The sequence below is a fragment of the Paenibacillus sp. FSL M8-0228 genome (assembly GCF_038007385.1).
GTDB classification, from domain to species: domain Bacteria; phylum Bacillota; class Bacilli; order Paenibacillales; family Paenibacillaceae; genus Paenibacillus; species Paenibacillus polymyxa_D.
In genome coordinates, this window is record NZ_JBBOXA010000001.1 from 15,001 (window position 1) to 112,500 (window position 97,500).

The 97,500-nt window shown below is 47.8% G+C and carries 73 protein-coding genes, 2 rRNA genes and 1 riboswitch (2 of these 76 cut by a window edge); of the genes, 71 read left to right on the top strand and 4 right to left on the bottom strand.

From position 1 onward, the window contains the following. From MKY98_RS00055 to MKY98_RS00065, 3 genes are all read left to right on the top strand, one after another. Window positions 1-1,713, top strand: a 23S ribosomal RNA gene (locus tag MKY98_RS00055); it begins 1,217 nt to the left of the window's first position. Between the two features lie 145 nt (window positions 1,714-1,858). Beyond that, window positions 1,859-1,975: ribosomal RNA gene (gene rrf / locus MKY98_RS00060) — 5S ribosomal RNA — on the top strand. Window positions 1,976-2,209: 234 nt separating this feature from the next. Then, complete coding sequence (locus MKY98_RS00065) at window positions 2,210-2,629, top strand: hypothetical protein (protein ID WP_013308104.1); 420 nt, start codon at window positions 2,210-2,212, stop codon at window positions 2,627-2,629. A 366-nt stretch (window positions 2,630-2,995) separates the two neighbouring features. Here the strand turns inward: MKY98_RS00065 and MKY98_RS00070 are convergent, their stop codons facing one another. Next, entirely contained in the window at window positions 2,996-3,523 is a 528-nt protein-coding gene (locus MKY98_RS00070) for a hypothetical protein (RefSeq protein ID WP_029519392.1), read from the bottom strand. 399 nt (window positions 3,524-3,922) lie between these two features. Here MKY98_RS00070 and MKY98_RS00075 point away from each other — a divergent pair, with 399 nt between their 5' ends. From MKY98_RS00075 to rsmI, 10 genes are all read left to right on the top strand, one after another. Further along, window positions 3,923-4,108 (top strand): sigma factor G inhibitor Gin, encoded by a 186-nt coding sequence (locus tag MKY98_RS00075; RefSeq protein ID WP_023986422.1) that lies wholly within the window; start codon window positions 3,923-3,925, stop codon window positions 4,106-4,108. Window positions 4,109-4,251: 143 nt separating this feature from the next. Next, window positions 4,252-5,835: an aminotransferase class I/II-fold pyridoxal phosphate-dependent enzyme gene (locus MKY98_RS00080; protein ID WP_069012393.1), complete on the top strand. Its 1,584-nt coding sequence runs from the start codon at window positions 4,252-4,254 to the stop codon at window positions 5,833-5,835. Window positions 5,836-5,938: 103 nt separating this feature from the next. Beyond that, a complete protein-coding gene (gene tmk / locus MKY98_RS00085; RefSeq protein WP_069012399.1) occupies window positions 5,939-6,586 on the top strand; it encodes a dTMP kinase in 648 nt (215 codons plus the stop codon). A gap of 74 nt (window positions 6,587-6,660) precedes the next feature. Further along, window positions 6,661-6,990, top strand: coding sequence for a cyclic-di-AMP receptor (locus MKY98_RS00090; RefSeq protein ID WP_007427998.1), 330 nt, complete (start codon window positions 6,661-6,663; stop codon window positions 6,988-6,990). A gap of 196 nt (window positions 6,991-7,186) precedes the next feature. Beyond that, the gene (locus MKY98_RS00095) at window positions 7,187-7,630 is read left to right on the top strand and encodes a YaaR family protein (protein ID WP_013308108.1); all 444 of its coding nucleotides are present in this window, start codon (window positions 7,187-7,189) and stop codon (window positions 7,628-7,630) included. Window positions 7,631-7,791: 161 nt separating this feature from the next. Further along, complete coding sequence (holB, locus tag MKY98_RS00100; protein ID WP_023986424.1) at window positions 7,792-8,787, top strand: DNA polymerase III subunit delta'; 996 nt, start codon at window positions 7,792-7,794, stop codon at window positions 8,785-8,787. Window positions 8,788-8,925: 138 nt separating this feature from the next. Further along, the gene (locus tag MKY98_RS00105; RefSeq protein WP_013308110.1) at window positions 8,926-9,726 is read left to right on the top strand and encodes a PSP1 domain-containing protein; all 801 of its coding nucleotides are present in this window, start codon (window positions 8,926-8,928) and stop codon (window positions 9,724-9,726) included. 27 nt (window positions 9,727-9,753) lie between these two features. After that, entirely contained in the window at window positions 9,754-10,128 is a 375-nt protein-coding gene (yabA, locus tag MKY98_RS00110; RefSeq protein WP_341010604.1) for a DNA replication initiation control protein YabA, read from the top strand. 91 nt (window positions 10,129-10,219) lie between these two features. Beyond that, window positions 10,220-10,975, top strand: a complete 756-nt coding sequence (locus MKY98_RS00115) for a tRNA1(Val) (adenine(37)-N6)-methyltransferase (RefSeq protein ID WP_029519389.1) — start codon at window positions 10,220-10,222, stop codon at window positions 10,973-10,975. Then, window positions 10,972-11,853: a 16S rRNA (cytidine(1402)-2'-O)-methyltransferase gene (gene rsmI, locus MKY98_RS00120; RefSeq protein ID WP_029519388.1), complete on the top strand. Its 882-nt coding sequence runs from the start codon at window positions 10,972-10,974 to the stop codon at window positions 11,851-11,853. Before MKY98_RS00115 ends, rsmI begins: the two co-directional genes overlap by 4 nt. Window positions 11,854-11,977: 124 nt before the next feature. Here the strand turns inward: rsmI and MKY98_RS00125 are convergent, their stop codons facing one another. Further along, window positions 11,978-12,232: an AbrB/MazE/SpoVT family DNA-binding domain-containing protein gene (locus tag MKY98_RS00125; protein WP_007428005.1), complete on the bottom strand. Its 255-nt coding sequence runs from the start codon at window positions 12,230-12,232 to the stop codon at window positions 11,978-11,980. A gap of 331 nt (window positions 12,233-12,563) precedes the next feature. Here MKY98_RS00125 and MKY98_RS00130 point away from each other — a divergent pair, with 331 nt between their 5' ends. The 13 genes from MKY98_RS00130 (at window position 12,564) to MKY98_RS00190 (ending at window position 25,152) form a co-directional block, all read left to right on the top strand. After that, window positions 12,564-13,847 (top strand): HD domain-containing protein, encoded by a 1,284-nt coding sequence (locus MKY98_RS00130; protein ID WP_029519386.1) that lies wholly within the window; start codon window positions 12,564-12,566, stop codon window positions 13,845-13,847. A 42-nt stretch (window positions 13,848-13,889) separates the two neighbouring features. Continuing rightward, the gene (locus tag MKY98_RS00135) at window positions 13,890-14,660 is read left to right on the top strand and encodes a TatD family hydrolase (RefSeq protein ID WP_069012394.1); all 771 of its coding nucleotides are present in this window, start codon (window positions 13,890-13,892) and stop codon (window positions 14,658-14,660) included. Between the two features lie 201 nt (window positions 14,661-14,861). Further along, window positions 14,862-15,144, top strand: a riboswitch (cyclic di-AMP (ydaO/yuaA leader). Window positions 15,145-15,415: 271 nt separating this feature from the next. Beyond that, entirely contained in the window at window positions 15,416-16,564 is a 1,149-nt protein-coding gene (locus MKY98_RS00140; RefSeq protein WP_069012395.1) for a 3D domain-containing protein, read from the top strand. 146 nt (window positions 16,565-16,710) lie between these two features. After that, window positions 16,711-17,256 (top strand): ribonuclease M5, encoded by a 546-nt coding sequence (gene rnmV / locus MKY98_RS00145; protein ID WP_013308117.1) that lies wholly within the window; start codon window positions 16,711-16,713, stop codon window positions 17,254-17,256. Window positions 17,257-17,263: 7 nt separating this feature from the next. Continuing rightward, entirely contained in the window at window positions 17,264-18,148 is an 885-nt protein-coding gene (rsmA, locus tag MKY98_RS00150; protein WP_029519379.1) for a 16S rRNA (adenine(1518)-N(6)/adenine(1519)-N(6))-dimethyltransferase RsmA, read from the top strand. Window positions 18,149-18,203: 55 nt separating this feature from the next. Further along, window positions 18,204-19,100 (top strand): sporulation peptidase YabG, encoded by an 897-nt coding sequence (gene yabG, locus MKY98_RS00155; RefSeq protein WP_023986432.1) that lies wholly within the window; start codon window positions 18,204-18,206, stop codon window positions 19,098-19,100. A 201-nt stretch (window positions 19,101-19,301) separates the two neighbouring features. Further along, entirely contained in the window at window positions 19,302-19,583 is a 282-nt protein-coding gene (gene veg, locus MKY98_RS00160) for a biofilm formation stimulator Veg (RefSeq protein WP_013308120.1), read from the top strand. Window positions 19,584-19,745: 162 nt separating this feature from the next. Further along, on the top strand, window positions 19,746-19,925 hold the full coding sequence (locus MKY98_RS00165; protein ID WP_007428013.1) for a small, acid-soluble spore protein, alpha/beta type: 180 nt from the start codon (window positions 19,746-19,748) through the stop codon (window positions 19,923-19,925). A gap of 144 nt (window positions 19,926-20,069) precedes the next feature. Further along, window positions 20,070-20,924, top strand: a complete 855-nt coding sequence (gene ispE, locus MKY98_RS00170) for a 4-(cytidine 5'-diphospho)-2-C-methyl-D-erythritol kinase (RefSeq protein WP_013308121.1) — start codon at window positions 20,070-20,072, stop codon at window positions 20,922-20,924. 181 nt (window positions 20,925-21,105) lie between these two features. After that, window positions 21,106-21,933, top strand: a complete 828-nt coding sequence (gene purR / locus MKY98_RS00175) for a pur operon repressor (RefSeq protein WP_013308122.1) — start codon at window positions 21,106-21,108, stop codon at window positions 21,931-21,933. 175 nt (window positions 21,934-22,108) lie between these two features. Next, complete coding sequence (gene spoVG / locus MKY98_RS00180; RefSeq protein ID WP_007428016.1) at window positions 22,109-22,396, top strand: septation regulator SpoVG; 288 nt, start codon at window positions 22,109-22,111, stop codon at window positions 22,394-22,396. Between the two features lie 345 nt (window positions 22,397-22,741). Beyond that, window positions 22,742-24,139 carry a bifunctional UDP-N-acetylglucosamine diphosphorylase/glucosamine-1-phosphate N-acetyltransferase GlmU gene (gene glmU, locus MKY98_RS00185; protein ID WP_081317606.1) on the top strand — a complete coding sequence of 466 codons (1,398 nt, stop codon included), beginning with the start codon at window positions 22,742-22,744 and terminating at the stop codon, window positions 24,137-24,139. 59 nt (window positions 24,140-24,198) lie between these two features. Next, window positions 24,199-25,152: a ribose-phosphate diphosphokinase gene (locus MKY98_RS00190; protein ID WP_013308125.1), complete on the top strand. Its 954-nt coding sequence runs from the start codon at window positions 24,199-24,201 to the stop codon at window positions 25,150-25,152. Window positions 25,153-25,219: 67 nt separating this feature from the next. Here the strand turns inward: MKY98_RS00190 and MKY98_RS00195 are convergent, their stop codons facing one another. Further along, window positions 25,220-25,420: a hypothetical protein gene (locus tag MKY98_RS00195; RefSeq protein ID WP_069012398.1), complete on the bottom strand. Its 201-nt coding sequence runs from the start codon at window positions 25,418-25,420 to the stop codon at window positions 25,220-25,222. A gap of 196 nt (window positions 25,421-25,616) precedes the next feature. Here MKY98_RS00195 and pth point away from each other — a divergent pair, with 196 nt between their 5' ends. From pth to MKY98_RS00420, 45 genes are all read left to right on the top strand, one after another. Beyond that, window positions 25,617-26,177 carry an aminoacyl-tRNA hydrolase gene (gene pth, locus MKY98_RS00200; RefSeq protein WP_029519374.1) on the top strand — a complete coding sequence of 187 codons (561 nt, stop codon included), beginning with the start codon at window positions 25,617-25,619 and terminating at the stop codon, window positions 26,175-26,177. Between the two features lie 86 nt (window positions 26,178-26,263). Then, window positions 26,264-26,494, top strand: coding sequence for an anti-sigma-F factor Fin family protein (locus MKY98_RS00205; protein WP_007428020.1), 231 nt, complete (start codon window positions 26,264-26,266; stop codon window positions 26,492-26,494). 134 nt (window positions 26,495-26,628) lie between these two features. Beyond that, window positions 26,629-30,156: a transcription-repair coupling factor gene (gene mfd, locus MKY98_RS00210; protein WP_069011229.1), complete on the top strand. Its 3,528-nt coding sequence runs from the start codon at window positions 26,629-26,631 to the stop codon at window positions 30,154-30,156. Further along, window positions 30,140-31,258, top strand: a complete 1,119-nt coding sequence (locus MKY98_RS00215) for a peptidylprolyl isomerase (protein WP_069011230.1) — start codon at window positions 30,140-30,142, stop codon at window positions 31,256-31,258. The genes mfd and MKY98_RS00215 overlap by 17 nt, the downstream gene beginning before the upstream one ends. A gap of 167 nt (window positions 31,259-31,425) precedes the next feature. Beyond that, window positions 31,426-31,968: a stage V sporulation protein T gene (gene spoVT, locus MKY98_RS00220; RefSeq protein WP_029519371.1), complete on the top strand. Its 543-nt coding sequence runs from the start codon at window positions 31,426-31,428 to the stop codon at window positions 31,966-31,968. Window positions 31,969-32,109: 141 nt separating this feature from the next. After that, window positions 32,110-33,768 (top strand): putative polysaccharide biosynthesis protein, encoded by a 1,659-nt coding sequence (locus tag MKY98_RS00225; protein ID WP_069011231.1) that lies wholly within the window; start codon window positions 32,110-32,112, stop codon window positions 33,766-33,768. 158 nt (window positions 33,769-33,926) lie between these two features. Continuing rightward, window positions 33,927-35,426 carry a nucleoside triphosphate pyrophosphohydrolase gene (mazG, locus tag MKY98_RS00230; protein WP_069011232.1) on the top strand — a complete coding sequence of 500 codons (1,500 nt, stop codon included), beginning with the start codon at window positions 33,927-33,929 and terminating at the stop codon, window positions 35,424-35,426. A gap of 333 nt (window positions 35,427-35,759) precedes the next feature. Beyond that, window positions 35,760-36,032 (top strand): HU family DNA-binding protein, encoded by a 273-nt coding sequence (locus MKY98_RS00235; RefSeq protein ID WP_007428028.1) that lies wholly within the window; start codon window positions 35,760-35,762, stop codon window positions 36,030-36,032. Further along, window positions 36,032-36,310 carry an RNA-binding S4 domain-containing protein gene (locus MKY98_RS00240; protein WP_016818913.1) on the top strand — a complete coding sequence of 93 codons (279 nt, stop codon included), beginning with the start codon at window positions 36,032-36,034 and terminating at the stop codon, window positions 36,308-36,310. Before MKY98_RS00235 ends, MKY98_RS00240 begins: the two co-directional genes overlap by 1 nt. Window positions 36,311-36,489: 179 nt before the next feature. Next, complete coding sequence (yabP, locus tag MKY98_RS00245; protein ID WP_025721693.1) at window positions 36,490-36,774, top strand: sporulation protein YabP; 285 nt, start codon at window positions 36,490-36,492, stop codon at window positions 36,772-36,774. Then, on the top strand, window positions 36,771-37,349 hold the full coding sequence (gene yabQ, locus MKY98_RS00250) for a spore cortex biosynthesis protein YabQ (protein ID WP_029514620.1): 579 nt from the start codon (window positions 36,771-36,773) through the stop codon (window positions 37,347-37,349). Before yabP ends, yabQ begins: the two co-directional genes overlap by 4 nt. 4 nt (window positions 37,350-37,353) lie before the next feature. Then, window positions 37,354-37,683 (top strand): FtsB family cell division protein, encoded by a 330-nt coding sequence (locus tag MKY98_RS00255; protein ID WP_029514621.1) that lies wholly within the window; start codon window positions 37,354-37,356, stop codon window positions 37,681-37,683. Window positions 37,684-37,806: 123 nt separating this feature from the next. Further along, entirely contained in the window at window positions 37,807-38,331 is a 525-nt protein-coding gene (locus tag MKY98_RS00260) for a S1 domain-containing RNA-binding protein (RefSeq protein WP_014279051.1), read from the top strand. A gap of 98 nt (window positions 38,332-38,429) precedes the next feature. Further along, a complete protein-coding gene (locus MKY98_RS00265) occupies window positions 38,430-38,762 on the top strand; it encodes a hypothetical protein (protein WP_069011233.1) in 333 nt (110 codons plus the stop codon). A gap of 73 nt (window positions 38,763-38,835) precedes the next feature. After that, a complete protein-coding gene (gene spoIIE / locus MKY98_RS00270) occupies window positions 38,836-41,343 on the top strand; it encodes a stage II sporulation protein E (RefSeq protein ID WP_081317563.1) in 2,508 nt (835 codons plus the stop codon). A 127-nt stretch (window positions 41,344-41,470) separates the two neighbouring features. Then, entirely contained in the window at window positions 41,471-42,220 is a 750-nt protein-coding gene (locus tag MKY98_RS00275; RefSeq protein ID WP_023986444.1) for a VWA domain-containing protein, read from the top strand. Beyond that, window positions 42,204-43,142, top strand: coding sequence for a protein kinase domain-containing protein (locus MKY98_RS00280; protein WP_069011234.1), 939 nt, complete (start codon window positions 42,204-42,206; stop codon window positions 43,140-43,142). The genes MKY98_RS00275 and MKY98_RS00280 overlap by 17 nt, the downstream gene beginning before the upstream one ends. Window positions 43,143-43,208: 66 nt before the next feature. Further along, the gene (gene tilS / locus MKY98_RS00285; RefSeq protein WP_069011235.1) at window positions 43,209-44,657 is read left to right on the top strand and encodes a tRNA lysidine(34) synthetase TilS; all 1,449 of its coding nucleotides are present in this window, start codon (window positions 43,209-43,211) and stop codon (window positions 44,655-44,657) included. Between the two features lie 47 nt (window positions 44,658-44,704). Further along, on the top strand, window positions 44,705-45,244 hold the full coding sequence (hpt, locus tag MKY98_RS00290) for a hypoxanthine phosphoribosyltransferase (protein ID WP_023986447.1): 540 nt from the start codon (window positions 44,705-44,707) through the stop codon (window positions 45,242-45,244). Between the two features lie 97 nt (window positions 45,245-45,341). Continuing rightward, on the top strand, window positions 45,342-47,381 hold the full coding sequence (ftsH, locus tag MKY98_RS00295; RefSeq protein ID WP_029514626.1) for an ATP-dependent zinc metalloprotease FtsH: 2,040 nt from the start codon (window positions 45,342-45,344) through the stop codon (window positions 47,379-47,381). A 277-nt stretch (window positions 47,382-47,658) separates the two neighbouring features. After that, complete coding sequence (gene nadB / locus MKY98_RS00300) at window positions 47,659-49,272, top strand: L-aspartate oxidase (RefSeq protein ID WP_069011236.1); 1,614 nt, start codon at window positions 47,659-47,661, stop codon at window positions 49,270-49,272. After that, entirely contained in the window at window positions 49,262-50,152 is an 891-nt protein-coding gene (gene nadC / locus MKY98_RS00305) for a carboxylating nicotinate-nucleotide diphosphorylase (RefSeq protein WP_039274023.1), read from the top strand. The genes nadB and nadC overlap by 11 nt, the downstream gene beginning before the upstream one ends. Window positions 50,153-50,158: 6 nt before the next feature. After that, the gene (locus tag MKY98_RS00310) at window positions 50,159-50,926 is read left to right on the top strand and encodes a type III pantothenate kinase (RefSeq protein ID WP_039274025.1); all 768 of its coding nucleotides are present in this window, start codon (window positions 50,159-50,161) and stop codon (window positions 50,924-50,926) included. Between the two features lie 219 nt (window positions 50,927-51,145). After that, on the top strand, window positions 51,146-52,030 hold the full coding sequence (gene hslO, locus MKY98_RS00315) for an Hsp33 family molecular chaperone HslO (protein WP_025718327.1): 885 nt from the start codon (window positions 51,146-51,148) through the stop codon (window positions 52,028-52,030). Between the two features lie 20 nt (window positions 52,031-52,050). Then, a complete protein-coding gene (locus MKY98_RS00320; RefSeq protein ID WP_069011237.1) occupies window positions 52,051-52,995 on the top strand; it encodes a peptidyl-prolyl cis-trans isomerase in 945 nt (314 codons plus the stop codon). Window positions 52,996-53,234: 239 nt separating this feature from the next. Next, window positions 53,235-54,173: a cysteine synthase A gene (gene cysK / locus MKY98_RS00325; RefSeq protein ID WP_029514630.1), complete on the top strand. Its 939-nt coding sequence runs from the start codon at window positions 53,235-53,237 to the stop codon at window positions 54,171-54,173. A 126-nt stretch (window positions 54,174-54,299) separates the two neighbouring features. Further along, entirely contained in the window at window positions 54,300-55,922 is a 1,623-nt protein-coding gene (locus MKY98_RS00330) for an anthranilate synthase component I family protein (protein ID WP_029514631.1), read from the top strand. A 5-nt stretch (window positions 55,923-55,927) separates the two neighbouring features. Next, the gene (gene pabA, locus MKY98_RS00335; protein WP_013308153.1) at window positions 55,928-56,503 is read left to right on the top strand and encodes an aminodeoxychorismate/anthranilate synthase component II; all 576 of its coding nucleotides are present in this window, start codon (window positions 55,928-55,930) and stop codon (window positions 56,501-56,503) included. A 3-nt stretch (window positions 56,504-56,506) separates the two neighbouring features. Continuing rightward, a complete protein-coding gene (locus MKY98_RS00340; protein ID WP_029514633.1) occupies window positions 56,507-57,403 on the top strand; it encodes an aminotransferase class IV in 897 nt (298 codons plus the stop codon). After that, entirely contained in the window at window positions 57,400-58,266 is an 867-nt protein-coding gene (gene folP, locus MKY98_RS00345; protein ID WP_029514634.1) for a dihydropteroate synthase, read from the top strand. The genes MKY98_RS00340 and folP overlap by 4 nt, the downstream gene beginning before the upstream one ends. Window positions 58,267-58,715: 449 nt before the next feature. Then, window positions 58,716-59,078: a dihydroneopterin aldolase gene (gene folB, locus MKY98_RS00350; RefSeq protein ID WP_013368705.1), complete on the top strand. Its 363-nt coding sequence runs from the start codon at window positions 58,716-58,718 to the stop codon at window positions 59,076-59,078. Between the two features lie 9 nt (window positions 59,079-59,087). Then, window positions 59,088-59,636 carry a 2-amino-4-hydroxy-6-hydroxymethyldihydropteridine diphosphokinase gene (gene folK, locus MKY98_RS00355; RefSeq protein ID WP_029514636.1) on the top strand — a complete coding sequence of 183 codons (549 nt, stop codon included), beginning with the start codon at window positions 59,088-59,090 and terminating at the stop codon, window positions 59,634-59,636. After that, window positions 59,588-59,788, top strand: a complete 201-nt coding sequence (locus MKY98_RS00360; RefSeq protein ID WP_176715713.1) for a helix-turn-helix domain-containing protein — start codon at window positions 59,588-59,590, stop codon at window positions 59,786-59,788. Before folK ends, MKY98_RS00360 begins: the two co-directional genes overlap by 49 nt. 44 nt (window positions 59,789-59,832) lie before the next feature. After that, window positions 59,833-60,861, top strand: a complete 1,029-nt coding sequence (gene dusB, locus MKY98_RS00365; RefSeq protein ID WP_069011238.1) for a tRNA dihydrouridine synthase DusB — start codon at window positions 59,833-59,835, stop codon at window positions 60,859-60,861. 214 nt (window positions 60,862-61,075) lie between these two features. Continuing rightward, window positions 61,076-61,552: a transcription elongation factor GreA gene (greA, locus tag MKY98_RS00370; protein WP_013308160.1), complete on the top strand. Its 477-nt coding sequence runs from the start codon at window positions 61,076-61,078 to the stop codon at window positions 61,550-61,552. 110 nt (window positions 61,553-61,662) lie between these two features. Beyond that, entirely contained in the window at window positions 61,663-63,189 is a 1,527-nt protein-coding gene (gene lysS / locus MKY98_RS00375; protein ID WP_069011239.1) for a lysine--tRNA ligase, read from the top strand. An 85-nt stretch (window positions 63,190-63,274) separates the two neighbouring features. Then, window positions 63,275-64,612: a TrkH family potassium uptake protein gene (locus MKY98_RS00380; protein ID WP_029514640.1), complete on the top strand. Its 1,338-nt coding sequence runs from the start codon at window positions 63,275-63,277 to the stop codon at window positions 64,610-64,612. A 294-nt stretch (window positions 64,613-64,906) separates the two neighbouring features. After that, window positions 64,907-65,440: a hypothetical protein gene (locus MKY98_RS00385; protein ID WP_069011240.1), complete on the top strand. Its 534-nt coding sequence runs from the start codon at window positions 64,907-64,909 to the stop codon at window positions 65,438-65,440. Between the two features lie 462 nt (window positions 65,441-65,902). Beyond that, entirely contained in the window at window positions 65,903-66,673 is a 771-nt protein-coding gene (gene fabI, locus MKY98_RS00390; RefSeq protein ID WP_029514642.1) for an enoyl-ACP reductase FabI, read from the top strand. A gap of 12 nt (window positions 66,674-66,685) precedes the next feature. Next, complete coding sequence (locus MKY98_RS00395) at window positions 66,686-68,146, top strand: class I adenylate-forming enzyme family protein (RefSeq protein WP_069011241.1); 1,461 nt, start codon at window positions 66,686-66,688, stop codon at window positions 68,144-68,146. Between the two features lie 44 nt (window positions 68,147-68,190). After that, window positions 68,191-69,414: an aldehyde dehydrogenase family protein gene (locus MKY98_RS00400; protein ID WP_069011242.1), complete on the top strand. Its 1,224-nt coding sequence runs from the start codon at window positions 68,191-68,193 to the stop codon at window positions 69,412-69,414. Beyond that, window positions 69,411-71,111 carry a thiamine pyrophosphate-binding protein gene (locus MKY98_RS00405; RefSeq protein ID WP_069011243.1) on the top strand — a complete coding sequence of 567 codons (1,701 nt, stop codon included), beginning with the start codon at window positions 69,411-69,413 and terminating at the stop codon, window positions 71,109-71,111. The genes MKY98_RS00400 and MKY98_RS00405 overlap by 4 nt, the downstream gene beginning before the upstream one ends. 23 nt (window positions 71,112-71,134) lie before the next feature. Further along, the gene (fabF, locus tag MKY98_RS00410) at window positions 71,135-72,376 is read left to right on the top strand and encodes a beta-ketoacyl-ACP synthase II (RefSeq protein WP_069011244.1); all 1,242 of its coding nucleotides are present in this window, start codon (window positions 71,135-71,137) and stop codon (window positions 72,374-72,376) included. A gap of 4 nt (window positions 72,377-72,380) precedes the next feature. Then, window positions 72,381-72,788, top strand: coding sequence for a 3-hydroxyacyl-ACP dehydratase FabZ family protein (locus tag MKY98_RS00415; protein ID WP_069011245.1), 408 nt, complete (start codon window positions 72,381-72,383; stop codon window positions 72,786-72,788). Window positions 72,789-72,881: 93 nt separating this feature from the next. Next, the gene (locus MKY98_RS00420) at window positions 72,882-96,611 is read left to right on the top strand and encodes a non-ribosomal peptide synthetase (RefSeq protein ID WP_069011246.1); all 23,730 of its coding nucleotides are present in this window, start codon (window positions 72,882-72,884) and stop codon (window positions 96,609-96,611) included. Window positions 96,612-96,720: 109 nt separating this feature from the next. On the opposite strand, the gene MKY98_RS00425 is transcribed toward MKY98_RS00420, so the two are convergent. After that, window positions 96,721-97,500, bottom strand: partial view of an alpha/beta hydrolase gene (locus MKY98_RS00425; protein ID WP_069011247.1) — the 3' portion only. Its footprint extends 255 nt past the window's final position; the window shows 780 of its 1,035 coding nt (coding positions 256-1,035); its start codon lies beyond the right edge, outside the window; its stop codon occupies window positions 96,721-96,723.

Consider the following 97,500-nt stretch of genomic DNA (forward strand, 5'->3'; position numbering starts at 1 on the left):
ATGCTTGCATCAGGGGTAGGGGAGCGTTGAATGCGGGTTGAAGGTGTACCGTAAGGAGCGCTGGACTGCATTCAAGTGAGAATGCCGGTATGAGTAACGAAAAGATCTGTGAGAATCAGATCCGCCGAAAGCCTAAGGGTTCCTGAGGAAGGTTCGTCCGCTCAGGGTAAGTCGGGACCTAAGGCGAGGCCGATAGGCGTAGTCGAAGGACAACAGGTCGAAATTCCTGTACCACCGTAATCCGTTATGAGCGATGGGGTGACGCAGTAGGGTAGTGACGCGGACGGATGGATGTCCGTCTAAGCAGTGAGGCTGGTGTGTAGGCAAATCCGCACATCGTTAAGGCTGGGCTGTGATGGGGAGCGAAAATTGTAGTAGCGAAGGTCATGATCTCAGACTGCCAAGAAAAGCCTCTAGCCAGGAGAAGGTGCCCGTACCGCAAACCGACACAGGTAGGCGAGAAGAGAATTCTAAGGCGCGCGGAAGAACTCTCGTTAAGGAACTCGGCAAAATGACCCCGTAACTTCGGGAGAAGGGGTGCCTCGGTAGGGTGAATAGCCCGAGGGGGCCGCAGTGAAAAGGCCCAAGCGACTGTTTAGCAAAAACACAGGTCTGTGCGAAGCCGCAAGGCGAAGTATACGGGCTGACGCCTGCCCGGTGCTGGAAGGTTAAGGGGAGTGGTAAGCTCGCAAGAGCGAAGCTATGAACCGAAGCCCCAGTAAACGGCGGCCGTAACTATAACGGTCCTAAGGTAGCGAAATTCCTTGTCAGGTAAATTCTGACCCGCACGAATGGCGTAACGACTTGGGCGCTGTCTCAACGAGAGATCCGGTGAAATTTTAATACCTGTGAAGATGCAGGTTACCCGCGACAAGACGGAAAGACCCCATGGAGCTTTACTGCAGCTTGATATTGAATTTGGGTACGATCTGTACAGGATAGGTGGGAGCCGTCGAACTTTGAGCGCCAGCTTGAAGGGAGGCATCCTTGGGATACCACCCTGATCGTATCTAGGTTCTAACTTGGTACCGTAAACCGGTGCGAGGACAGTGTCAGGTGGGCAGTTTGACTGGGGCGGTCGCCTCCTAAAGAGTAACGGAGGCGCCCCAAGGTTCCCTCAGAATGGTTGGAAATCATTCGAAGAGTGCAAAGGCAGAAGGGAGCTTGACTGCGAGACCTACAAGTCGAGCAGGGACGAAAGTCGGGCTTAGTGATCCGGTGGTACCGCATGGAAGGGCCATCGCTCAACGGATAAAAGCTACCCTGGGGATAACAGGCTTATCTCCCCCAAGAGTCCACATCGACGGGGAGGTTTGGCACCTCGATGTCGGCTCATCGCATCCTGGGGCTGAAGTAGGTCCCAAGGGTTGGGCTGTTCGCCCATTAAAGCGGTACGCGAGCTGGGTTCAGAACGTCGTGAGACAGTTCGGTCCCTATCTGTCGTGGGCGTAGGAAATTTGAGAGGAGCTGTCCTTAGTACGAGAGGACCGGGATGGACGTACCGCTGGTGTACCAGTTGTTCCGCCAGGAGCACCGCTGGGTAGCTATGTACGGAAGGGATAAGCGCTGAAAGCATCTAAGCGTGAAGCCCCCCTCAAGATGAGATTTCCCAGTATGTAAGACCCCTTGAAGACGACGAGGTAGATAGGTTGGGGGTGGAAGTGCAGTAATGCATGGAGCTGACCAATACTAATCGGTCGAGGGCTTATCCTAAGATAAAACGCAAATGAGTTTCGGATCCAGTTTTCAGGGTGTAAGTTTTGTATTGTATAAGCACAAGTGGCTTATATGGAACAAGCGAACACACAACATTTGGCGATGCTGATTCCTGAAAAAGAATTTACGATGTGAATTCATGTTTGGTGGCGATAGCGGAGGGGTTCCACACGTACCCATCCCGAACACGACCGTTAAGCCCTCCAGCGCCGATGGTACTTGGACCGCAGGGTCCTGGGAGAGTAGGACGTCGCCAAGCAACAGGTAAAGAGGACCATGATCTCAATGAGATCATGGTCCTCTTCTGCATATACGTATATTTTGGAAATATCCTTGCAAAAGGAAGGTAACATTTTTGTTACGGAATGTAAGAGTAAACCCTGTATAATATAGGTATTGAATCCCATACACACACGCTGCATTGTTGCAGAATTATGCAAACTCCATCATAGGATTTTTGTATAATCAATCAGGCTGGTAAGGAGGGAAGATCATGCGGCGAAATAAATGGCTTGCTCTATTGGTGCTATTCAGTGTCGCTGTCGCGATTCTTACCGGGTGCGTGGAAGAGGAGCCTTCTTGGACATCGTTTGAGGGTGCTGCTAACGAGAAGACGTTTCCGGTTCCCAAAGAAGCTAGTAAAACCGATCGGGCCAGCAGTAATTCGGACATGGACTATGTTCGCTATGCACTGCCAGCGTTGAAGGAAAGTGATAGTCTACCTGCTCCTTATCTAGAGGAGATTGCAGCTTGGGGCTGGACTGAGGAACCGAATCTATCGACCTCCAATCAGAAGGTGTTTCAGAAAAATAAACACATGGTGCATTTGTCTGTGCATGATGGTTCTTTTACTGTATTGGTTCCAAAAGACAGAAAGGCTGTTGTGAAGAGCAAAAGCGTGGATCTTAATTAGGAGTACGGTTTTCAACCGGTAAGCAGCATAGGACTTAATGTAGATCATATTTATAGTAAACTCATAGCGTATCGTATGCTGTGTATAATGATGAATGATGAGATTGGATGTGGGGAAGCACTCAGAACTGCCGTTGAGTAGGGAGTAGCTTCCTTTTATATATTTGCATGGTGAATAATTGCTCTACATTAATAACGAGGATAAAGGTGAGGAAAAGTTTACTTGATAAGAGAATAAAGCGATTATGGTTGTTAAGTCGCAAAAAAAGGAGTAACCGATTGAGGTTGCTCCTTTTTGCTTCAGTCTAAATCGTTGTAGGTAGTTCAGATCCGAATTTTTTATCTGTACGGATATGAGTGGTTAGATTTACTGTTGATAATATGAGGCATCTTCATCGGTAAACTTCAACATGCCGTCTTTTCTCTCGCCCGTAAGCCGACTGAGGATGTATAGACGCGGTGCAATAAGCCATAGATGCCAGAAGAGTAAGGATACCGTAAAGGCTGGTGGAGACCAGAGAATGAATACGCCTGATAAGCAGATACCGATCCAGAGGGTATGTATGTGCACACGACGAAAGATGCTATAGCCTATGTACTGGTCTGTCATATAGCCTAGCCATGGTAACTTACGGTGGAATGCCCAGCGTTTGCGGAAGGATGCTCCGCCACCGATGTATAGGACAGATCGTGAGATTACGAAGTGTACCCATAAGGTAAGGAAAAAGGCAAGAGCAAACAAAAACACGCTAGTCCAGGAAAAGGCAAGAAGCAGAAAGAGAAGCATAATAATAGGCAGTGAAATATGACTCCATACTAGTTGACGCGGTATACTGATTTTTTTAATGAGCTTGTAGTGATAGTAGGTAGCTTTGGTTCCGGTTTCCTCTGTCATACGAACAGTCCTTTCATTAATCTACTGCATCACAAGTGGCTTCCCGTCCACAGCCGGAAAAAGGGACGGTACTTCGCTCATGCCGCTTTAAATAAGCATTTAATCGTTATTGTAGAAATACAGAATGATCGACATCCAGTGTTAGCTAGCCTACTCTATAATTACTGGAAAAGCTATCACTGATGAAGTGCTCAAGGCTCCGATGAAAGGGTATCCATACATAAGAGCTTTTCTTATTATATCGGCATAGACGGCTGTTTTTTAAACATACGGGGTACAAACACCATAATGGCCCAGGAGGAATATATATAGAGTATATCGTCAAACTGAGCTATGAAAAGGTTTAAAATAGTAGAAAGTGCCCCATACTAATAGTAAAAGAAACAAGGTGGGATGGATATGCATGATCAAGGCGGCCACCGCTGTATTATATGCGGACAGCACAAGCATGAAGGCATTTTTATCGTTTCCGAGTTTATCTGTGATACGTGTGAAGCTGAAATGGTACACACGGATGCAACTGATGCCAAATATCATTTTTTTATTGATCAACTAAAGCAAATCTGGGTACAGAAAAATGCATAATATCCTTTGCTAATTAGTCTTTGAAGGATTGGCATTCAAGGTCTGTCGATACGGGCCTTTTTTTCTGTGAGTAAAAGTAGGATTCCGCTTGATTTTACGATAAAATAAGGTAGATATAAAGCTTTGTTTGGAAGGATTGCAGAATGATGGGGAAAAAGGCGGTACACGCACCATTAATGGAAGCTCTAATACGTTACCGGACTCAGGGCAATGCTTCTTTCCATGTGCCCGGTCATAAAAATGGACAAGTATATGAGCATGAAAATATTGCATCTCTGTTGCAAGAAGTGATGTCTATTGATGCGACAGAAATTACTGGACTGGATGATTTGCATCACCCAGAAGATGTGATTCGTGAAGGGCAAGAGCTGGCTGCAAAGTGTTTTGGTGCTGAAGAGAGCTTTTGGCTAATTGGAGGAAGCACGGTCGGTAATTTGGCTATGATTTTAACTGTATGTACGGAGCCGGGAGATCTACTGCTGGTACAGAGAAATGTACACAAATCTGTCCTGAACGGTCTCATGCTGTCAGGGGCTAATGCGGTATTCCTGGATCCGGAAATAGATACACTGAGCGGATTGGCGGTTGCCCCAACGACGGATACAATAAAGGCTGCACTGAAGACATATCCTTCGGCAAAAGGGGTGTTACTTACACTACCTAATTACTATGGGATGGGACATGACCTAACGGCAACGGCTAAGGTCTGTCATGCAGCCCATGTGCCGCTATTGGTAGATGAGGCCCACGGTGCCCATTATGGGTTGCATCCTCGTTTGCCAGCCTCTGCGCTATCCTGCGGGGCTGATGTAGTCGTCCAATCGACACATAAAATGCTCCCAGCCATGACCATGGGGGCCATGTTACATGTGCAGGGAAAGAGAATTCATCGGGAACTACTTCGTCAGCGACTGGCGATGGTGCAAAGCTCTAGCCCTTCTTATCCGTTAATGGCTTCATTGGATTTGGCAAGATGGTATATAGAGGCGTATGGAGCAGATGCTTTTACCATGGGCTTAGCGGCAGTAGATGCTTTTAGAAAGGGCCTGGAGCAGCTCCCGCGCTTTCGCTTGTTAGAACCTACACAGCAGGCACTAGAGGGGGAATACGCTCACAGGGGAATCTCTGAGGTCCTAGAAAGGGCTGAGGAGGGAATAAGCAGATATTCAACCCAGGATCTTTTTAAATTGGTGCTATATGATACATGGGGTATACTGGATGGATTTGAACTCAAGCACGAATTGGAGACTTACGGATGTGTTCCAGAGATGAGCGACGAAAAACATGTTGTTTTATTGTTTACGTTAGGCTCTACGGCTAAGGATGCGAGTCACCTGTTGCAGGCTCTTGTGCATATAAATAATGATATAAGATTTAAGGAGACGGCTGGTGAGCCGGGGCCAACGGAAAAAGAGCAGCAAAGACTCGAATTAGATTTTTCCACGTGGAACAATGATAGAATGAAGGGATACTCTATTCCGGTGCCGTTTGGGCTTCGACCGATTAGCCCCGATCAGATGGAGACGGTGCCTGTAGAGGAATGCGCTGGCAGGGTAGCGGCCGAAATGATTATCCCGTATCCTCCAGGTATTCCACTGCTATATGCAGGAGAAACGATCACAGAAGCGATTGCACTGCGGATGGGTCGTCTACGTAAGCTGGGAGCCAAATGGCACGGGGTAGCAGATGAAAGTATGCTTACAATTCGGGTATTCCGTTTACAATAAAGATTAGATACTAGAGACTTAACAAATACAGAAGACTGAATAAAAGGAGCATACGTAGCCTGTGGGTGACTTTTATTTTTCAGACAGGAAAGCAGGGAATAACATGAATCGCAAAGGCATTTTTATTACACTGGAGGGGGGAGACGGCTCCGGTAAAACAACTATGATTCAACGGCTGGCGAAGTTTATGGAGGAAGAAGGCTATCCAGTCATCACGACAAGGGAGCCGGGTGGCATCGAAATTTCCGAAAAGATTCGTTCTATCATTTTGGACCCTGCTCATACCAGTATGGATGCTCGAACAGAGGCACTTTTATACGCGGCGGCACGGCGTCAGCATTTGGTGGAGAAGGTAAAGCCGGCTATTGAACAGGGAGCTATCGTATTATGTGATCGTTTTGTGGATAGTAGCTTAGTCTATCAAGGATTTGCAAGAGGAATCGGAATTGAAGAGGTAGCTTCAATCAATCGCTTTGCGGTAGATGATTGGGAGCCGGATGCCACATTTTATCTAGATATTCAGCCCGAACTGGGATTGGCAAGAATTAGTGCGTCACGAGGAGCAGAAATGGACCGCCTCGACATGGAGAGTATATCGTTTCACCATAAGGTGCGAGAGGCATATTTGGAGTTGGCTCGCAAATTTCCGGAGCGAATTACAATTGTTGATGCATCTCCGGCGCCAGAGCAGGTGGAGCAAGTATTGAAGGATTTGCTGAAAACACGGTTTGCTCAGAATTTTAGCATATAATTGTCGAAGGATATACGGTAAAATTGAGCTAGGGACAAGGTTGTCTCTAATATGACTTGAAGGAGGAATACAGGATGAAGCTGATTATTGCGATTGTACAGGATAAGGACAGTAATAGATTATCCAGCGGACTGGTGAAAGCTAATTTCCGTGCTACCAAATTGGCGAGCACAGGAGGATTTCTGCGTGCAGGTAATACGACATTTATGATCGGTGTTGATGATAATCAGGTGGACTCATTAATGAACGTCATTCGCAGCAGTTGCAAGGTTCGTGAACAGCTGGTCACACCCGTTACCCCTATGAGCGGGACGACGGACTCCTATTTACCGTTGCCTGTTGAAGTGCAGGTGGGTGGAGCGACGGTATTCGTGATGCCTGTAGACCGTTTCGAGCATTTCTGAATCTACACAATAGGGCCTATTCTGCCGATATGATAGGGGAATCGCCTGTATCTTCCTGCATGATGGGAATGAGGGCAGATCTACTAAAACGGCAGCGCTACAGCGCAGTCCCCGGAAAGCCGAAGAAACCCTGAGTTCTAGGTTGAACTGTTCATGAAGGGGGAAGTGGAAGCATCCGGGGAGAAAGCAGGTTTATATGAAAATAAATCCGGGCTATCGCCCTTTACAAAGTACATTGTCTACAAATGAAATGAGTGCAAAGCCAATTCAGCCCAAGAGCTTCTCCGACGTTATGCAGCAAAATGGTGAGCAAGCTTCGCAGGAGGAATTGAATCGGCGCTTTAAGGAAATACAAATGCAGGGAGATCGTCTTGCACGTTCAATGACGATTCGTGAGCTGAAGGCCTATAAGATGCTGGTTAAACGGTTTTTGGAAGATACAGTTCGGCGAGGCGTGTCCATGAAGGACACGAAGGGATGGGATCGCCGGGGACGCAGCAAACGTTATAAGCTGATTGATGAAGTGGATGAGCTGTTGCTCAAAATGGCAGATGAACTGCTCGAAACCGAGCAAGGCAAGATTGAGCTTTTGCAAGGGGTCGGTGAGATCAGAGGATTGCTAATTAATCTCTCATTTTAATGCAGACTTATGTTATAAATGAATACAGACGGGCTATTGCCACGAAGAAATAATCTGCTTGCTGATCATGCTGGCAGATTATTTTTGACTATGTACATGTCTGGAAGAACAACGATTTGCCGATGGATCACAGTTGTTTTCAGTGGAGAAAGTGAGGAAATATGTCTTTTCAACATATAATGGGCCAGGATGTAGCCAAAAAAATGCTGCAAAGTGCACTACGGAATCATACGGTCAACCATGCCTATGTTTTTAGCGGGCCGCCGGGAAGCGGGCAGATGAACATGGCGCAGATCTTTGCTAAGGCTTTATTTTGTGAGCGACAGACGGACGATGCATGTGGGGAGTGTTTGTCATGCCGCAAGGTAGAGCACGGGAATCATCCAGATTTGCATATTGTAGAGCCGGATGGAGCTACGATTAAAATTGATCAGATTCGCGGGCTTCAACGTATATTTTCTTACAAATCTGAAAGCTCCAATCCGAAGGTATATATCATTCGACAGGCGGATACCATGACAGTGCAAGCTGCTAATAGCTTACTTAAATTTCTGGAGGAGCCCCAAATTCCAGTGGTCGGTATACTCATTTCTGAAAATGGACAGGCGTTGCTGCCTACGATTCAATCACGGACGCAGCAGGTTCCTTTCCACGCTTTACAGCCGGAGGTGATGATGCAGGCATTAATTGGGGAAGGCTATACGGCAGGGCTTGTCCGGTCGGTCGTTCATATTGCTTCAGGACTGGAATCATGTAGAGAAATTCTCCAGCAGAATTGGTTTGCAGAAATTAGAAACGTAGTGTTACAATTAGTGAAGGAGTCCATGAGTCGGGGGAGCTCGTCTATTATTCTGGCTCAACAGAAGATTTTTAAAACTGGACTTTCTGAACACCTGGATATTCTGTTTCATCTGTTTCATTTGTGGTTTAAGGATATGCTTCATTTCCGTTACGGAAGGCACGAAAGCATTGTTTTCATAGATCATTTGGAGTCCGTCTCCAAATTGGCAATCACCCGCAGCACGGAACAATGGGTCTCTTATATGGATTTGGCCGCGAATTGCAGGAAGAAGCTCCGTTTTCACGTCAACGGGCAGTTATGCGTGGAGCAGCTTCTGATTGGGTTGTCCGATACAAGCGGTTCTATCACCGGCTAACAGGAAGGCGCGCTTGTTCCACTCTGCACAATCCGCGACGCCAGGTTCCCGGTTTGTGCGACAGTGAGACTTCAATTGCGGCCATTCGTACAATGTCGGCTTCAAATGAGGTTTAGTGGCATACAAGGGGGTTAATTTTTGTATAGTGTAGTGGGTGTCCGTTTCAAGAAGGCGGGCAAGACTTATTATTTTGATCCGCTGGATCTTCCAGTGGAGAAAGAAAACTGTGTCATTGTAGAGACCGCGCGCGGTATTGAATATGGCAAGGTTGTAGTGGGCAAAAAAGAGGTAAATGATTCGGATGTTGTCCTGCCCTTAAAAAAAGTCATTCGTATTGCTGGGGATGATGACGCTCTTGTGGTAGAAGAGAATAAATTAGCGGCCAAGGATGCATTCGGCACGTGTTTAAATAAAATTAAAGACCATGGCCTTAAAATGAAGTTGGTAGATGTAGAATTTACATTTGACCGCAATAAGATCATTTTTTATTTTACGGCAGAGGGTCGAGTAGATTTTCGAGAGCTTGTAAAGGACTTGGCCAGTATTTTTCGTACACGGATCGAGCTGCGGCAGATCGGCGTACGGGATGAGGCTAAAATGCTTGGCGGAATTGGACCTTGTGGACGTATTCTGTGTTGCTCCTCATGGCTGGGGGATTTTGAGCCGGTATCTATTAAGATGGCGAAGGATCAGAGTTTGTCGCTGAATCCGACGAAGATTTCCGGGTTGTGCGGGAGATTGATGTGCTGTCTCAAGTTTGAACATGATAACTACGAAAGTATGCGAGAAGAGCTACCTCAGGTGGGTAAGATGGTTATCACCTCTTTGGGGGAAGGTAAAGTCGTAGGTGTGAATGCAGGTCATCGCACGGTGCATGTTCAACTGTTTGAGATCAGTAAGGTCAAGGAACTTCCAATGGACGATGTAGTCGTCAAGTAAACCATTAGGTTGCTTCGGGGTGGAAACTTGGATAAATTAAATGTTTTTGCGCGTATTCACGAAATGGAAACCCAAATGGGACAGTTGCATAGCGATCTGGGTGAATTGAAACTGGCAGTTAAAGAGCTGCTGGAGGAAAATCAACGACTAATGATTGAAAACGAACAGGTGCGCAAGATGCTCAAACGTGAAACCTCTGGAGAAGAAAAGACGGCAAACAAGCCGAAGCTTCCTCCTCCGATCGTCATTAAGGATGAAGGGCAAACGGGTGAGGTCGTGGGCGAAGGCTACGACAATCTAGCAAGGCTGTATCATGAAGGATTTCATATATGCAACGTGTATTACGGACATTTGCGAACGGAAGGCGATTGCCTCTTCTGTCTGTCATTTTTGAATAAATAAAAACAAGCCGTAGGAGCAAGATGCCTACGGCTTTTTTTGTAGGGAAGTATGAGTGAAAAGCGACTTTGGTTATAAAAGATGGGAGAGCACTATGGAGGAAAAAGAAAAGAAGTCTGAACGAATTGATGATCTGCTTTCACATAATTTGCGCATTATCCAGAGTGATGAAGTATTCAGCTTCTCGATGGATGCGGTCTTGCTGGCACGTTTTGCTGGTATTCCGCAGCGTGGAAAGATTCTGGATCTGTGTACAGGCAATGGGGTTGTCCCCCTGCTGCTAACGACACGAACAAAAGCGTCTATTGAAGGAATTGAGATTCAACCACGCTTGGCAGATATGGCTAGACGCAGTGTCAGCTTGAATGGATTAGAAGCAGCAATTCAGATTCGGGAAGGGGACCTGCGTGAGCTGGTTCACATCACGGGACATGGTGTTTATGATGCGATTACCGTGAATCCCCCCTATATGCCGCTAAATGGTAGCGATATCAAGCTGAATCCTCACCAGGCAATTGCCCGTCATGAAGTGAACTGCACACTGGAAGAAGTCATTCAGGCATCCACCCGGCTTGTCCGTAATGGGGGAAAAGTATCCATGGTTCATCGCCCGCAGCGGCTGGGCGAGATTATAACCTTGATGCGTAAACATAGTTTGGAACCCAAAAGAATACGTTTTGTTCACCCACGAGTTCATATGGAAGCCAATATGGTACTGGTTGAAGCATTACGTGATGGTAAACCGGAGGTTCGTTTGTTGCCTCCGCTCATTGTATATCAGGAAAATGGGAATTATACTCAGGAGATAAGAGATATCTATGGAGAAGTAAGCAAGGGGGATTCTGTGTGAAAGCAGCTGTACAAAAAAGCTTTAGTAACAGCGAAGAAGAGCGGGGAAAGTTGTATCTTGTTGCAACACCCATTGGGAATCTGGAAGATATGACCTTTAGGGCAATTAACACCTTAAAGTCGTGTAGTATTATCGCTGCCGAAGATACGCGGCAGACACGTAAACTGCTCACTCATTTCGAAATCACACCGGATATGCTCTTTAGTTATCATGAACATAATAAGGTTGCCAGTGGGCCTGAACTGATACGTTACATAATAGAAGGGAAAAATTTGGCGCTGGTTAGCGATGCAGGTCTACCGGCCATTTCTGACCCTGGTTCGGATCTGGTCAAGCTGGCACTGGAAGCGGGAATTAGCGTCATCCCCATCCCAGGAGCGAATGCGGCACTATCTGCTTTAATTGCCTCAGGACTGGATACAGAAAGGTTCACCTTCGCTGGTTTTCCACCACGGGAGAAAAAGGACCTGGAGAAGCTGTTGCTATCGTTTCAGGTATCTCACGGCACAATTATTTTTTATGAATCGCCTCATCGTATTGTGAAGACATTGATGGTGTTGAAGGAAACATTAGGTTCACGCAAAGTGGTGCTTGCGCGTGAGCTGACCAAGCTGCATGAGGAATGGGTACGAGGAACCGTGGAGCAATGCCTTGCTAAACTAGAGGAAAATCCACCGATTGGTGAATATTGTCTAGTGGTTGAAGGAAAAGACGAAGAGGAAGAAGAACAGGAACGTCAGGCATGGTGGCAGTCCTTATCTTTGGAGTCCCACGTCGCACATTACGAGCAAGAGGGGCTTACACGCAAGGACGCAATGAAGCGTACAGCCACAGATCGTGCAATCTCCAAGAGAGATGTATACAACGCACTCTTATGAATATCTGCCTAAACAAAAAAGGGCCTTCCAACGGTTGGGTTCAAACCGTGGAAGGCAACAAGGAGTGTATATGAAAAAGGTTAGAATTAACAATATCTGATAAGTCTATTATATACTAAAAATCTCAGTTTGTCACAGGTGTTGGGATTTCAGAAATGCAATCTTGGCAAACAATTTTCCCTTTGAAGTAAATTACGTTCTCAGCATTACCGCAGAAGATACAAGCAGGCTCGTATTTTTTAAGCATGATGCGTTCGCCATCAACATAAATTTCCAACGCGTCTTTTTCCCCGATTCCCAGGGTACGGCGCAATTCGATTGGAATAACAACACGTCCGAGCTCGTCGACTTTTCTTACAATACCAGTGGATTTCATCATAATAAATCAGGCTCCTCTCGCCGTTTAAAATAATATAAGTGTCATGATTCGACAAAATTTTCTCTTTTCTGATATTTACTATACCAACGATTCCCAAAACAGTCAACCTAAAAAATGTAGTAACAGTCTGATTATGCAAAAGTATTTAGATTAAAGAGCTTTACTCATGTGCATTGCCTTATCTTATTGATGATTTATTCAATTTGTCGATTTGGAAATGTCGAAAAACTATAATTCGACATATTACGACAAAGAATGTCGAATGAGGGAAATGCTTTAGGATTTTATTGTATTTTAATCCATTATTCCGAATATTAAAGGAGCTGATATCTTGCACCAGCCACTCAGTGAAGAAAAAGTATTTAAAGACCCGGTACATAATTACATCCATGTTCAGGATACTGTGATATGGCGGTTGATCAACACGCCGGAGTTCCAACGTTTACGCCGCATACGGCAGTTAGGCACATCGTATCTTACGTTTCATGGAGCGGAGCATAGCCGTTTTTCACATTCATTGGGCGTATATGAGATTACGAGAAGTATTATTTCTCAATTTGAACGTGGAGATTTCCCAGATTGGCCGAAAGAGGAAAGGTTGGTTGCTCTGTGTGCAGCTCTATTGCATGATGTGGGGCATGGCCCATTTTCACATTCAATTGAGGAAGCCTTTCATATGAACCATGAGGATTGGACATGCCGCATTGTACTGGGAGACACGAAGATCAACGCCGTGCTACGGCAAGTCGACGAGAAGCTTCCACAAAAGGTGGCTGCGGTTATAGCCAAAACGTATGATAAGCCGATTGTTGTTAACTTGGTGACCAGTCCGCTAGATGCCGATCGTATGGATTATTTGTTGCGGGATGCTCATTCGACAGGTGTCAACTACGGCACGATTGATTTGGATCGTATTTTACGACTGTTGCGTCCTCATAATGGGAGAATTGTTGTGAAGGAATCAGGCATGCATGCAGTAGAAGATTATTTAATGTCACGCTATCAGATGTATTGGCAAATTTATTTTCATCCTGTAACACGCAGCTCGGAGATCCTTTTACGTAAAATTTTCAAGCGAGCAAAGGAATTGTTTAAAAATGGATATGAGTTTGGTTTTCTGCTGGACCCGCTGCCGGATCTGTTGAAAGGAGAGCTTACAGTAGAGCAATATCTGATGCTCGATGAGTCATTAATTCAGACCGTATTTAGCCAGTGGAAACGAGAAAAGGACGAAATTTTAAGTGATTTGAGCAGCCGCTTTATGGACCGTAGATTGTATAAATATGTAGAGATTGAAAATATGGATACAGATACCATTGACAGTATTCGGAAAGCCTTGGAAGAGGCTGGTTTGCACCCTGAATATGATTTTGAAATTGATTTTCCGACGGATCTTCCTTATGATGTGTTTCGGCAGGGTGGCTCGACGGACAACCAGATTTTACTGCTTGGACGTCAGGGCGAGGTGAGTGAAATATCCGAAGTTTCGGAAATTGTGCGCTCCATAAGTGGTATTCACCGAGGGAAATATCATATGTATTTTCCCCAGAATAAATTGAACGCGGTAAAAGACAGGCTTCCTGCCGAAATAAGGAATTATTTTGTCAAAGAATAGACAACTATATAGAAATGTAAGTAAAAAAAGGAGATGTAAACCTTGGATTTATTCGACACTCATACTCACTTGGATGCGCCACAATTTGACGAAGATCGTGAAGAAGTTATAGCACGTGCTGTCGAATCAGGAGTAACGCGGATGATCAATATCGGATTTAATCGTGAGACCATTCCATCCACCATGAAATTGGCCGAGACGTATGATTTTATTTATGCGGCAGTTGGATGGCACCCACAGGATGCGATTACAATGCAGGAGGGCGATCTAGAATGGATTGCATCGTTATGCAGTCATAAGAAGGTCGTAGCCATCGGAGAGATCGGTCTGGATTATTATTGGGATACATCACCGAAGGATGTTCAGCATCGGGTGTTTCGAAATCAAATTGGTCTGGCTCGTGAGCTCAAAATGCCCATTGTTATTCATAACCGGGATGCCCATGAAGATATTGTTAAGATTTTGCGTGAGGAAAAAGCGAGTGAGATTGGCGGAGTCATGCACTCCTTTTCTGGGAGCTGGGAGACAGCCCAAATGGTGCTGGATATGGGATTTCACCTTTCCTTCGGTGGTCCTATTACGTTTAAAAATGCCAAGCAGCCAAAAGAGGTGCTGGCACAGGTGCCACTGGACCGTCTGCTCATTGAAACGGACGCGCCCTACCTAACGCCGCATCCGTTTCGCGGGAAGCGAAATGAGTCTGCGCATGTGAGACTGGTAGCAGAGGCTGCAGCCCAAATCAAGGGGATTACAGTGGAGGAATTAGTGTTAATAACGACCCAAAATGCCTTGGAACGATTTGACATTCAATAAAAAAGCGAAGAAATCGATCAAAATAAAGAGATAGACGAAGCTAATCATGAATTTGTTGCAGGAAACTCGAGAATATTACAATATTTTAACCGAATATTTTGAAAAATGTACTTGAAACCTGCTTTACAACATGCATGGAAACAGGATATCATCTTTTCAGTGAATTGTTGTTTGAATGTAAACATCAACAAGTCATTTCATGAACCAGTCTCGCTGAGTCCCTTTTACAGGGAACGGGGGAACCGATATGGCTTACAGTACGTCCGGCTTATGTGCAAGAAGGGAACGTCTCTTCCGCCAGCCGGCTCGACCTAAATTCTTTTCCCAGATGGGATTGAACAGGTAGAGGAGCCGTATTTCGATTTCTTTCTGGGTCTTCGGGGTGAATGTGAAGGCGACCGCCATGAGCGGTTGACCCAAGCTAGGGCGACTCTCTACGTCCGAACCCGACAGCTAACCCCGTAAGCGTAACAAGAGAGAAGCCATCTCGTGCATGAGTTTTCCCGCATATTCACACATGCCGGAAGCCACGAAAGAGCTCTCTAGTCTCTTTCTTTGGCTTTTTTTGTTGTGAATAAAAGAAAATCTGTCATCATACTGTGGTTAAACAGGGGAGGACAGCATGCCGCGAAGACGGGTACATGGTGCAGGACAGTCGCAGTTTGGGCTTGTCTTGTAGAAAATCTGTTATAGTCACGTCAAATCTCAACTATGTCTTACTCCAGACGGCGGGCTATGTAAGGAGGACGGAGGAAATGGGCATTTTCCAAAAAGAGGAGACCCATGAGTCACGCTCATCCAGCATGTCTTACGTATTGCGTTGGAAGCAAGAGAATGTGCGCCAGGCTGCTTTGGTTGCTATTTTTCTAATCGCGCTAACGATTATGATTTCATTTCTGATGTACACGCAATCTAAAAAACAAGTCTTTTTTGTCATTGATGGCAAGGCATCTGCGGTAGAAACCCGGGAATCCAAGCTTCAAGATTTGCTGAGCGAGCATTCCATTTCACTTCAGCCGCATGATACAATTTCTATGCCGCTAAATGGAGCAGTACAGGATGGGGACCGCGTAGTCATTAAACGTGCCAATCAAGTTAAAGTATCTTCAGGCAATGAGACGAAAAAGCTGTACACAACAGAAAATACAGTAGAAGGTGCCATTCGTACCTCGGGCTATAAATTATCGTCAACGGATAAAGTTTATCCTGCGCTAGATGCCTCTGTTTCGTCTAACATGGACATAAAAATCGTCCGTGTGAAGAAACAGCAGGTCGAACAGAAAAAACAGGTACCTTATCAGGTCATCAAAACGGCCGATCCGAGTCTTTATAAAGGCGATAATCGGGTCATTCAAAGCGGCAAATCGGGTGTGGTAGTCCAGCACGTTCAAAAGGTATATCATGATGGAAAGTTGGTATCCAAACAGCTGGTTAACAAGGAAGTTGCACAGAACCGTGTGGATAAGGTTATTGCGGTAGGAACGAAGAAAAAGCCGGTCGTTCTTGCTGCTTCCGTCGGTCCCAATGATGCGGTTAAGACAACAACGGTTAGTTCGGGCAGTGCTGTCCGTAAAGCAGGCGTCAATTTTAAATATAGCAAAGTCTTACAAAATGTCTCCATGACGGCGTATTCCTCACAGGAGCCAGGTATCGGTACACGTACTGCATCCGGCTCGCGCGTGACGGAAGGCCGCACCATCGCTGTCGATCCGAGTATAATTCCAATCGGCTGGTGGGTGTATATCGAAGGGGTGGGCTTCCGCCGTGCGGAGGATACCGGTGGCGCGATTAAAGGCCATAAAATCGATGTGTATTATGAGAGTTTGAGCCGAGCCAACCAATTTGGTCGTAAGCACGGTAAAACCGTATATGTTATCGGACCGGTAAAGCCTGAAATCAACTAAAACAGGTTGTGTATGTTGAGGGCAATGCGATAGTATTAACAACATAGTTATGCCATGATAAGAAGAGGATATCCTCTTCTTATTTTGTTTTCAAAAACAGGGAAAGATAAATATAGCTTGCTGTGTAGCAGTGGAGGGAAATGCAAATGATCAAGGAAGTGATCGTGGTAGAGGGCCGGGATGATACGGTGGCCATTCGCCGCGCTGTTGAAGCGGATACGATAGAAACTGGCGGCTCAGCCATTAATAAAATGACGCTGCGTAAAATTGCATTGGCGCAGGAGCGGCGGGGGGTCATCATTCTAACCGATCCCGATCATGCAGGGGAGCGCATCCGTAAGATTATCGCTTCCAAGGTACCCGGCTGCAAGCAGGCCTTTATACCCGAGGCAGAAGCGACGCGCAAAGGAGATATTGGTGTAGAGAATGCCTCACCGGAAGCGATCAGACACGCTCTCGCACGGGTTCATACGACAGTAGAAGGCGCCGATCCGCTGATTGAGTGGGCGGACCTGATTGATGCTGGACTTATCACCCACCCCAATGCTGCTGCACGCCGTATGGCCTTAGGGAATGTGCTGGGTATTGGTTATTGTAACGGAAAGCAGCTACATAAACGGCTCTCTGTATTTCAGATCAGCCGCGAGGAATTTGCCGGAGCGCTGGCACAAATTGAAAGTGAAGGATTGTGATATTCGTATGACAGGGATTCAAGATATAGCAACACCGCGGCGTACGAAGGAAATTATTCAACGGCACGGTTTTTCGTTCAAAAAGAGTTTGGGACAAAATTTCCTGATTGATCAAAATATTCTCAATAAGATTGTGAATGCTGCCGGATTGGATGAGACGAAGGGCGCACTTGAGATTGGTCCTGGGATTGGCGCTTTGACCGAGAAGCTGGCGCAATCGGCCAAGGTAGTTACCGCTGTCGAGATTGACCAGCGGCTACTGCCAATTCTCGAAGAAGTGTTGGCCCCTTATGAGCATGTGAAGGTACGTCATGGAGACGTGCTGAAGCTGGATTTGCGAGAGGTGTTTGCAGCTGATTTTGCAGACGTGAGTAAAGTAAGTGTCGTGGCTAATCTGCCGTATTACGTTACTACACCGATTCTGATGAGGCTACTGGAGGACAAGCTCCCTTTGGAGAATATCGTCGTTATGATCCAAAAAGAAGTGGCTGAGCGTATGGCTGCGTCTCCTGGAACGAAGGATTACGGTAGTCTGAGCATTGCAGTACAATATTACAGCGAACCTGAATTAGTCTGTATTGTACCGAATACAGTATTTATTCCCCAGCCAAATGTGGAGTCTGCAGTCATTCGGTTGCGTGTACGGGAAGCCCCTCCGGTGGAAGTGGTGGATGAGAAGCACTTCTTTGAAGTGGTTCATGCTGCTTTTGCCCAGCGTCGTAAAACGATTTCCAATAACTTAAAAAGCCGATTCTTCACCAAAGAGAACAAGGACACGTTGGAGCCGTTGTTGCAACAAGCTGGTATTGAACCCTCCCGTCGAGGAGAAACGCTAAGTATTGAGGAATTTGCGCGTCTCAGTGCTGTTCTGGTGGAAGCAGGTATATCCTAAGCTGGAACCAAACTGTGCATTCACCCATACGATATACGAGGGGTGATACAGTGTGATGAGTTTAGGAGACTTGGTCGTTCGGAAATCGTACGGCGGAGATGTCACGTTTCGCGTTGAGGACATCCAGCGGGATAAAGCGATCATTAAGGGAATAGAATTTCGGTTGCTGGCCGATTCCCCGGTGAACGATCTGGTCAGAGTGCCTGCAGACCAGATTAGCGGTAAGACTCAGCAGGCTCACATTAAGGCTGGTGAGTCTCTTAATCTGTTGCAACGGGCACGCCAGCAGCAAGCTGCTCGTAGTCAGGCAGCTCTGGTTGGGGACTGGAGTGATCCAGTCGAGTCAACGTATTTTGAAATGCCGGGAAAGGTTCTTCATCTGGATGGAGATCCCGGCTATTTGAAAAAATGTCTCAGTTTATATGAACAGCTCCGTGTTCCTGCAGAGGGACATCACGTTCATGAATCGGCAATGGCGGATACGTTGTACCGGCTGCTTCCCCGTATCCGTCCGGATATTGTAGTGATTACCGGACATGATGGCGTGCTAAAGCAGCCACAGCCTTACGATTTGTACAGCTTGAAAAGTTATAAAAATTCGCAAAATTTTGTGGCGGCAATTCAGGTAGCAAGACAATATGAACGTCATCTGGATTCGCTGACCATTGTAGCGGGGGCGTGCCAGTCCCATTTTGAGGCGTTGCTGCGTGCGGGAGCGAACTTCGCCAGCTCACCAGGGCGTATCCTGATTCACGCGCTGGACCCCGTTTACGTGGCTGCCAAGGCCGCCTTTACTTCGATTCGTGATACGGTCAACATGGGGGACCTGTTTCACCAGACAATCAGCGGCAGTCGCGGAGTGGGTGGAATTGAAACTAGGGGAAGCTATCGCATCGGCCTGCCGAAGCTTGAAAATTTGTCAACGCTTAAAGTAACGCCTTCTGCAATCTAGGATTCAAATGTGCCAATAGGATTGACTTGAACAAAAAGTCTCTGCTTTCAGAGGCTTTTTGTCATTTTTTAGATAAATTATTCCTGTTCGCAAAAAATTAAATTGACAACTTATTTTTCGTGTTGTTATAATATTTAGCTCGATTTGACAATCCATCTAAAATTCGTTATAATGGACAAGGAAAGAGGTGGTCGTTAGGCAATGGCTAAAAATACGCTGTTGGAAATCAAACGCAGTCTCGACGCACATGTAGGGCAAAAAATTTTGCTGCGGGCTAACGGCGGACGCCGTAAGACCGTCGAACGAACTGGTGTCTTGGAAGAAACGTACCCTTCTGTTTTTATCGTCAAGCTGGATCAGGAGCAACAGACGTTTAAACGTGTCTCCTACAGCTATGCTGACATTCTTACCGAGTCGGTGGAAGTCAGCGTATATGATCCCGACTCCCATACAAGTGTAGTCGAATATTTTGAAACACCTTAATTGATTTCGTGATTTATACCAGCTTTGCAGGTTTAGCGACGGCTCCGTCATTTCAAATGACGGGGCCGTTTTGTATATACAGAGCAGGATGAGGCAAGACATCTCTGCACATACTAAGCCGGGAATGATCTTCCTTATTCCATTGCCGAAGGAGGCGTATGTATGAGCCGGAGAAGACGTAGTGTCATGTCGGAGGAGCTAAAGTACGAGCTGGCCAAAGATCTTGGGTTTTACGACACAGTCAAGGAAGAAGGCTGGGGAGGCATTAAAGCCAAGGATGCGGGTAATATGGTCAAGCGGGCCATCCAGCTTGCCGAGCAGGCTGCTTCTCGTAAATCGTAGCCATCAGTGGTGCTGATGAAAAGCGGGGATATCCGGGATAAGACCGGGTCATCTCCGCTTTTTTGAACCTCATGACTTGACACGCTGAGTCTGATATAATATGTTAAGCTGTCTTGAGGGAAAAGTTGAAGGTGGGTGAACGCCTTGAAAATATATGAAAAAGCACCGGCGAAAATCAATTTAATGCTTGATGTTCTACGTAAGCGGGACGATGGTTATCACGAGGTCGAAATGATTATGACCATGGTCGATCTGTCTGACCGATTGACGATGTCTGAGTTACCGCGTGATACCATTATTATTTCTAGTCAAGCCGGGTACATACCATTGGATGAAAAGAACTTGGCTTTCCAGGCCGCGCGTCTGATCAAAGAACGTTATAACGTGTCTACGGGTGTCCACATCCATCTGGATAAGCATATCCCGGTGGCGGCAGGGTTGGCGGGTGGAAGTAGTGATGCTGCCGCAGCGCTGCGTGGACTGAACAAGCTATGGAAGCTTGGTATCTCGGATGCCGAATTAAGGGTGCTGGGTGCGGAGCTGGGCTCAGATGTACCTTTCTGTATTACAGGGGGTACAGCTTTAGCGAGTGGACGCGGAGAACTACTTAAGCCACTTCCGAATCCGCCACAATGCTGGGTGATCCTTGCGAAGCCGCCGATTAATGTATCTACGGCTGAAGTGTATGGTCGTGTCAAAGCAGATCAGATTACGCACCACCCGTCTGCCCGCCAGATGGAGCATGCGATCCGTAACGCTTCTTTTACCGATGTATGCAACGCGCTGGGGAATGTACTGGAGGATGTAACACTAAAGCTGTATCCAGAGGTAGAGCATCTTAAAAGCTCCATGATCCGCTTAGGAGCAGACGGTGTGCTGATGTCAGGTAGTGGACCTACGGTGTTCGGACTGGTATCGAAGGAAGCCAAAGTGCCACGGATTTACAATGGACTAAGAGGGTTTTGTAAAGATGTGTACGCAGTACGACTTTTGACCTGATTTTAGATATTTCTTTCTTATTATAGTGGTAATTGTTGTACAAATACGTACGAAGATGATATATTTACTATTAAATATTCGGATTTTACTATATCACTTACATTCCGCCAGCAACCGGCCAGTCCGCCGGTGCTTTACTGTACGAAGCGGGCGGCAGGAGAATAGATCGCGAGGAATTGTTGTGAAAAAACTTAAAAGAAGCTCACGATTGGTGGAAATGACGCAATTTTTATTGTCACGGCCGCATACGCTGGTGCCTCTTACCCATTTTGCGGATCGCTACGGGGCAGCTAAGTCGTCCATAAGCGAGGATCTGGCCATCATCAAGGAAGTATTTGAGGATGAAGGTACTGGCGAGCTTCTGACGCTGGCGGGAGCGGCAGGTGGCGTGAAACTGATCCCGAGGCTTTCCAAGCAGCATGCGCTTGCGTTTGCGAACGACCTGTGTGCGCAGCTGGAGCAGCCTGACCGCATATTACCGGGAGGGTACCTGTATTTGTCCGATTTGCTGGGCCAACCTGCGATGATGAACGAAGCTGGTAAAATATTCGCGACCGCTTTTGCCAATCGTCAGATTGATGTGGTTATGACGGTGGAAACCAAGGGGATTCCACTTGCCTATGCAACCGGAGCACAGCTGAATTTGCCAGTCGTTCTCGTACGGCGTGATCATCAGGTAACAGAAGGCTCGGCTGTAAGTATTAATTATGTTTCAGGATCACAAAAGAGCCTGCATACGATGTCTTTATCCAGACGTGCGATGCGTGAGAAGTCGCGTGTGCTCATCGTAGATGATTTTATGAAGGCCGGTGGCACGATTCAGGGGATGGTCGACTTGCTGGCTGAGTTTGATGCTGAGGTGGCCGGTGTAGGTGTGCTGGTAGAATCGGGCGAGGTGGAGAACGAAGAGCGCCTGCTGCACGATTATATTTCACTGGCGAATCTGACCGCAGTCGATTCTCGAAGCAAGCAAATTACGGTCAAGCTGGGCAATTATTTTGATGAGTGAACAGGGCAGTAAATTGTCACAATCCATCATAAAATACCTAAATATGTCGAAAAGAAATCTTTTCAAAAAAATTACCTGAATTTAGGATACGAATTGCCGAAAAAAAGAAGGATTTCGAACTGCTGTGTGGAATGTATACACCAAGTCCTATTTGGAAAAAGGTGGTGAAACACACATGCAGATTACGGATGTTAGACTCCGCCGAGTGAACTCAGAAGGAAGAATGAAGGCGATTGCATCCATTACGATTGATAACGAGTTCGTTGTTCATGACATCCGAGTTATCGACGGTAATAACGGGATGTTCGTAGCTATGCCAAGCAAACGAACTCCAGACGGAGAGTTTCGCGATATCGCTCACCCGATATCTTCAGGAACCCGTGAGAAGATCCAAGCTGCTGTATTGACTGAGTACGAACGTGCGGCTGTGGATGAAGAAGTTGCTATTGAAGAAGGCGCTTAATTCGCCTAAAGCAGGATTGGGGAACAAAAGAAAAAGAGAGCCACTAACTGTGGCTCTCTTTTCTTTTTGTCTGGAATGAGATATATTCTTTAGTGAGTTAACAGTCAGTTTTAAGGCAACTTGGAGCCATCCGGGCTGCCGAAGCGGCTTTTTCATAAGACAGGGACTAGGCAGCGATGCGTCCCGGGGATGAATGTCCAGCACAAGCTGGCCTGAAAAAATAGCCATTAACCAAAGGTTCGCCGTTATTTTTCAGGAGGATTGTGAAAAGTTAAGCAAAATCTGATCTGGGAATTAACGTTTTAGCCAAGGGGTAACTGTTATTTTCAGGATAGGAGGTTGGACTTGTTGGAAAGGTTGGCAGTCATTCTTGCCGCAGGGCAGGGAAAACGTATGAAATCCAAATTATATAAAGTTCTGCATCCGGTGTGCGGAAAACCGATGGTTGGGCATGTGCTCGACACGGTTCGTGAAATCGGTGTGTCCCGAAGTGTAGTCGTCGTGGGTCATGGAGCAGAGGCGGTACAGTCTTATTTGGGACCGTCGGCAGAATATGCGCTTCAGGCAGAGCAGTTGGGAACGGGCCATGCTGTTAAGCAAGCCAAGGACTTGCTCGGTCGGGAAAAAGGTACAACCATTGTCATTTGTGGGGATACTCCTTTGATCACAGCGGAAACGCTAGAAGGCTTGGTGCAATTGCACGAGAGCCGTGGGGCAGCTGCGACGATTTTGACCGCTGAGTTGGACGACCCGAAAGGATATGGACGAGTTATCCGTGATGCTTCCGGGGCCGTGCTCAAGATCGTGGAACAGAAAGATTGTTCACCTGAGGAGGATGCTGTCCGGGAGATCAATACGGGAACGTACTGCTTTGACAATGCCAAGCTGTTTGCAGCGCTGGACAAGGTAACGAACACCAATGCACAGCAGGAATATTACCTGACAGATGTCATTGGTATTTTGCATGGTGAAGGTGAACAGGTTGAGGCGTATTTGACAGATGATGTGTCTGAATCCATCGGTGTTAACGACAGAGTCGCTTTGTCGGTAGCTGAGGGTTATATGCGTGAGCGCATCGTTCGCAAGCATATGCTGAATGGTGTCACTGTCATTGATCCGTCTTCTACCTATATCGGGAGCGAGGTTGTTATTGGTTCCGATACGGTACTGTACCCGAACACATGGCTGCATGGTCAAACACAAATCGGAGAAGATTGTGTGATTGGTCCGCAGGCTGAGATTCAGAATACGATTATCCATTCAGGCGCAACGGTAAAACATTCGGTGTTGAACGAAGCGGAAGTGGGAAGCAGTACATCTGTGGGGCCGTTTGCTTATCTGCGTCCAGGCGCGAAGCTTGGCGAACATGTGAAAATTGGTGACTTTGTTGAGGTGAAAAATGCGACCATTGGAGATCATTCCAAGGTGTCTCATTTGAGCTATGTCGGTGATGCCAAGGTGGGTACAAATGTAAATATTGGCTGCGGGGCAATAACGGTCAATTATGATGGATATAATAAATCCATTACAGAAATTGAAGACGATGCCTTTATTGGCAGCAATGTGAATCTGATCGCCCCGATTAAGATTGGAAAAGGTGCTTATGTTGTAGCAGGCTCCACTGTAACACATGCTGTCCCTGATAACGATCTGGCCATTGCCAGACCACGTCAAGAGAACAAAGCCGGATATGCGGACAAAATCCGCGCACGTGCCAAAGCGAAGAAGAAAAGATCGGAATGACCTTAATCAGCAAGCTGTTGAATCTGTAATGAATGAACCAGCACGGAGGGTTTCTATTAATGACTTATTGCGATTCCAAACTCAAAATATTTACTTGTAACTCCAATCCGAAGTTAGCCCACCAGATTGCGGACTACATCGGCATCCCAATGGGGGAATCCCATACCACATCGTTTAGTGACGGTGAAATCCAGGTTAAGCTGTCGGAAAGCGTACGCGGCTGCCATGTGTATATTGTGCAGTCAACTTGTCTGCCGGTTAACGACAACTTGATGGAGTTATTGGTTATGATTGATGCACTTAAACGCGCTTCTGCCAAAAGTATCAATGTCGTTATGCCATATTACGGTTACGCTCGTCAGGATCGTAAAGCTCGTTCACGCGATCCGATTACAGCGAAACTTGTCGCTAACTTGATTGAAAAGGCGGGGGCTCACCGCGTAATCAGTATGGATTTGCATGCGATGCAGATTCAGGGATTCTTTGATATTCCAGTGGATCATATGCTGGGAGCGCCAATTCTGGCCCAATATTTCCGTTCCAAGCAAATTGAGAATCCGATTGTCGTTTCACCCGATCATGGTGGGGTTGTTCGTGCGCGCAAGCTGGCGGACTTCCTGAGTGCGCCGCTCGCTATTATTGATAAGCGTCGTCCAGAGCCAAATGTCAGTGAAGTGATGAACATCATCGGGAACATTGAGGGTAAAACGGCTATTTTAATTGATGATATCATTGATACAGCCGGAACAATTGTATTAGGTGCAAATGCGCTTAAAGAAGGCGGCGTAAAAGATGTGTATGCGTGTTGTACACATGCCGTACTGTCTGGTCCTGCGATGGAAAGACTGGAGAATTCGCCATTAAAAGAGGTGGTTGTGACGGATACAATCCCGATCGTTCACCCGAATCCGACAAGCAAGCTGAAGGTATTGTCTGTGGCTCCATTAATGGGAGAAGCTATCATCCGTGTGCATGAAGAATTGTCGATCAGCAAACTGTTTGAAATCGAATAAGCGCTGGCTCATTAAAAAGGGGTTGCCTTTTCCATGTGGAAAAGGTAACCCCTATCAGCATGTCAGGCTAAAAGCATGGGCGAGATATGAATGTGAAACGTTGACGATTGTATAGTGTGTCCTCTATTTCGACGAAATGCTCATTAAAACGCGCAACGATGCCAATCTGGATATGTACATTCCCGTCATAAACCTGGACAGGAACGGAATGTTTTAAATGATATAGAAAATGGCTGTCATATAAGAGGATATCACCTTGATTGAGCATACCAGCACGCACCTTCCTATTCATAACAGGATTTTGCAAAATTCGATTCCAGTCGCTCCAAAGTGCAATATATAGACGAACTAGACCATTTCGATCTATATATTGTTCATTGAAAGTCGCTTATTAGATTTTTGCAAAATCCTCAATACAACTATTTTACCAAAAAATCCAGACTGTGAAAGAGGGTGTCAAGGTTATGAAGTGGATTGTAGGATTGGGCAACCCCGGTCCCCAATACGAGAAAACGAGACATAATGTCGGATTTATGGCATTGGATGCTCTTGCCTCGCGTCATAACATCCAGATTAACCAAAGCAAATGCAAGGCGTTGATTGGAGAGGGCCACATTGGTGGCGTGAAAACTGTACTGATTAAGCCAATGACCTATATGAATCTATCAGGCGAGTCTCTACGTGCTTATATGGACTATTATAAGGCCGATATGGAAGATCTGGTTGTCGTGTACGATGACCTGGATACAGAAGTCGGTAAAATAAGATTGCGTTATCAAGGTAGCGCAGGCGGCCATAACGGCATTAAATCGATCATTCAACATACCGGCACGCAGTCCTTCAATCGGATTCGCATGGGCATTTCCCGCCCGGAGCCTGGACATGCTATTGTCGATTATGTTCTAGGTACCTTTCCAAAGAAGGAAAAAGAATTGCTGGCCGGAATGATCGAGGACACGTGCAACGCCTTAGAATACAGCTTGAGTCATCCGTTTGAACGGACGATGGCTGAATTCAACAAGTAAGTTTAGACGTAGGCAGACGGGCTTAAATGGAAGATTGTTGGACATACTGAAAGGTATAGAAAACTTTCAGGAGGCATATACATTACATGGTTGTTAATTATGTATGCAGACATTGTCGAACTTTCTTGGGACGAATTGATTCCGCGGCAATAACCGAAGAAAGGTTAGGCTTCCATTCCTTGACCCCTGCCGAACGTAGAGATATAATAGCGTATAATTCGGGCGGTGAAGTGACCGTCAAAGTCATTTGCGAGCATTGCAGTCAGGCGCTGGAGAATAATCCAGAGCTGAGTCTGCTCGTTAATCCGCTCCAATAACAGGTATTCAACTGGTCGGATATACCAGCTTGAGAGGTGAAGCGGTAATTCCGCTTATGGAGCCTTGGCAGCATTGCTGAGGCTTCTTTTTCGGTTTACATGTAACTATTTATAAGCATAAAGGGGTGCCTTTTTTGTTACAAGCACTTATTCAGGCTTTTACGAAGGATGCTGATTATGCATCCATTGCAGCAGGCATATCATCAGGGATGAAGGAACAACTGATATCAGGTTTATCAGGCTCTTCCCGACAGGTACTGATGGCCGCGCTTGCCGAAGATACCGGACGACCGTTAATGGTCATGACGCACAATATGTTTGCCGCTCAAAAAATAGCAGATGACTTACAGGAAGCGCTTTCTCCTGATCAGGTTTTATTGTATCCTGCCAATGAGCTGGTAGCTGCTGAAGCAGCCATATCCAGTCCAGAGACCTTATCCCAACGAATTGATGTATTGATACGCTGCGCCCAGGGTTTTCGTGGGATTGTTGTCGTGCCGTTTTCTGGTGTTCGACGTTTATTGCCAATGCCGGAAACATGGCGTGAGGCTCGTATTGAGCTGAAAGAAGGCGAAACGATTCAGCTGGAAGCATTTTTGCTACATATGGTCGAGATGGGATACCAGCGTGTAGAACGTGTGGAATCACGTGGAGAGATGAGCGTACGCGGAGGAATTATTGATTTTTATCCAATGACCACCCGTTGGGGCTATCGTGTGGAGCTGTTTGACGATGAAATTGATTCGATCCGCAAGTTTGATCCGCAAGATCAGCGCTCGGTGGAAAAGGTTCAGGCCGTTACTGTAACGCCGTGTAAGGAAGTTATTGCGAATAACCAGCGTATGGATCAGGCGGCAGATGCCGCTGCTATTTTGTTGGAGGAGCAGCTGGGCAAAATGACGGATCGTCAAGCTAAGCAGCATCTGAAAGAAGAGATCCATCGTGAAATTGAGTTGCTGCGAGAGCATGTGTATTTTGACGAAATCTATAAATATATCTCCCTGCTGTATCCTGAACGTAAAACCCTGGCAGATTATATGCCAGAAGATACGATTCTGATTATTGACGAACCGGCGCGTATGCTAGAAACAGCCAAGCAACTGGAACGGGATGAGTCAGAATGGAATCTGCATTTGCTTCAAAACGGTAAAACGTTACCGCAGCTAGAACTGTCAGACGACGCGGACAATCTGCTGTACAACCGGAGATTTCAGACGTTGTTCCTGTCGATTTTCCTCCGTCAGGTTCCTCATACCCAGCCGCAAAATATTTTGAACTTCATCTGCCGAGGCATGCAGGATTTCCATGGCCAAATGAATGTGCTCAAGGCGGAGATGGAACGTTGGCGCAAAGCTGGCACACAGGTTATGATGCTGGCGAGTGGAGATGAACGTCTGGACCGGATGCGCCGAGTGCTTGAGGATTACGGTATTGATGAGCCGACGATGGCTATCGGTAATCTGCAAAGCGGTTTTGAAATGCCATCTATTCACCTGGCGGTCATTACCGAGGGTGAAATGTTTTCCCAGAAGCAGCGGAAAGCTCGTAAGCAGGGCCGCCATGTGGATAATGCAGAACGGATTAAAAGCTATAGCGAGCTGAAGGTGGGCGACTACGTCGTACACCAAAATCACGGGATCGGGAAGTACATGGGGATCGGCACGCTGGAGGTTGGCGGTATCCATAAGGATTACATGCATGTCCTCTACGCGGGTGGAGATAAGCTGTCAGTGCCGATTGAACAAATTGATTTGATTCAGAAATATGTTGGCTCAGAGGACAAGGAACCCAAGATTTATAAACTGGGTGGCAATGAGTGGACACGGGTTAAAAGTAAGGTGCGCAGCTCGGTTCAGGATATTGCGGATGACTTGATCAAGCTATATGCAGAACGACAGTCGGCACCAGGGTTTGCTTTTGAAAAGGATTCACCGGAGCAACAAGAGTTTGAGGATATGTTCCCGTATGATGAGACACGTGACCAGATTCGGGCCATCGAAGAGATTAAGAAGGACATGGAGCAGAGCCGCCCGATGGATCGTTTGCTATGCGGTGATGTAGGTTACGGCAAAACTGAAGTTGCGATTCGTGCTGCTTTTAAGTCTGCTATTGAAGGCAAACAAGTAGCGGTGCTGGTACCGACGACGATTTTGGCACAGCAACACTATGAGACGTTCCGTGAACGTTTTTCAGGGTATCCGTTCAATATTCAGGTATTGAGCCGTTTCCGCTCGCGCAAAGAGCAGAATGAAACGATTAAAGGGGTCCGGCAAGGCACGGTCGATATTGTCATTGGTACCCATCGTCTGTTGTCGCAGGATCTGGTATTTAAGGACCTGGGAATGCTGATTGTCGATGAAGAACAGCGATTTGGCGTAACCCACAAGGAAAAGCTGAAGAAGCTGAAAACGAACGTAGATGTGCTGACGTTAACGGCAACACCTATTCCGCGTACGTTGCATATGTCCATGCTGGGTGTACGTGACTTGTCAGTCATTGAGACGCCACCGGAAAACCGTTTTCCAGTGCAAACGTATGTGGTTGAGCATAGCCAGACTCTAGTCCGTGAGGCCATTGAACGCGAGATGGCACGCGGAGGGCAGGTGTACTATCTCTATAATCGTGTGCAGGGTATTCAGGAGATGGCTGCAGAGATCAATGCGCTCGTACCGGAGGCCAAGGTGGGCGTGGGTCATGGACAAATGTCCGAAACCGAACTGGAGAAAACTATTTTGGATTTCCTGGATGGCGAATATGATGTGCTGGTCAGCACCAGCATTATTGAAACTGGCGTGGATATTCCCAATGTGAATACACTCATTGTGCATGATGCCGATAAAATGGGGCTTTCCCAGCTTTATCAGCTGCGTGGGCGTGTAGGTCGTTCCAATCGGATTGCCTATGCTTATTTCACGTACCAGCGGGATAAGGTGCTCACGGAAGTGGCGGAGAAGCGCCTTCAGTCGATTAAAGAATTTACGGAGCTGGGCTCCGGCTTCAAGATTGCAATGCGCGATTTGTCCATCCGCGGCGCGGGTAACTTGCTTGGCGCTGAGCAGCATGGATTCATCGCATCCGTCGGCTTTGATCTTTACTCGCAGATGCTGGCTGAGGAAATTAATAAACGTAAAGTCAGCGTACTTGGAGAAGAGGATCAGTCCAATCGGAATTGGAGTACGTCGATTGATTTAGGCGTCGATGCTTACCTGCCGGGTGACTATATTTATGACAGCATCCAGAAAATTGAGATTTATAAAAAGGTTGCAGCGGTCAGTACCTTTGACGAGGCTTCTGAACTGGAGGATGAACTGGTCGACCGATTTGGCGATCTGCCAGAGGCTGTGCGTCATTTGCTAACCGTGGCCCGTCTCAAGGTATATGGACGCATGTATGGCATCGAGTCCATGGTACAACGGGATGACAATATCGTGTTGAAATTCCATGAAGGGCGCCAGCAGGCGGTACAGACCGCCAAACTTGCCGAGATTGGCAATCGCTTTGAAAGACGTGTACAATTTGAACAGGGCACTTCTATGAGCGCACGCATAAAGGGTAAAGGTCTAAGTGATCCACAGTTGTTAGAACTGCTGGAACAATTTTTGAGTGCATTGAAAGAAGCATTCACATTGAAGGAGGAACTGCAAAATGCCACAACTAAATAAAAGAAAACCTTGGAGAATGCTCTCCTTGGGAATGGCAGCGCTGCTAGCTATATCCGTTCTGGCAGCATGTACGAAGCAAGCGGATGAGAACAAGGTCAAGGATGAACCGAAGGACAACAGCAAGGTTGTCGTGACCTATAAGGGTGGAACGATTACCGAAAATGAGTTCAACCAAGAAATCAGCATGATGAAATTCCTGTACCCGGAATATGAGGCTGCGTTAGCTTCGGATCAGGTACGAGAGCAAATTGTAAAGCAGGAAGTGGTGTACAAGCTTCTGGCGGCTAAAGCGGACGACAAAGCCAAGGAGCAGGGTGCCAAAGAAGGGAACGAACAACTGGAGCAGTATAAAAAGTCAGTCGGAGAAGATAAGTTCAAGACATTTCTAAGTGATAAAAAACTGACCGAACAAGGTGTGAAAGATTACTTCACGCGTGTAATGACGGTAATCAACAGCGAAACTAACAAAGTAACAGATGACCAGCTAAAACAGGAATTTGAGAAAAATAAAGATCAATTCACGACAGCAACCGTGCGTCATGTATTGATTAACTTCCAAGATCCTAAAACAAAGAAAGAGCGCAAAAAAGAGGATGCCCTCAAGCTGGCGAAAGAAGTGAAAGCGAAGCTGGACGGAGGAGCGGATTTTGCGACGATTGCCAAGAAATATTCAGAAGACCCAGGTTCTGCGTCTAACGGAGGTCTGTATGAGAATGCATCCGTAGCGCAATGGGTACCTGCCTTTAAAGAGGCCGCTGAGACTCAACCGATTAACAAAATCGGTGAGCCGGTGGAAACGGAATACGGATATCACGTGATCAAAGTGGAGTCCCGCAATGAGCCAACGTTTGATAAATTGAAAGACAACGAAAAGGCTGCCCTGAAGAATAAATTGGCCGGGGAAAGTATCCAAAACTTTACCGAAAATGATTTGACGAAACTTGATTTGAAAATCAATCTGCCGAAGGTACCAGCTACGCAAGAGAAAAGCGGTGCAACTTCCGGTGCCGGTAGCACAACTACACCGGGCGCAACAACAAACGGTACGGGCGATGCCAAGGCAGGAACAGCCAAAGATGGAGCTACAAACGAAGGTAAATAACTGAACATGCATAAGGAATTGGGAACAGATGAATACTATGGTCAGATATCACCATAAACACCATGACCGTGACGTTCTTCGTGACCGCTTCTGGGGGAGTGGAAGCGTCTTTCGATACCGTCAGTAGTTTACTAAATTCTTCTTGAGAAAGTGGGGCAACATGTGAAATGAAAGCTACTGGTATAGTTCGCCGTATTGATGACCTTGGGCGGGTAGTTATTCCAAAGGAAATTCGCCGCACCTTGAGAATTCGTGAAGGAGATCCGCTTGAGATTTTTGTGGATCGTGACGGAGAAGTCATTTTGAAAAAGTATTCACCTATTGGTGAACTTGGTGATTTCGCCAAAGAATATGCTGAGTCCCTGTTTGAAAGCACGGGCCATATTACAATGATTACCGATCGGGACACCATTATTACGGTGGCTGGAGGCTCTAAAAAAGAGTTTCTGGACAAGCCAATCGGTAGCATTATCGAAGGTAGTATGGATAATCGCAAAACTGTGCTGGAGACAGCCAGCGGCTCTTATGAGCTAACGCGAGACCACGAAGAAACACTCTCGTCCTTTGTGGCGGCTCCCATTGTTTCCGGTGGTGATCCCATTGGTTCCGTTGTATTGTTGAACAAGGACGAAAATGTAAAAATGTCCGAAATGGAGGTCAAAATGGCTGAAACAGCCGCTGGCTTCCTGGGCAAACAAATGGAACAGTAACATCCCGTTTCACCCCTGTATGACGTACAGAATGGCGAAAGCCGTCCTACGTTGCACAGGGTTTTTTTTCTTTCCGTGAGAAGAGGCGGTATAATAGGACTCGGGTAAGATGCATATTTCAGGTGGGAGTGGAGACGGAGAATGCAGGAAAATCGCGCCGCTTCGCGGCTGCTACGAGGTGCTGTCATTTTGACACTGGCAGCGGTAGCGAGCAAGCTGATCGGCACAGTGCAAAAAATCCCGCTGCAGAATATCGGCGGCGACGGCGTGTTTGGCATTTATAATACGGTTTATCCTTTTTATACGCTGTTCATTACCATTGCAGCTGCTGGATTTCCGGCTGCAATATCCAAATTTGTAGCTGAGTTTGAGGCAGTGGGAAACCGAGCAGCGGGGCAACGTGTTGCTCGGTTATCTTCGCTTGTATTGGGTGTCTTCGGATTGATCCTGGGCGTGCTGATGTATACGTGTGCGCCGCTCATTGGTCAATGGATCGACAATGCTCACGTCATTCCGTCGGTGAGGGCGGCGGCGTTTGCCTTTTTGTTTGTGCCGGTTATGGCGGGACTGAGAGGATATTTTCAAGGTTTGCAAAATATGCTTCCGACTGCTGTTTCCCAAGTGACGGAGCAGGCGATACGGGTAAGCGTGATGATTATACTGTTGCTGCTCATGCTGTCACAAGGAGCGGGAGCAGATATGATTGCTGCCGGAGCCGTGTTTGGTTCAGCAGCAGGTGGAGCAGCGGGCTTGGTCGTCATGTTGCTATATTGGCGAAATCACAGGAAGAGGCTTAGAAGGCAAGGGACGGTCATGGCGACAGTGCAAGCACAAGCTGGAGAGCTACACCCAGCGGAAAGCAATGGTGCCTTGTTAAAGGCGATACTGCGTTATGCCCTGCCTGTTTGCCTTGGAGCGCTAGCCGTTCCGTTAATTAGCCTGGTAGACACATTTACTGTACCTCGCTTGTTAAAGCAGGAGGGATTGGACGATACTGCGGTTATGGTGGCCTTTGGCGTGTATAACCGAGGTCTGCCGCTGGTACAGCTAGTCATGATGTTTGCCACCACCCTGTCGGCATTATTCATTCCATCGCTGGCTGAGGCCCGGGTAACCGGCGGTACGGAACTGGCACGTCGCCAGTGCGAGCAATCGCTGCGCTGGTTTTGGCTACTGGGACTGGCCGCTGCGACAGGCTTGATCGTGCTGGCTGTGCCCGTCAATGTGATGCTGTATGCGGACGACACCGGCAGCGGGGTCATGCGCTGGATGGCGCTAACCGCCGTAGGCGGCACGCTCAGCATTATCTCGGCTGCGCTGCTGCAAGGGCTTGGCGCAGTTCGCGCGCCGGCTCTAGCGATGCTCGCGGCCGCAGCAGCCAAGGCGCTGCTAAACTGGCTGCTCGTGCCGCAGCTAGGCACGGCTGGAGCCGCCATTGCGGGGGCTGTCGCCTATCTGCTGGCGGCGGTGATCAACATCGTGCTGCTGGCTCGCTTGGTAGGCCTGCGTGCGAGCTGGTCCGCCAGCGTGCTCAAGCCGGCGGCGCTGCTTATCGCCCTGGCTGGTGCGGCCGGGGCAGCGATGTGGGGCACCAGCGCTGTGCTGGGTGCCTTGGGGTGGGCTGCCGGAGGTCGTGCCACGGCAGCCGCGGAGAGCCTGCTGGGCGTAGCCGCAGGCGCCGTAGTGTTCGTGATCGGCCTCGCACGCTTGAGGCTAATCACGGAGGACGAGCTTGTGGCAGTGCCCAAGCTCGGACGCCCGCTGGCAGCCGTGTTGCGCAGGCTACGTGTACTGGCTTAGCCAGGCATACGGCTTACGGCGTGAAAGCGGCACAGCCATTTTATGAGCCTATACCACTTTGTGGTATAGTAAATGCCAAAGCAAAGGAAGCGGAGGCGGGGTTAGGCCGTGTATTTTTTCGAGCACGAGCCTTGTTTCTGCGAAACGGAGGATGGGATATGAGCGTAACATTAACGGTCGTAGGTCTGGGCTCGGGAGATCCGGATCAGCTTACGATAGGGATATTGAACAAAATGCGAGGCGCTTCAGCGCTGTACCTGCGGACCAAGGAGCATCCTGCGGTTCAAGTGCTGAATGAGTTTGAAGTGGCTTTTGAATCGTTTGACAAGGTATATGAGACAAAGGAGTCTTTTTCAGAGGTATACGAGGAAATTACCAGCCAATTGATTACGACGGCTGCTAAGGCGGCAGATGGAAGCGAAATCGTCTATGCGGTTCCTGGTCACCCTATGGTGGCAGAAGCAGCGGTGCAGTTGCTTAAGGATCGTTGTCCTGCGCAAGGGATTGAACTGAATATTCTAGGGGGCGAAAGTTTCCTGGATGAAGCTTTTGTGCGTCTTGGTTTTGATCCGATTGAGGGTTTTCAGTTGTTGGACGCAGGTACACTGGATGCCAGCTGGCTCCAGCCTCAGCTGCATACGCTGATCGGACAGGTGTATGACACCTTTACGGCTTCTGATGTGAAGCTGTGCCTGATGGAGCGGTATCCTGACGATTATGAGGTATATGTGGGTCACGCCCTTGGGGTAGAAGGGGAGGAAACGGTGCACAAGGTACCGCTGTACGAGCTGGATCGAGTAGAGGGCTACGGGAACCTATCCTTGGTATACATACCTCGCAGTGAAGATGAAGCGCTGAAACGGCGTTCTTTTGACCGTCTGCATGAGATTGTCGATATTTTGCGTAGTCCGGAAGGCTGTCCATGGGATCGTGAACAGACGCATCAGTCGATCCGCAAAAATCTGATCGAAGAAACGTATGAAGTCATCGAAACGATAGATGAGGACGACCCTGAGCATATGAAGGAAGAGCTGGGCGATCTGTTGTTGCAAATTTTGCTGCATGCCCAAATGGAAGAGGAAGTCGGAACCTTCAATGTATATGATGTTATTCAGGGGCTGAATGATAAGCTTATTTTCCGTCATCCACATGTATTTGGTGACAATCAGGCGAATGATGCGGAAGAGGCGCTGCAAAACTGGGAGCAGATGAAGGCTGAGGAAAAACGGCTTAAAGGCACGACGGCAGCATATCCTTCTGTACTGGACGGGGTTCCGCGTGATCTGCCTGCTCTTATGAAATCGTACAAGCTCCAGAAGAAAGCAGCTAAAGTAGGCTTTAACTGGGATAGCATTGAGGGCGTATTCGATAAATTGGACGAAGAAGTGGCTGAGCTGAAGGAAGCGGTTCGTGAAGGGCATGCTGTGGAAGCCCAGTTGCTGGAGTTAGGCGATGTGTTATTTGTTGCCGTGAATGCAGCCCGGTTTATGGGAGTAGACCCGGAAGAGGCATTGTCGGCTACCAATCGCAAATTTGTCGACCGCTTCCAGTATATTGAGCAGAAATTACGCGAGCAGGGACGTCGTCCCGAAGAAAGCAGCGTAGATGAAATGGAGACTTACTGGCAGGAAGCGAAAAAGCTCCTTGGTAAAGCGTGATTCCACATATTCGCTTTTGGCTGCACAGAACAGTAAAATGAGACATATGCAGGGTTGAAAGAAGGCCCAGTTTGAGAGGACTTGCCAATGGGCAGAGTTTTGTAGTAGGATGTTGGCTTAACTGGGGTCGAATAAAAAAACGCCTGTCATTGCAGGATTTTTACGGACAAGCCAGAATAACTTGTAGTAATTCTGAAAATAACTCTAGCTTATAGTTAAGCGTGTTACAGTGACATTCAGAAGGGCTTCGGCCACAGTTGGACCTCACGTCTGCTCCATCAATGGACATGCAGCGTGATGATTATTTTTTGACATTTGGGAGGCTTTTATCTTATGAACAAGACAGATCTGATCAACAATATTTCCAGCAAAAGCGGTTTGAGCAAACGTGACGTTGAAGCTGTATTGAATGGCGTTCTTGGTGAAATTACAGATGCACTCGCTAGCGGTGACAAAGTGCAACTGATCGGCTTTGGTACTTTCGAAACACGCAAGCGTTCCAGCCGTACAGGCCGCAATCCACAAACCGGTAACACGATTGAAATTCCAGAATCGACCGTTCCTGCTTTTAAAGCCGGTAATAAGCTTAAAGAAGCCGTTAACTAATGCGTCTTGATAAATTCTTGAAAGTCTCGCGGCTGATTAAGCGGCGTACGGTAGCCAAGGACGTCTCCGAACAAGGGAGAGTGCTGGTGAACGGACGCGAAGCCAAGCCGAGCAGTGCGGTCAAAGTAGGCGATGAAATTACCGTCCAGTTTGGCCAGAAGCTGGTGACCGTGCGAGTGGAACGGCTCGCCGACACTACACGCAAGGACGAGGCTGCAAGTATGTACACGTTGGTAAAGGAAGAGCCTATTGCCAGGGACAATGGTTTGAACTGGTAAGCAGACATCTGATTTTCTCACAACTGTACATGAAAGCATTCCTTCATTATTTTATGAAGGAGTGCTTTTTTTTCTTTAGATGACGAGTTTTCGTCCATCATATGCTGATTAACAGCAAAAGCGGTTCTAAATCATACGGCCCCCTTCATAAGCTAAGAACAGAAGGAGGGGTACATGCCATGATTGAACAAGGGAAGTCGAAGCACCATGATCTGCGCATGCAAAGCCGCAAGCAACTCGATATTTCAGGCGTCAGCAATGTGGAGAGCTTTGACAGTGAAGAATTTTTGCTTCAGACCGAGCTGGGCCATCTCACCATTCGCGGACAACATTTACATATCAAAAACCTCAGCCTAGAAGAGGGACTGTTGTCCATTGAAGGTCTGATTACTTCCCTCGTCTACCTGGAGCCCGGGGCCCCGGCTAAAAACGGAAAAAGCCTATTCGGCAAGATCTTCAAATGAACCCTTACACGCAATGGCTGACGTTAACGTGGATGCTGGTGTCGGGCATAGCCATGGGAGTGGTGTTTGACAGCTACCGGGTGCTGTCCATCCGCTTTCATTTTGCCCGCTGGAGCGTTCATATATTGGACGTGCTGTACTGGGTGGCCTCGGCTTTGTTTATTTTCCGTGTGCTATACGCGAGTAATCGCGGTGAGCTGCGGTTTTATGTCTTTTTAGGACTACTTTTGGGGGTTTGGCTCTATTTTTGGGCCTTTAGTGTTACAACCCAACGTTTTGTGGTAATGTTATTAGAGATAGTTCGCAGACTGACGTTGATCGTGAACAGCATACTGCGCATCCTGATTGTTCTTCCGGTGTTAGCGCTGTATCGGCTGTTACGCAAGCTAGTCGGATGGACATGGGCACTTATTGTGTTCCTGGGAAGGATGCTGATATACATCCTGATGCCGGTTTGGAAGCCGATCCTATGGCTGATCGGTCCACTTAAAGCGCGCTGGAGGACTCCAGAGTCGCTCGTAAAGCTGGGTATCAGACTGAAAAACACAGCGAAAAGATGGTTTGGAAGGAGGTAGTATCATGCGTAATTCGTCTGTAGATCGCCATTCATCTTCTACGTCCAAGTCCAACGCGGGCGGGCGCAGGCGAATCATGATTTGGTTGCTATCGCTTGCCGCCTTTGGTAGTTGGGCAATTTTTACCTTTTTTTCTCAAGGCATGATTATGGCCGATCGAAATGAACAGCTCATCCAGAAGGAAAAGCAGAAGCAAGCTGCTACACAAACGGAACAACAGCTTCAAACCGAAGTGAATCGTCTCAAGGACCCTGAGTACATTGGCGAGATTGCCAGAAGCAAGTACGGTCTTTACAAACCGGAAGAGACGCCAATCATCGGAGATCAGAAATAGGAACATTATCGGGCCAATGCTTAGTTGACCTTGGTTCCGCCATTTTGTATAATCAAATCACCACAGCGGGATTTTTTTGCAAAAAAATCGGTTGTATATTTTAAGGGAGGATCATTTTATTCTATGGCAATTGAAGTGGGCACCAAGTTAGAGGGCAAAGTGACAGGCATCACGCATTTTGGAGCATTTGTGGATTTGTCTGGAGGTGTCACGGGTCTCGTTCACATCTCGGAAATCGCCGATAACTATGTTAAGGATGTTAACGACCACCTGAAGATTAATGATGTCGTGACGGTGAAAGTCATTAATGTTGACAAAGATGGCAAAATCGGACTTTCCATTAAGCAAACGATTGACAAGCCGGCAAGTGAAGCCCGTCCCCCAAGAGCTCCAAGACCGGAGCGTACAGGAGGACCAGGCGGAGGCGACCGTTTCGGCGGTGGAGGTTCAGGTCCAAGTCAAGGACGCGGTGGTGGTGGCGGTGGTTTCAACCGCGATCGTGGAGGCCGTTCTTTCAAGCCTGCACCGGGTAAACCTTCATTTGAGGATAAAATGTCACGCTTCCTGAAAGATAGTGAGGAACGCATTTCGTCGCTGAAAAAGAACACCGAAGGTAAACGCGGAGGACGCGGCGCGAAGCGTGTTTAATTCACTTTGACAACCGTATCAACCATACACGGAAAACCGTACAGTCGAAAGACTGCTACGGTTTTTTTGCGTTCTACCGACAATAGATGCGACATGCAATGGTGTGGACGATAAATCCGGTTATCGTTATACATGTATTTTATGAGATTCGCAATTTTGATGAAGACGAGGAAGCATTCGTGCTGGAAAGCGAATGTTTTTTTTGTCGTGAGGACATAATCGTCCGACAAACTCCAACGGTTTTCCGTCTATCTTCTGTGCAAATCGCTAGTCTTGGTCATAGTGATGGACGACATAGAGAGGTCAAGCAAGGAGTTAAGAGACGCAACTTCCATCTGCTTCCATACGGGCGTAGCTTGATGTTCAAGGTGATGCTCTGTCCTTTCGCGCAGAACGTTTTTTTGTCGGAAATTTCTTGGAATAAGACGTGAGGTTCTGACAAACTTTCTCAATCATTCCGGTTTAAGATGGGAACATCAAATTGATGAATGGGGTGCCTGACGCATGATGGAGAAATGGAACGTGGTACATTTTCCGGGGTTAAAATCTAGAAAGTCCAAATCCAAAGAGCGTACGGAAGGTTGGTCTTCCAGACTCAGAAAACGGCTGGATTCACATAAAGTGGTGCAATGGGTAACAGCGCAAAGATGGATGCTGCTATTGTCGGCTATGGGAGTTCTACTGGGACGCGCCACTATTTTGGACGAGCTTTCTCCTTTTGCCCTCGCTTATTTTGCGGTCATTACGTTTCTTCGGCGTGACCTGATGCTGCCTGTAGCTTTATCCGTTGTGTTAGGCAGCCTGTTAGCTCCTTATCCATCGTTATTTATGATTGGTGGTGAGCTACTGGTATTTTATTTCCTGTATCGCGGGTTACGAACCTTCGATCGTCTGGAACTATCCTATGCCCCGCTTATGGTTTTCTTGTCTGTGTTTATGGTCAATTTATTTAACGCCGTGATGGCTCCAACTTTCACATGGTATGAACTTATCATTGTGGGAACGGATGCGGTTCTCAGCTTTATGCTTACGCTGGTATTCACACAGGCCATACCGTTGTTTACGTACCGCAAGAAGACAAGCCAGCTCAAAAATGAGGAAATTTTATGTCTTATTATATTATTAGCCTCTGTGATGACAGGAGCAGTAGGATGGACTGTTCATTCATTGTCTGTCGATCATGTATTGTCGCGATATTTGGTCTTGGTGTTTGCTTTGGTGGGAGGTGCTTCGCTGGGTGCATCGGTCGGTGTCATTACCGGTTTAATTTTAAGCTTGGCCAATATGTCTGCAATTGTGCAGATGAGTTTACTCGCTTTTGCAGGTTTGCTGGCAGGGATGCTGCGTGAAGGGAAAAAGGGTGCTGTTGCGCTTGGGATGCTGCTAGGCTCCTCCATTCTGACGATCTATTTGGATGGGACCGGAGACGTGCTGACATCAACCTGGGAGAGCTGTGCGGCGATTCTATTATTTTTAATGACCCCAAAAAGTTTCTTTAAAGCGGTTTCTACCTATGTTCCCGGTACGCAGGACCATGCTAAATCTCAGCATGAATATGCCAAAAGGGTCCGCGATCTTACCGCAGAGCGAGTAACGAAGTTTTCCCGTGTATTCAGTCAGCTATCCCGCAGCTTTCACCAGATATCTGCAAGTGAGGGCGCGAAGTCGGATGGTGAAATCGAACACTTTATGAATGCGGTGGCGGAAGGGACATGTGCCTCCTGCTTCAAGTGTGAGCAGTGCTGGGACGGCAAGTTCATGCAAACCCATCAGTATATGACTGAAATGATGAGCGCCATTGAGGATAACCCGGATTTGGAGCCGGAACAGATTCCCCCGCAATGGAGTAAGGCATGTGCTAAAACGGGCGCTGTCCTGCAAGTGATGAAGCAGCAGTATAGCCTCTACCAACATAATATGCAGTGGAAGCGCCAAGTATACGATAGTCGTCAGCTTGTTGCTGACCAGCTATCGGGCGTATCACAAATCATGGAGGATTTAGCGCGAGAAATTCAGCGGGAAGGGCAGACCATGCATCGGCAGGAGGAGCAAATACGGGAGGCTCTTGATAGACTGGGCTTGTCCATCCAATCTATTGAGATTATTAATCTGGATGCAGGTCAGGTAGAAATTGAGATTGTCCATGCCTATACAAGGGGATTTGATGAATGTCGGAAAATCATTGCTCCACTGCTGTCGGACATACTGGACGAGCATATAGCTGTGATGCGCGAAACGGAGGCAGATCGCCGCCAAGGCTTGGCTACAGTCATGTTCGGCTCTGCTAAAACGTATGAGATTGCTACAGGGGTAGCTAGTGCGGCCAAAGGAGGTGATTTTTTCTCAGGAGACAGCTACAGCATGATGGAGCTAGGGAACGGGACTTTTGCAGTCTCCTTAAGCGATGGCATGGGAAACGGAGAGCGCGCGCAGCAAGAGAGCAGTGCAGCACTTAACATTTTGGAGGAATTACTGCAATCGGGTATGGACGAAAAATTGGCGATCAAGTCGGTTAACTCTGTCCTGATGCTGCGATCACCTGAGGAAATGTATGCTACGGTCGATATGGCGCTGATTGATCAGTATACGGCCCAGACAACCTTTATGAAAATTGGATCTACGCCAAGCTTTATTAAAAGAGGAGAGGAGGTCATTCCCGTATCTGCCAGCAATTTGCCGATTGGCATTATACAGGATATTGAAATTGATTTGGTATCCCTGCAGCTCCAGCCGGGTGATATTCTCATTATGATTACAGACGGTATATACGACTCACCGGGTTATGCGGTTAATAAGGAAATATGGATGAAACGCATGATTCAGGAAATTGAAAGCGAAGATCCTCAGCAGTTGGCCGACTGTTTACTAGAAAGGGTTATTCGATACCAACAAAATCAAATCTATGACGATATGACAGTAGTCGTTAGTAAAATAGATCACTTCCGCCCAGAATGGGCAACTCTCCATGTACCTGGCATGAGGTGGTTGGAACGTCCACGGACGGTGAGCTAATCCGACATTGCCCGGGAAATTCCTTATTCGTTTTTTAAAAATCCGCATCCTTCGTTTGAATCGTTCCGGATTAGGCAAAGATAGAATCTATCGGAATAGATTAAGAGGAAGCGGAGGTCAAAAAACGATGAAGCAAATTTTGATCATAACAGACGGGTGCTCAAATGTAGGTGTTAGTCCAGTCATGGCGGCTGCCCAAGCTCTACGGGAAGGTATTACAGTGAATGTCGCCGGAGTCATAGATTATGGAACTATTGGCGAGCTTGGCAGCGCGGAGATTCAAGAAATTGCTAAAGCAGGGGGAGGGTTTAGCCAAATCGTTGGGACGAAGCAGTTGGCACAGACCATGCAGATGATGACGCGCAAAACGGTGGTTCAAACCATTCAGCAGGCGGTTAATAGAGAGTTAACGCACATTTTGGGCGAGGGTGGCGCCAAACATATCGGTGAACTTCCTCCGGCAAAACGAGCCCAAGTGGTTGAGGTGATGGATGAGCTGACAGAAACAAGCACCCTGGAGATTGCTTTACTCATTGATGCAAGTGCGAGCATGAAGCCCAAGCTGCCTGCTGTAGAGGACAGCATTCGTGATTTGCTGCTCAGTTTACAGTCCAGAAGCGGACACAGCCGTATATCTGTATTTCATTTTCCGGGCGGCAAAATGGGAGAAGACGCAGTCATGGATATCGGTTGGACCTCTGAGCTTAATCAGATCAAATCGATATTTGGACGCTTGCGGATGAAAGGGGCAACACCGACAGGTCCTGCCATTTTACAAGTGATTGATTATTACCGATATGTTACACTAGGAGAACAGAAAGATCTGGAAGAATCCTATGGCAAAGGAGAAGGGATGCTCGGTGACTACGTCGTCTGATCCCGTTCTTGCACCCGGAACGGTCATCAAGGGCAAGTGGAAGCGGAGCAGCTATGTCATCCAGCGCTTGCTGGGCCGGGGAGCGAACGGAACTGTATATTTGGTAAAAGAAGCACAGGCCGATCGGCAATTTGCTCTGAAAATGGGGAAGAACACGCTTGATCTGCAATCGGAGATTAATGTGCTAACCACATTGCAGTCTCAGGGCACTCAGACCGCCCTCCAGCGAAATGGGAATCCTTCCTTTTTGTTTGAGGTGGATGATGTAGTGTTACGCAGCGGAGAGATACCCTTTTATGTTATGCGGTACGTTAAGGGTGATCCACTTCATCGCTTTGTGGCAGCCAAAGGGCCGGAATGGTATGGCGTGGCTGGAACCGGTATACTGAATCGTCTGGCGGATCTCCATCAGGCAGGGTGGGTGTTTGGCGACCTGAAGCCGCAGAATATTTTGGTCAATGCCTATGGAGAGGCTGAATTAATTGATTACGGTGGGGTGTCTCTTGCTGGCCGGAGTGTTAAACAATTTACAGAATGGTATGACAGGGGATTTTGGAATGCTGGCAGCCGAAATGCTGATTCCCAGTACGACCTGTTTGCCTTCGCTCTTCTAACGATTCATATATTGGAGAGCGAATCGTTAAAGGCGGCTGCCAGCAGGCTGCCACAGTTGCGTAATACGGCAGAATTGACGGTCATCATTCGCCGCAGCCGTGTATTACGCCCCTATGCCGAATGGCTACTGGGTGCAGTGCGTGGAGAATATTCCGATACTCGTGCAGCGGCCCGATCTTGGTCACGTTTGGCTTCCGCACATGTCAGGCAATCGTCGGTCAAAGGAGGGAATCCACGCTGGCTGGGATATGCTTTCACGGTATCGCTTTTGCTGCTTGCCGGAGCGCTCTGGATTGCGTTAAGGTAGCAGCATGACTTACATAAGATAACAGATGATCATCATTTTTACGGTAGGGAGAAAAGAGGGTCGGGAATGGGAACAACAAAACCGACCGGTGTTGTACAGGAAGTGCTCGCCTTGGCGCGAGATCATTCACTGTGGAGCCCCGGAGACCGCATTGTGGTTGCTGTATCCGGTGGGCCGGATTCGGTGGCCCTTTTGCACATTTTACATGAAATATCCGTTATACATATGCCTTTACAACTCGTCTGCGCTCACGTTCATCATGGATTCAGACCAGAGGAATCGGATGCGGAGGCTGAAGTGGTACGCAATATTGCCCGAAAGCTTGAACTTCCATTTGAAATGACTCGGGTCGATGTACCCGCTTATATGAAGGAGAGTGGTAAGGGACCACAGGAAGCAGCACGCGAGCTGCGCTACAGCTTTTTACATGATATGGCTACAAAGTGGGAAGCACAGCATATTGCAATGGCTCACCACGGCGACGATCAAGCCGAAACAGTTCTTTTGCACTTGCTGCGTGGTAGCGGCCCAGCAGGTTTGGCGGGTATGCGTTTGGCACGCAATGAAAAAAATGTGCAACTCATTCGCCCGCTGCTACGTATGTACAAGGCTGACCTGATTGAGTTTTGTAACTTGTATGGTCTTTCCTACGTGATAGACAGCACTAATTTATCGTCCAAATACCGCCGTAACGCCATCCGCATGGATGTGCTTCCTTTTTTGGGGCAATATAATGAGCGACTGACACCATCTCTGAACCGGCTGGCCGAAACGATGGCTGACGAAAATGACTTTATGGAGGCATCTACGCTGTCAGTATACGAGAAAATGGTGAGCTTGGATAATGGCAGGTACATGTTTCCCATCGCTTCATACCGTAAGCTACCCGTTGCTTTACAACGGAGGTTGATTAAACTAATATTAAATTATCTGCCTTCGGACAGTGAAAATTTTGATTTTCGTAAAATTGAGACCGTTCGACTAAGACTTCTCCAAGAGGCATCGTCTACATGGAGTTTGGATTTGGGAGGCGGTGCGGTTGGAGTCCGCGAATATGACCAAGCGGTTTTGTTTGACCGTACGCAAGTCGTTATGGGCGAATGGTGCTATGGACTAAGTGTATTGCCTATTTCCGGTGAGCTAGAGTTGCCTGAGGCAGGTGGTATACTTCGGTGGCGAAGGGCTTCCTATTTGGATGGGGATCATCCGGCCAATAAGGAGGAAGCGTGGTTCGACGCAGATCAATTGAGTCTGCCTTTGACTGTACGCTCGCGATTACCTGGAGATACCATGTATGTAATGGGATTAAACGGAAGAAAAAAGGTTAAAGATATTTTTATTAATGAAAAAATACCTCCTTCAATGCGTTCCGTTATTCCCATCGTCTGCGACCACTCTGGAGCTATTCTCTGGATTCCGGGCGTACGACGTTCTGTACATGCCGCGGTGCAAGAGCACACGTCTTCGGTTATATATATGTCATGGCAAAGACGAGAGAGTCCGGGGCACCGGTAATTGCACAGGAACGGCTTTCATAGTATAAACTTAGGAGGTTTACACCGTTGCAAAATGATATTCAGGAAATATTGATCAGCGAAGAAGAAATTCAGAGTAAAATTAAGGAATTGGGTGCACAGCTCAGCGTAAAATATGAAGGGAAAAATCCATTGGTGATTTGCGTACTGAAAGGTGCGTTTATCTTTATGGCTGATTTGGTTAAATCCATTACAGTGCCATTGGAGCTTGATTTCATGGCTGTATCAAGTTATGGAGCGTCCACAAAATCCTCAGGTATCATCAAAATCATTAAGGATTTGGACGCATCTGTGGAAGGACGCGACGTTCTGATTGTCGAAGATATTATCGACAGCGGCCTGACGCTGACACATTTGATTGAACTGCTCAAGAATCGTAATGCCAATTCGGTATGTGTCGTAACCTTGTTCGACAAGCCTGCACGCCGGACGGTTAATCTTGAAGCAGATTATACTGGATTTACGCTTCCAGATGCGTTTGTTGTCGGCTATGGTCTGGACTATGCCGAGCACTACCGGAACCTCCCATACATAGGGATTTTGAAGCCGGAAATCTATACCAGCTAATCTCAGCCTCCAGTCCTAGGACTAAATAAGGCCCTTTGTTGAGAAGGACTTACAGGCTATGGTAAAATAACTTAAGTGTCTCGAGAGGAGGTAGGGGATGAATCGGTTCATCCGGAATTCTGGTTTTTATTTGATTCTTTTTTTAGTTGTGGTGGGTATCGTTCAGTTTGTTAGTAACAGTAACGAAGCCTCCGATCTCCCTAGATATGACCAATTACGGCAAGAGGTTAAAGCTAATAACATCTCTAAAGTAACGGTCCAATTTGACGGTTACGCCTATCTTGTAACCGGTGCATATAAGAAGCAGCCGGCTAATGCTAAATCGACCAATTTTTCCGTATATGTTCCACCAACGGATCAAGCACTAAGTGAACTGGTAAATGCCAGCGAAACGAACGGGTTTGAATATGTACAGAAGAAAATGGAAGGCGAAAGCATCTGGCTGACGTTTTTGACTTCTATCATTCCTTTGGTGATCATGTTCCTGTTGTTCTTCTTCCTGTTTAATCAGGCACAGGGCGGTGGCGGCAAAGTTATGAACTTCGGCAAGAGCAAAGCCCGTCTGTATAACGAAGAGAAGAAGAAGGTTACGTTCGAGGACGTGGCAGGGGCTGACGAAGAGAAGCAGGAGCTTGTCGAAGTCGTAGAATTCTTGAAGGACCCACGCAAGTTTGCAGCTGTGGGCGCTCGTATTCCGAAAGGTGTTCTGTTAGTGGGCCCTCCAGGTACGGGTAAAACACTCTTGGCAAGAGCTGTTGCAGGCGAGGCTGGAGTACCGTTTTTCAGTATCTCAGGTTCTGATTTTGTAGAAATGTTCGTCGGGGTCGGTGCTTCCCGTGTTCGTGATTTGTTCGAGAACGCTAAGAAGAACGCACCTTGTATCATTTTCATTGATGAGATTGATGCCGTTGGACGTCAACGTGGCGCTGGATTGGGTGGCGGACATGATGAACGTGAGCAGACGCTCAACCAATTGCTCGTAGAGATGGATGGATTCGGCGCAAACGAAGGTATTATCATCGTAGCTGCTACAAACCGTCCGGATATTCTCGACCCGGCGTTGCTTCGTCCAGGACGTTTTGACCGTCAAATTACGGTTGACCGTCCAGATGTTAAAGGCCGTGAAGCAGTATTGTATGTACATGCTCGCAACAAGCCGTTAACGAAGGATGTTAAATTGGACGTAATTGCGAAACGTACAACAGGCTTTACAGGCGCTGATCTCGAAAATCTGTTGAACGAAGCTGCCTTGTTGGCGGCTCGTCGTAACCGCAGGGATATTTCGATGCGAGAAGTAGATGAAGCAATCGACCGTGTTATCGTAGGTACAGAAAAACGCAGCCGCGTAATCAGTGACCGCGAGAAACGAATTGTTGCTTATCATGAAGCAGGCCATACGATTATTGGTTTCTTCTTGGAAAATGCCGACATGGTTCACAAGGTAACGATTATTCCACGTGGACGTGCAGGCGGATATGTCATCATGCTTCCGAAGGAAGACCGCATGCTGACAACTAAGCAGGAATTGCTGGACAAAATCACTGGATTGTTGGGTGGACGCGTATCCGAGGAACTGTTCATTGGTGAGATCGGAACAGGAGCCTATAGCGACTTCCAACAAGCAACAAGCATCGCACGTAGCATGATCGTAGAATATGGTATGAGTGAGAAACTTGGTCCGATGCAGTTCGGTACTTCACAAGGCCAAGTATTCCTTGGACGCGATATCGGTCATGAGCAGAACTACAGTGATCAGATCGCTTATCAGATTGACCAGGAGATGAATCGTTTCATCACTGAATCTTATGAGCGTGCTAGAGAACTCCTGACCAAGTATTCCAAAGAGGTTCATTTGATTGCTCAAACCTTGCTGGTAGAAGAAACCTTGGAACTTGAACAAATCAAACGTTTGATTGAGACAGGTTCTTTGGATGGTGGCACGACTGAAGGAGAAGGAACACCGGAAAACGGTGAGCCTGTGATCGACAACATTGGAGACGTCCGTGTACGTATTCAAGGTAAGGATGAAGAGCCTAAGAATACAACAGATCAACCGAATGATATCCCTAATCTGCAAAAGCCAGAGGATGATAACAATTCGGGCAACTCCGGTGGTACTCCACCGACAACAACCTAATCATTCAATGGATAGTTGAATAAGCTTATATGCAAGCTCCGGGGAACCAGGTATTATTGGTTTTCCGGAGCTTTTTAAATGGAAGATTATTGCTAACGTGATTTGACAGACACCGGAACGTTGTGTACATTTATTGTTAAATAAACGGCTGTCGTCTTCTTAGCTTATAAAAGCCAACAGCTGCTGCAATCGACTTTCTATTATTTTGAACATATACGTGAGCGCATACTGTAGAACCTATGGTGTGCGCTATTCTTCTGTGAAATCAGGTGAAGGCATGATTCCAAGATATCTAGTTGATTTTGATGTAGCGGAATTGACCCGATTGGAAGCCGACGTGTTAATTATCGGCTCGGGCATTGCGGGCTTATATACAGCCATTAAGGCTGCAGAGAATCGGAAAGTGTTGCTGATCACCAAGAAGACTTTGATGGAAAGCAACACACGTTATGCTCAAGGCGGCATTGCTGCTGTCACATCGGATGAGGATACACCTGCTTATCATATGCAGGACACCCTGATTGCTGGTGCAGGTTTGTGCGAACCAGAGGCGGTCAGAACGCTTGTCCATGAAGGTCCAGTTGGTATTCAAGAGTTAATACGTATGGGAACGGCTTTTGATCGTGTGGATGGTGAACTAGCATTGACACGGGAAGGAGCGCATAGCCATCGGCGTATTTTGCATGCGAATGGAGACGCTACGGGTTATGAAATTGTTCGTGCGTTGTCAAAGCAGGTTGCTGCTCATCCCGGTATCGAAGTGTGGGAAGAGTGCATGGTCATCGACCTGCTGACTGAGCATGGTGAGTGTATTGGGGCCCTCGTCCAAAAGCCAGGTGGGGAAAGGTCGTATATCACTGCTAATGCAACGATTTTGTGCTCAGGAGGTAGCGGGCAATTATACCGTTATACGACTAACCCGGATATTGCAACCGGGGATGGTATTGCTATGGCGTATCGTGCTGGGGCGATTGTCCGGGATATGGAATTCATACAGTTTCATCCTACGGCGTTGTGCCATCCGGGCGCTCCAAGGTTTCTAATTTCCGAAGCTGTACGGGGAGAAGGAGCCGTGTTACGCAATATTCACGGAGAACACTTCATGGACAAGTATGATTCACGGCAGGAGCTTGCACCCAGAGATATCGTAGCTCGTGCTATCATTCATGAGATGGAACGCACCCAAGCTGCGTTTGTATACTTGGATATTACGCATGAGCCGCCTGAGCGGGTGAAGCGACGTTTTCCAACCATTTATCGGACATGTCTGTCATTTGGTTTGGATATGACGACAGACTGGATTCCCATTGCGCCTGCTGCCCATTATATGATGGGTGGTGTTCAGACCAATTTACACGGGGAAAGCTCCATTGCGCGTTTATTCGCCTGCGGGGAGACCTCTTCTACAGGTGTTCACGGAGCTAATCGTCTTGCGAGCAATTCATTATCTGAAGCTATTGTATTCGCCAGCAGGATTATTGAGCGACTGCATTCATTGCCACCGCTGGTCGGCCATACGTTGATATCTTATAGCGATAACCGCACAGAGTTCCCGGCTTCATCCGTCACGGAGCAACGGCATAAGATGCAAGAAGCAATGGTTCGTTATGCTGGAGTTCGTCGGCACGGCGAGGGGCTGCAAGCAGCATTAGATGAGCTGCAAGGGCAATTGCCTATTTTCGAGGCTGTGATCGCTAGCCGGGAAGAGATCGAATTTGCCAATTTGCTCACATGTGCTTTATTAGTAACAGATGGTGCGTTACTGCGTGAGGAGAGCCGGGGAGCGCATTATCGCGAGGATTTTCCTGAGACAGATGATAGCGCCTGGCGAAAGCATGTTCAGCAGCGACGTGATCAAGGGATAACGGAGGAGTACGTTCATGACATCTAACAGCGAGCTTTATGGAGAGTTTAGTGGATATCAGGAGGAACTGACGGCACAAATTCGCAGCTGGCTGCGAGAAGATACAGGCTCTGGCGATGTGACCACGCGCTGGACGATTGAGCAGGGCCACCAATCCAAGGCTGTCATTCATGCCAAGGAGAGCGGCGTAGTTGCGGGTTTACCCGTGGCTGCCCTTGTATTTCAGGTAGTGGACCCTTCCTTGTCGTTTACTCCGCTGGTGACCGATGGACAGTGGATTGAAAAGGGAAGCGTTTTGGCTGAAGTAAATGGAAGTACCCATGCGATTTTGACTGGAGAGCGACTGGCGTTAAATTTGCTCCAACGAATGTCTGGCATTGCCACGCGGACTCGAGCTTTTATAGATCAATTGCATGGCTTGTCCACCCGCTTGGTGGATACACGCAAAACAACACCGGGACATCGGCTGCTGGAGAAGTATGCTGTTCGTGTAGGCGGTGGCTCGAATCATCGCTTTGGCCTGTACGATGCTGTTATGATTAAGGATAATCATATTAAGGGCGCAGGTGGGATTGAACAAGCTGTGAGTCGAGCGCGCGCTAATATACCGCATACGATGACGATTGAAGTAGAGACGGAAAACATGAAACAAGTGCAGGAAGCCCTGGAAGCTGGGGCGGATATCATTATGCTGGATAACATGTCTGCCCCAGATATGAAGGAAGCCGTTCGGTTCATTCGGGAACGGGCACCACATGTCAAAACAGAAGCCTCGGGCAATGTATCGCTGGATACAGTGCGTGAGATGGCTGAGAGTGGCGTAGATGTGATTTCTGTAGGCAGGCTGACATACTCTTTTCATAGTCTGGATATCAGCCTTGACCTTAACGCAAAGAAAGATAGGTGACACCCATTGATTCTTGTAGTGGATGTAGGTAATACCAATATTGTTCTGGGGATGTACGAAGGGCGGGAGCTGTTGCACCATTACCGGATAAGTACCTCCAGACAGGCAACCGCAGATGAATACGGCGTACTCATACATAATCTTTTTAGTATGGGTGGCGTATTAAAGGATGACATCCATGGAGTTATTATTTCCTCTGTCGTTCCGCCATTGGTCCGTGTATTAGAAGAAATGTGCGATAAATACATAGGCAAAACGCCGTTAATCGTCGGACCGGGAATCAAGACCGGTCTTAACCTGCGTTATGAGAATCCGCGTGAAGTAGGTGCGGATCGGATCGTGAACGCTGTTGCGGCTGTCGAACGGTTCGGCGGGCCGCTGGTTGTGGTGGATTTTGGAACCGCGACGACGTTTGATTGTATTGACGATAAGGGAAACTACTTGGGTGGTGTAATAGTGCCGGGTATCGGAATTTCGACAGAGGCACTGTATCAACGGGCTTCCAAGCTGCCCCGTATCGAGTTGGAGAAACCCAAAAAGGTTATTGGTCGTAATACGGTTCATGCCATGCAAGCTGGGATTATCTTCGGTTATGCTGGGCAAGTGGATGGCATTGTGAGGCGCATTAAGGAAGAAATGCAGGCGGAGCCTACGGTTATTGCTACCGGAGGTCTTGCAGAGCTAATCGCATCAGAGACAGAGAGCATTCAGAAAGTGTTGCCGATGTTGACGCTTGAAGGATTACGTATCATTTACCAACGTAACGCTGAATAAAAAAAGTGGATATAAGCTGCCGCTGCGTCCAACCGATGATCTTATCGGTTTGGATTAGCGGCGTTTTTCGTCTATACTGAAATATGTTACGTTTTTGAACAATTCGCGTGATCTGTCGATGCAGGTTGTTTATATAGTAGGAAATTATGCTTCAATGATGAGCAATACTAACGAAAATAAGCAGCATAGCTGTCCTGGAGAATAGGGGAGGATATCAATATGGAAAATAAGCAGGATCGACTTATTCGTGGCACAGCCATGGATGGGAGGGTTAGAGCTTTTGCTGTTCGGACAACTCAATTGGTAGAGGAATTGCGGAGAAGACATGATACGTATCCAACGGCTACCGCTGCTTTAGGGCGAACCCTCACAGCAGGAGCTATTATGGGTTCTATGCTAAAAGGCAAAGAGCGATTGACCATTCAAGTTAAAGGTGATGGACCGATTGGGCAAATCGTCGTTGATGCCAATGCTGTAGGGGAAGTACGAGGTTATGTTACTGAACCACATGTGCATTTGCCGAGCAATAGTATGGGCAAACTGGATGTAGCGGGTGCTGTAGGTACAGAGGGGTTCATTCATATCATCAAGGATTTGGGGTTAAAAGAACCGTATCGCGGCAGTACTCCGATTATTTCCGGTGAACTGGGTGAGGACTTTACCTATTATTTTGCCAAATCGGAGCAGACCCCGTCAGCGGTGGGCTTGGGTGTGCTGGTAGATACTGATAACTCGGTTATTGTGGCCGGTGGATTTATTATTCAGTTGCTTCCAGGCTTGAATGATGATGAGATAACTGCGATCGAAAATGCAGTCAGCTCCATTCCGCCCGTTACCGCTTTGCTGGATCAAGGGCTGGAACTTGATGAAATGCTGCGCTGGATGCTGCCGGACGTTCGGATTCTCGATGAATTGGATATCCATTTTCAATGTGAGTGTTCACGTGAGCGCGTGGAAAAAACATTGATCAGTTTGGGAGAAAGCGAATTAGAGCAGTTAATTGAGGAAGAAGGACAGGCTGAGGTCGTATGTCACTTTTGTAATGAGGCTTATCAGTTTAATAAAGATGAGCTGCAAAATCTGTTAGATCAAGCCAAAGCCTAACCGGATGGGCGGTGCAAGCGATGACTACACGGGAAAAGGGATTATGGACAGCTGTCATTATTCTGACCGTTAGCGTCGCCGCCTTGGGTGGTCTTATCATGCTTCGGGGGCTGCCAAAGCCGGGTGATGTAAGCAAGGATGACGGCGATCATACTGTGGCGGAGATGGGTCAGGAAGGCATATCGGAGGAACAGTGGGTAGCGGAACTGAAAAAGCGATATGGAACCAATACGCTGTTGCAAATGTTGAATCGTAAAGCCGTGCAGGCTGAAACCAAGCGTCTCGGTATCAAGATCACCCAAGAGGATTTACAGCAGGTGCTGGAGCAGGATAGTAAAGGGTATGAATCAGATCATACCTACTTTGATGAAATGCAGCGACAGTTTGGCTTAGATCCGGTTGACTTGCGGAATGAAGCGGAATACCGGATTGGTTTGGAGAAAATAGCTACGCAGGGTATTCAAGTTCAGGAAGCTGAGATTGACGAGTATTGGGAGCAGCATCCCGAGGAATTTGCCGTCGGTAAGCAGATCCAATTGGCAGCTCTTTATGTGGATAATGCGGAGGAAGCAGAAGCGTTGCTAGACCGGGTTAAGCAGGGGGAGAGCTTCGATGTGCTGATTCAAGAGCATTCAGGTAAGCCTTTCGACAAAGATAGCAGTGGACAGCTGGGATGGGTGGATGAATATGATCCATTGCAACCGGAGGCGATTATGAAGGCGGCGAGAGAGCTAAGCTCTGGGGATGTTGCGGGTCCAATCTCTGTTAACGATGGCTATGCTGTCATTTATGTACAGGATGTCCGGTTGAAGAATTCTCCGGATAAGCAGCAGATCCGGCAGCAAATTCGTCGATCTCTTGCGCTTGCACAAGCCGCTCCTTTGGAAGAGGTTGAGAAGAGTCTGCGTGATAAGTATGGAGCGCGTATTTTATCTGGAAAGAATGCATCCTCCGCTTCTCTGTAACGTAGTGAAAGAACATTGGTTTGAAGGAAGCGCGATGCTGATAACGCGGGTTGACAGCATCGCAGCTTACTCACTCGTATTGACATTGGAATTGAAGATTGTTATGATTAGCGTATAAAACCCACTATTTTTATCGGAAATTAAATGAACGGTACAAAATTAAAGTGATTGACTAAGATTGATCTACAATATGATTTCGCATTTTTTAATATATCATCTACAGTCAGGGAGGAATTATCATGGCTAAAGTTGTTAATAACATCACCGAACTTATCGGGGAAACCCCCCTCGTTCGCCTCAACCGGATCGTACCGGAAGATAGCGCTGAAATCTATTTGAAACTGGAATATCAGAACCCAGGCTCCAGTGTAAAAGACCGTATTGCGATTAGTATGGTAGAAGAAGCTGAACGTGAAGGTCTGCTTAAGCCAGGCGGTACCATTATTGAAGCAACTAGCGGTAATACAGGAATCGGCTTGGCTATGGTTGCTGCTGCGAAGGGCTATAAGGCAGTCATCGTTATGCCAGAAACGATGAGCATAGAGCGTCGTAATTTGTTGCGCGCTTATGGAGCCGAACTTGTGTTAACACCAGGATCAGAAGGCATGAACGGGTCCGTTAAGAAAATGGAAGAATTGCTGAGTGAAAATCCGGATTATTTTGCTGCTGAGCAGTTCAAGAACAAAGCTAATATCAAAATTCACCGTGAAACGACCGGTCCTGAGATTGTGGAAGCCATTCATTCCATTGGCGGAACTCTGGACGCTTTTATAGCGGGAATAGGTACTGGCGGAACCATTTCTGGAGCCGGTGAAGTGCTTAAGAAAGAATTCCCTGATATTAAAGTTGTGGCCGTAGAACCTGCCTCTTCCCCGCTGTTAGCAGGCGGTAAGCCAGGACCCCACAAGATCCAAGGGTTGGGTGCCAACTTTATTCCTGAAATTTTAAACCGTGATATCTATGATGAAATTATTCATGTAGAAAACGACGAAGCTTTCGAGGTAGCACGTAGAGTGGCCAAGGAAGAGGGCATTTTGTCCGGTATTTCATCTGGCGCGGCTGTCCATGCGGCTTTGAAACTTGCTAAGCAATTGGGCAAGGGTAAACGGATCGTTGTCATTATTCCAAGTAATGGAGAACGTTACCTGAGTACACCACTGTACAATTTCGAGCTGTAATTATGTCGTAATTGTGTATACTATACGTAAGGATTCCCTCATTTCCCTGTTGCAGGGGAGTGGGGGTTTCTTTTTAAGGAGAGAATGTAGACTTATTGAAAAGTTGGGAAGGGGAAGCACACACGGATGAAATCGACAGCTAGAGTGACGGAGGCGCAGTGGCAGGTTTGGCAGGAGGAAGGCTGGAGCATACTTCCCTATATCGCTGAGTACCCATTACCCGTGGGAGGGCTACCGTCATCGTGGCGGAAGGCTTGGGAGGATTCGTCGCCATATGCCTTTTTGCTGGAGAGCGCTAAAGGTGGGAGGTACACCTATCTGGCCTTAAATCCGGTTGCTGTATTGGAAGGCAAGGGAGAACATGCAGTTTGGACTGACTTGCAAAGTGGGAAGCATGGAGATATACATGGTCAACCTTTGAAAGTCATGAACAACTGGATCGCTCCTTACCGTGCACCGCGTGTACCTGGCATGCCCTTTTTCTCTGGAGGATTTGCGGGTTATCTTGGATACGATGTAGCTCGCTCGTTGGAGCGTTTGCCATCTCAAGCTGCAGACGATACGGGCATACCTGATTATGTATGGATGAGGGTGAATGAGTTATGGATTTATGATCACGAAAAATCCTGCATATATTGTGCTGTTCATATGCCCAATCCTGCCCGCTCCGGTGAATTCAGTAGCCAGACTGATTTGGCTAATGAGCTTATGGTGGATGAGACCATATCGATACTTGGCAAACTTTATGCCGAAGCGGTCCAACGTGCAGAACGCATGCTGACTCAGTGGAAGAACATCATACATGCGGGAGAGACTGATCCAGCTCATCCTCGCCGTTGTGCTCGGCTGTCCGAAAAAGGATTAGAGGCTGCTCATCAAGAATCTGAAGGTTGGACAGCGGCATTCAGCCAACAAGATTTTGAACAGGCCGTAAGACGTGTGCAGGAATATATTGCCCAAGGGGATGTATTCCAGGTTAACTTGTCGATTCGTCAGCAACGTACGCTTGCAGCCCTTCCTGAGAATATATATGAATGGCTTCGTCTGCTGAATCCATCCCCTTATATGGGTATGCTGCGTATGCCGGATTTACGGATCGTCAGTGGATCGCCAGAATTGTTGGTGAAGCTGGAGGATGGACGTGTGAGCGCCCGACCTATTGCAGGTACGAGAAGAAGGGGGCTAACACCGGATGAAGATGCCACTATGGCAGCAGAGCTTCTATCAAGCGAAAAAGAACGCGCCGAGCATATTATGCTCGTCGATCTGGAGCGTAACGATATCGGACGGATTGCCGAATACGGATCGGTGCATGTACCTGAACTGCTGACTGTCGAGTATTATTCGCACGTTATGCATTTGGTTTCTCAGGTGGAGGGGAAGTTAGCCTCAGGTCGTACAGCTATAGATGTAATTGCGGCTACTTTTCCAGGCGGAACCATTACCGGGGCACCCAAGGTGCGCACGATGGAAATCATCGAAGAATTAGAGCCTGTCCGGCGGGGGCCTTATACTGGGTCCCTTGGATGGATTGACTATAACGGTAATATGGAATTAAATATTATAATAAGAACACTAGCTGTTAAAGGCAGCACTGCCTATTTACAGACAGGTGCGGGGATCGTCATTGATTCAGACCCGTACAGGGAATATCGGGAATGTCGGAACAAGGCCAAAGCTGTCATGAAGGCGGTACAATGTGGTGAAGAAGAAGCCGCTTTGAGCAGAAGCGGTATCACAGGAGGGTGAGTCGTATGATTTTGGTGATTGATAATTATGATTCGTTTACGTACAATCTTGTTCAGTATTTGGGTGAACTTGGCGAAGAAGTAACCGTAAAACGGAACGATGAGATTGATGTGAAAGGCATAGAAGAGCTGGCACCAGAGCATATTTTGATCTCGCCGGGTCCATGCACGCCGAATGAGGCGGGGATATCACTGGATGTGATCAGCCATTTTAAAGGTCGCATTCCGATTTTTGGCGTTTGCCTCGGCCATCAGGCCATCGGACAGGCTTTTGGCGGTAAGGTTATCCGGGCTGAACGACTCATGCACGGTAAAACCTCACCGATTCTTCATCACAATACGTCAGTATTTGAAGGCTTGCCTTCTCCGTTCACAGCAACCCGGTATCACTCATTGCTGGTAGAGCGCGAGAGTCTACCTGAGTGTCTAGAGATTACCGCTGAAACCGCAGAAGGTGAAATTATGGGTTTGCGGCATAAAGAATTTGCCGTAGAAGGAGTTCAGTTCCATCCAGAATCCATTATTACGGATTACGGGCATCAGCTGTTACGCAATTTCCTAAAACGCAAGGTAGGCGTTTGATTCATGAAATATATCGGAGTCAACGGCGTCCTCACGGAAGCCGCAAAAGCCGTGGTTCACGTAAGTGATCACGGCTTTTTATACGGAATGGGCTTGTTTGAAACATTCCGCACCTACAAGGGCGCCCCATTCTTGCTGGATCGGCATCTGCATCGACTACAGGAAGGCTGCCGAATGCTCGGCATTCCTTTTCAACCTGATGAGGAGCAGCTTACGAAACACATCCAGCATCTGATGGTGGCAAATGGGTTGGATGAAGCCTACATCCGCTACACCGTATCAGCGGGTGAAGAGGTGCTAGGATTGCCGACGGGTGACTATACGCGTCCCAACCATATTTTGTTTGCCAAGCCGTTGCCCTCTACCAATACACAAATTGGGCAATCGACTTCCCCATCGGCGCTTCAGTTGTTGCGAATCCCCAGAAACACTCCAGAGGGTGAGGTTCGCTTGAAGTCGCTCCATTATATGAATAATATTCTTGCGAAACGGGAACTTCAGCAGTATGCCGAAGCTGTCCGTTATAAGGCTGAAGGAATGATGCTTACGGCCAATGGTTTCCTGGCAGAGGGAATGGTCAGCAATCTGTTCTTTGTGCGGAATAATACGCTGTATACACCTGACTTGTCTACAGGGATTCTGCCAGGCATTACGCGTGAATTCATTTTGGAGCTGGCGCATCTGCGAGACATTCCTTGTGAGCAGGGCCTGTACCGCTGGGACGAGTTGAAACAGGCTGATGAAATTTTTATGACCAACTCTATACAAGAAATACGGCCCGTGGATTTGTTGTTGGAGCCGGGAGGAACAACGAATCATTTTTCGGTTCCCTTGACGCAGCCCAGGTCCATAACAGCTTTGCTGTTGCACGATTATAGACAGAAAGCAGGGATCAAGTGAACATACCGACCCTTTATCAACGTAGTTACCGAATGGGGGATGCCGAGCTTACACTCGGACATTCCACACAGATCATGGGTATACTGAATGTGACCCCGGATTCATTTTCCGATGGAGGATTACATTATAACCCGGAGATTGCTGTTTTACATGCATTGAAGCTGGTGGAAGATGGAGCCGATATCATTGACATTGGCGGGGAGTCTACCCGTCCCGGTCATGATCCAGTAGGTGTGGAAGAGGAGCTGGCTCGGGTCATTCCGGTCGTCCAGGCCATCCATCGTATCGCACCGCACATTCCATTATCTGTAGATACTTACAAAGCTGAAGTAGCCAGAAAGGCACTCGAAGCTGGCGCACATATCATTAATGATGTGTGGGGGTTTAAGGCAGACCCTGATATGGCACGTGTAGCTTCGGAATTCGATTGCCCGGTCATTTTGATGCATAATCGTCATGACCATAACTATAGTGATTTGGTTTCTGATATGCTGTCCGATTTAAAAGAGAGTATCCGATTAGCGCTGGATGCGGGGGTACGTGAGGAACAGATCATTTTAGACCCAGGTATCGGTTTTGCCAAGGATTACGATGAAAATATTCATGCCATGACTTCTCTCGATAGATTGGGTCAGCTGGGCTTTCCGCTGTTATTGGCTACGTCGCGCAAAAGATTTATTCGTACAGCACTGGATTTGCCTGTGAATGATGTGGTGGAGGGCACGGCGGCTACTGTTGCTTTTGGCATTGCTCAAGGGTGCCAGATTGTGCGTGTACACGATGTGGCGCAAATCAAGCGCACCGTACGTATGTGTGATGCGATGGTGTACGGGTCTAAAAATGCACTGAGTTATGGTGGTTAGGAGACGCTTCATGAATGATTTGATCCTGTGATCGCTGTTGCAACGGGATTCTTTTGAATTGGTAAAACATATGACTGTAGGAATCCCGTTGAGTATATGCTTACGATGTAGCTTTTCCTTGAAAAGCTTTGGAGGCGAGCGCTACGCTTCTCCGGATTCAAATCCTTCATTCCGCTACAACGCACCATAAAGTCACTGTATTTTTTAGAGAGAAATTAATGTAAGAAGAACGGAAAAAATAGTAGAACGAAAACGAAGTGGACGGAATGGTGCTGTACAAGCGAAGCGGTCGCCTTTGTGCCAGGATTCCAACCGTTTTATCCTAATATAAGGAAATCTGGGCACAACAGCGATGGGAAGTACCATCCGACCGCGTAGTGGTGCCGCGTGTACACCTTTAGTTGAGCTTATTTAGAAAAATCTAATAAATAACAGGGGGCCTACCCACAATGGATAAAATGAAATTGCATCGTATGGAGTATTACGGATATCATGGCGTTTTTCCAGAGGAACGTAAGCTGGGACAACGTTACTATATTGATTTGGAACTGGAGCTTGATCTGCGTGAAGCGGGTGAGCAGGATGCTTTGGACAAAACGGTTAATTACGCAGAGGTGCATTACACCGTTAAAGATATTGTAGAAAAGGAGTCTTACCAATTGATTGAAGCTTTGGGCGAACGTATTGCATCTTCCCTACTGGACACTTATACTAGTGTCAATGCACTGACTGTCAAAGTCACGAAGCCGCATCCGCCATTTGATATTCATTTTCAAGGCGTGACGGTTGAGCTTTATCGCGCAAGAAAGTAGGAACGATACATGAATGCACATTCGACCTCTGAGGCATCAGAGGCTTATATTGCTTTAGGGGCTAATTTGGGGGAGCGCGAGCATACCCTGTATGAAGCCATTACGGCGCTGGACGAACATCCGGGTATCCGGGTAATACGGTGCTCCAGCCTGTACGAAACAGAGCCTGTTGGGTATCTGGATCAACCTTCTTTTTTGAACATGACGGTAGCCCTATCTACAACACTTGCTCCAGAGGAGCTTCTGGTATATATGCTGGAGGTGGAGAGTCGTCTGGGGAGAGTAAGACATATTCCTAATGGTCCACGAACCATTGATCTGGACTTGTTATGGATGGGAGCGGCACAACTGGCTACACCGGATTTGGAGCTTCCTCACCCTCGCATGTTGGAGCGTGCTTTTGTGCTGGTTCCCTTGGCTGACATCGTTCCGAACCAAGATCCGTCCGGTCTGTACAGTATCGTGCATACTGCATTGAATTCTGTGGATGGAAAGGACGGCATACAGCTTTGGAAAACATGCAGCTGGCGCAACGACTCCGCGCCTTTCGGAAACTAAAAGGGTTCACACAGCAGGAGTTGGCAGAGCGTACCGGTATATCTTTGACTGTATTAGGTGCTGTGGAGCGAGGCAATCGTACAATAGACTTAGACATGCTGAACATTATCGCCCAAACGCTAGGAATTGAAGTCCGGGAACTGACGGAATGACGATAAATAATGATACAAAAGAAAGAATAAAGGGGTGAACAGATATGTTGAAAATCGGCGGTATTGAAATGAAAAACCAAGTCGTTCTGGCTCCGATGGCAGGCGTGTGCAACCCTGCTTTTCGCCTGATCGCCAAGGAATTCGGTACAGGTCTGGTATGTGCAGAAATGGTTAGTGATAAAGCGATCATTCACGGCAACAAGCGTACGCGCGAGATGCTGTTTGTAGATGAGCGTGAGAAGCCGCTTAGCTTGCAAATTTTCGGGGGAGACCGCGAATCTTTGGTGGAAGCAGCGAAGGTCGTAGATCAGGAAACGAATGCAGATATTATTGATATCAATATGGGTTGCCCGGTTCCCAAAGTGACCAAATGTGATGCAGGTGCTCGTTGGCTGCTCGATCCAAACAAGATTTATGAAATGGTATCGGCGGTAGTGGAATCAGTAAACAAGCCGGTTACTGTGAAAATGCGTATTGGTTGGGACAGTGAGCATATTTATGCCGTAGAGAACGCTCGCGCTGTTGAACGTGCCGGAGGACAGGCCGTTAGCGTACATGGCCGTACACGGGAGCAACTGTATACGGGACATGCGAATTGGGATATTATAAAAGAAGTTAAAGAAGCAGTTTCCATTCCAGTAATTGGAAATGGCGATGTGGCATCACCGGAAGATGCTCGCCGTATGCTGGATTTGACCAATTGTGATGGCGTTATGATCGGACGCGGTGCTCTCGGGAATCCGTGGATGCTCTACCGTACGATTGAGTACTTGCAATCAGGCGAGCTGTTGCCCGATCCTTCACCGGAAGAAAAAATTCGTATTGCCATTCTGCATATGGATCGTCTGGTTGCATTGAAGGGTGAAGCAGTAGCTGTCCGTGAAATGCGCAAGCATCTGGCTTGGTACCTCAAGGGGCTTAAAGGTTCAGCACGTATTAAGGATGCCATTATGGAAGAAACAAAGCGCGACGATATGGTACGTATTTTGGATCAATTTCTATCTCAATTGCACATGGTGGAAAACGATGAACTTTCTACAAGCGCTGTATCTCCTGCTGCTGTTGCGCAATAAGGAAGCTGTTCCGGCCTGCGCACGCGATTGACTTTTCCAATTGCTTGCCCTATAATCGTTCAGTATAAAATCTTGATGTATGCTACAAATTGTGTGCAGCTCTCAAGACAACAGCAGGAAATGTTCTCATTCCCTCAGAGTGGCATATTATGTTTTGAAAGCGTGCATTCCGATGCACTTTTAAACTTTTCCCATGACAGGAGAATCGGTTAAGATGAGCGATAAAGAAGTCATTCTGACACAGGAAGGTCTTAGAAAGCTCGAAGATGAGCTTGAGAACTTAAAGTCTGTCAAACGCCGCGAAGTGGCTGAACGGATTAAGGTAGCCATCGGATACGGAGATATTAGTGAAAACTCCGAATATGAGGATGCGAAGAATGAGCAGGCCTTTATTGAAGGCCGTGTAATTACGTTGGAAAAGATGCTACGCAATGCCCGCATTATCAATAGTGATGAAATTGACACCGATGTTGTGGGAGTAGGTGCAACTGTGACTGTTGAAGATTTGGAATTCGGAGATATTACAGAGTATGCTATCGTAGGTTCTGCCGAATCCGACCCGCTACAGAACAAAATTTCGAATGAAAGTCCGGTTGGCAAGGCAATTCTCGGTAAGAAAAAGGGAACTGTTGTGGATGTCACCGTTCCAGCAGGCGTTATTCAATATAAAATCGTGGATATCAAGAAATAAGACACGGACTTTGGAATTTAATGTAAAAGCTTCCTGGTGGAAGCTTTTTTTCTCTACACCCGGACGGACCCCGGCCCGTCTATTCATATTGAAGGAGCTGATTTAGCACCATGTCGGATGAAACTACTAACCAGGAATCACAAGAAAATCGCGAGGAATTAAGTGAACTATTGCAAATTCGTCGTGCCAAATTGGACGAGCTTCGCTCATTGGGCATTGATCCGTTTGGACGCAAATACATACGCACGGCTGAAGCGGGCGTACTACTGAGCAAGTATGACAGCTTGACCAAGGAAGAACTGGAAGAAAAGAATATTGAAGTTAGCATAGCAGGCCGTATTATGGCTAAACGTGTGATGGGGAAAGCCAGCTTTGCTCATATACAGGATCTTAGCGGACGTATTCAAATTTATGTTCGTCAAGACACGGTACCTGAATCCAAATATAAAGCATTTGGTATTTTGGATCTGGGTGATATTGTTGGTGTTAAGGGTGTGCTCTTTAAGACCAAAACAGGCGAAACGACGATCAAAGTGCTGGATATTGAGGTCTTGTCCAAATCCTTGTATCCATTACCGGAGAAATATCATGGTCTGAAGGATGTTGAATTGCGTTACCGTCAGCGCTATGTCGATCTGGTTATGAACCCTGAAGTACAAAAAACGTTCATTACACGGTCCCGTATTATTCAATCCATGCGTCGTTATCTCGATTCGCTTGGCTATTTGGAAGTTGAAACTCCAACATTGCATTCCATTGCTGGCGGGGCGGCAGCGAAGCCATTTGTTACGCACCATAATGCATTGGACATGCAGCTTTATATGCGTATTGCTATTGAGCTCCATTTGAAACGACTAATTGTCGGCGGAATGGAGAAAGTATATGAGATCGGACGTGTATACCGTAATGAAGGTATTTCGACCCGCCATAACCCTGAGTTTACGATGATTGAGCTGTATGAAGCGTATGCTGATTATAAAGATATCATGCAATTGACGGAAAACATGGTTGCACATATTGCGCAGGAAGTACTGGGCACACAGCACATTCAATATCAAGGCCAGGAAGTGGATCTGACGCCGCAATGGCGCAGAGTCTCCATGGTTGATGCTGTTAAAGAAGTAACAGGCGTAGACTTTAGCGTGCAGATGAGTAATGAAGAAGCTCATCGCCTTGCGAAAGAGCATAAAGTTCCGGTTGAACCACACATGACATTTGGCCATATCCTGAATGCATTCTTTGAGCAGTTCGTAGAGGAAACGCTCATTCAGCCGACCTTTATTACTGGACATCCGGTTGAAATCTCGCCGTTGGCCAAGAAAAACGAACAAGATCCGCGGTTTACGGATCGCTTCGAGCTGTTCGTGGTCGCTCGTGAGCATGCGAATGCGTTTACTGAGCTGAATGATCCAATCGACCAGCGCCAACGTTTTGAAGCTCAATTGCTGGAACGTGAGCACGGTAACGATGAGGCTCATGAAATGGATGATGACTTTATCCGCGCCTTGGAATACGGTATGCCGCCAACAGGCGGATTGGGCATCGGCATCGATCGTTTGGTCATGTTGCTGACAGATGCGCCTTCCATTCGCGATGTGCTGCTTTTCCCGCATATGCGTAACCGTACAGTAGAATAACATAACATTATGAATATAGAGGATCAGCCGGGTTTCCCGTGTCTTGTTCCTCTTTTTCATAAGAACGGATGGAGAGAATACTCTAATGAAACGCAGCGTCAAGCTTAGTCGGTTCGCATCGCCTCCTTTTATATTGGTCATTGGATATTTATTGATTATTGCATTGGGTACTTTGCTACTGATGCTTCCTGTTGCCAATCATAGTGGTCATGCTCCGCATTGGATTGATTCGCTTTTTACGTCCGTCTCAGCCGCTTGTGTCACAGGACTGGTCGTCGTTGACGTCGATTCAACGTATACGATGTTTGGCGAAACCGTCATTTTGGTGCTGATGCAGCTAGGCGGGCTGGGGTTTATGACCTTAGCGACCTTGTTTGCGCTGTTATTGGGGCGGCGATTATCGCTGAAGGATCGGTTGCTGCTTAAGGAGGCTATTAATGCCGATAGCATGGAAGGGATCGTGCGTATTATTCGCAAGGTGCTGATCTTTTCTTTTACCATTGAGGCGATAGCTGCCGTTGTCTTGGCTTTGCGGTGGATGCGAGAAATGCCTGTCGGACAAGCGATATATTATGGAATATTCCATTCCGTATCCCTCTTTAATAACGGGGGATTCGATCTGTTCGGGACTAGCTTCCAACAATACGCTGGAGATTTTGTTTTCAATATGATTGCATCTGTGCTAGTTATATCAGGAGGCTTGGGTTTCCTGGTGCTTAGCGATCTGTTCGATTTTCGCCGTACCCGGAGACTGTCTCTACACTCCAAAATGGTGCTAAGCGTGTCGGGAGTGCTCATTGTGATTGGTGCGCTGGTTTTATTTATTTTTGAGTTTACCAATGCACGAACCTTGGGTGCACTGAACTGGGAAGGCAAAGTATATGGAGCTGTCTTTCAATCGGTCTCCACGAGATCATCGGGTACGAGCACAGTCGATATCAGCGGGTTAAGGCAGGCAAGTCAGTTTTTTATTATGTTGCTGATGATTATCGGTGCTTCTCCAGGCTCAACTGGAGGAGGAATCAAAACGACTACGTTTCTGCTTATGGTAGGTGCGCTAATCGCCGTCATGCGAGGACAGAAGGAAATCGTGTTTTTCCGTCATAGGGTCCCCAAAGATATCATGATGCGGGCGCTGACCATTATTGTACTAGCCCTATTTATATTCTCGATTGTGGTTATACTGCTCTTAATGACAGAGGATGCCCCATTTCTCTCCCTGGCATTTGAGGCTGCTTCCGCAATCGGAACGGTAGGGTTATCCGTAGGAGTGACGCCAGGGTTGTCTGACGCAGGCAAGCTGATTATTTGTGTGACTATGTTTATTGGTCGAATTGGTCCTCTTACGATAGCCTATGCCATTCGTCCACGCTCAACCAAGACATTGTACCGTCGTCCCGAAGGGCATATCGTAATTGGATAGTGTATCTGTAAAAAAGATGTACCCGTGCTGATTAGCATAGGTACATCTTTTTTTCATTTCAGATCATCATAATTCTTTATGGGTAGCATATCATGTAAAATGCCCATTTTGAGAACAAGACGAAATAGTTTGAACAGATACTGTTTTTTGCAGAAAAAAACGGCTATTTGTTTCCTTTTATGTAATTATAGACAAAATACTAGGAATATTATGTATAATATTGTATGATAGTGGGCATGAAAGGGGGATAGTTGAGGTGAATACCAATTTCTAATTTGAAAGGAATCATCTATTATGTATTTATTTATTATTAGTGCCGAAGTTTTATTTTGGGTTTTTGTTGTTGCAGGCTTGATCGCAAGGTATATGTTTGGCTTGAAGAAGTTAGGCGGTCTTCTTTTACTATTTACCCCCATTATTGATATCCTGCTACTAATTGCGGTGTTTATCACGGTGAAAAGTGGCATGGAGATTACGACTGCTACTGGCTTGGCGGCCTGTTATTTTGGTATTACAGTAGCATTTGGTCATAGGTTAATTAAGTGGGCGGATGTACGGTTCTCCCATTGGTTTGGTAAGGGGCCCAAGCCTGAACGCAAGTATGGTGCTGCTCATGCAAAAGAGGAACGGATAGGTTGGTTGCTTCACCTTTTGGGCTGGGCTATAGGTAATGCTTTGTTGCTCGCCATCATTGTGTATGTTGATGATCCTCAGCGTACGGTGTCTTTGGAGGGCATTATGCAAACATGGGCGATCGTTCTGGTAATCGACTTTGTTGTCTCCTTTAGCTATACTTTAGCTCCCAAAAAACAAAAGCGTAGTCTATAAAGGTTAAGGTTTTACACTTAGATGATATCTGGCTGGTCACTCAGGATGTTCAAATCGGGAGAGTCATTGTTGGTGAAAATGAAGTGGTTACTTCCGGTAGTGGGGTGAGTCTGTCATCGGAATGTAAATATTTACAAAAATATGCGGATTTTATGTTTAACTCGCTTTGACAGTCACCTTATTTTCGCCTCGCTACCTTTTTTCACACACATGTATCCCTTTCGATTTGAACACAGACCAACAGAAGCAACACAATTATTTTTTGTGAGATGACAGACAGCATACATGATGTGTTACACAAATTTTAAAATAAATTTTGTGATTTGCCTAAAACGTCGCCTATCTAAGTTTGGCAATTAACGTGATAATATTCCAGGAAAGATTACATATGTCTATAAATGTAGACATACGCAATTAAGTTGTTATTTTGTTTAATAATGTAAAAAAAGAAAGGTGGTTTCTGTGGCAGTACTACTGAGCGGTAAGAACATTTTGATTATGGGCGTGGCTAATAACAGGAGTATTGCTTGGGGGACAGCTCAATCTTTAGCTGCTGAAGGGGCACAACTCATTTTTACTTACGAAAATGAGAGGGTTGCAGAGCGGGTACTAAAGCTTGCTGAAACCATTCCGGGAGCACTGGTCTGTCCTTGCGATGTACAAAGCAATGAAGAGCTTGATGCATTGGCGGATTTTCTAAAAGAAAAAGTAGGCGTGTTGCATGGTTATTTTCACAGTGTCGCCTATGCTAAGGCTGAGGATTTGGATGGCTTGTTCGTTGACACTTCTCGCGAGGGATTCGCCGTTGCACAAGAAATCAGCGCCTATTCCTTGGCTGCTGTATCCCGTCGAGTGTACCCACTGATGACAGAGGGTGGGAGTATCGTCACCATGACGTATATTGGCGCAGAACGAGCGATCAAAAATTACAATGTTATGGGTGTGGCGAAGGCTTCACTGGAAGCCAGCATGCGCTATCTGTCGAATGATCTGGGCACATATGGCATTCGTGTAAATGCGATTTCCGCTGGTCCGATACGGACTTTGGCTGCCTATGGCATTAAGGATTTTAACACAATGCTCAAACATATTGAAGAAACTACGCCCTTACGCAAGACGGTTGATACGTCTGAAGTCGGAGATACGGCGTTATTCCTATTTTCCCATTTATCGAGAGGCATTACGGGTGAAGTTATCCATGTAGATGCTGGATACCATATTACGGGGATGTAAGGAGGGAACGTTGTGCTTATTACGCATACGGATTGCCGGATTATCTCATCTGAAGGAATTATGACCAGGGAGCGTCTGGAGCGAGACGTTACGATCTTCTCCCGGATGTTGACTCTCAGAGGCATTCCCGAAGACGGTAGAGTGATTCTGAAAGCGGCCAATTCTTATTGGTTTGTTGTGTCTCTGTTCTCCCTGTGCAATATCGCTGTTTCGGTGACTGTGGTGGACGAGCAGACTGTGCTCGATGAGGTGGCCCAAATCTATGATGAAGCGGATGCCTGTTGCATCCTTACGGATTCCGATTTAGAACTTCCTCATGCACTCGTTATTCTGATTCAAGATCTGATTCAAGAAGAAACAGTGCACCCGGATTGGGTGGGAGAGCCAAAGCTTGAAGCCCTCGACTTTAACAAGTGGTGCGAGAGGCCAGATGCGCTCATTCTGTATTCTTCAGGTACGACGGGAAAACCCAAGGGAATCGTGAAAGCTGGTTCAGCTTTTATGGAGAACATCAGGCATTCCATACACGCCATGAACTACCTACCGTCTGACCATATGCTCCCCGTTGTGCCTTTCTCTCATTTTTATGGAATCTCACTTATCTTCTCCTGGTGGTTAACCTCATGTTCTCTCATCATCTGCAATCCAAAAAACCTCTGGAGCGTCATTGCAAGTATTACGAAAGACCGGGCGACGGTCGTAGATGCTAACCCCTCTGCTTTTTACACCTTGTTGCGTATGCTAAACCGAAAACCCGAACAACTGGAAATGGTCAAGGAAGCCCCGGTGCGCATGTGGTGCGTAGGCGGTTCTCCACTTACCCAAGACCTTGAAGAGAAATTTAACAACATATTTGGACAGCCCCTGCTGAATGGTTACGGTCTTTCTGAACTGGGCAACGTTACGCTGGGGACGCTAGAGTGTCCGAAGGGTTGTGGACTACCATTACCTGGTGTGGATTTGAAAATACTAGATTCTACAGGCAAACAGCAGACGGACGGTGTCGTAGGCGAAGTGTGGATACGCAGTGCTGGATGCATGGAAGGTTATCTGAATCGTCCAGACCTGACGCAATCCGTTCTACAGGACGGTTGGTTCAAGACGGGGGATCTGGGCTATCTGGATGACGGAATGCTGTATGTCATTGGACGCAGCGGCAAGACGGTCAACCGGATGGGCTATATGGTATCTCCGGTCTATATTGAGGACCGGATTGGTTCTCTAGGTTACCGATCCTGCGTGATCACCTTGGAGGATGAGGCTAAAGGGACATTACTTGTTGCCTTCATCGAAGGCGAATCCTTGCAAGCCTTGTCTGTACTCCGCAAAGAAATAAATCGTGTGCTCCCTTCATACATGTTTCCCGATCTTTTGCTTCCGCTCGACCACTTTCCTTTAAATCGCAATGGAAAAGTGGATCGTTTGGAGATGGAGCGTATTGCCCTGGAAAAAGTTGCTTCTCGCAAAGTATAGCAAGATATTTACCAAAACCGCATATAGGAAAGGGAGAATGTGCCATGAATATAAATCCAGAATTGGCAGAAAACACACTGTTTTTGGAAAGGCATGAATCTATTCTGAAATGCCTCAATTATTTGATTGAAAATCGGCAGGAAGTGATGGATATTCTCACGCAATTTTCATCCTATCGGGCCGCCAATGCAGAAATTGACTCCACGATCCTCACACTTCAAGGTGCTCTGCAAGAAGTGCAGACCTATCAGCCAAGTCGGCAACGATCTATGGCTGTATTCATGCCTTCCAACGTCATTTTATACTCCTATGCATTATACCTTTTGATTCCGTCCCTGTACGTTGAAAATATAGACTTTCGCCCTTCTTCTCACGTAAATGAGTACGTCAACATGCTGCATGAAAAGCTTCAGGCTGTACATGGATTACCCATCTATATTCGTAAAGTTAGCCAGAAGGTGTTCATGGAGAATTCCGTTATGCCAGCTGATATTGTGGTGTTCACCGGAAGCTATACCAATGCAGAGAAGATCAAAAAACAGATTCGAAAAGATCAGCTCTACATTTTTTACGGACAAGGGCTAAATCCTTTCATTATCGGGCCTGATGCAGATCTGGAGCTGGCGGTTACCGATGTAATCCGAATGAGATTGTTCAACTCTGGACAAGACTGCCTAGGCCCCGACATCATTCTGGTACATCAAGATGTGAGTGAGCATTTCAAAGATCTGCTGATTCAACAGCTTGACCAACTCGTGTTTGGAGCCAACAATGATCCGAACGCAAACTATACCCCTATATTCTACAAAGACACGCTATATTCGGTTTCTGAGTATTTTAACACGAACGACAAATTTATTATTTACGGCGGCGGCATTGATTTCCGTACGAAAAAGATGGAGCCAACGGTTGTATATAGTGAATTGGATCAGAATCTGGAGATTATTGAGTATTTTTCGCCAGTCTTCAATGTAGTTAGCTACCAAGACGACGAGCAACTGATCAAGCGTATTTCCTCCAGTTATTTCAGTGAACGTGCAATGGGTTGCAGCTTATACGGATCGGAGCACCTGACTGACGTTCTACGAAAGAAGCACACATTGACCATTAATCAGACGCTTGAGGATGTGGATCAAGGCAATAAGCCTTTTGGTGGCTACGGCACGATGTCGAACTATATTTTTTACGATTTCAAGCTCATTTCGAAGCCGATCTTGATTTCAGAAATTGTCGCAGAATATTTGTCGGAAAAGAGGAGTTTGGTATGACTGCGAGCTTCTTCCCCTGGGATGCCATTATTGGCTACTTAAAATCGGCTGGGGTTCAGCATCTCTTTGGATTACCAAGTGATGATCTCAAAATCGTATCGTCACTCCCCTCATCCGGTATGGATTTTATTTTGTGCAAAGATCAACGTAATGCTGTGTTCATGGCAGCAGGTTATGCGCTCACCACCAACCAGATGTCCGTATGTGTTGTGGGGAAAGGCCCTGCGCTCAGTAATACACTTACAGGGCTGCTGGAAGCCAAGAACCTGGGCGCTCCGCTCCTGCTTCTGGCGCTTGGTACTGGCGGAGACAAGCTGGGTACCCGATCCTTTCAGGAAGCCGATCAAATTTCACTCGTGAAGCCGCTCGTAAAATGGGCTTATCGTGTCGAGCATGTGGATCGGCTTGTATGGGCGATGGAGCGGGCTGCCTTTTTGGCTATCAATGGAGCACCGGGTCCTGTCTATATCGAACTCCCTGAAAACCTGATGGACCAGCCTGTGCCAACAGGGCTTCAGTTTACCCCACCAGAAAAGCTGTCGTGCTCTCCGTCTCGTCGGGAGTTGGATGCGGCTTGGGCGATTATAAAGACGGCGCGCAGGCCGCTCATTCTAGTCGGAGGGGGAATGAAGTCAGGTACAGGTGATGTGATTGAGCGGTTCGCTCACCAACATGGAGCGGCCTTGTTCGCAACTGCCTCGGGACGGGGTGTAGTGGATGAAGAACACGAACTTTTCTGCGGTGTTGCCGGACTCTATACGGATCTCAGTCTAAGACAAATCTGGAAGGAATCTGATGTGGTGATCACACTGGGCAGCCGCTTGGAAGAAACGGCTACGTTCGAGTGGGATATTCTGCTACAGGATACACCTTTGATTCAAGTCAATGTAAATCTGGAGGATTTTGCACACGAATACAGGGGTATCAAAGTGCTTGGTGATGGATATGCAGCAGTGGAGCAATGGCATGATCGGCTAGGGCAGAAGCCTGATGGAGTGTGGCTTGAAACAATCAGGAGCTGTAAAGAGAAGGCTTTTTCTCATAGGGCTATCTATCTGGAGGAATTGCAAAAGGCTCCTGGGATCCACGTTCCTGAGCTGTTGGACATGATTCAGACGGAGTTCCCCGAAAATCTGGTGCTTCTTCAAGAGAATGGATTGCAGGATATGTGGTCCTATTTTTATCCATATTTCCGCTTTGCCCAAGGCTCTCTTTCGATTGTTCCTAGTGATCAAACAAGCCTAGGATTCGGTGCGGCTGCTGCTCTGGGAGCAAGTGTGGCAACGCAACGTCCAGTAGTGGCACTTGTAGGTGACGGTGCGTTCAATCTCTTCTGTTCGGATTTTATGACGGCGGTGGAGTATCAAATACCATTAATCTATGTCGTACTCAATAATGGTGGGTATGGTTGGTTACAGAATCAGATGAATTATAAGCATCTCACAGGGCAGTCCCTCCCGTTTGTTTCTGAGGCGGCCAAGACAGGAATTCAAATTCCCCAGTATGAGTTTGTAGAGAGCCTCGCAATTCGGAGTAAGGGAGAGGCACGGGAACAGCTTCAGCTTGCTTGGCAAAAGTATCAGGAGAACAAGCTTGTGGTCGTCGAGGTATATGCTGATCTTGCGGATGTGCATGAAAAAATCAGCCATGTGTATGGCGACTTTCCTCTCTACGAGCAACAGGCTTCCAAGAATTAATTTCAACGAAGGACGTGGATACAGTGAGAAGACGTGTTGTAGTGACTGGACAGGGAGTCGTAACGCCGGTTGGGCTTAATCTTACGGATTTCTGGAATTCACTGTTGAAAGGAAAAAGCGGAATTGGACCGGTCACTGTTTTCGATACAGCGGACATTCCGACAAAGATCGGTGCACAGGTTACGGGCTTTGACCCATTGCAATATATGAGTAAGAAGGAAGCTAATAAAGTGGCACAGTTCACTCAGTTTGCTTTGGCGGCTGCCCGGCAGGCGGTGGAGCAATCCAAATTAGTGATTGATGAGCGGAATGCAAGTCGCGTGGGGGTTATTGTCGGCTCTGGAGCAGGCGGCCTCGACGTTATAGAGGAGAACTATGGGAAATTAACAAAGCTTGGTCCCAAAAGAGTTTCTCCTTATTTTGTTTCCTCGATGATGATTAATTCAGCACCTGGTGAAATCTCCATTGCTATTGGGGCCAAGGGGCCTTCGTTTGCTGTGGTTACAGCTTGTGCTACAGGAAGCAATGCCATCGGTGAGGCATTACGTACGATCCAGTACGGCACGGCTGATGCCGTGGTTGCCGGTGGAGCAGAAGCCAATTTTAGTCAGCTTGATCTGGCATCATTTGCGAATATTCATGCTCTCTCCAGACGTAATGAAGAGCCGCAGAAGGCTAGTCGTCCGTTTGATGTGGATCGTGATGGATTCGTCATCGGTGGAGGAGCAGGAGTCTTGGTGCTGGAGGAGTTGGAGTATGCTTTGAACCGCGGAGCCACCATTCTGGCCGAAGTTGTGGGTTACGGATGCACAACGGATGCGTATCATATCACGGCTCCAGATCCCTCTGGCTCCGGCCCGGCAGAAGCGATCAACATCGCACTGCAGGATGGCGGCTTAACACCGCAGGAAATCGACTATGTCAATGCCCACGGTACGAGTACGCCATTTAATGATCGTATGGAGATTAATGCTATTCAAAAAGTGTTCGGGGAGCATGCCCCCCGTTTGGCGATATCGTCTATTAAATCCATGACTGGCCATTTAATGGGCGGTGCAGGGGCAGTCGAGTTAATTGCGACTGTGCAGAGTATGATTCACAGCAAAGTACCACCGACACTCAATTGCGACAATCCTGAGGCTCCTGAATTGAATTTTGTGCCGCATGTATATCAGGAACGCAAGGTCCGCGCGGCGATTAGCAATTCATTTGGTTTCGGAGGGCACAACGTCTGCCTTGCTGTTCGCAAGTGGGAAGGGGAATAAGCCTGTGAGCGAAGAGCTAATCCATATCCCGGATGTGCTTCCGCACCGGTACCCATTTCTTCTGTTGGATGGCGTGACCGGGTACGAAACGTCGCAATGGGCGAAGGGATACAAGCTTGTCACCTGGAGTGAGTGGTTCATTACAGACACTAATCCATACATGCCTCCTATGTTGATTGTGGAGTCGCTTGCACAATTGGCGGCGTTCGCTGCGATTGATAAAAAAGGCATTTCATACCTGACTAACCTGAATGGAATTCGATTCCACAGCTTGGCGAAGCCTGGGGACCGAATTGATCTCTATTTTGAAGTGATCAAGCGTCGGCGGGGCTATATTCTTGGAAGCGGTCGGGCTTCCGTAGGGGATCAATTGGTGGTTGAGGCGGAAGAAATTGTTTCACTGGATCAATGACGGGGTGGAAGCGCACGTTAAACTGTCCTTTTGTCCTCCTGACTGCCAGGTGCAGCGGGAGGATATTCACATCATGGAATAGGAGTGAATGAGATGAATGACATGCAGTTATATGATTTAACAAATGCGCAGAAGCGTATATGGTATACCGAATTACTCTATCCAGATACGTCAGTGTCACAGCTTTCCGGTACAGCTAAGATGAAGGGGCATATCCATATTGCTGCCTTTATGCAGTCCATTAATTTGATTATCAAACAGTATGATGCATTCCGCATCCGTATTACCTCAGTGGATGGAGTGCCTCAGCAGTACGTCGTTCCTTATGAAGAGAGACAGTTGGAGTGCCTGGATCTTAGTCACTATGAAAGTGTATCTAAGGTGGAAGCCTTACTTGAGCAACACAAAAGCAAACCCTTGCCCCTGCTGGATTCTGAGCTCTTCCAGTTTTTAATTGTGAAGATTAGCGAGGAAGAGTATTGGATTAATATCAAGATGCACCATATTATTTCTGACGGAATATCAATGGTGGTCTATGGCAATCAGCTGACAGCATTTTACATGGAGTTAATTCAAGGAAATGAACCGAAGCTGGGCGACGATTGCTCGTATATTCAATATATTGCAGATGAGAATGCATACGAACTTTCTGACAGATACCAAAAGGATAAGGCTTACTGGCTGGATAAATTTTCTGATTTGCCTGAGCTTACGGGTTGGAAGTCATATAATCCGTTATCTTTAAGCACCCACGCCGTTCGGGAGCATTTTACCGTACCAGAAGAGCTATATCACGAGCTGCAAGCATTTTGCCAACAGAATAGGATTTCTTTGTTCCAGTTCTTCATGGGTGCGATGTATATCTACATACACAAAATGACGAATCAGCCGGATGTGGTGATTGGCACTTCGTTCGCTAACCGGGGGAACAAAAAAGAGAAGCAAAAGATAGGTATGTTCGTCAGCACTGCTGCTGCCAGAACATACGTCAAAAAGGATATAGATGTGTTGAGCTTCCTGCAGGATGTAGCCAGAGATCAGATGTCAGTCCTGCGGCATCAGAAATATCCATACAATCAGTTAATTCAGGATCTTAGAGAAATGCATGGTAACAAGGATATTCAGCGGCTTTTTGGCGTTTCAATGGAATATCGTCTTATCAATTGGGTTGATTTGGATGATGTGCGTATTTTGACGGATTATGATTTCTGCGGGGACGAAGTGAACGATTTCGTACTTCATATCGTAGAGATCCTGGATGAAGGCGAACTGGTACTGGATGTCGATTATCGGACGGAGCTGTTTGAACGCAGCGAAGTTAAGGACATGGTTTCCCAGTTGCTTACGATCGCCGAGCAGATCATTCATTCACCTCAGCTTTCTATCGCAGAGGTAAACTTATTGGGCGAACCCGAAGAGCAATCCATTTTGGCTCTTTCGGAAGGCGCTGCAGTCGATTATCCACGTGAGAAGACCATCCATGGCTTATTTGAGGAACAAGCCGAGCGCACGCCAGATCATGTAGCCGTTCAGATGGACGAGCAGAGCATTACATACCTAGCTCTAAACGAGCAGGCTAACCAGCTTGCGAGATATTTGCGCTCCGAGGGAGTAGGGGCAGATACGCTCGTAGGGATTATGGCTGACCGTTCCTTGGAGATGGTCATCGGGATGTTGGCCATTTTGAAAGCAGGGGGTGCCTATGTACCGATTGACCCCGATTATCCGGAAGAGCGTATCCATTATATGCTGGAGGATTCAGGTGTCCGTCTGTTGCTCACCCAAAGTCATCTGTGGGAGAGTACCACTTTTGACGGAAAGCTTGTGAGCCTGGACGATTCTACAACGTATACAGGAGATGCCTCCAACCTGGAGAGCATTTCGGGACCAAACCATCTGGCCTATGTCATCTACACGTCGGGTACAACCGGCAAGCCGAAGGGCACGCTGATTGAGCACAAAAATGTAGTTCGACTGCTCTTTAACGATAAAAATTTATTTGATTTCACCTCTCAGGATACGTGGACGCTATTCCATTCGTTCTGCTTCGATTTCTCCGTTTGGGAGATGTACGGAGCGCTTCTTTATGGAGGGAAATTGGTGATTGTTCCATCTCTCACAGCCAAAAGCCCAGCAGCTTTCCTGGAGTTGTTGAAAGATAACCAAGTCACCATTTTAAATCAGACGCCGACGTATTTTTATCAGGTGCTACAGGAAGAACTAACGCACTCTTCGACAGAGCTTGGCCTTAGAAAAATCATTTTTGGTGGAGAGGCTTTAAGTCCATCTCTTCTGAGAAACTGGCGGGTCAAGTATCCTGATGTGCAGCTGATTAATATGTACGGAATTACGGAAACAACGGTCCATGTCACCTACAAGGAAATCACGGAACATGAGATTGAAGCGGGGAAAAGCAATATTGGCAGAACGATCCCCACACTTAGCGCTTACATTCTCGATGAGCAAAGACGCTTGCAGCCTGTTGGGGTTCCGGGAGAGCTATACATTGCGGGGGACGGTCTTGCCCGTGGGTATTTGAATCGGCCGGATTTGACGTCTGAGAAATTCGTTGAACATCCGTATCGGGCGGGAGAGCGGCTGTACCGAACGGGGGATCTTGCTCGTTGGTTGCCTGATGGCAATATTGAATATTTGGGGCGGATCGACCATCAGGTCAAAATTCGCGGCTATCGAATTGAGCTTGGCGAGGTAGAAGCCCAAATTCTCAAGGCTCCGAACGTACGGGAGACGATTGTCCTCGCACGGGAAGACGAACAGGGCCAAAAATTGCTGTGCGCCTACTATGTAGCCTCCAGTGATCTTTCGCCGGGGGAATTGCGGTCTCAGCTGGCAGCGGAACTCCCCGCTTACATGATTCCTTCTTATTTTGTCCGGCTGGAGCAAATGCCGCTTACGCCAAATGGCAAACTGGATCGCCGTGCGTTGCCGGCTCCTGAAAGCAGCGTACAATCCGGCGAGGCTTATTTGGCTCCGAGAACTGCTGTGGAAGCTCAGATGGTACTCATTTGGCAAGATATCTTGGGTGTTACCCGCGTTGGTGTCAGGGATAATTTCTTTGAAATTGGGGGTCACTCCTTGCGGGCAACAGTGCTCGTTTCACGGATTCACAAAGAATTGGGATGTAGCATTTCGCTGCGTGAGGTGTTTCAGTCACCTACAGTCGAATCCTTGGCGCAACTTGTGAAGAAACACATTCCAACCATGTACGAATCCATCCCACAGGCGGCGGAAAGCGAAGCTTACCCAGTGTCCTCAGCGCAAAAGCGGTTATACGTGCTGAGACAGATGGACGGGGGAGAGCTCAGCTACAATATGCCAGGGGTCTTCACGGTGGATGGACCGTTGGATCGCACGCGGCTGGAGTCTGCGTTCCAGGCACTGATCCAGCGCCATGAATCCCTGAGAACCGGCTTTTATATGCAGGATGGAGAGCTTGTTCAGCGTGTGCATAGGAATGTGCCGTTCGTGTTGAACTACACAGAGGCTTCGGTGGAGGAGACGGATACGCTCATTCACAGCTTTATTCGTGCCTTTGATCTGAGTCAGGCTCCATTACTGCGTGTTAGCTTGGTGAAGCTCCAGGAGGAGCGTCATCTGTTGCTGTTTGATATGCATCACATCATTTCAGATGGGGTTTCTATTCAAATATTGATAGAGGAACTTACTCATTTGTATCAAGGAGAACAGCTACCAGAGCTGCACATCCAGTACAAGGATTATGCCGTATGGCAACGGGAACAGTCAGAGAACCAATGGCAAGATTTTGAGAAATATTGGCTGCAAGCCTTTGAAGGAGAGTTGCCAGTATTGGATCTGCCTACAGACTTCCAACGACCTTCGGTTCGAAGCTTCGAGGGAAGCCGAATTGATTTTACATTGGATGAGTCTGGAAATAAGGCGATACAAGAGCTTGCATCCCGTACAGGTACTACACTGTATATGGTATTGCTGGCTGCTTATTCGGTACTACTGCACAAATATACAGGACAGGAGGACATCGTCGTAGGTTCTCCAGTAGCCGGAAGGCCGCAGGCTGAGCTTGAGGGTATCATCGGAATGTTTGTCAACACACTGGCCTTGCGCAGCTACCCGGCAGGAGATAAAACCTTTCAGGATTATCTTCTGGAAATCAAGGAAACAGCGCTCAAGGCGTTTGAGCATCAGGATTACCCTTTTGAAAAATTGGTCGAAAAGCTGGGCGTAGGACGTGATGTCAGCCGCAATCCGCTCTTTGACACCCTATTGGTATTACAAAATACCGAGCAGGAAGAGCAGGAAATGGACGGAGTGCACTTTACTCCTTACTTGATGGACACCGTCACAGCCAAATTTGACCTGTCCCTCAATGTAGAGGAGAAGGGCTCAAAATTAGCCTTTGGCCTCGAGTATAGTACGGCTTTATATCGCCGTGAAAGTGTAGAGCGACTTGCAACGCACTTGCTCCGGATTCTGCACGCAGTCTCGGCCAATCCCCAGTTGCAACTGGCCGAGATAGAAATGATCACACCGGAGGAGAAAGTACAGATCGTTGAAGTATTTAACGCGACATCGACTCCTTATCCAAGCCACAAGACCATTCATGAGCTGTTCGCAGAACAAGTCAAGCGTACACCGGAGCAGACGGCGCTTGTATTCGGCGATGTCCAGCTAACGTACCTTGAATTGGAAGACAAGGCGAGCCGATTGGCCCAAACACTGCGTCGTTTGGGAACGTTAAGGGAGCAGCCTGTGGCCGTGATGGGTGGACGAAGCATCGAAATGGTCATTGGTATGCTCGCGGTGCTTCAAGCGGGTGGAGCCTATGTGCCTATTGATCCTGATTACCCGGAAGATCGGGTGCGTTATATGCTTAATGATTCGGACGCCAAGCTATTATTGGTGCAAAAGAGCGAGCTTATAAATGTAGACTACGGTATACCGATTGTCGATCTTAGCAGTGAAGAGGCTTATGCAGCTGAACCTGCCCAGCCGGAGACTGCTCAGGGATCGCAGGGGCTTGCTTATGTCATCTATACATCGGGTACGACGGGTAGACCGAAGGGCGTTATGGTGGAACACCGGAACGTGGTTCGTCTGGTCAAAGAGACCAACTATGTGGAGCTGAATGAATCTACGCGGATTTTGCAAACGGGAGCAGTGGCCTTTGATGCTTCTACATTCGAGATATGGGGAGCTTTGCTTAACGGTGGACAGCTCTATTTCGTAGAGAATGACGACATTCTGATTGCCGATAGGCTCAAAGCAGCTATTGCCAAGTACGGGATTACGACATTGTGGCTTACTTCACCGCTTTTCAATCAGCTTTCCCTGCAGGATGAGTACCTGTTCAGAGGGCTCAAAGCATTACTAGTCGGCGGTGACGTACTGTCCATATCTCATATGAATCGTGTAATCGAGGCTAATCCTGATCTTGTCCCTATCAATGGCTATGGTCCGACAGAGAATACGACCTTCTCCACCACCTACGAGATTCCAGGTCGTGCCGAAGGGGTCGTACCGATTGGTCGCCCAATTAGTAATTCGACCGCTTATGTGGTCAATGGATCGCTGCAATTACAGCCTATTGGTGCTTGGGGTGAACTCATTGTCGGCGGTGAAGGTGTAGCGCGCGGATATCTCAATCGTCCTGATCTCACAGCAGAGAAATTTGTCCCTAGTCCTGTGAAGGACGGAGAACCCTGCTACAGAACTGGGGATTTGGTACGCTGGCTTCCAGATGGGAATTTGGAGTTTAAAGGAAGAATTGATGAGCAGGTCAAAATACGTGGTTACCGCATCGAACTCCCTGAAATCGAGGCCCAACTGGCCAAGGTGGAGTCAGTAATCGACGCCGTAGTGGTCGTTCGCGCGGATGAGCTTGGAGAGAAGCAGCTTTGCGCTTATTATGTGGCGGATCGTGCGCTCACGGCAGGCGAACTACGCCTTGCCCTATCGCAGGTACTTCCGGGCTATATGATGCCATCCTATTTTATTCAGATGGATCGTATGCCATTAACGTCAAACGGAAAAGTGGACCGCAGGTCTCTGCCGGCTCCGCAAGTAGGTGCGCATACAGGACGGAAGTATACAGCTCCTCGTACACCGGCCGAAGAAGCTTTGGCGTCTGTCTGGCAAGGGGTGCTGGGTGCCGAACAGGTGGGTATCCATGACAATTTCTTTGAATTGGGTGGAGATTCCATCAAGGCCATTCAGGTGTCGTCACGGTTACTGCAGGCCGGCTATCGGTTAGAGATGAAGCAACTGTTCAAATCGCCAACCATTGCCGAGCTAGGCGCGGAAATACAGACGGCTGTGCACATGGCTGAACAGGGAGTTGTGCGTGGAGCGACTCGCTTGACTCCAGTCCAACAGTGGTTCTTTGGCCGGAAGCAGTCAGAGCCTCATCACTTCAATCAAGCGGTTATGCTGTATCGTGAACAGGGGTTTGAGGAAAAGGCCTTGCATCAGGTGCTGAGAAAACTTGCTGAGCATCATGACGCCCTTCGTATGGTTTTCCGTCAGACAGAGCATGGCTACGAAGCTTGGAATCGTGATCTTGAAGAAGGAGAGCTTTATAGCCTGTTCACCGTTGATTTACGGAATGAATCCGATCCGACTGCAGCCATTACATCGCTGTCGGATGACATTCAGCGCAGTATCCATCTGGCAGAAGGCCCGCTGCTGAAGTTAGGGCTTTTCCATTGTCAGGATGGAGACCACCTTCTGATCGTGATCCACCATTTGGTGGTGGACGGAGTATCCTGGCGGATTTTGTTCGAGGACATCGCAGCAGGCTATGAGCAGGTGATTCAAGGCCAAGCACTGACACTCCCGCAGAAGACGGATTCCTTCCGTGACTGGGGTGACGCCCTTGCTCGTTATTCGGAAGGCCCTGAAATGGAGACTCATCGGGCGTATTGGAGAGAGCTGAAGGATCAGCCACTCGAACAGTTGCCGAAGGATGAGGCTGTGGAAAGCCTTCTTTTACAGGATAGCAAAGTAGTAACAGCACAATGGACTATAGAAGAAACCGACCAATTGTTGAGAAAAGCCCACCGTGCTTATCAAACAGAGACGAATGATTTGCTATTGACTGCTCTAGGCATGGCGATATCCAAGTGGTCTGGGATCGAAAAGGTTGCTGTGAATCTGGAAGGGCACGGTCGTGAGCCGATTATACCGAATATTGACATCACCCGTACCGTCGGCTGGTTTACAAGTCAATATCCGGTGATTTTAGACTTGGGGGATAACTCGGAAGTGGCCTCCTTGATCAAGTCTGTGAAAGAAGGGTTGCGCCGAATTCCGAACAAAGGTATTGGCTACGGGTTGCTCAAAACGGTGGCAAGTCAGTTGGATGAAGATAGCTTCAGCTTGCAACCTGAGATTTCTTTTAACTATCTGGGGCAATTTGATCAGGATTTGCAAGGAAGCTCATTGCAGATCTCTCCTTATCCGACCGGAAGCGCGCAAAGCTTGTTGGAGGAACCGGCCTATACGCTAGATATCAATGGCATGGTGACGGACGGAGCCCTGACTCTGACGATTACTTATAACGGAAAACAGTATAAGTCATCTACGATGGAACAGCTCGCTGGATATATTGAAGAAAGCCTGCGGGAGCTTCTTCAGCATTGCGTAACCCAAGAAAAAACCGTATTGACACCAAGCGACGTGCTTGCGAAAGGTCTAAGCATTGCCGACCTGGAGGAGCTTTCTAAGCAAATGAGCCACATTGGCGATATTGAGAATGTATATAGTCTGACGCCGATGCAGAAGGGCATGCTGTTCCATGATATGTTTGAGCCGCATACAGGCGCTTATTTTGAGCAGGCTGCTTTTGACTTTAAAGGTAGCTTTGATCCGAACGCCTTCGGACACAGTCTGGATGCAGTGGTGGAGCGTCATGCCATCCTGCGCACGAACTTTTACAGCGGATGGGGCAGCGAGCCTTTGCAGGTTGTATTTCGGCACAGAGGCGCTAAATTGGTGTACGAAGACCTGCGGGAGATGAATGCATCGCAGCGTGAGGCTTACCTGAAGACATTTGGTGCTAAGGACAAAGCACGGGGCTTTAACCTGGCTGAAGACGAGCTTCTTCGTGTATCGATTTTACAAACAGATGAAGAGAGCTTCCGTCTCTTATGGAGCTTTCACCACATCGTCATGGATGGGTGGTGTGTTCCGTTAATTACGCAGGAGGTATTTGAACACTATTTTGCCCTTCTGGAAGGAAGAGAGCCGCAGCTGGCAGAGGTTCATCCGTACAGTCGATATATCGAATGGCTGGAACAGCAGGATGAAGCAGCTGCGTCCAACTATTGGAGCCGATATCTGGCCGGTTACGAGCAGCAGACGCTTTTACCTCAAGTCGGTGGAGCAAGTAAGGGAGAAGGCTATGTAGCAGAAAAGCTGAATTATCCTCTCAGCAAGGAATTAACTGAGCGCCTTGAAAAGGTGGCCAGGGATGCTCATGTCACGATGAACATATTGCTGCAGTCCCTCTGGGGCATTGCACTTCAACGCTATAACGGTAGCCGGGATGTCGTGTACGGAAGTGTAGTATCAGGCAGACCAGCAGAAATTCCGGGCATTGATCGGATGATTGGTTTGTTCATCAATACGATTCCTGTTCGTGTGAAGACAGAGGAGAATCTCCCCTTCACGGTTCTGATGAAGCAGCAGCAGGAACAATATATGGCTTCTCATATGTATGACACCTACCCGTTGTTTGAAATTCAGGCTCAGACGGATCAGAAGCAGGATCTCATCTCTCATATTATGGTGTTTGAGAATTATCCTGTGGAAGAGGAAGTAGAGCGTCTGGGTGGTGGCGAGGCTGCCTTTGAGATTGAGGAAGCGGAGCTTCTTGAACAAACGAATTACGATTTTAACTTAATTGTTCTACCGGGCAAAGAGATGAGATTGTTGTTCCAATACAATGCGCTCGTCTATGATCCAGCCACGATCGAGCAAATCAAGGGCCACTTGTTCCACCTGATGGAACAAATTGTGGAGAATCCTGCAATTTCCGTGGATGCTCTAGAATTAGTCACGCCGCAGGAGAAAGAACAGATTCTGAACGTATGGGGAAATACACCAGGCATTTACGAGCAATGTAACACGTTCCACGGGCTGTTGGAGGAACAGGCGGGACGAACGCCAGACGCGACTGCCCTTTTGTTTGGGGACGAGATGCTGACCTACGCCGAGCTCAATGCAAAAGCCAATGGACTGGCGAGAAGGCTCCGTACTCAGGGAATCAAGACGGGAGATCTGGTGGGACTGATTGCTGCACGGTCGCTCGAAATGATCGTTGCGATCTACGGCATTATGAAAGCCGGGGGTGCCTATGTTCCAATCGATCCAGAGTATCCGAAAGAACGAATCAGTTACATGCTTGAAGATTCCGGGGCGAAGCTGATCCTTACACAGGCCCATCTCTTGGAGCATCTCGGATGGACGGAAAATGTTTTGCTGCTGGATGAATCATCGACCTATGATGCCGACACCTCGAATTTGGAGGCTACTGCCGGCCCGGATGATCTGGCTTACGTGATCTACACTTCAGGTACGACGGGTCAGCCTAAGGGCGTATTAGTCGAGCATCGGGGACTACCCAATCTTTCGGACGTATACGGGACACACTTCGAAGTTACACCGCAGGATCGGATCGTTCAGTTTGCAAGCCTGTCGTTTGATGCATCGGTTTCGGAAATTTTAACGGCGCTGAGCCACGGGGCTGTTCTGTGCATCCCTTCTCCACAAGATATTTTAGATCATGCCCTGTTCGAGCAGTTCATGAACGATAAGGGGATTACGGTAGCGACTTTGCCACCCGCTTACGCTATCCACCTTGATCCAGAGCGTTTGCCAACACTGCGGTGCTTGCTAACCGCTGGATCGGCCGCATCGATCGAGTTGATCGAAGAGTGGAGGAAGCATGTACGTTACTCTAATGGCTATGGCCCAACAGAGGACTCCGTATGCACCACAATCTGGTCTGTCCCGGACAGTGAGGGAGCAACGGATATTGTATCTATTGGACGACCTATTGCTAACCATAGTGTGTACATCTTGGATGACCATTTTAGATTGCAACCTGTCGGTGTAGCTGGAGAGCTATGCATTTCGGGTATCGGGTTAGCGCGGGGGTATCATAACCAGCCTGAGTTAATGGACGAGAAGTTTGTGGACAATCCATTTGCTCCAGGAGAGCGTATGTATCGGACGGGTGACTTGGTTCGCTGGTTACCGAATGGAACCATCGAGTACTTAGGTCGAATAGATCACCAAGTCAAAATCCGCGGCTACCGTATCGAGCTAGGCGAGGTAGAAGCACAAATGCTCAGAGTGCCGTCCGTTCAGGAAGTCGTGGCCATGGCTGTAGAGGGCAATGATGGCTACAAAGATCTAGTCGCTTACTTCGTAGCCGCTCAGAAACTTGAGGTATCCGAACTTCGGGCCGTCCTGTCGGAGATGTTACCTGGATATATGATCCCTTCCCGCTTCATACAAATGGACGATATGCCTCTGACGTCGAACGGAAAAATCGATCGAAAAGCGCTGCAGGGCGAGCGTGGATGGGCAGTTGCTTCATCTGAGGCTCCAAAGACACCTGTAGAAATGCAATTAGCCCAAATCTGGCAAGAGGTGCTAGGTGTAGAGAATGCGGGAGTGAAGGATAATTTCTTCCATTTTGGAGGTCATTCACTGCGTGCAGCCCTGCTAGTCTCACGAATTCGCAAGGAAATGAATCGAGAGATTAGTCTGAGAGCAGTGTTCGAGTCTCCTACTATTGAAGGATTGGCCCGTGCTATTGAGGGCTATACACCGCTGAATTTCGAAGAAATTCCTACAGCGGGAGCGAGAGAGCATTATCCATTGTCCTCTGCCCAAAAACGACTGTTTATTCTAAGTCAGCTGGAAGGTGGAGAGCTGAGCTACAATATGCCAGGTATTCTTACCGTTGAGGGAGCTTTGGATCGGGAACGACTAGAGCAGGCATTCCGTCGTCTGATTCATCGTCATGGTTCGCTGCGTACTCGTTTTGTGACCGTGAACGGTGAACCTGTACAGCAGCTCCTGACGGATGTTCCGTTTGCTGTGGAATATGCGGAGTTGAGCGAGGAAGAGGCAGGAGCTACCCTTCAGCAGTTCGTCCGTCCTTTTGATCTGGGTGTAGCTCCATTGCTGCGGGTCGGCCTTATTCGAATTGCACATGAGCGCCATTTACTATTGTTTGACATGCACCATATTGTCTCAGATGGGGTTTCTATGAATATTCTCATAGAAGAGTTTCTCCGCTTCTACCAAGAGGAGGACGTACTTCCTGAGCTACAGATCCAGTACACAGACTATGCGGTATGGCAGCAAGAGCAGCTCGGAAGCGAGCGTCTTAAGGCCCAGGAGGCTTACTGGCTGGATGCTTTCCGCGGAAGCTTGCCAGTGCTGGATTTGCCAGGAGATGAAGTTCGTCCTGCGGTGCGAAGCTTTGCGGGCGATCGAATCGACTTCCAAATTGATTCTTCTCTGAGTGCTTCACTTCAGGAGCTGGCTACCCGAACGGGTTCCACTCTGTTCATGGTACTGCTGGCAGCCTATACAGCGCTCTTGCACAAGTACACAGGTCAGGAAGATGTCATCGTCGGTTCACCTGTGGCAGGAAGATCCCATGCGACACTCGAAGGCCTCATCGGTATGTTCGTCGGCACAGTGGCACTTCGTACTTATCCAGAAGGAGAGAAGCCTTTCGAGGCTTATCTGCAGGAAGTGAGGGAAACAGCGCTGCGGGCCTATGAAAACCAGGATTACCCGTTCGAGGAGCTGGTAGAAAAGCTGGAGCTTCAGCGTGATTTGAGCCGTAACCCACTATTTGATACCATGTTTGTCCTGCAAAATATCGATCAGGGAGAACAAGAAATAGAAGGATTGCGCTTCACTCCTTACGATAATGTACATCCGGCTGCCAAGTTCGATCTTACGTTGACCGTGAGTGAAGAAGCAGACGGGGCATTGAACTGCACGCTTGAGTATGCGACTGCGATCTACAAGCAAGAGACTGCTGATCGGATGGCAGGCCACTTTGTACAGCTTATTCGGGAAGCCATCGCCAATCCGGCACTGCCGTTGTCATCCCTTGATATCGTGACACCTCAGGAAAAATCAAGGCTGATGAAAGCGCCGGACGAAGCCAAGGCAGATTATCCTCGTGACAAGACGATCCATGCGCTGTTCGAGGAGCAGGCCGCACGTACTCCGAATGCAGTGGCAGTCGTATGTGAAGATGCAACCCTGTCCTACATCGAGCTGAACGAGCGGGCCAATGGACTTGCCCGAACGCTGAGGGAACGTGGTTTGCAACCAGACGGTTTGGCTGGAATCATGGCGGATCGTTCCCTTGAAATGGTGGTCGGAATTTTAGCCATCTTGAAAGCAGGCGGGGCCTATGTCCCTGTAGACCCTGAATATCCAGAAGACCGCATTCGCTTTATGCTTGAGGATTCAGGAGCCAAGCTACTGCTGACACAAGCGCATCTGGAGCAACGGGTCTCCTTCGCCGGGGATATCGTAAGTCTGGACAAAACGGCTTCCTACAAGGAGGATGTCTCAAACCTGGAGCCTGCAGCCGGACCGGGGAATCTTGGCTACGTCATCTACACATCGGGTACGACAGGCAAGCCAAAGGGAACACTGATTGAGCATAAAAATGTAGTTCGCTTGCTCTTTAATGATAAAAATATGTTTGACTTTGGTCCTCAGGATACGTGGACACTGTTCCATTCATTCTGTTTTGACTTCTCTGTATGGGAAATGTACGGAGCATTGCTGAACGGAGGACGGTTGGTCATCGTTCCATCGCTTACCGCGAAGAGTCCAGATCGTTTCTTACAATTGCTTAAGGATCAGAAGGTCACCGTTTTGAACCAGACACCGACTTACTTCTACCAGTTGCTACAGGAAGAGCTCGGTCATCAGGCGGCAGAACTGAGCCTCCGTATGATTATCTTCGGTGGAGAGGCATTAGCTCCGGCCCTGCTCAAGGACTGGAGAACGAAGTATCCGCAAGTGCAGCTCATTAACATGTACGGCATTACCGAAACGACCGTGCATGTAACCTACAAGGAAATTACAGAGTTGGAAATTGAACAGGGCCGCAGCAATATCGGCACCACGATTCCGACGCTGCGAGCGTACATTTTGGATGAACAACGCCGTCCACAGCCGATTGGCATTCCAGGTGAACTCTATGTGGCGGGCGTAGGTCTGGCGCGAGGTTATCTGAACCGACCGGAATTGACGGAAGAGAAGTTTGTCGCTCATCCGTTCGAAGCAGGCGAGCGTATGTACCGCTCGGGTGACTTGGCACGCTGGTTGCCGGATGGCAGCATGGAGTATTTGGGACGGATTGACCATCAGGTAAAAATCCGTGGTTACCGTATTGAGCTAGGTGAAGTGGAAGCGAAGCTGCTCCATGCTCCGTCTGTAAGAGAGGCCGTTGTGCTCGCCCAAGAGGATGGAAGTGGACAAAAAGTGCTTGTCGGCTATTTCACAGCCGATCAGATGCTGACGGTAGGAGAGTTGAGAAAAGCCTTGGCTGCCGAACTGCCGGCTTATATGATTCCATCTTACTTTATGCAATTGGAACAGCTGCCTTTGACACCAAATGGCAAACTGGATCGCAAAGCGCTTCCGGCTCCGGAGGCCAATGTGCAGACTGGAGCGGTTTATGAACCGCCAAGGACGAAGGCTGAGGAAGCTTTGGCTTCCGTATGGCAAGGTGTGCTGGGAGCACAGCAGGTCGGCATCCACGATCATTTCTTCGACCTGGGTGGTGACTCCATCAAGGCGATTCAAGTGTCCTCGAGATTGTTCCAAGCTGGATATAAATTAGAGATGAAGGATCTCTTCAAATATCCGACAATTGCCGAGCTCAGCCCGTATCTTCAGGCAGCCGGACGTACAGCGGAACAGGGCGAAATTAAGGGTGCAGCAGAGTTAATGCCAATTCAGCGCTGGTTCTTTGAACGCCATACAGCGGAGCCGCACCATTATAATCATGCCGTCATGCTCTATCGGAAAGACGGCTTTGATGAGGCTGCACTCCGATTGACAATGGACCAAATTGCGATCCATCATGACGCGCTGCGCATGGTTTTCCGGCCTACAGAAGCTGGATACGCAGCTTGGAATCGGGGAACGGATGAAGGCGAGCTCTACACATTGGACATTGCTGATATGCGGCAGGCGGAAGACCAGACAGCTGCGGTTCAGGCCCAAGCCAATGCCATTCAGGCAAGCTTTGACTTGGAAGGTGGCCCACTGTTCAAGCTAGGCCTGTTCCATTGTGAAGATGGCGATCATTTGTTGATTGTCATTCATCACCTCTTGGTTGACGGTGTGTCCTGGCGCATCCTGTTTGAAGACATTGCAACAGGATACGAGCAGGCGTTGAATGGACAAACGATTGTTCTTCCGCAAAAGACCGATTCGTATCTTGTATGGTCCGAGCAAGCGGCGAAGTATGCAGCAGGTCCTGCCCTGGACGAGGAGCGTTCATACTGGCAGCAGATTGAGGAGACGCTTCTGGCTCCACTGCCCAAGGATAAGGATCAGGAGCCAGGCACCGTTCGGGATACCGAGTCGGTTACGGTAACGTGGTCTGCTGAAGAAACAGAGCTGCTGTTGCGACAAGCAAACCGGGCTTATCATACGGAGACGAATGATTTACTCTTGACTGCTCTGGGAGCAGCTATTCAGCGCTGGACAGGCATGGAGCAGGTTCTGGTTAACCTTGAAGGACATGGACGGGAAATGATCATACCAGATCTGGATATTACCCGTACCGTGGGCTGGTTCACAACTCAGTACCCTGTTCTGCTGAACCTGCAAGATGGGCAGGAAGTATCTACCCGGATCAAGCGCATCAAGGAGAATTTGCGAGAGGTTCCGCACAAAGGTATCGGCTACGGTCTGCTGAAATATATGGCACCGGAAAAAGACACTCGATTCAGCGTAGAACCAGAAGTTTCCTTCAACTACCTTGGACAGTTTGACCAGGATTTGGAGGGGAATGCTCTTAGCTTGTCTACACATTCAGTCGGTAAGGCGCTCAGCGATCTCACACCACAGCAATATGCTCTGGATGTGAATGGCATGATTGCTGAAGGACAGCTATCACTGACGATTACGTACAGCAACAGGCAGTATCGTAACGAGACGGTGAGTCATTTTGCTGAATTATTACAGTCAAGCCTTAGTGAGGTCATCCGGCATTGTGTAGCTCAGGAGTGTTCACAGCTTACACCTAGTGATGTTCTGTTCCAAGGATTAACATTGGAGCAGCTTGATCGACTTACGGCGCAGACGGCTCATATCGGAGAGATTGAGGATGTGTACAAGCTGACGGCAATGCAGAAGGGCATGCTGTTTCACAGCCTGCTGGAGCCGGATTCCTCTTCATACTTCGAACAGGCAACGTTTGAGATGCGTGGCAGCTTCGATGTAGATATCTTCTTCGAGAGCTTCCAGGCTTTGGTGCAACGACATGCCATACTACGTACCGGCTTTTACAACAACATTGCGGATGTACCGCTGCAAGTTGTCTTTAAGCAACGGTTAATCCCTCTGCACTACGTAGATTTGCGCGACGCATCTATGCAGGAACAAGAAGCCCGGATCAAGGCTTATATTGCTGAAGATATGGTTAAGGGGTTCAGCTTGTCAGATGATCCGCTGATGCGAGTGACCGTCTTGCAGAAGGATCAAAGCTGTCTTGTATTGTGGAGCTTCCACCATATTGTTATGGATGGCTGGTGTATCCCGATCATTACACAGGAGCTGTTCGATTATTATTCTGCCAAGAAACAGCAATTACAGCCTGTCCTGCCGCCAGCTCAGCCCTATAGCCGTTATATCGAGTGGCTTGATGCACAGGATGATCAAGAAGCTTCAACATATTGGAGCCAATATCTCGAAGATTATGACGGGAATACCGTATTGCCGGAAGGTAAAACGAAATCTCAAGCCAAAGAAGCGGGCTATGTCCTAAAAGAGCATGTTCTCCATCTGGGTGCATCTTTGACCGGTAAAATGGATGTTGTCGCGAAGCGCAATCACGTGACCGTCAACACACTCATGCAGACAGCTTGGGGACTGATTCTTCAACGTTATAATGCCAGCTCGGATGTCGTTTTCGGCGGCGTTGTGTCGGGTAGACCGGCTGAGATTGCAGGGATCGAGAATATGGTGGGTCTGTTTATTAATACAGTACCTATCCGTGTACAGTCATCCAAAGACGAGGCTTTCGTCGAGGTAATGAAACGTACACAGGCACAATCATTGGCTGGTCGTGTCTACGATACCTATCCACTGTATGAGATTCAGGGGAAAACAACCCAAAAGCAGGACCTGATTTCTCATATTATGATCTTTGAAAATTACCCGCTCGACGAACAGGTGGAGCAATCGGGTAATCAAACGGAGGACAATCTCGAAGTTGCCAACTTCACCATGTTTGAACAAACCAACTATGACTTTAACCTGGTTGTGATTCCAGGCGAAGACATTAAGGTCTGCATTCGCTACAATGCTTCGGTCTACGAGCAAGAAAGCATTGTGCGAATCGGAGGACATTTATTGCAAATGCTCGATCAGGTAGCTACTCATCCGCAAGCGACGATACAGGACCTGGAGATTGTAACATCTGAGGAACGGACAAACCTGCTTGACTGGGGTGGCAAGGCTCATGTCTACCCAAGTGATCAGGGCCTGCATACCTTGTTTGAGGAACAGGTGGCCCGTACGCCGGATAAGATCGCGGCAATAAGCGGCGACATCCAGATCACATATCGGGAGCTGAACGAGCAGGCGAACAGACTAGCTTCCACCTTGATAGCCCAAGGACTACGGAGTGAACAAGTAGTGGGGCTGTTGGCGGATCGGTCAGTGGAACTGCTGGTTGCCATCATGGGGGTACTCAAAGCGGGCGGAGCCTATGTACCGATTGATCCTGAATATCCGCAGGAGCGGATTCAGTATATTCTGAAGGACTCTGGCGCTGAGATTCTGCTCACACAGAGCCACCTGACGAAACTAGCGGCCTTTGAGGGAATGGTTATGGAATTGGATGCCCCGCACATCTACGGAGCTGGAGTGAATAATCCTAATATTCCTGTGAGAGGAAACGATTTGGTGTATCTAATCTATACTTCGGGTACAACAGGAAATCCGAAGGGAACCATGATTAACCATAAAGGAATCGTGAACTACATCTGGTGGGCCAATAAAGTCTATTGTGCAGGGCAACCAACGGACTTCCCGCTGTATTCGTCCATTTCGTTTGACTTGACGATGACATCAATGTTTACTCCGTTAATAAATGGAGGAATAGTACGGATTTATGATGGTATAGATAAAGCGGAGGTTGTTCAGCATATTTTGCGCGAAAATGCGGTGGATATTCTCAAGCTGACGCCGACGCATCTCAGTCTGATTAAAGATATGACCATCCCGGTAGAGAGTCGCATTCAGCAGCTTATTGTGGGTGGAGAGAATCTGACCACACATTTGTCAAAAACGATTACCGACCTCTTTGGTGGCAATATCAAAATCTACAATGAATATGGACCAACCGAAACGGTCGTCGGCTGCATGATTCACCTGTACGATCCTGCGAAGGATACACGGGAATCCGTACCGATTGGTTTGCCGTCAGACAATATATACATTCATATCCTGGATGAACAGCTTCGTCTCGTACCGTTAGGTGTGGAGGGCGAAATGTACATCGCCGGGGACGGAGTAGCCCGTGGATACCTGAACCGTCCGGATCTTACCGCAGAAAAATTCATTAGGAATCCGTTCGCTGCGGAAGGAAATATGTATCGCACCGGAGATTTGGCTCGTCGCCTTCCTAATGGAGACATTGAGTACATTGGGCGTATTGACCATCAAGTCAAAATACGGGGCTATCGTATTGAGCTTGGTGAGATTGAGGCCAAGTTGCTGGATATGCCCCTTGTCGAGGAAGCTCTCGTTGTTGCGTGGGCAGACGCCAATGGACAGAAGTCTCTGTGTGCTTACTTTGTAGCGGATCGCGAAATGTCTGTCAGCGAGCTGAGAAACGAACTGTCTGCCGGACTGCCTGCATATATGATTCCGTCTTACTTCGTACAACTGGACGTGATGCCTCTGACACCGAATGGCAAACTGGATCGCAAGGCACTGCCTGAACCGAACTCGGGTATAAAGGCGGGAGCAGACTTTACCGCTCCGCGGACGGATGTGGAGAACATTTTGGCTTCAATCTGGCAAGGTGTACTTGGCGTGCCGCTTGTCGGCATTCATGATAATTTCTTTGAACTTGGAGGTGACTCGATCAAATCCATTCAAGTATCCTCAAGGCTTCTTCAAGCAGGCTACAAGCTTGAAATGAAGGATTTGTTCGGTTATCCGACAATTGCAGAGTTGGCGCAGCGCGTTAGTGTGGTCAGCCGAATTGCGGACCAAAGCGAGGTACACGGATCGGTAAGACTGGGACCTGCTCAGCACAGATTCTTCGATGAACAGTCAATGGATCTGCATCACTTTAATCAGTCGGTCATGTTGTACCGACGGGATGGCTTCAATACCGATGCGCTCGCCGAGGTTGTTCGGACAATTGCAGAGCATCATGATGCTTTACGACTGGTGTTCCGCCAAGGAGAGCAGGGATTGGAGGCCTGGAACCGGAGCGTAGGTGAGGGTGAACTCTATAGCCTCCAAATCCACGACCTGCGGGATGAGACAGACCCGGCTTCAGCAATAGAAGCGGGTGCGGAAGCCATTCAGCGCAGCATCTCTCTGGAGGATGGACCTCTCTTTAGACTGGGTCTGTTCCGCTGTGCGGAAGGCGAACATCTGTTGATCGTTATTCATCATCTGGCTGTGGATGGCGTATCCTGGCGTATCCTCTTTGAGGACCTGCAGGAAGGCTACGAGCAGGCAGCACGTGGAGAAGCAGTCAAGCTTCCGCAGAAGACGGATTCGTACCGTGCATGGGTTGAGGGAATCACACAATTTGCTAACAGCCCGGCGGCTGAACAAGAACTCAGCTATTGGGCAGAGGTAGAAGGAGATGGCTTTGTCCCTCTTCCCAAAGACAAGGTAGATGGCGCACTTCTCATCAAGGATAGCGAGGCTATCACGGTCAGATGGTCACCAGAAGAGACAGAGCAGTTCCTGAAAGAAGCGAACCGTACTTACAATACGGAGGTCAACGATCTGCTCCTGACAGCCCTTGGTATGGCTGTTCACGAGTGGACGGGAATCGAACGTGTAGGCATCCTTCTGGAGGGACATGGGCGGGAGCCTGTTGTACCGGAACTGGATATTACTCGCACAATAGGCTGGTTTACAAGTCAATACCCTGTCGCCCTTGAGATGGACGGGGAATTGGAGATCGGGGCCAGAATCAAGCATGTAAAGGAAGGCTTGCGTCGTATCCCGAACAAAGGTGTCGGATATGGGATTTTGAAATATTTAAGCGACAGTCCCGATACCTCCTCCTTCTCGGCTGAACCGGAGATTACGTTCAACTACTTGGGTCAGTTCGATCAGGATCTTGCAGGAGGGACGATGGAAGTATCGCCTTACTCCGTAGGACCTGAGGTCAGTGAGCAGATGGTGCAGCATCAGGCATTGAACATTAATGGACTGATTGCCGAAGGGCAGCTTCAACTCTCGGTCAGCTATAACCATCATCAGTTCCACGGGGAGTCCGTGGCTAAGTTTGTTGGCATTCTGAAGAACTGTCTTAGTGAAGTCATTGGACATTGCGTAAGTAAGGAAAGAACAGAACTAACACCAAGCGATGTACTCCTCAAAGATATCAGCTTGGAAAAGATTGAGGAGTTAGAAGAGCAGACACGGCATATCGGTAGTATTGAGAATATGTATAAACTGACGCCGATGCAAAAGGGGATGTTGTTCCACAGCTTGCTGGAGGCTCATTCAGAGGTCTACTTTGAGCAGGCCACATTTGAAATTCAGGGAGTGTTCTATCCTGAGGTTTTCAAACGCAGCTTACAGCAACTGATGAAACGGCATGCCATATTGAGAACGAATTTCCATGCTGGATGGGGCGATTTCCCTATACAGATTGTGTTCAAAGAAAGAGCATGCGATTTCGTATACGAGGATTTGCATGAGCTGGATTCCGCTGAAATAGAAGCGCGTCTTGCAGCTTATGTTGCCCAAGACAAAGCAAGAGGCTTTGATCTTGCGAATGAAGCCTTGCTGCGTGTTGCTATTCTACGTACTGCAAAAGAGCATTACCATCTGTTGTGGAGCTCTCATCACATCATTTTGGATGGCTGGTGTATGCCACTTGTGCTCCAGGAAGTGTTTGAAACATACGGAGCTCTACGTGAGCAAAGGGAACCTGAGCTTCCTGTAGCAGCATCGTACAGCCAGTACATTCAATGGTTGGAGAAACAAGGCGAGGAAGAGGCATCCTCTTACTGGAGAGGGTACCTGAAAGGCTACGAGCAGCAGACGAAGCTGCCACAAGCCATCACACAGCCATCGGCAAAAGCAGAGGCCTATGTGTCGGAGAAGCTGGTATTCACGTTGGATGCGGAACTGACCGATCGCCTGGAACAGGTGGCCAAACAGCATCAGGTGACAATGAATACGCTGATGCAAGCAGCCTGGGGAATCGTGCTGCAGCGCTACAATAGAAGCCAGGATATCGTCTTCGGAAGTGTGGTATCGGGAAGACCTGCCGAGATTCCGGGTATCGAAAGCATGATCGGTCTCTTCATTAATACAGTTCCAGTTCGGGTTCAGGCCGAGGGAAGCGATACGTTCTCCCATGTGATGAAAAGACAGCAGGAATTATATTTGGCAGGACATGCTTATGATTCCTATCCGCTCTATGAGATTCAAGCACAGAGCGAACAAAAGCAAGATTTGATTTCTCATATTATGGTGTTCGAAAATTACCCGGTAGAAGAGCATCTGGAAGAGAAAATTGCCAGTGAAGAGGCTGAATACAAAATTACAGATGTTCAGATGTTTGAACAGACGAATTATGATTTTAACCTTATTGTGCTGCCGGGACGTAGTCTGGAGTTCTTGTATCGATATAATGCTCGCGTCTATAACCGGGAGAGCGTGGAACGGATTCAAGGACACTTGACGAGAATTCTGACAAGCGTATCTGTACAACCTGCTATCCGTATTGATGAGCTGGAACTGATCACGCCAGAAGAGAAATCACAAATAATAGAGGTGTGGGGAGATACAGTAGCTCCTTATCCGCGTGAGCAGACCCTCCACGGCATATTTGAGGAAAAAGCTGCGCTCACACCGGATCGTACAGCACTTGTTTACGGAGAAACGAAGCTTACCTATGGAGAACTTCATCAGCAGGCGAACCGTCTTGCACGTACACTGCGTGCCCAAGGGGTCAGACCGGACCAACCAGTTGGCATCATGGTCGAGCGCTCGCTTGAGATGATCATTGGTATCCATGCCATTCTAAAAGCTGGTGGGGCCTATGTACCGATTGATCCGGAGTTCCCAGAAGACCGTATTCGCCACATGCTGGAGGATTCGGGGGCGAAGCTTCTGCTGACGAAGAACCATCTTAAAGATCGGTTCCCGTTCACTGGCACGATCCTGGCACTTGATGATCCGCAGGCGTACCATGAGGATAGCTCGAATCTGGAGCCAATTGCGGGGCCGGAGCATCTGGCGTATATCATTTACACGTCAGGTTCAACCGGCAAGCCGAAAGGTGTAATGATTGAACACCGCTCTGCCGTCCATACGCTGAGTCAGCTGGAAGCTGAATATCCGATGTTGGCAGGCGACCGTTTCCTGCTCAAAACGACATTCACCTTTGACTTCTCTGTGCCAGAGCTGTTCTGCTGGTTCTTTGGACAGGGGACTCTCGTGATCCTGCCACAAGGCGTGGACAAAGACCCGATGGCACTGCTGGAGGCTGTGGATACGAACCGAATCACGCATCTTAATTTGGTGCCATCGATGCTCAGTGTGCTCGTTCAATACTTGAAAGAAAGCGGCACCCAAGGATTCCTTACTCTGAAATACCTGTTTGCCTGCGGCGAGACGCTGCCTGCCAAACTTGTAGAAGAGTACTATAAAGTATCTCCACACGCAGTACTGGAGAATATCTATGGTCCTACCGAAGCGGCCGTATATGCGACCCGATATACAACTAGCCCTGAGACTGCGGCTCTAACGCATGTGCCGATCGGCAAACCGTACGCTAACGTCCAAGTATGGATGATGGACAGCGCTTCTCAGGTATCACCTGTGGGGGTACCGGGAGAACTCTGCATTGCAGGCGAAGGGGTAGCGCGGGGGTATTTCAACCAGCCGGACCTGACGGCAGAGAAGTTCATTCCTCACCCGTACAAACCGGGAGCACGGATTTACCGAACGGGCGATTTGGCCCGATGGCTGCCAGACGGGAATATTGAGTATTTGGGACGGATCGATCACCAGGTAAAAATCCGGGGTTACCGCATTGAGCTGGGAGAAGTGGAGGCACAAATTCTGAGGGTGCCATCGGTGCAGGAAGCGGTTGTTCTAGCACTGGCTGACTCCAGCGGAAGTACTCAGCTTTGCGCATACTTTGTGGCCGAGGAAGGGCTCGCAGCGGGCGTATTACGCGAAGCACTGGGCAGCGAGCTGCCAAGCTATATGATTCCGTCTGCTTTCGTACAGCTCGCACAAATGCCGCTGAATCCGAATGGCAAATTGGATCGCAAAGCGCTACCGGCACCAGAAACCCTTCTGCGGAGCACAGCGGAGTATATCGCGCCACGTACGCAGACAGAAGTAGAGCTCGCTCAGATTTGGTCCGAGGTGCTCGGCGTACAGGAAATCGGGATCAGAGATCATTTCTTTGACCTTGGGGGCCATTCCCTGAAAGTATTGGGCTTGATCCAAAGGATCTCGTCTAATATGGGCGTCCATCTCCCACTCCAGGCCGTGTTTAATCTGCCAACTGTGGAAGAAATGGCGCATGAAATTTTCAAGCTGCAGGCAACAACTACTGCCGACGAACAAGAAATGGAAATTATCCACTTCCCAGGGAAAGGAACGCTTAAAGTATTTTGCTTCCCTCCTCGGGTAGGTCACTCTCTGGGGTACTATGAGATGGCCAAGGAGCTGGATGGGCTTTGCGAGGTGTACGGGATGGAATTTATCGGCGATCGTTTCCAGGGCCAAGATATGCTGGATCGATACATCGATGCCATCGTGAACATTCAAGCCGAGGGCCCATATGTATTCCTTGGATACTCACTTGGAGGAAATCTCGCCTTCGAGGTAGCTAAAGCTATGGAAAGCCGAGGCTACCATGTTGGTGACATTATTATGGTAGATGCTATGAGAAAGATGTCCAAGGATGAATCGACACCTGAGGAGCTTGAAGAGATTGTCGAGACGGTGCTGGATAGCATTAGGGAGCAGTACAAAGTATTCCTCGCCGATCCAGCCGACAGGGAGCGAGTCATGGACAAAATGTTGGTTTACTCCACCTACCGCGATGAGCTTATTAACGCAGGTGAAGTTCATGCGAATATCCATGCTCTGATTGCAGAGGATGATAGTATTGGTCCGGATACATCATTAGATAAATTGTTATGGCAACAGGCGACGCATGGTCAATACAAAGAATACGAAGTCATCGGAACGCATGATGTGCTGCTTGATTCCGGTTTTGTCGGGGAAAATGCTAAAGTACTGAAACAAATACTTGGTAAAATTGCAGAAGCCTCATCTAAAAACAAGCCTATTCTGTCCTAAGATCAATCAACGAGAATAGTGTAGGGTAGCAAAGACGCCCGGATTCCTTTATATAGAAGGAACTCGGGCGTCTTTTGTTTTTTTATGCTGTCCTTAACATATAAAGTCCCTAATCATCTGTGTATGCTTTAGACATGGTTGACTGAAAATGACTGGTGTCGGTGATGAGTTCACGGATGACCTGGATGACAAGCTCCGGTTGATCATGGATGATCATATGCTCGCTCTTCTTGGCAACAATAAATTTGCTGTTTGTAGAGATGTTAAGCATCTCGCGCTGTCCCATTTGCCAGCTTTGTTCGATCTGATCATTTCCGCGCTTACTAATACCGAACTGAGTCAAATCTTGTTGAACGCCCCGGGCAATTACACGTACAGGGAGGTTGCCCAGATGCTGTCCCCGTATGGCATCTTCGGTAGTGCTTGCTAGATCACCTTCCTCCGCAACAGATCGAAAGTACTTAGAAGAAGCGACAATATTCACAAAAGAGTTTCTATCTTGATATTCGACTCGACCCGTTAGCATAAAATTGGGAAACAGGCGAAATGCTCCTGACTTTTCTAGGAGAATGGATATTAACGGGGAGGGATTGACCTTAGGTCGTTCTTTGGCATAGATCTCATTTGTCCGGCGAGCGTCATTCTCAGGCCTGGCATCCACCAGAACCAATCCTGCCACTTCGTCTTTGTAGGTCTGCGCGTACAGTCTTGAGTACATCCCTCCGAGAGAATGGCCTACCAGGATATAAGGAGCTTGGATGTCTGCGTTTTTTAAGGCGAGATGAAGCTCCCGAACGATGTTTTCCCCGGTTCGTGGAGTAGCAGCCTCCTCGCTCCAGGCATAGCCTGCCCGGTCATAGGATACAACAGTGGCGAATGATGACAGCTT

Coding starts and splice junctions, on each gene's coding strand:
- rnmV (WP_013308117.1), top strand. CDS start 16,711: ATGATCAAGGAAGTGATCGTGGTAGAGGGCCGGGATGATACGGTGGCC.
- veg (WP_013308120.1), top strand. CDS start 19,302: ATGGCTAAAAATACGCTGTTGGAAATCAAACGCAGTCTCGACGCACAT.
- MKY98_RS00265 (WP_069011233.1), top strand. CDS start 38,430: ATGGTGTGGACGATAAATCCGGTTATCGTTATACATGTATTTTATGAG.
- spoVT (WP_029519371.1), top strand. CDS start 31,426: ATGAAAGCTACTGGTATAGTTCGCCGTATTGATGACCTTGGGCGGGTA.
- pth (WP_029519374.1), top strand. CDS start 25,617: ATGAAGTGGATTGTAGGATTGGGCAACCCCGGTCCCCAATACGAGAAA.
- MKY98_RS00215 (WP_069011230.1), top strand. CDS start 30,140: ATGCCACAACTAAATAAAAGAAAACCTTGGAGAATGCTCTCCTTGGGA.
- hslO (WP_025718327.1), top strand. CDS start 51,146: ATGGAAAATAAGCAGGATCGACTTATTCGTGGCACAGCCATGGATGGG.
- MKY98_RS00240 (WP_016818913.1), top strand. CDS start 36,032: ATGCGTCTTGATAAATTCTTGAAAGTCTCGCGGCTGATTAAGCGGCGT.
- MKY98_RS00090 (WP_007427998.1), top strand. CDS start 6,661: ATGAAGCTGATTATTGCGATTGTACAGGATAAGGACAGTAATAGATTA.
- spoVG (WP_007428016.1), top strand. CDS start 22,109: ATGCAGATTACGGATGTTAGACTCCGCCGAGTGAACTCAGAAGGAAGA.
- MKY98_RS00275 (WP_023986444.1), top strand. CDS start 41,471: ATGAAGCAAATTTTGATCATAACAGACGGGTGCTCAAATGTAGGTGTT.
- cysK (WP_029514630.1), top strand. CDS start 53,235: ATGGCTAAAGTTGTTAATAACATCACCGAACTTATCGGGGAAACCCCC.
- dusB (WP_069011238.1), top strand. CDS start 59,833: ATGTTGAAAATCGGCGGTATTGAAATGAAAAACCAAGTCGTTCTGGCT.
- greA (WP_013308160.1), top strand. CDS start 61,076: ATGAGCGATAAAGAAGTCATTCTGACACAGGAAGGTCTTAGAAAGCTC.
- MKY98_RS00385 (WP_069011240.1), top strand. CDS start 64,907: ATGTATTTATTTATTATTAGTGCCGAAGTTTTATTTTGGGTTTTTGTT.
- MKY98_RS00340 (WP_029514633.1), top strand. CDS start 56,507: ATGAAATATATCGGAGTCAACGGCGTCCTCACGGAAGCCGCAAAAGCC.
- tilS (WP_069011235.1), top strand. CDS start 43,209: ATGGGAACAACAAAACCGACCGGTGTTGTACAGGAAGTGCTCGCCTTG.
- yabG (WP_023986432.1), top strand. CDS start 18,204: ATGAGTTTAGGAGACTTGGTCGTTCGGAAATCGTACGGCGGAGATGTC.
- folB (WP_013368705.1), top strand. CDS start 58,716: ATGGATAAAATGAAATTGCATCGTATGGAGTATTACGGATATCATGGC.
- MKY98_RS00420 (WP_069011246.1), top strand. CDS start 72,882: ATGAATGACATGCAGTTATATGATTTAACAAATGCGCAGAAGCGTATA.
- MKY98_RS00115 (WP_029519389.1), top strand. CDS start 10,220: ATGGAGGAAAAAGAAAAGAAGTCTGAACGAATTGATGATCTGCTTTCA.
- MKY98_RS00070 (WP_029519392.1), bottom strand. CDS start 3,523: ATGACAGAGGAAACCGGAACCAAAGCTACCTACTATCACTACAAGCTC.
- MKY98_RS00140 (WP_069012395.1), top strand. CDS start 15,416: ATGGGCATTTTCCAAAAAGAGGAGACCCATGAGTCACGCTCATCCAGC.
- mazG (WP_069011232.1), top strand. CDS start 33,927: ATGAGCGTAACATTAACGGTCGTAGGTCTGGGCTCGGGAGATCCGGAT.
- MKY98_RS00075 (WP_023986422.1), top strand. CDS start 3,923: ATGCATGATCAAGGCGGCCACCGCTGTATTATATGCGGACAGCACAAG.
- MKY98_RS00195 (WP_069012398.1), bottom strand. CDS start 25,420: ATGCTCAATCAAGGTGATATCCTCTTATATGACAGCCATTTTCTATAT.
- rsmA (WP_029519379.1), top strand. CDS start 17,264: ATGACAGGGATTCAAGATATAGCAACACCGCGGCGTACGAAGGAAATT.
- holB (WP_023986424.1), top strand. CDS start 7,792: ATGTCTTTTCAACATATAATGGGCCAGGATGTAGCCAAAAAAATGCTG.
- tmk (WP_069012399.1), top strand. CDS start 5,939: ATGAATCGCAAAGGCATTTTTATTACACTGGAGGGGGGAGACGGCTCC.
- MKY98_RS00235 (WP_007428028.1), top strand. CDS start 35,760: ATGAACAAGACAGATCTGATCAACAATATTTCCAGCAAAAGCGGTTTG.
- yabQ (WP_029514620.1), top strand. CDS start 36,771: ATGAACCCTTACACGCAATGGCTGACGTTAACGTGGATGCTGGTGTCG.
- MKY98_RS00405 (WP_069011243.1), top strand. CDS start 69,411: ATGACTGCGAGCTTCTTCCCCTGGGATGCCATTATTGGCTACTTAAAA.
- MKY98_RS00400 (WP_069011242.1), top strand. CDS start 68,191: ATGAATATAAATCCAGAATTGGCAGAAAACACACTGTTTTTGGAAAGG.
- MKY98_RS00190 (WP_013308125.1), top strand. CDS start 24,199: ATGACTTATTGCGATTCCAAACTCAAAATATTTACTTGTAACTCCAAT.
- MKY98_RS00255 (WP_029514621.1), top strand. CDS start 37,354: ATGCGTAATTCGTCTGTAGATCGCCATTCATCTTCTACGTCCAAGTCC.
- MKY98_RS00380 (WP_029514640.1), top strand. CDS start 63,275: ATGAAACGCAGCGTCAAGCTTAGTCGGTTCGCATCGCCTCCTTTTATA.
- MKY98_RS00330 (WP_029514631.1), top strand. CDS start 54,300: ATGAAATCGACAGCTAGAGTGACGGAGGCGCAGTGGCAGGTTTGGCAG.
- MKY98_RS00125 (WP_007428005.1), bottom strand. CDS start 12,232: ATGATGAAATCCACTGGTATTGTAAGAAAAGTCGACGAGCTCGGACGT.
- MKY98_RS00065 (WP_013308104.1), top strand. CDS start 2,210: ATGCGGCGAAATAAATGGCTTGCTCTATTGGTGCTATTCAGTGTCGCT.
- yabP (WP_025721693.1), top strand. CDS start 36,490: ATGATTGAACAAGGGAAGTCGAAGCACCATGATCTGCGCATGCAAAGC.
- MKY98_RS00205 (WP_007428020.1), top strand. CDS start 26,264: ATGGTTGTTAATTATGTATGCAGACATTGTCGAACTTTCTTGGGACGA.
- nadC (WP_039274023.1), top strand. CDS start 49,262: ATGACATCTAACAGCGAGCTTTATGGAGAGTTTAGTGGATATCAGGAG.
- MKY98_RS00320 (WP_069011237.1), top strand. CDS start 52,051: ATGACTACACGGGAAAAGGGATTATGGACAGCTGTCATTATTCTGACC.
- MKY98_RS00165 (WP_007428013.1), top strand. CDS start 19,746: ATGAGCCGGAGAAGACGTAGTGTCATGTCGGAGGAGCTAAAGTACGAG.
- pabA (WP_013308153.1), top strand. CDS start 55,928: ATGATTTTGGTGATTGATAATTATGATTCGTTTACGTACAATCTTGTT.
- nadB (WP_069011236.1), top strand. CDS start 47,659: ATGATTCCAAGATATCTAGTTGATTTTGATGTAGCGGAATTGACCCGA.
- MKY98_RS00260 (WP_014279051.1), top strand. CDS start 37,807: ATGGCAATTGAAGTGGGCACCAAGTTAGAGGGCAAAGTGACAGGCATC.
- ftsH (WP_029514626.1), top strand. CDS start 45,342: ATGAATCGGTTCATCCGGAATTCTGGTTTTTATTTGATTCTTTTTTTA.
- MKY98_RS00225 (WP_069011231.1), top strand. CDS start 32,110: ATGCAGGAAAATCGCGCCGCTTCGCGGCTGCTACGAGGTGCTGTCATT.
- spoIIE (WP_081317563.1), top strand. CDS start 38,836: ATGATGGAGAAATGGAACGTGGTACATTTTCCGGGGTTAAAATCTAGA.
- lysS (WP_069011239.1), top strand. CDS start 61,663: ATGTCGGATGAAACTACTAACCAGGAATCACAAGAAAATCGCGAGGAA.
- MKY98_RS00080 (WP_069012393.1), top strand. CDS start 4,252: ATGATGGGGAAAAAGGCGGTACACGCACCATTAATGGAAGCTCTAATA.
- MKY98_RS00095 (WP_013308108.1), top strand. CDS start 7,187: ATGAAAATAAATCCGGGCTATCGCCCTTTACAAAGTACATTGTCTACA.
- folK (WP_029514636.1), top strand. CDS start 59,088: ATGAATGCACATTCGACCTCTGAGGCATCAGAGGCTTATATTGCTTTA.